The organism is Pedobacter sp. AJM (genome assembly GCF_002197755.1).
In the GTDB taxonomy this organism is placed as follows: domain Bacteria; phylum Bacteroidota; class Bacteroidia; order Sphingobacteriales; family Sphingobacteriaceae; genus Pedobacter.
This window is the reverse complement of the sequence record NZ_NHOT01000001.1, coordinates 692,057-807,399: the sequence shown is the minus strand read 5'-3', so window position 1 is coordinate 807,399 and position 115,343 is coordinate 692,057. Positions and strand designations below refer to the sequence as shown.

Annotated in this window: 106 protein-coding genes and 1 tRNA gene (1 of these 107 cut by a window edge); 75 read left to right on the top strand and 32 right to left on the bottom strand. The window is 38.4% G+C overall.

All coding sequences use genetic code 11. The features are described 5' to 3' along the window. Nucleotides 1-103 precede the first annotated feature (103 nt). Both CBW18_RS03505 and CBW18_RS03500 read left to right on the top strand, forming a co-directional pair. On the top strand, nt 104-3,253 hold the full coding sequence (locus tag CBW18_RS03505; protein ID WP_088299834.1) for a SusC/RagA family TonB-linked outer membrane protein: 3,150 nt from the start codon (nt 104-106) through the stop codon (nt 3,251-3,253). 18 nt (nt 3,254-3,271) lie between these two features. After that, complete coding sequence (locus tag CBW18_RS03500) at nt 3,272-4,567, top strand: RagB/SusD family nutrient uptake outer membrane protein (RefSeq protein ID WP_088299833.1); 1,296 nt, start codon at nt 3,272-3,274, stop codon at nt 4,565-4,567. A gap of 35 nt (nt 4,568-4,602) precedes the next feature. Here the strand turns inward: CBW18_RS03500 and CBW18_RS03495 are convergent, their stop codons facing one another. Beyond that, the gene (locus tag CBW18_RS03495) at nt 4,603-5,349 is read right to left on the bottom strand and encodes a DeoR/GlpR family DNA-binding transcription regulator (RefSeq protein ID WP_088299958.1); all 747 of its coding nucleotides are present in this window, start codon (nt 5,347-5,349) and stop codon (nt 4,603-4,605) included. Nucleotides 5,350-5,586: 237 nt separating this feature from the next. On the opposite strand from CBW18_RS03495, the gene CBW18_RS03490 reads away from it, so the two are divergent. The 3 genes from CBW18_RS03490 to CBW18_RS03480 are packed head-to-tail and all read left to right on the top strand — an operon-like array spanning nt 5,587 to nt 11,093. Continuing rightward, nucleotides 5,587-8,685 carry a SusC/RagA family TonB-linked outer membrane protein gene (locus tag CBW18_RS03490; RefSeq protein ID WP_088299957.1) on the top strand — a complete coding sequence of 1,033 codons (3,099 nt, stop codon included), beginning with the start codon at nt 5,587-5,589 and terminating at the stop codon, nt 8,683-8,685. 10 nt (nt 8,686-8,695) lie between these two features. After that, nucleotides 8,696-10,267, top strand: a complete 1,572-nt coding sequence (locus CBW18_RS03485; protein WP_088299956.1) for a RagB/SusD family nutrient uptake outer membrane protein — start codon at nt 8,696-8,698, stop codon at nt 10,265-10,267. Between the two features lie 10 nt (nt 10,268-10,277). Next, entirely contained in the window at nt 10,278-11,093 is an 816-nt protein-coding gene (locus CBW18_RS03480; protein WP_088299832.1) for a DUF4397 domain-containing protein, read from the top strand. 70 nt (nt 11,094-11,163) lie between these two features. Here CBW18_RS03480 and CBW18_RS03475 read toward each other — a convergent pair whose 3' ends face one another. Beyond that, nucleotides 11,164-11,766 carry a porin family protein gene (locus CBW18_RS03475; RefSeq protein WP_088299831.1) on the bottom strand — a complete coding sequence of 201 codons (603 nt, stop codon included), beginning with the start codon at nt 11,764-11,766 and terminating at the stop codon, nt 11,164-11,166. Nucleotides 11,767-11,925: 159 nt separating this feature from the next. Here CBW18_RS03475 and CBW18_RS03470 point away from each other — a divergent pair, with 159 nt between their 5' ends. From CBW18_RS03470 to CBW18_RS03455, 4 genes are all read left to right on the top strand, one after another. Next, on the top strand, nt 11,926-12,141 hold the full coding sequence (locus CBW18_RS03470; protein WP_029281875.1) for a hypothetical protein: 216 nt from the start codon (nt 11,926-11,928) through the stop codon (nt 12,139-12,141). Nucleotides 12,142-12,345: 204 nt separating this feature from the next. Further along, nucleotides 12,346-14,037, top strand: coding sequence for a S41 family peptidase (locus CBW18_RS03465; protein ID WP_088299830.1), 1,692 nt, complete (start codon nt 12,346-12,348; stop codon nt 14,035-14,037). An 88-nt stretch (nt 14,038-14,125) separates the two neighbouring features. After that, entirely contained in the window at nt 14,126-16,381 is a 2,256-nt protein-coding gene (locus tag CBW18_RS03460) for a GH92 family glycosyl hydrolase (RefSeq protein ID WP_088299829.1), read from the top strand. Nucleotides 16,382-16,454: 73 nt separating this feature from the next. Next, entirely contained in the window at nt 16,455-19,061 is a 2,607-nt protein-coding gene (locus CBW18_RS03455; protein ID WP_088299828.1) for a glycoside hydrolase family 2 TIM barrel-domain containing protein, read from the top strand. A gap of 119 nt (nt 19,062-19,180) precedes the next feature. On the opposite strand, the gene CBW18_RS03450 is transcribed toward CBW18_RS03455, so the two are convergent. Further along, nucleotides 19,181-19,507, bottom strand: a complete 327-nt coding sequence (locus CBW18_RS03450; protein ID WP_047799587.1) for a 2Fe-2S iron-sulfur cluster-binding protein — start codon at nt 19,505-19,507, stop codon at nt 19,181-19,183. 66 nt (nt 19,508-19,573) lie between these two features. Then, nucleotides 19,574-20,584 (bottom strand): NAD(P)/FAD-dependent oxidoreductase, encoded by a 1,011-nt coding sequence (locus CBW18_RS03445; RefSeq protein WP_088299827.1) that lies wholly within the window; start codon nt 20,582-20,584, stop codon nt 19,574-19,576. Between the two features lie 561 nt (nt 20,585-21,145). Between CBW18_RS03445 and CBW18_RS03440 the strand changes: the two genes are divergently transcribed. After that, the gene (locus tag CBW18_RS03440) at nt 21,146-21,577 is read left to right on the top strand and encodes a hypothetical protein (protein WP_088299826.1); all 432 of its coding nucleotides are present in this window, start codon (nt 21,146-21,148) and stop codon (nt 21,575-21,577) included. Nucleotides 21,578-21,649: 72 nt separating this feature from the next. Here the strand turns inward: CBW18_RS03440 and CBW18_RS03435 are convergent, their stop codons facing one another. After that, a complete protein-coding gene (locus CBW18_RS03435) occupies nt 21,650-23,776 on the bottom strand; it encodes a prolyl oligopeptidase family protein (protein ID WP_088299825.1) in 2,127 nt (708 codons plus the stop codon). A gap of 246 nt (nt 23,777-24,022) precedes the next feature. Between CBW18_RS03435 and CBW18_RS03425 the strand changes: the two genes are divergently transcribed. The 4 genes from CBW18_RS03425 to CBW18_RS03410 all read left to right on the top strand — a co-directional run bounded on the left by CBW18_RS03425 (nt 24,023) and on the right by CBW18_RS03410 (nt 26,581). Further along, the gene (locus CBW18_RS03425) at nt 24,023-24,772 is read left to right on the top strand and encodes a UDP-2,3-diacylglucosamine diphosphatase (RefSeq protein ID WP_088299823.1); all 750 of its coding nucleotides are present in this window, start codon (nt 24,023-24,025) and stop codon (nt 24,770-24,772) included. Nucleotides 24,773-24,906: 134 nt separating this feature from the next. Continuing rightward, nucleotides 24,907-25,980 carry a peptide chain release factor 1 gene (gene prfA / locus CBW18_RS03420; RefSeq protein ID WP_088299822.1) on the top strand — a complete coding sequence of 358 codons (1,074 nt, stop codon included), beginning with the start codon at nt 24,907-24,909 and terminating at the stop codon, nt 25,978-25,980. Between the two features lie 105 nt (nt 25,981-26,085). Beyond that, nucleotides 26,086-26,159: transfer RNA gene (locus tag CBW18_RS03415), tRNA-Asp, on the top strand. Nucleotides 26,160-26,296: 137 nt separating this feature from the next. After that, nucleotides 26,297-26,581, top strand: coding sequence for a putative quinol monooxygenase (locus CBW18_RS03410; protein WP_088299821.1), 285 nt, complete (start codon nt 26,297-26,299; stop codon nt 26,579-26,581). A gap of 3 nt (nt 26,582-26,584) precedes the next feature. Here the strand turns inward: CBW18_RS03410 and CBW18_RS03405 are convergent, their stop codons facing one another. The 4 genes from CBW18_RS03405 to CBW18_RS03390 form a co-directional block, all read right to left on the bottom strand. Then, nucleotides 26,585-27,058, bottom strand: a complete 474-nt coding sequence (locus CBW18_RS03405; protein WP_088299820.1) for a CAP domain-containing protein — start codon at nt 27,056-27,058, stop codon at nt 26,585-26,587. 64 nt (nt 27,059-27,122) lie between these two features. Further along, nucleotides 27,123-27,947 carry a glycoside hydrolase gene (locus CBW18_RS03400; RefSeq protein ID WP_088299819.1) on the bottom strand — a complete coding sequence of 275 codons (825 nt, stop codon included), beginning with the start codon at nt 27,945-27,947 and terminating at the stop codon, nt 27,123-27,125. 517 nt (nt 27,948-28,464) lie between these two features. After that, nucleotides 28,465-29,604: a hypothetical protein gene (locus CBW18_RS03395; RefSeq protein WP_088299818.1), complete on the bottom strand. Its 1,140-nt coding sequence runs from the start codon at nt 29,602-29,604 to the stop codon at nt 28,465-28,467. Nucleotides 29,605-29,621: 17 nt separating this feature from the next. Beyond that, a complete protein-coding gene (locus CBW18_RS03390) occupies nt 29,622-30,515 on the bottom strand; it encodes a TssN family type VI secretion system protein (RefSeq protein WP_088299817.1) in 894 nt (297 codons plus the stop codon). Between the two features lie 115 nt (nt 30,516-30,630). Here CBW18_RS03390 and CBW18_RS03385 point away from each other — a divergent pair, with 115 nt between their 5' ends. Next, nucleotides 30,631-31,569, top strand: a complete 939-nt coding sequence (locus CBW18_RS03385; RefSeq protein WP_088299816.1) for a type VI secretion system baseplate subunit TssG — start codon at nt 30,631-30,633, stop codon at nt 31,567-31,569. Nucleotides 31,570-31,588: 19 nt separating this feature from the next. Here CBW18_RS03385 and CBW18_RS03380 read toward each other — a convergent pair whose 3' ends face one another. Then, entirely contained in the window at nt 31,589-33,454 is a 1,866-nt protein-coding gene (locus CBW18_RS03380) for a type VI secretion system baseplate subunit TssF (protein ID WP_088299815.1), read from the bottom strand. A 27-nt stretch (nt 33,455-33,481) separates the two neighbouring features. Then, nucleotides 33,482-33,916: a GPW/gp25 family protein gene (locus CBW18_RS03375; protein ID WP_088299814.1), complete on the bottom strand. Its 435-nt coding sequence runs from the start codon at nt 33,914-33,916 to the stop codon at nt 33,482-33,484. A gap of 171 nt (nt 33,917-34,087) precedes the next feature. On the opposite strand from CBW18_RS03375, the gene tssO reads away from it, so the two are divergent. The 12 genes from tssO to CBW18_RS03315 all read left to right on the top strand — a co-directional run bounded on the left by tssO (nt 34,088) and on the right by CBW18_RS03315 (nt 47,201). After that, entirely contained in the window at nt 34,088-34,609 is a 522-nt protein-coding gene (tssO, locus tag CBW18_RS03370; RefSeq protein ID WP_088299813.1) for a type VI secretion system TssO, read from the top strand. Between the two features lie 9 nt (nt 34,610-34,618). After that, the gene (locus tag CBW18_RS03365; RefSeq protein ID WP_088299812.1) at nt 34,619-35,104 is read left to right on the top strand and encodes a type VI secretion system transmembrane protein TssO; all 486 of its coding nucleotides are present in this window, start codon (nt 34,619-34,621) and stop codon (nt 35,102-35,104) included. A 44-nt stretch (nt 35,105-35,148) separates the two neighbouring features. Beyond that, nucleotides 35,149-36,126 (top strand): PKD domain-containing protein, encoded by a 978-nt coding sequence (locus CBW18_RS03360; RefSeq protein WP_088299811.1) that lies wholly within the window; start codon nt 35,149-35,151, stop codon nt 36,124-36,126. 38 nt (nt 36,127-36,164) lie between these two features. Beyond that, entirely contained in the window at nt 36,165-38,540 is a 2,376-nt protein-coding gene (gene tssR / locus CBW18_RS03355) for a type VI secretion system protein TssR domain-containing protein (RefSeq protein WP_088299810.1), read from the top strand. A 5-nt stretch (nt 38,541-38,545) separates the two neighbouring features. After that, a complete protein-coding gene (locus CBW18_RS03350) occupies nt 38,546-41,062 on the top strand; it encodes an ATP-dependent Clp protease ATP-binding subunit (RefSeq protein WP_088299809.1) in 2,517 nt (838 codons plus the stop codon). A 55-nt stretch (nt 41,063-41,117) separates the two neighbouring features. Then, nucleotides 41,118-41,564, top strand: coding sequence for a hypothetical protein (locus CBW18_RS03345; RefSeq protein ID WP_088299808.1), 447 nt, complete (start codon nt 41,118-41,120; stop codon nt 41,562-41,564). Nucleotides 41,565-41,582: 18 nt separating this feature from the next. Next, nucleotides 41,583-42,974, top strand: coding sequence for a DUF5458 family protein (locus CBW18_RS03340; RefSeq protein WP_253248952.1), 1,392 nt, complete (start codon nt 41,583-41,585; stop codon nt 42,972-42,974). Nucleotides 42,975-43,176: 202 nt separating this feature from the next. Continuing rightward, nucleotides 43,177-43,749 carry an NAD(P)H-dependent oxidoreductase gene (locus CBW18_RS03335; protein WP_088299807.1) on the top strand — a complete coding sequence of 191 codons (573 nt, stop codon included), beginning with the start codon at nt 43,177-43,179 and terminating at the stop codon, nt 43,747-43,749. A gap of 291 nt (nt 43,750-44,040) precedes the next feature. After that, nucleotides 44,041-44,436 (top strand): type VI secretion system tube protein TssD, encoded by a 396-nt coding sequence (tssD, locus tag CBW18_RS03330; protein WP_029281978.1) that lies wholly within the window; start codon nt 44,041-44,043, stop codon nt 44,434-44,436. A 131-nt stretch (nt 44,437-44,567) separates the two neighbouring features. Next, on the top strand, nt 44,568-44,963 hold the full coding sequence (gene tssD / locus CBW18_RS03325; protein WP_088299806.1) for a type VI secretion system tube protein TssD: 396 nt from the start codon (nt 44,568-44,570) through the stop codon (nt 44,961-44,963). An 876-nt stretch (nt 44,964-45,839) separates the two neighbouring features. Continuing rightward, nucleotides 45,840-46,607 (top strand): hypothetical protein, encoded by a 768-nt coding sequence (locus tag CBW18_RS03320; protein ID WP_088299805.1) that lies wholly within the window; start codon nt 45,840-45,842, stop codon nt 46,605-46,607. A 3-nt stretch (nt 46,608-46,610) separates the two neighbouring features. Further along, nucleotides 46,611-47,201, top strand: coding sequence for a hypothetical protein (locus CBW18_RS03315; RefSeq protein ID WP_088299804.1), 591 nt, complete (start codon nt 46,611-46,613; stop codon nt 47,199-47,201). Between the two features lie 42 nt (nt 47,202-47,243). On the opposite strand, the gene CBW18_RS03310 is transcribed toward CBW18_RS03315, so the two are convergent. Together CBW18_RS03310 and CBW18_RS03305 are read right to left on the bottom strand one after the other, a co-directional pair. Continuing rightward, nucleotides 47,244-48,101 (bottom strand): DMT family transporter, encoded by an 858-nt coding sequence (locus CBW18_RS03310; protein WP_088299803.1) that lies wholly within the window; start codon nt 48,099-48,101, stop codon nt 47,244-47,246. 135 nt (nt 48,102-48,236) lie between these two features. Continuing rightward, entirely contained in the window at nt 48,237-48,584 is a 348-nt protein-coding gene (locus CBW18_RS03305; protein WP_088299802.1) for a hypothetical protein, read from the bottom strand. Nucleotides 48,585-48,702: 118 nt separating this feature from the next. Between CBW18_RS03305 and CBW18_RS03300 the strand changes: the two genes are divergently transcribed. Both CBW18_RS03300 and CBW18_RS03295 read left to right on the top strand, forming a co-directional pair. Beyond that, entirely contained in the window at nt 48,703-49,236 is a 534-nt protein-coding gene (locus CBW18_RS03300) for a superoxide dismutase family protein (RefSeq protein WP_088299954.1), read from the top strand. 95 nt (nt 49,237-49,331) lie between these two features. After that, entirely contained in the window at nt 49,332-49,862 is a 531-nt protein-coding gene (locus tag CBW18_RS03295; RefSeq protein ID WP_088299801.1) for a biopolymer transporter ExbD, read from the top strand. Between the two features lie 59 nt (nt 49,863-49,921). Here CBW18_RS03295 and metK read toward each other — a convergent pair whose 3' ends face one another. Next, complete coding sequence (metK, locus tag CBW18_RS03290) at nt 49,922-51,172, bottom strand: methionine adenosyltransferase (protein WP_088299800.1); 1,251 nt, start codon at nt 51,170-51,172, stop codon at nt 49,922-49,924. Nucleotides 51,173-51,396: 224 nt separating this feature from the next. Between metK and CBW18_RS03285 the strand changes: the two genes are divergently transcribed. From CBW18_RS03285 to CBW18_RS03135, 31 genes are all read left to right on the top strand, one after another. Further along, nucleotides 51,397-52,278: a diacylglycerol kinase family protein gene (locus CBW18_RS03285; RefSeq protein WP_253248951.1), complete on the top strand. Its 882-nt coding sequence runs from the start codon at nt 51,397-51,399 to the stop codon at nt 52,276-52,278. 40 nt (nt 52,279-52,318) lie between these two features. Continuing rightward, nucleotides 52,319-52,669 (top strand): translation initiation factor, encoded by a 351-nt coding sequence (locus tag CBW18_RS03280; RefSeq protein ID WP_088299798.1) that lies wholly within the window; start codon nt 52,319-52,321, stop codon nt 52,667-52,669. A 243-nt stretch (nt 52,670-52,912) separates the two neighbouring features. Beyond that, on the top strand, nt 52,913-54,508 hold the full coding sequence (pckA, locus tag CBW18_RS03275) for a phosphoenolpyruvate carboxykinase (ATP) (RefSeq protein WP_088299797.1): 1,596 nt from the start codon (nt 52,913-52,915) through the stop codon (nt 54,506-54,508). A gap of 298 nt (nt 54,509-54,806) precedes the next feature. Beyond that, complete coding sequence (locus tag CBW18_RS03270; protein ID WP_010601914.1) at nt 54,807-55,637, top strand: MotA/TolQ/ExbB proton channel family protein; 831 nt, start codon at nt 54,807-54,809, stop codon at nt 55,635-55,637. Nucleotides 55,638-55,711: 74 nt separating this feature from the next. Continuing rightward, complete coding sequence (locus CBW18_RS03265; RefSeq protein WP_088299796.1) at nt 55,712-56,326, top strand: biopolymer transporter ExbD; 615 nt, start codon at nt 55,712-55,714, stop codon at nt 56,324-56,326. Nucleotides 56,327-56,329: 3 nt separating this feature from the next. Further along, nucleotides 56,330-56,836 carry a biopolymer transporter ExbD gene (locus tag CBW18_RS03260; RefSeq protein WP_088299795.1) on the top strand — a complete coding sequence of 169 codons (507 nt, stop codon included), beginning with the start codon at nt 56,330-56,332 and terminating at the stop codon, nt 56,834-56,836. A gap of 17 nt (nt 56,837-56,853) precedes the next feature. Beyond that, on the top strand, nt 56,854-57,675 hold the full coding sequence (locus CBW18_RS03255; protein WP_088299794.1) for an energy transducer TonB: 822 nt from the start codon (nt 56,854-56,856) through the stop codon (nt 57,673-57,675). A gap of 6 nt (nt 57,676-57,681) precedes the next feature. Continuing rightward, on the top strand, nt 57,682-57,909 hold the full coding sequence (locus tag CBW18_RS03250) for a hypothetical protein (protein WP_088299793.1): 228 nt from the start codon (nt 57,682-57,684) through the stop codon (nt 57,907-57,909). A 33-nt stretch (nt 57,910-57,942) separates the two neighbouring features. Continuing rightward, on the top strand, nt 57,943-58,821 hold the full coding sequence (locus CBW18_RS03245; protein ID WP_253248950.1) for a PstS family phosphate ABC transporter substrate-binding protein: 879 nt from the start codon (nt 57,943-57,945) through the stop codon (nt 58,819-58,821). 74 nt (nt 58,822-58,895) lie between these two features. After that, nucleotides 58,896-60,611: a lipopolysaccharide assembly protein LapB gene (locus CBW18_RS03240; protein WP_088299791.1), complete on the top strand. Its 1,716-nt coding sequence runs from the start codon at nt 58,896-58,898 to the stop codon at nt 60,609-60,611. An 81-nt stretch (nt 60,612-60,692) separates the two neighbouring features. Further along, nucleotides 60,693-61,064 carry an NADH-quinone oxidoreductase subunit A gene (locus tag CBW18_RS03235; protein ID WP_088299790.1) on the top strand — a complete coding sequence of 124 codons (372 nt, stop codon included), beginning with the start codon at nt 60,693-60,695 and terminating at the stop codon, nt 61,062-61,064. Nucleotides 61,065-61,250: 186 nt separating this feature from the next. Further along, complete coding sequence (locus CBW18_RS03230; protein WP_088299789.1) at nt 61,251-61,793, top strand: NADH-quinone oxidoreductase subunit B; 543 nt, start codon at nt 61,251-61,253, stop codon at nt 61,791-61,793. Continuing rightward, complete coding sequence (locus CBW18_RS03225) at nt 61,793-62,293, top strand: NADH-quinone oxidoreductase subunit C (RefSeq protein ID WP_088299788.1); 501 nt, start codon at nt 61,793-61,795, stop codon at nt 62,291-62,293. The genes CBW18_RS03230 and CBW18_RS03225 overlap by 1 nt, the downstream gene beginning before the upstream one ends. A gap of 5 nt (nt 62,294-62,298) precedes the next feature. Next, entirely contained in the window at nt 62,299-63,513 is a 1,215-nt protein-coding gene (locus tag CBW18_RS03220) for an NADH-quinone oxidoreductase subunit D (protein ID WP_088299787.1), read from the top strand. Next, nucleotides 63,506-64,018 carry an NAD(P)H-dependent oxidoreductase subunit E gene (gene nuoE / locus CBW18_RS03215; RefSeq protein ID WP_088299786.1) on the top strand — a complete coding sequence of 171 codons (513 nt, stop codon included), beginning with the start codon at nt 63,506-63,508 and terminating at the stop codon, nt 64,016-64,018. Before CBW18_RS03220 ends, nuoE begins: the two co-directional genes overlap by 8 nt. A gap of 79 nt (nt 64,019-64,097) precedes the next feature. Continuing rightward, entirely contained in the window at nt 64,098-65,465 is a 1,368-nt protein-coding gene (gene nuoF, locus CBW18_RS03210; protein ID WP_088299785.1) for an NADH-quinone oxidoreductase subunit NuoF, read from the top strand. A gap of 58 nt (nt 65,466-65,523) precedes the next feature. Next, a complete protein-coding gene (locus tag CBW18_RS03205) occupies nt 65,524-66,072 on the top strand; it encodes an ORF6N domain-containing protein (RefSeq protein WP_088299784.1) in 549 nt (182 codons plus the stop codon). A 60-nt stretch (nt 66,073-66,132) separates the two neighbouring features. Then, complete coding sequence (locus CBW18_RS03200; protein ID WP_088299783.1) at nt 66,133-67,143, top strand: 2Fe-2S iron-sulfur cluster-binding protein; 1,011 nt, start codon at nt 66,133-66,135, stop codon at nt 67,141-67,143. Beyond that, nucleotides 67,143-68,180, top strand: a complete 1,038-nt coding sequence (gene nuoH, locus CBW18_RS03195) for an NADH-quinone oxidoreductase subunit NuoH (RefSeq protein WP_088299782.1) — start codon at nt 67,143-67,145, stop codon at nt 68,178-68,180. Before CBW18_RS03200 ends, nuoH begins: the two co-directional genes overlap by 1 nt. A 2-nt stretch (nt 68,181-68,182) precedes the next feature. Continuing rightward, nucleotides 68,183-68,686, top strand: a complete 504-nt coding sequence (locus CBW18_RS03190; RefSeq protein WP_088299781.1) for an NADH-quinone oxidoreductase subunit I — start codon at nt 68,183-68,185, stop codon at nt 68,684-68,686. Nucleotides 68,687-68,817: 131 nt separating this feature from the next. Beyond that, nucleotides 68,818-69,321 (top strand): NADH-quinone oxidoreductase subunit J, encoded by a 504-nt coding sequence (locus CBW18_RS03185; RefSeq protein ID WP_088299780.1) that lies wholly within the window; start codon nt 68,818-68,820, stop codon nt 69,319-69,321. Beyond that, nucleotides 69,321-69,650 carry an NADH-quinone oxidoreductase subunit NuoK gene (nuoK, locus tag CBW18_RS03180; protein WP_010601897.1) on the top strand — a complete coding sequence of 110 codons (330 nt, stop codon included), beginning with the start codon at nt 69,321-69,323 and terminating at the stop codon, nt 69,648-69,650. The genes CBW18_RS03185 and nuoK overlap by 1 nt, the downstream gene beginning before the upstream one ends. Nucleotides 69,651-69,663: 13 nt before the next feature. Beyond that, entirely contained in the window at nt 69,664-71,565 is a 1,902-nt protein-coding gene (nuoL, locus tag CBW18_RS03175) for an NADH-quinone oxidoreductase subunit L (RefSeq protein WP_371566149.1), read from the top strand. 20 nt (nt 71,566-71,585) lie between these two features. Continuing rightward, nucleotides 71,586-73,049: a NuoM family protein gene (locus CBW18_RS03170; protein WP_088299779.1), complete on the top strand. Its 1,464-nt coding sequence runs from the start codon at nt 71,586-71,588 to the stop codon at nt 73,047-73,049. Nucleotides 73,050-73,052: 3 nt separating this feature from the next. Then, on the top strand, nt 73,053-74,426 hold the full coding sequence (locus CBW18_RS03165; RefSeq protein ID WP_088299778.1) for an NADH-quinone oxidoreductase subunit N: 1,374 nt from the start codon (nt 73,053-73,055) through the stop codon (nt 74,424-74,426). Nucleotides 74,427-74,472: 46 nt separating this feature from the next. Next, nucleotides 74,473-75,123 carry a DedA family protein gene (locus CBW18_RS03160; protein WP_088299777.1) on the top strand — a complete coding sequence of 217 codons (651 nt, stop codon included), beginning with the start codon at nt 74,473-74,475 and terminating at the stop codon, nt 75,121-75,123. Between the two features lie 8 nt (nt 75,124-75,131). Continuing rightward, nucleotides 75,132-75,683 carry an inorganic diphosphatase gene (locus CBW18_RS03155; RefSeq protein WP_088299776.1) on the top strand — a complete coding sequence of 184 codons (552 nt, stop codon included), beginning with the start codon at nt 75,132-75,134 and terminating at the stop codon, nt 75,681-75,683. A 71-nt stretch (nt 75,684-75,754) separates the two neighbouring features. Next, the gene (locus CBW18_RS03150; RefSeq protein WP_172406438.1) at nt 75,755-77,110 is read left to right on the top strand and encodes a hemolysin family protein; all 1,356 of its coding nucleotides are present in this window, start codon (nt 75,755-75,757) and stop codon (nt 77,108-77,110) included. A gap of 9 nt (nt 77,111-77,119) precedes the next feature. Then, nucleotides 77,120-77,824 carry a 16S rRNA (uracil(1498)-N(3))-methyltransferase gene (locus CBW18_RS03145; RefSeq protein WP_088299774.1) on the top strand — a complete coding sequence of 235 codons (705 nt, stop codon included), beginning with the start codon at nt 77,120-77,122 and terminating at the stop codon, nt 77,822-77,824. After that, nucleotides 77,821-78,546 (top strand): DUF4159 domain-containing protein, encoded by a 726-nt coding sequence (locus tag CBW18_RS03140; protein ID WP_088299773.1) that lies wholly within the window; start codon nt 77,821-77,823, stop codon nt 78,544-78,546. The genes CBW18_RS03145 and CBW18_RS03140 overlap by 4 nt, the downstream gene beginning before the upstream one ends. 4 nt (nt 78,547-78,550) lie before the next feature. Beyond that, nucleotides 78,551-79,051: an acetyl-CoA carboxylase biotin carboxyl carrier protein subunit gene (locus tag CBW18_RS03135; protein WP_088299772.1), complete on the top strand. Its 501-nt coding sequence runs from the start codon at nt 78,551-78,553 to the stop codon at nt 79,049-79,051. A 59-nt stretch (nt 79,052-79,110) separates the two neighbouring features. Here CBW18_RS03135 and CBW18_RS03130 read toward each other — a convergent pair whose 3' ends face one another. Continuing rightward, entirely contained in the window at nt 79,111-80,778 is a 1,668-nt protein-coding gene (locus tag CBW18_RS03130) for an SUMF1/EgtB/PvdO family nonheme iron enzyme (RefSeq protein ID WP_172406427.1), read from the bottom strand. Nucleotides 80,779-81,378: 600 nt separating this feature from the next. Here CBW18_RS03130 and porV point away from each other — a divergent pair. Next, a complete protein-coding gene (gene porV / locus CBW18_RS03125; protein ID WP_088299770.1) occupies nt 81,379-82,563 on the top strand; it encodes a type IX secretion system outer membrane channel protein PorV in 1,185 nt (394 codons plus the stop codon). A 79-nt stretch (nt 82,564-82,642) separates the two neighbouring features. Beyond that, the gene (ispF, locus tag CBW18_RS03120) at nt 82,643-83,122 is read left to right on the top strand and encodes a 2-C-methyl-D-erythritol 2,4-cyclodiphosphate synthase (RefSeq protein ID WP_088299769.1); all 480 of its coding nucleotides are present in this window, start codon (nt 82,643-82,645) and stop codon (nt 83,120-83,122) included. A 55-nt stretch (nt 83,123-83,177) separates the two neighbouring features. On the opposite strand, the gene CBW18_RS03115 is transcribed toward ispF, so the two are convergent. The 9 genes from CBW18_RS03115 to CBW18_RS03075 form a co-directional block, all read right to left on the bottom strand. Beyond that, complete coding sequence (locus CBW18_RS03115) at nt 83,178-84,047, bottom strand: pirin family protein (protein ID WP_088299952.1); 870 nt, start codon at nt 84,045-84,047, stop codon at nt 83,178-83,180. A 64-nt stretch (nt 84,048-84,111) separates the two neighbouring features. Next, nucleotides 84,112-84,642 (bottom strand): YceI family protein, encoded by a 531-nt coding sequence (locus CBW18_RS03110; protein ID WP_088299768.1) that lies wholly within the window; start codon nt 84,640-84,642, stop codon nt 84,112-84,114. A 202-nt stretch (nt 84,643-84,844) separates the two neighbouring features. Further along, entirely contained in the window at nt 84,845-85,432 is a 588-nt protein-coding gene (locus CBW18_RS03105) for a Crp/Fnr family transcriptional regulator (protein ID WP_088299767.1), read from the bottom strand. A gap of 9 nt (nt 85,433-85,441) precedes the next feature. Further along, on the bottom strand, nt 85,442-85,600 hold the full coding sequence (locus CBW18_RS03100; protein ID WP_088299766.1) for a FeoB-associated Cys-rich membrane protein: 159 nt from the start codon (nt 85,598-85,600) through the stop codon (nt 85,442-85,444). Nucleotides 85,601-85,752: 152 nt separating this feature from the next. Continuing rightward, nucleotides 85,753-86,940, bottom strand: a complete 1,188-nt coding sequence (locus CBW18_RS03095) for a hypothetical protein (RefSeq protein ID WP_088299765.1) — start codon at nt 86,938-86,940, stop codon at nt 85,753-85,755. A gap of 188 nt (nt 86,941-87,128) precedes the next feature. Then, nucleotides 87,129-87,956: a type 1 glutamine amidotransferase gene (locus CBW18_RS03090; protein ID WP_088299764.1), complete on the bottom strand. Its 828-nt coding sequence runs from the start codon at nt 87,954-87,956 to the stop codon at nt 87,129-87,131. 7 nt (nt 87,957-87,963) lie between these two features. Next, a complete protein-coding gene (locus tag CBW18_RS03085) occupies nt 87,964-89,064 on the bottom strand; it encodes a carboxylate-amine ligase (RefSeq protein WP_088299763.1) in 1,101 nt (366 codons plus the stop codon). Nucleotides 89,065-89,090: 26 nt separating this feature from the next. Then, nucleotides 89,091-90,146 (bottom strand): RimK family alpha-L-glutamate ligase, encoded by a 1,056-nt coding sequence (locus CBW18_RS03080; protein ID WP_088299762.1) that lies wholly within the window; start codon nt 90,144-90,146, stop codon nt 89,091-89,093. Between the two features lie 81 nt (nt 90,147-90,227). Continuing rightward, nucleotides 90,228-90,932 (bottom strand): esterase family protein, encoded by a 705-nt coding sequence (locus tag CBW18_RS03075; RefSeq protein ID WP_088299761.1) that lies wholly within the window; start codon nt 90,930-90,932, stop codon nt 90,228-90,230. Nucleotides 90,933-91,098: 166 nt separating this feature from the next. Here CBW18_RS03075 and CBW18_RS03070 point away from each other — a divergent pair, with 166 nt between their 5' ends. Further along, nucleotides 91,099-91,908 (top strand): esterase family protein, encoded by an 810-nt coding sequence (locus CBW18_RS03070; RefSeq protein WP_088299760.1) that lies wholly within the window; start codon nt 91,099-91,101, stop codon nt 91,906-91,908. Between the two features lie 3 nt (nt 91,909-91,911). Here CBW18_RS03070 and CBW18_RS03065 read toward each other — a convergent pair whose 3' ends face one another. Further along, nucleotides 91,912-92,589 (bottom strand): TIGR02117 family protein, encoded by a 678-nt coding sequence (locus CBW18_RS03065; RefSeq protein ID WP_088299759.1) that lies wholly within the window; start codon nt 92,587-92,589, stop codon nt 91,912-91,914. A gap of 147 nt (nt 92,590-92,736) precedes the next feature. On the opposite strand from CBW18_RS03065, the gene CBW18_RS03060 reads away from it, so the two are divergent. Beyond that, the gene (locus CBW18_RS03060) at nt 92,737-93,186 is read left to right on the top strand and encodes a VOC family protein (protein WP_088299758.1); all 450 of its coding nucleotides are present in this window, start codon (nt 92,737-92,739) and stop codon (nt 93,184-93,186) included. 63 nt (nt 93,187-93,249) lie between these two features. Here CBW18_RS03060 and CBW18_RS03055 read toward each other — a convergent pair whose 3' ends face one another. Then, nucleotides 93,250-93,591 carry a hypothetical protein gene (locus CBW18_RS03055; protein ID WP_088299757.1) on the bottom strand — a complete coding sequence of 114 codons (342 nt, stop codon included), beginning with the start codon at nt 93,589-93,591 and terminating at the stop codon, nt 93,250-93,252. Nucleotides 93,592-93,871: 280 nt separating this feature from the next. Between CBW18_RS03055 and typA the strand changes: the two genes are divergently transcribed. Next, nucleotides 93,872-95,677: a translational GTPase TypA gene (gene typA, locus CBW18_RS03050; RefSeq protein WP_088299756.1), complete on the top strand. Its 1,806-nt coding sequence runs from the start codon at nt 93,872-93,874 to the stop codon at nt 95,675-95,677. A 225-nt stretch (nt 95,678-95,902) separates the two neighbouring features. Here the strand turns inward: typA and CBW18_RS03045 are convergent, their stop codons facing one another. Both CBW18_RS03045 and pnuC read right to left on the bottom strand, forming a co-directional pair. Next, the gene (locus CBW18_RS03045) at nt 95,903-96,433 is read right to left on the bottom strand and encodes an AAA family ATPase (RefSeq protein WP_088299755.1); all 531 of its coding nucleotides are present in this window, start codon (nt 96,431-96,433) and stop codon (nt 95,903-95,905) included. Continuing rightward, complete coding sequence (pnuC, locus tag CBW18_RS03040; protein ID WP_088299951.1) at nt 96,417-97,022, bottom strand: nicotinamide riboside transporter PnuC; 606 nt, start codon at nt 97,020-97,022, stop codon at nt 96,417-96,419. Before pnuC ends, CBW18_RS03045 begins: the two co-directional genes overlap by 17 nt. Nucleotides 97,023-97,509: 487 nt before the next feature. Here pnuC and CBW18_RS03035 point away from each other — a divergent pair, with 487 nt between their 5' ends. Further along, complete coding sequence (locus CBW18_RS03035; RefSeq protein WP_088299754.1) at nt 97,510-97,827, top strand: carboxypeptidase-like regulatory domain-containing protein; 318 nt, start codon at nt 97,510-97,512, stop codon at nt 97,825-97,827. A 351-nt stretch (nt 97,828-98,178) separates the two neighbouring features. Further along, entirely contained in the window at nt 98,179-101,016 is a 2,838-nt protein-coding gene (carB, locus tag CBW18_RS03030; protein WP_088299753.1) for a carbamoyl-phosphate synthase large subunit, read from the top strand. An 87-nt stretch (nt 101,017-101,103) separates the two neighbouring features. Here carB and CBW18_RS03025 read toward each other — a convergent pair whose 3' ends face one another. Together CBW18_RS03025 and CBW18_RS03020 are read right to left on the bottom strand one after the other, a co-directional pair. Continuing rightward, complete coding sequence (locus tag CBW18_RS03025; RefSeq protein WP_172406426.1) at nt 101,104-103,542, bottom strand: outer membrane beta-barrel protein; 2,439 nt, start codon at nt 103,540-103,542, stop codon at nt 101,104-101,106. A 266-nt stretch (nt 103,543-103,808) separates the two neighbouring features. Then, nucleotides 103,809-105,488, bottom strand: a complete 1,680-nt coding sequence (locus tag CBW18_RS03020; protein WP_088299751.1) for a Zn-dependent hydrolase — start codon at nt 105,486-105,488, stop codon at nt 103,809-103,811. A 113-nt stretch (nt 105,489-105,601) separates the two neighbouring features. Here CBW18_RS03020 and CBW18_RS03015 point away from each other — a divergent pair, with 113 nt between their 5' ends. Then, nucleotides 105,602-106,438 (top strand): N-acetylmuramoyl-L-alanine amidase, encoded by an 837-nt coding sequence (locus tag CBW18_RS03015; protein WP_088299950.1) that lies wholly within the window; start codon nt 105,602-105,604, stop codon nt 106,436-106,438. A gap of 126 nt (nt 106,439-106,564) precedes the next feature. Here the strand turns inward: CBW18_RS03015 and CBW18_RS03010 are convergent, their stop codons facing one another. Next, on the bottom strand, nt 106,565-108,220 hold the full coding sequence (locus CBW18_RS03010; RefSeq protein ID WP_088299750.1) for a glutamine--tRNA ligase/YqeY domain fusion protein: 1,656 nt from the start codon (nt 108,218-108,220) through the stop codon (nt 106,565-106,567). 288 nt (nt 108,221-108,508) lie between these two features. Here CBW18_RS03010 and CBW18_RS03005 point away from each other — a divergent pair, with 288 nt between their 5' ends. The 7 genes from CBW18_RS03005 (at nt 108,509) to CBW18_RS02975 (ending at nt 113,552) form a co-directional block, all read left to right on the top strand. Then, entirely contained in the window at nt 108,509-108,928 is a 420-nt protein-coding gene (locus CBW18_RS03005; RefSeq protein ID WP_088299749.1) for a cobalamin B12-binding domain-containing protein, read from the top strand. A 3-nt stretch (nt 108,929-108,931) separates the two neighbouring features. Then, on the top strand, nt 108,932-109,711 hold the full coding sequence (locus tag CBW18_RS03000; protein ID WP_088299748.1) for an enoyl-CoA hydratase-related protein: 780 nt from the start codon (nt 108,932-108,934) through the stop codon (nt 109,709-109,711). Between the two features lie 131 nt (nt 109,712-109,842). Next, nucleotides 109,843-111,255, top strand: coding sequence for a sigma-54 dependent transcriptional regulator (locus tag CBW18_RS02995; protein ID WP_088299747.1), 1,413 nt, complete (start codon nt 109,843-109,845; stop codon nt 111,253-111,255). A 49-nt stretch (nt 111,256-111,304) separates the two neighbouring features. Beyond that, on the top strand, nt 111,305-112,354 hold the full coding sequence (locus CBW18_RS02990) for an AI-2E family transporter (RefSeq protein WP_088299746.1): 1,050 nt from the start codon (nt 111,305-111,307) through the stop codon (nt 112,352-112,354). Nucleotides 112,355-112,425: 71 nt separating this feature from the next. Next, the gene (locus CBW18_RS02985; protein ID WP_088299745.1) at nt 112,426-112,692 is read left to right on the top strand and encodes a YtxH domain-containing protein; all 267 of its coding nucleotides are present in this window, start codon (nt 112,426-112,428) and stop codon (nt 112,690-112,692) included. A gap of 55 nt (nt 112,693-112,747) precedes the next feature. Continuing rightward, entirely contained in the window at nt 112,748-113,128 is a 381-nt protein-coding gene (locus tag CBW18_RS02980; RefSeq protein ID WP_088299744.1) for a phage holin family protein, read from the top strand. After that, nucleotides 113,115-113,552: a hypothetical protein gene (locus CBW18_RS02975; RefSeq protein WP_088299743.1), complete on the top strand. Its 438-nt coding sequence runs from the start codon at nt 113,115-113,117 to the stop codon at nt 113,550-113,552. The genes CBW18_RS02980 and CBW18_RS02975 overlap by 14 nt, the downstream gene beginning before the upstream one ends. Before the next feature lie 316 nt (nt 113,553-113,868). Here the strand turns inward: CBW18_RS02975 and aspS are convergent, their stop codons facing one another. Continuing rightward, nucleotides 113,869-115,343, bottom strand: the 3' portion of a protein-coding gene (gene aspS, locus CBW18_RS02970) for an aspartate--tRNA ligase (protein ID WP_088299742.1). It continues 271 nt past the right edge of the window; only the last 1,475 of its 1,746 coding nucleotides appear in the window; its start codon lies off the right edge, out of view; it ends in the stop codon at nt 113,869-113,871.

Genomic DNA, 115,343 nt, shown 5'->3' with positions numbered 1-115,343 from the left:
GATTTAATTGATTTCTCCAGGAAGACTGATTACAAGGAATAAAAATTGGCTTTGTAAGTGATTTTACTAAATTTGTTTAAAATCCTGACCCTAACCTAATTTTATGGAAAAAATTTACCTTCAATGGTTATCGAAGTTATTTATGATTTTGATGATTCCATTTCTCCTGCTCTATTGTACCGATCCGGTACGGGCGCAAAACAAACGGTATACCATTAGTGGAAAAGTAACTGATGGTGCCAATAACACCCCCATTCCCGGGGCGGTGGTTAAAATACAAAATACTAACCTGGCCACAAGTACAAACGGGAGCGGAGCCTATACTTTTTCCGTAGACCTGGCACCAGGGAGTTATCAGCTATCTTTCTCTTTTGTGGGTTATAAATCTGCTGTACAATCCCTCACATTTGGTGAAAATAATACCATCCAGTTAAATGGCGTATTAAGCGGAGATGCCGTTGGTTTGGATGAAGTTATTGTTACCGGTACCTCTGCCGGAACAACCAGAAAGGAATTGGGCAGTTATGTCAGTACAGTAAAAGGTGATGACTTAAATAAAGCGCCGAGCGGTAATGTACTGTCTTCTTTACAAGGGAAGACCGCAGGTGCACAAATCAGTCAGAATTCAGGAGACCCTGCTGGTGGAATGTCAGTGAGGTTAAGGGGAATTAGTTCTGTAAACTCATCTTCAGAACCGCTATACATTATTGATGGTGTAATCGTGAACAACTCCACTACCAGAGTGACCAATACTTCTTCAAATTATGATGGCGGAAACGTAGTGGGAAGTATAGGCCAAAACAGAATGGTCGATATTAATCCAGCGGATATTGACCGGATTGAAGTTTTAAACGGTGCTGCCGCTGCGGCAATTTATGGTTCAAGAGCCAACTCAGGCGTAATTCAGATTTTCACCAAAAGGGGTGCAAGCGGGAAAGCGCAGGTTACTTTTAATACCAGCCTAACCATGAGCGAATTGCGGAAACAGATTGACGTGAACCAGTCGCCGGTTAAATTTGGTGGTTCAGTAAATTCATTCACACAGGATGTCATTCAAACGGTGGTAACGCCTCCGGCTACTACGGCAGCCTTATTAACAAATACGACCCCGGTTACCCGATATAATTATCAGGATTATATTTTCCAGACCGGATACGGTACCGACAATACCGTTTCTATCAGCGGAGGAACAGATAATACTAAGTTTTATACTTCAGCAAGTTATTTCACCAATCAGGGGATCATTAAAAACACCGATTTTTCAAGGTACAACCTGCGGGCAAACGTAGATCAGAAGATCACCGATTGGGCATCTTTAAGTGTAGGTATGAATTACATCAGGAGTGCGGCCAAGGAGAAACCCGACGGTAACTCTTTTTTTTCTCCGATGAATTCGGTCACCATTATTGGTAACTTCCATGATATTTTTGCAAGAGATGCCAATGGCAATCTGCTGGCGGTTGGAGAGCGTGGCCGGGTAAATCCGGTTTCCGTAATTGAAGATATTAAACAACGTCAGGAAACCAACAGAATCATTTCAAGTGCCAATCTGAAACTTAATCCAGTAAAAAACCTAACGTTAAATTTCCTGGTTGGTGTAGATAATTCTGGTTCAAATGGTTCTACTTATATTCCGCCGTTTGCTTATAACGTAAACCCCGATTTTTATGGTGGCGGCGCAACACTGGATGGTACGCTAAACGGTTATGCCAGTGCAGCGAGTAATAATGCCTTTCAGTTTAACAATGATATCAATGCCACTTACCAGGCTAAAATCAGTGATAAAATTGCTTCAACAACTCAATTAGGATATTCCTTTCAGTATGAGCAAACGCGATATCAATTGGTAAATGGTAGGGGTTTAGCTCCTTTAATTGAAACGGTTAATGCTGCGGCAACCCAACTGCCTAGTATGGATGGCAGAACACAGCTTTCTGTAACAGGAGCATATTTACAGCAGACTTTTAAATACAGGGATCACTTTTTCTTAACAGGAGCTGTTCGTGTTGATCAATCTACCGTATTTGGTGCCGATAACCGGACACAAACTTATTTCAAAGGCAACGCAAGTTATGTGTTGTCATCAGCTGATTACTGGAAAAATCTGGGTGTTTCCTCCTGGTGGGATACTTTTAAAATCCGGGCTGCCTATGGAGAATCGGGTAATTTAACAGGTATTGGTGCTTACGACAGGATCAATGCCTATTCAACACAGTCTTTTTTAGGTCGGGCATCCTTGTTTTCGAGCGCGACTTTGGCTAATGAAAATGTTAAACCAGAGCGTCAGCGTGAACTGGAGTTGGGTACCGACTTATCTTTTTTTAAAAACAGACTTGGGTTGCAGTTTAACTGGTACAATAAAAAGGTAAGTGATTTGTTAATCGCCAGCGTTACCGCTCCATCTACCGGATTTTCTAGTTTTCTGGATAACATCGGATCGCTGAGGAATAAGGGAATTGAACTGGTGTTGAATGGAACGCCAATAAAATCAAAAGATTTTAGCTGGAATACCACCGTAGTTTTTAATAGAAACAGAAACCAGGCACTTAATGTTGGTGGTTTAAGGTTATTCTCAACCAATCCTGGTGCGCCCGTGGCCATTATTGATGGTGAAGCAATCGGTGTGTTTTATGGAACTTTCTTTGCCCGGAATCCGGATGGCAGCTTATTAACCAACGCTGCCGGAATTCCGCAGCTGGAGCGTGGAATACAGAATTCGGCAACCACCTTTACACCGCAGCGTGGCACCGATGGTTTGCCTACCGGAACAACCTTGCGTAAAGTGCTGGGTAACCCGAATCCTGATTACACGGCTTCCTTTGTGAATGATTTCTCTTATAAAAAGTTTAATCTTCATGTGCAGTTAGATGCTGTTCAGGGGGGTGACGTTTGGAATGCCGACTGGAGAACACGCCAGGGTGTAGGAAGTGGTAAAGTGGCAGAAGCGGAACAACTCGGCCAGTTGCCGAGAGGTTATGTGGCCGGTGTGTACGCTACGGAAGAATGGCGGATTGATGATGGATCTTTTGTGAAGTTAAGAGAAGTTTCTTTAAGCTATAATGTAGGTAAAGTTAAATACCTGCGCGATCTGACCATTACTTTAAGCGGAAGAAACCTGGTTTCATGGGATCATTACAAAGGATATGATCCTGAAGTGAACTCAGGCGGTCAGTCTACTATTTTAAGAAATATCGATTTTGGATCGGTTCCCATTCCAAGAACCTTTAGTTTAGGTTTACAAGTTAAATTTTAATCGGCAAAGGAAAAATTTATGAAAAGTTTAAAATTCACTACCTCAAAATATATCACTTGCCTTGCTTTCACTTGGGCAATGGGTTTAGCTTCCTGTACCAAAGAGTATCAGGATCCATCCAGGGCAAAAACAGCTGTAGCACTCACTAATCAGCAAGGTCTGACGGCTGTGGCCATTGGTTTGCAAAGGGTTTATACCTTAAGCAGAACAGGGGTGATGTTTAATGCTGTTGCCGCCAATGGTTTTGTTACCAATGAACTTTCCTTACTGAATTCTGGAAATATTCCTGAATTACAGTTAAGTACAGGCGGAGCAGCTGTGGATGGTACGAATACCATTTTATTTAACCTGTGGACAAGCGCAAATAAGATTGTTTATGATGCTGATTTAGTGATTACCAATGCAGGTAACCTTGGTGATAAAGGATATGCATCCGGCCTGATTGCCTATTCCAGCATTTTTAAGGCACTTGCTATTGGCAATCTATCTCAATACTGGGAAAAAATACCAGATGGAACAGGGAAAAATGTCGCATTTATTACAAGGGCAGCTGGCTTCGCTAAAGCCATTGCTGTAATAGATAATGCTTTAAATACCATAACGGCTAATCCAATTTCAAGCGGCTTTAATTCAAATGTACCCAATATCAATATCGTAAATACCTTGCATGCATTAAAGGCAAGATATGCCTTGTTTTCCGGTAATTATTCACTGGCTTTATCGGAAGCAAATGAAGTAGATTTAACAAAAGCATCTTCTTTTAACTTTGATGCCACATCACCAAATATTTTATTTACCATTATTTCTTCGAATAATGTTTTTCAGCCATCCAATGTAAATTTGGGTCTGACAGGTGCTGATGTGCCTGATGCCGGAGATAAAAGAATCCCATTCTATACTATTTTTGCTGGAAGTCAGGTGGCAACCATCCGGATGAATGGCTTTGCGGCCAGTACAACAACGCCTTTTCCAATTTATCTGCCTGGAGAAATGACATTAATTAAGGCAGAGGCTTACGCCCGGCAGCCGGATTTGTCAAATGCTTTGGCCGAACTGAATAAAGTCGTTACCAAAACGACAGATGTTTTTGGTGTAACGGCAGCATTGCCACCGCTGAGCGGAACTTATACACAACAGCAGTTGCTGGATTTAATTTATAAACACCGTTCCATTGAATTATATGCTTCAGGCTTAAAAATTGAAGATATGAGGAGATTTAACCAGCCAGTCGCGAACCGGAAGCGTAACTTTTTTCCTTATCCCTTCCAGGAAAGAGATAACAATCCGAATACACCTGCAGATCCAGGTTTTTAACACGAATGGGGCTCCGAATCTTCGGGGCTCCATTTCTATAAAATATGCACCTCCCTGTTCTGGTATCTTGTTAATGACTCATGATCCTGATCCAGTTCGGTAATGAGGTAGCTGATGCTTTCAATGGGGCATACCCTTAAACGCAGCGCAATATCCAGTTTCTCTGAAATACACAATACTGCAGTCTTTTTTGAGGACGCCAGCATGGCTTTTTTAAGCTGGTTAATTTCCCAGTAAGTGTCTGTCAGTCCCTCTTCGGGATGAATGGCACTTGTACCCATCAGGCATAAGTCTGCTTTGAGTTCAGCAAGTTGGGTAATCACCTGTCCGCCATAAGTAACCTGCGAATTTTTAGAAAATAAACCACCAATCAGTATCACTTCTATATTATCGTATTTAGCCAACTCTACCGCCACCAGGGGGCTGATGGTAAAAAAAGTAGCCGCTATGTTTTGCGGAAGCTGCTTTACAAACTCTAAAATGGTGGTGCCGCCACCAGTTAAAACCACCATTCCGTCTGTGATCAGGCCGGTTGCTTTTTTAGCAATAATGATTTTACTGTCTCTGGCATAAACCGTACTGTCATCGAAAGAACTATGGTAAGATTTAGATAGTGCGCCACCATGAACTTTAAAAAGCAAGCCTTCATCTGAAAGTTCCTGTAGGTCTCGCCTGATGGTATCTTCAGATACGTTAAGCAATTGAACCAGATCGGAAGTAAGTACACGGTTATGCAGGTTGATCTGGCGCATAATAAAATCGTGGCGTTCTTTTTTAAGCATACTGAGGTATTTTTTACGGAAGTAAATATAAGATTTATTTGTATTGCGTGTTTTTGCGGTTTGTTGCAATAATATATTGGGATTAGAATGTTAAAATCTTGACTATTTGTTTTTTAAATGGAAAACATTTATGATATTAGCTAAATATTGGAAAAATATGCGTGATTATGCGTGTTTGAAAATATTGGCAAACAACTATATCAAACTAAACTCATTTCATTTCAAACCAGGCAGTTTATGAAAAAAAAACTACTACTCACCATTATGGGTACTTTTTTGTTGCTGGCACATGCCATTGCACAACAAATTACCATCACGGGTAAAGTCTCCTCTACAGATGGTCCAATCCCCGGTGTTTCCATCCGGGTAAAAGGAACCACAACCGTTGCACAAACCAATGGCGACGGGAATTACACGATTAAAGCATTGGAAACTGATGTTCTTGCATTTTCCTATATCGGATATAAGGCCGTTGAACGAAATGTCGGTACAAACAAAATCATCAATGTTTCTTTAGTTTCTGATGCTAAGGGTCTTGATGAAGTTGTGGTAACTGCTTTGGGTAATACAGTGAAAAAACGCGAATTAGGTACATCCCAACAAACCGTTTCAGGTGCTGTAATAGCCGAAACGCAACGCGAAAATTTTATCAATGCTTTGCAGGGACGTGTTGCGGGTGTTGAGGTAACAAGCTCTTCAGGTGTTCCGGGGGCATCATCCTCCATAACCATTCGCGGAGTAAGTTCTATCAGCGGGAATAATCAACCATTAATGATTGTTGACGGTTTACCAATTGATAACAAAACGTTAAGTACTTCAGCCTTTGTTTCAGATGCAAGTTCAAACACATCATTTAGTAACAGAGGGGTTGATTTTACTAATCGTTCTGCAGATATCAATCCGGAAGACATTGAAAGTTTAGTGGTTTTAAAAGGTCCTGAAGCTGCTGCGCTTTATGGAATTGATGCGGCTAACGGTGCAATTGTCATTACTACAAAGAGGGCAAAGGCTGGTAGTGGTGCAATCAATTATAGTAATAGTTTCAGGGTGGAGACAACGAGAGCTTATCCTGAAATTCAGAAAGAATATGGATTAGGTGGGAGTGGCGCTCCTGGATCAGTATCTACATTAAATAATATCTATCAATATTTCGGTCCGGCTTACGCTGAAGGAACGCAGTTCTATGATAATGTAAAGGATTTCTTTCAAACTGGGTTTACGCAAAGGCATAATTTATCATTTGAAGGTGGCTCTGAAAAAATGAATTACCGGATTTCAAGTGCATATACAGATCAGGAAGGTGTGGTGCCAAATTCCGCGTACCAGAGAATTAACTTAACAGGAGCATCACAAGGCACTGTAAATAGCTGGTTAAAGACAGATTTATCTATGAATTACAGTTATGCGGTAAATGACCAACCCTTAAAAGGAAGTATCGGGCCTTTACTTGGCCTGCTGGCCTGGCCGCAAACTGATCAGGCTTCTAACTATCTTACACCGGCAGGTACAAGAAGGTTATTGGCTTACGGATCTGCTGGCAATGCTGAAATTGATAATCCCTATTTCAATGTGAATAAAAATATTATTAATTCTAAAACCAGCAGGATTATTTCCAACCTTGGCTTAACCATAACCCCATTTTCGTGGGCGAACATCAAAACCAATATTGGTATGGATTCTTATACCAACCAAAACTTAATTGTACGCCATCCGGAAAGTGCTTCAGGCTTTAGCAGAGGCGGAACGATAGATGTAGCCAATGACGTAACAAGGAATATCAACCTTCAAAACCTGATTAATTTAAATAAACAAAAGCTAACCGGCGATATTTCCTTTGATGCAACTTTGGGTAATTCATTGCAAAACCTGAAATCTAATGTAGATGCGGGTTATGGAGAAGGCTTCTTAGATCCTAATTTTAACTCTTTAAATAATGTGGGAACTAAGTTGGTAAGAACAACAATTACACAACGTCGTTTAGTGAGCTTTTTTGCCAGGGCAACTTTTGATTATAAAAATTATTTATTCCTGACCGGAACTGTGAGAAATGACCGTACTTCCACTATTCCTATAGATCGTTATTCCTTCTGGTACCCATCAGTTCAGGGTAGTTTTGTTTTTACTGATGTTCCGGCTTTTAAGGGGCTTAAAAACATTTTCTATTATGGAAAGTTGAGAGCTGCTTATGCTAATGTTGGTAAAGATGCAAGACCATATGCTTATGTTCCGAGCCTGGAAAATAAGACAACCTCTAACGGGGGCTATGGTTATGGCTTCACAGGTCCTAATCCGGGGCTTAAACCCGAATTTGCAAAATCATATGAATTTGGAGCAGAGCTGGGATTTCTGAATAACCGTTTAGGCCTGGATGTGACGGTGTATCGTAAAGAAACAACTGATCAGATCGTAAACGATATCAGAAGCAGTTATGCCACGGGCTTTATACTCTTAAATCTTAACGGTGGATCAACGAGAAATCAAGGTATAGAACTTACATTACGAGGAACGCCAGTAAAAACCAGCAATTTTAATTGGGATGTTCTGGCAAACTTTGAATCTGCGCGTGGAAAAGTACTTTCACTTCCGAATGAATTACCAGAATCTTACGTTTCTGATACATGGCTATATGCGAACGTGCGTAACGGGAATACCCCGGGAAATTCAACAAGATCATTAACAGGACTATTTTACCTTCGGAATAACCAGGGGCAATTGTTAATAAATCCAACTACCGGAATTCCGGTGCGTTCTACCGTTTTTGTTGAAGGTGGTTATGACAGGCAGCCAGACTTTACCATCGGCTTAACAAATACGTTCACCTATAAAAACATGTCGCTATCCTTCTTACTTGATATCAGAAAAGGCGGCGATGTATTAAATGCTACCCAGCACTTTCTAACAACGATTGGTTTAAGCAATACTACATTAAACAGACTGACCCCAAGAATCATTCCGGGCGTATTGCAGGATGGTAGAGAAAATACAGCCAATCCAACAGTGAATAATATTGCATTTGTGCCCTATTATCAAAACTCTTTTTATTCTAATGCAAGTGAGGAACTATTTATTGAAAAAGATATCAATTGGATAAGGCTAAGAGATGTCACCTTCAGTTATAAGTTACCACAAACCTTATTTAAAAAGCAAAATTTTATCAAAAGCGCAAGTGTTTTTGCCACAGGGACGGATTTATTCTTAATCACAAATTATACAGGCCTTGATCCTGTAGTTAATGGCAATACTGCAGCTGTTGGTGGTTCCGGGGCATCAGGTATTGATTATGGTAACTTTCCAATGCCAATTGGTTTAAACTTTGGAATTAAGATTGGATTATAATATAGAAAATATGAAAAAGATATATTTAGTATTGCTAACCGGAATTCTACTTTCAGTTAGTAGCTGTAAAAAATACCTGGATGTAAATACCAACCCCAATGCTCCGCAAACTGTAACAGCAAATTTGTATCTGTCACCAATGATTCACTGGATGGTAACAGCTCCACAGTATGACGGACGGTTTATTGGAAGATATACACAAAACTGGACTTCAACAACTTCTGGTACTACATGGGATCTCCAGGGCTATGACCCGGTGTCAGATAATGGTGCACAATTGTGGCGGGATGTATATTGGAGCTTTGGTCAGAATCTGATTGATATGAATACCAAGGCAGAGGCTGAACAACGTTGGGATTTATTAGGTGTCGGGCAGATTTTAAAAGCCTGGGGCTGGCAAACCCTGACCGATATTCATGGTGAGATTATCATTAAACAGGCTATAGATCCTACCAGAAATGTTTTTGACTATGATAGTCAGGAATATGCTTATCAGGAAGTTCAGCGTTTACTGAATGCTGCCATCGCAAATTTGGCAAGAACGGATGGAGCAGTAGATGCTGCGTTTTTGGGAAAAACCGATATTCTTTACAAAGGCGACAGAGCGAAGTGGACAAAACTGGCCTATGCGATGCTTGCGCTAAACTTGAATCATTTCAGCAATAAATCCAGCTATAAACCAGATGATGTCATCGCCGCTGTTGATAAGTCATTCGCCAGTAATAATGATGATGCTTTAATGGGATATCCCGGCATTACCGGTAATGATGACAGAAACTTTTTAGGACCAACCAGGGGCAATATGCAAACATACAGACAAACCTCTTTCATTGTGAACCTAATGAACGGAACCCAGTTTGCGGGTGTAGTGGATCCCAGGATGAGCAGAATGCTTTCGCCTTCTCCTGATGGTGTATACAGAGGTATTGTGACAGGAGCAGGAACCGGTGCTTTTACATCCAGCCAGCTACCCAATAACTTGTGGAATCTTGCTTCCATTTCAGCACCGGCAGCAAATACCCAGGGAAGGTATATTTTCTCTGATAAATGTAAATTACCTGTGATGACCTATGCTCAACTTCAGTTCATTAAAGCAGAAGCTGCATTTAAAAAAGGAGACAAAGTAACTGCCCTTGCGGCGTTAAAGAATGGCATCTCATCCCATATAGATTTCGTTAATGCAAGGAATCTTGAAGATAATCAATCTCCAACACAAATTACCAGCACCGAGAAAGCCGCATATATGAATACGCCATCTATTGTTCCTGCAAATGCTGCCGATTTAACACTAACACAAATTATGTGTCAGAAATATATTGCGCAATGGGGATGGGGTCATTTGGAAACCTGGATGGATCTAAGAAGATATCATTATACAGACACCGATCCCTTAACCGGAAAACAGATCTATTTAGGCTATGTTTTTCCGGTAACACTATATTCGGAAAATGTTGGTAAACCAGCATATAGAATCAGGCCCCGGTATAATTCTGAATACGTATGGAACAGGCAGGCATTGAGCGTTATAGGTGGTTTAGCCACTGATTATCATACCAAAGAAACCTGGATTATTCAACCTTAATCAGCTAATCATGAAAATAAAAAATATAGGTCATTTAGCGGTTCTGCTAATTCCGATCATAAGTTTCTCTTGTAAAAAAGACAATAGCATACAGGTAATTGATATACCAATTGAAGCTACTGAAGTTGCGCGAATCAAATATTTTAATTTTACAGCCGGTTCCCCTTCTGTAAACTTTTATGCCAATGGTGTAAAGGTTTCCGGGATCCTGAGCAATACCGGTTCGGAAAGTACAGCGGGAACGGCATATGGCGCTGTTTACCCAGCTTCAAATTACAGTGTTATTAATCCAGCAACTTATAAGATAAACGGAATAATCCCTTCTACTGCCACAGCTAATGCCAATGTTACCATATCAGAAGTTAATTCCAATCTGGAAAAAGGAAAATATTATTCTCTTTACACCGGTGGCATTTATAATAGCGCGACAAAAACGGCAGAATCATTTATTCTGGAAGATGTTTTACCACCTAACAATGCAAGCAACATGGTCGCTTATGTTCGTTTTGTAAATGCTATTCCAAACGGGAACTCCCCCATGACCCTGGTTATTAAAAATGCTGTATCGGGTTTAGAAACGGTTGTCGCAACTGGTATAGCTTATAAAGCAGGTTCAGTATTTGTGCCTGTTCCTATCGGGAGTTATGAGTTATATGTAAGATATTCAGCATCAGGAATCAATATCATTTCCCGAAACGGCACAACTAATGGAGTTGTACCTTTCCTTGGAGGCAGAACGTACACTGTTGGTGCAAGAGGTGATATCACCATAACATCGGCAACAGCCGCAACAAGGCCATTAATAGATAATACGGCTAATCAATAATTTAACTGCGCCGACATTAAACCTCAACGAGCAACATAACGGGTTGCCTGTTGAGGTTTAAATAAATAGATTACAAGATCTTAAATCCTAAACTCAACTGAAATAAGTTCGGTTTCTGGCTGTATTTTTCACTTTTACTAATGTTGGAAAGACCTGCTTCATAACGTAAATCAACTGAAATGGCACCTATATCAACACCGGCACCCGCCTGTAAGCCAAGGGCCTGATTTTTATAGTTGTCAAAATCAGTAGCTTGCTGGTAAGCCGAGCTAAAACTCGAGTTTTCATCCAAAATAAATGAAATTACAGGTCCGGCCATCACCCTGAAATTTAGGTTTTTAGCCCCAAACTTGGTGCCTAATAAAACTGGCACATCCAGTGTAGTAAATCTCACTTTACCTTCTGCAGTTACTTCATTATTGTTATTATTGGTAAAGCTGATGAATTTATTGCCTTTACTACCAATATAAGCTTCGGGCTGTACATAAAAACTTGCGCCGCCAATACGGGCCCAGGCACCTACCTGATAGCCTAAGCGATTTTCTTCACTGGCAAAATCAGCATTAAGTTTGGCTAAATTTACACCGGCTTTAACACCAAGATTAAATGTTTGTGCTTGCGATGTTGCCCAACCCAGGGTCAGGAAAACAATAGGGAGAATAAATTTTTTCATTGTCTTTAAATTTTTGCGTGTTTTTTATTGGATAAATAACGAATTTTTAACAAAATTATCATGCCAGATATTGTATAGCTCTCTTTTTTTATTACTCATTGGTAAAAAGATATTATAGTGCGCAAATATTTTTTACTTTTGCATCAAATAAAATCTGCTATGGCTAATTTTCAACTTACCGCTGAAACCGCATTTAAAGTAAAAACAAAGTTCTTGAGAAAGTACCGCGACTTAGCTAATGAGCCATTGGAATTTACACCTGGCAAGGAAGATGAACTGGTGCAGGATTTAATGCGCCTGGTAAAACGCGACCGCACTTACATTGAATTTACCATTCAGAAAGCCCTTGCTGATACTAAAGGAAACAGATTGTAATCCTTCTTTAAAAATTTACCTTTCATTTCGTAACGCTTTATTTACGCTGGACCTGAATAAGTATTTTTAATATTTATCTCTTTTTGTACATTTACACCTGTACGGTCAGGAATTGTTTTTCAATGCACTTCATGTTGTATTAAGATACAGTCAAATCTCTGTTTAGCAATCTTTATTCGTGTCACCATTATAATATTAGCAAGGATGAAAAAAATAAAATATGCTTTTTTAGCCGCAGGGTGTTGTATGGCGATTTTATCATTTTCATTTAAAGAAGACTTATTCCTGGTTTCTAAAAATCTCGATATTTTCGCGTCCCTTTATAAGGAAATCAATATCAATTATGTTGACGATACCAATGCACCACAACTGATGAAAACCGGTATTGATGCCATGCTGGATAGCCTTGATCCTTATACTGAATATGTGCCTGAATCTGAAATTGAAGATTATAAGCTTAAATATGTCAGTACCCAATATGGCGGCATTGGTGCCAGTACCGTTTTGATTGCGGGCAAACTTTTCGTGAATGAAGTAAGCGAAGGCTACCCGGCTAATAAAGGTGAAGTAAAGGCCGGTGATCAGATCGTAAAAATAAACGGAGTTGAAGTTAAGGGGAAGGAAAGGGCTGAAATCAGCCAGTTATTGCGCGGGCCTAAAGGTACTCCGGTAGACCTGGTTTTGTTTAGGGAAGGTAAAGAACTCCAGAAGAAAATTATTCGCGAGGAAATCAAACAGCCAAATGTATCCTATTCAGGTATGGTAGGCGATGGTGTGGGGTATATCAAACTGGATAAGTTTTTAGAAAATTCTGGTCAGGAAGTAAAGGATGCCCTTTTGAATATCAATAAGGAAAATCCAAAGGGAATTATTCTTGACCTCCGGAATAATGGTGGCGGAATATTACAGGAAGCCGTAAAGATTGTGAACCTGTTCGTGCAAAAAGATCAGCTCATTGTTACCCAGAAGGGCAAAAATCTTGAAAAAACAATTGCCTATAAAACCCAATATCCTCCGGTTGCTCTTGATGTTCCATTAGTAGTGCTGGTCAATGCAAACTCTGCATCTGCATCAGAAATTGTAGCCGGCTCGCTGCAGGATCTTGATCGGGCAATTGTGGTGGGGCAGCGGAGTTATGGAAAGGGCCTGGTTCAACAAACCTTTAATCTGCCCTACAACAGTTTGGTAAAAGTAACGGTTGCTAAATATTATACCCCATCAGGCAGGTGCATTCAAAAACTGGATTATACGCACAAAAATGCCGATGGCGTGGCAGAGCGTTTTGCTGATTCAACCATGATGATGTTTCAAACCAAAGCTGGAAGAAATGTATACAGTGGTAATGGCGTCTATCCGGATGTGGTGGTTAATGCCGATAAACTAAGCCCGGTAACCATCTCCATGATTGGTAAAAATTTATTTTTCAACTATGCCAATCAATACCGGAAAACTAACCCCAAGCTCGAATCTGCAAAAACTTTTCAGCTATCTGATGCCGATTATACTGCTTTTGTGAATACCTTAGCAGATAAAGACCTGACCTATCAAAGCAAAACCGAAAGGTTGCTGTCTGATTTACGGCGGGAAGCCGAGAAGGAAAATAAATCGGCAGAAGTTAAAGCTGACCTTGAAAATTTGAAATATAAACTGACCATCTCTAAAAAAACAGACGTAGCCACGCATAAATCAGAGATCAAAAGAGTTTTGGAAACACAAATTGTGAGCCGCTATTTTTATGAAAGGGGGAGAATCGAGCAAAGTTTTCAATATGATAAGGAGTTGATGGCAGCTAAGGCTTTGTTTGGTAATCAGCCCCAGATGTTAGCGATTTTAAAGGGCGATGGGAATTACAAAGTAATTGGTAAACCCATTAAAGAAACGGCCTCACTAGATTAATCCTGTCATTATTGAAAAATATTTTAACATAACGAGCTATTATTATCTAATTTAGTAAAACGATTTATCAAATACCGAATAATAAACCATGAATTTTAAGAAACTTACACCTGTTTTATTTACCGCACTCCTTTTATCTGCAAATGTGCATGCCCAGAAAACTGCCCATTTAACCAAGTTTGTTGATCCCATTATTGGTTCTGCTAAGCATGGTCACGTTTTTGTTGGTGCCAATGTCCCTTTTGGGGCAGTACAGCTGGGGCCAGATAATGTTTTTGAAGGTTGGGATTGGTGCAGTGGATATAACTATGTGAGCAATACCATCACGGGGTTTTCACATACCCACTTAAGTGGTACCGGAATTGGTGATCTTGGAGATATTTCCATTATGCCAGCCTCCGGAGAAATCATTCTGCAAAAAGGTAAAAAGGGTGAGGAAGATAAAGGATATCTTTCCACGTTTTCACATGAAAATGAAGTGGCAAAAGCAGGTTATTATAGCGTATTGCTGGATAAGTACAAAATTAAAGCAGAATTAACGGCCACCGAACGTGTTGGTTTCCATCAGTATACCTTTCCTAAAAAAACAGCAACCCCTCATGTTATTATTGATTTGATTGAAGGGATTGGGTGGGATAAGCCTGTTAACGCTTCATTTAAACAACTGGATGCCACTACAATTGTAGGACATAGAAACTCTAAAGGCTGGGCCAACGATCAGCGGTTGTATTTCGTGATTAAGCTTTCTCAACCTTTACAGAAGTTTTCTATCTATAGCGACGATAAACTTGTAAAGGGTACTGATGTAAGTGGTGAAAAAATTAAGGCGGTAATTGATTTTGCATCAGTTAAGCAAAATCAATTGCAGATTAAAGTAGCCTTATCGCCGGTAAGTACGGAGAATGCGCTATTAAATTTAAAAACTGAATTGCCAGGGTGGGATTTTGCATCTACCGTAAAAGCAGCTGATGCAAAGTGGGAAAAAGAATTGTCAAAAGTAAAAATTGATGCTTCAGCAAACACTAAAAAAGTCTTTTATACCGCACTTTATCATACGATGGTTGCACCATCATTGTTTAATGATGTGAATAAAGATTATTTAGGTACAGATAAGAAAATTCATCATGCGGCTGGTTTCAACAACCTGACTACCTTTTCGCTTTGGGATACCTATCGGGCAGCCAATCCACTTTATACTATCCTTCATCAGGATAAAGTGAATGATGTGGTGAACACCATGCTGGCCATTTACAAAGAACAAGGAAAGTTGCCTGTTTGGCATTTAATGGGCAATGAAACCAATACCATGGTGGGTTACCATGCCGTACCGGTAGTGGTTGATGCTTATTTAAAAGGTTACCGTGGTTTTGATGTCAATCTGGCTTACGAAGCTGTGAAACAATCTGCCATGCAGAAAACTGATGGCATTGATTACATTCAGAAATTGAAATATATCCCGGCAGATAAAGTAAATGAATCTGTTGCCAAAGCATTAGAATATGCCATTGATGATTATTGTATTGCCATGTTTGCAAAATCGTTGGGCAAAACGGATGATTATCAGTATTTCAGTAAAAGAGCTGGTTTGTATGCGCAATACTTTGATCAGGATGTGCAGTTTATGAGGGGTAAATTGGCTGATGGGAAATGGAAATCACCATTTAGTCCGGTTGCAGCCAAACACCGTGAGGATGATTACACGGAAGGAAATGCATGGCAATATACCTGGTTGGTGCCACAGGATGTAGAAGGTTTAATTTATCTTTTCGGTGGCGATAAGCCTTTTGTAAACAAACTGGATTCCCTGTTTATTGTTCCTGCTGATTTAGGTAAGGAAAGCTCGCCAGACATTTCTGGATTGATTGGTAATTATGCACAAGGTAATGAGCCTGGGCACCATATTCCATATTTATATGCTTATGCTGGTCAGCCATGGAAAACCGCAGATTTAATCCGTAAAATTGATCACGACTTCTATACTTCCAAGCCAGATGGATTATGTGGTAATGAAGATGTTGGACAAATGAGTGCCTGGTATGTGTTTTCTGCCCTAGGATTTTATCCGGTAAATCCTGCCAATGGAGCCTATGTTTTTGGTACGCCTCTGGTTAAGAATGCCACGATTAATTTGCCCAACAAAAAAACGTTTGATATAAACGTAATTGATAACACCAGCGAAAACAAATATATTCAGCGAATCCTATTAAATGGGAAGCCATATACCAAATCATTTATCCTACATAAAACCATTGTAGAAGGTGGTTACATGACAATTTATATGGGAAATCAACCCTCTAAATTATGGGGTATATCAGCAAGTGACAGACCGGTTTCGGGAAAATAAATTATTAGTTGGATGAATGTCAGCAATATGCCGATGTTCATCCTATAATCAAACATTCAATAGTATACATGATATGAGAAGAGTGCTTTTATTTTTTTTGTTTGTTGCCAATTTTTGTGCTCAGGCACAACAACGCTACGAATTAAACACTGGCTGGTTGTGCAATAACATTAAAGAAGTTAAAGTGAGCGGTCAGCAATTGTCGGGCACAAATTTTTCGCTTAACAGCTGGATGCCTGCTACAGTTCCTGGAACAGTACTGACCACTTTGTTAAATAATAAAAAAGTGCCCGATCCATTTTATGGCATGAACAATGAAAAAATTGAGGATGTTTATAAAACCGGAAATGATCATTACACGTATTGGTTTGTTAAAGATTTTTCGGAAAAGGCAGTAGCTGATGAACAAGTGTGGCTGCAGTTTCGCGGAATAAATTACAAGGCGGAGTTTTATCTGAACGGTAAAAAACTAAACCCTAAAACACACGAGGGGATGCATATCCGGGCAGAATACAACATCACAAAATTCTTATCGTCAACAGGAAAAAACAGATTGGCCGTGTTGGTTTATCCACCTGATTTTCCAGGAAACCCCAACGGCGGACAAGGTGGTGACGGTACCATTGCAAAAGGATTAACCACACAGTATACCGCTGGGTGGGATTGGATTCAACCCATTCGTGATCGAAATACCGGAATTTGGGATAAGGTAACCATTGAGAAAACCAAGGCGATTAATATTAAAAATCCGCATGTCGTTACTTTGGTGCCGGGTAAAAGATTGCCAGCAGGTACTCAAAAACCAGCAACACTAAAAGTATCGGTAGAGGTAGATAACCCGACGAATAAAGTAGTCACCGGCGTTTTGCAATACCAGGTTGCGGGTAAAACCATTAGCAAATCTATCTCATTGCCGGCTAGTAAAAGTACAACCGTAAACTTTGCAGATTTGTCTATAGAAAACCCGAAGCTTTGGTGGCCAAGTGGTTATGGCGCACAAAATCTTTACGATCTTAAAATTCAGTTCCTTTCCGCAAACCAGGTTTATGATCAGGAAAGTTTAAAGGTAGGAATCAGGCAGATTGATAACATCTGGAATGCACATACCAAAAGTATGGGTGCCTATGTAAATGGCCAGAAAATTTTTATTAAAGGCGGCAACTGGATTATTTCTGATGCCATGCTTCGTTTCAGTGATGCCCGTTATGATGCTGAAATCAGGTACCATAAAGATATGAATCTGAATTTGATTCGGATTTGGGGAGGTGCGATCCTCGAACGACCAGAATTTTATAACGCATGTGATAAATATGGATTGTTGGTTTTCCAGGATTTCTGGTTTAGTGGCGATTGTAATGGCCGTTGGGTTGATCCGATGAAAAAAGAAGACCAATGGACGCGGAGAAACTATCCGGATAATCATCCATTGGTATTAGATGCGATTGAAGATCAGGTGAAAATGATTCGCAACCACGCTTCCTTAGCATTTTGGTGCGGTGGAAATGAAATCACGCCGCCAGAAGATATTTTAAACCCGGTTAAAAACGATATTTTGCCTCGTTTAGATGGTACCCGCCTGTTTTTCGATTTTTCTAACAGTGATGAAATGTCGTTTAATGATCTGGGTGGCAATGGCGATGGTCCATATGGCATCCAGGATCCGAAAAGCTTTTGGAGTACTAAAACATTTCCATATAATTCTGAAGTGGGATCAGTGGGTGTGGGCGATTATGAATCATTAGAAAGGTTTATCCCCGCAAAAAATATGGTAGCACCACAATTTAAGAACAAACCAGATTCGGTTTGGGATTACCATAAATACATTGCTTATGAACAATACATCAATCCATACGGAAAGGCTAAAGATGTAAAAGATTTCGCCATGAAAGCACAGATGGTTAATTATGATCAATACCGTGCCTTAATGGAAGGATTTTCTAACAAGATGTGGGATTGGTATACCGGGTCAATTATCTGGAAAACACAAAATCCATGGACAGCGCTTCGTGGTCAGATGTATGATTATTATCTTGATCCAAATGCCTGTTTATATGGTTTAAGAAAAGGAAGTGAGCCATTACACGTAATGATGAATCCTGTTGATAGCATGGTTACCGTGGTAAATAATGGCTTTACAGGTCTGAATAATTTAATGGTTCAGGCAAAAGCATATGATATGGACGGAAAAGAGCACTTCATCACGCAGGCTTTTAACAGCATCGGTGCTTCATCAGTTCGTAAGTTTTTCTCTTTAAATGATTTTTTAAAGAAACTGGATCAGAAAGAAGGTGTATTTGTTTCGCTTAGAATCCTGGATCAGAAACAGCGTATCTTAAGTGAAAATATTTACTGGCTGGCAGACAAAAACGGCGAATACAGTGGCTTGCAAAAATTGAAAGCTACTCCATTAGATGTCATGGCCGCGAAAAAGTCGAACAACAAAGTTGAGGTAACGTTGAGCAATAAAAATGATAACCCGGTTGCCTTTTTTAATCGAATTGCACTAATCGATAAGCAGAGTGGTAAACGCATTCTCCCGGCATTTTATGATGATAATTATGTGAGTATTCTTCCGGGCGAGCATAAAACCATTACAGTAGAATATACCGGAGCGCAGGATAACTTGGCTGTAGAAGTATATGGCTGGAATGTAGAAAGAAAAACGGTAGCGATAAATTAATTGCATATTGCTGCACAAACCTCAGGTTTTTTAAAATTTATGAGGTTTATAATCTAAATTGAAACCAACAAAAAAGGGCGATACTTAACATATCGCCCCTAATATTTTAATAAGCTTTTCTAGCTCACACCATGAAGTTTCACCTTCAAACCATCCATGTTGTTGTTTAACTGTAACTGACAGGCTAATCTCGAATTTGGCAATAAATCTGGTAAAGTATCCAGCATTGCATATTCGTCATCAGTCATTTCATTAAGCTTTTCTTCGCCTTCTAAAACATCTACGCAGCAGGTCGCACATAAAGCCATACCACCACAAGTTGCCAGAATATCATATTCTGAAGCTTTCAAAAATTCCATTAAACTTAAGCCCATATCAGTTGGTGCTTCATGTTCTGTAACAGAGCCATCCGGCTCCTGCATGTATATTGTTATATTGTTTTCCATTTCGCTCACTTATTAACGCAAACTTAACTAAAACTACAGAGCTTATGAACACAAATTAAAAAATCCTTAAAATTCTGAAACGCCGTTTACAGTAGTATATTTCATCGTGTATTTTACGCCTGGGTTCATGTATGAATAAGCACTGTGGCTCATTAATGCAGCCTCATGGAAACCACTCAGGATTAATTTTAGTTTGTTGGTGTAAGTGTTAATATCGCCAATGGCATAAATACCAGGAATGTTGGTTGAATAATCGTCTACATTTACCTCAATAGCACTTTTACTAATGTTTAGGTTCCATCCTTCAATCGGGCCTAATTTCGGACTTAAACCAAACAAAGGAATTAAATGGTCGGCGGCTACTACAGTTTTTTCCATTGTGCGGTTCTGAACAATCTCCACCTGTTCTAATTTATCCGTTCCCTGTACAGCCTGTAAATTGCTATTCAGGATCAGGTTAATTTTTCCACTTTCAGCAAGAGACATCACTTTGGCGACTGAATCTGGTGCGCCACGGAAACTTTCGCTTCGGTGAACCAGGGTCAGTTCTGAACAAACTTCAGCCAGATAGATCGTCCAGTCTAAGGCCGAATCGCCACCACCGGCAATTACCATTTTCTGATCGCGGTATTTCTCCGGATCAAGGATCATATAGTTAACACCTTTACCGTTTTCAAAATTCTCTAAATTTTCAACGGCAGGTTTGCGGGGCTCAAAACAACCTAAACCACCTGCAATAACCACCACTTTGGATTCAATAACAGTACCCATGTTAGTCGTTAAAACGAAATCAGCTTCGCCACGCTTTTCCAAACCTTCTATACGTTCACCCAGGGTAAAAGTGGGATGAAAAGGTTTGGCCTGTTCCATCAAATTATCAATTAATTCCTGAGCCAGAACCGAGGGATAACCCGGGATGTCATAAATTGGCTTTTTAGGATAAATTTCAGAAAGCTGACCACCAACCTGTGGTAAGTAGTCAATTAAATGGCAACGCATTTTTAATAAACCGGCTTCAAAAATGGCAAATAAACCAACCGGACCAGCGCCAATTATGGCTATATCAGTAGAGATCATTCAAAAAAAATTTACGCAAAGTTACAAAATAAACTTTTATGAACATCCCTATTTAGAAATATTCTAGATAATTCTGTAATCTTTTTGTATTCAGTATTTTATATGCTTTGAATGAATTAAAAACAAAAGTTAAGGGTTTTGTTTAGTTTAAAGCAAATTATAATTGGTCTATAGGTTTAGTAGGAAAATGGAGTGGCTTTATTTTATAAGGTTGTTAATTGATTATTTATAGATCGGTATCACTGCTATCGACAGGTCTAAAATCTGGTATTCAATGAAGTAAGTTTTCAGAGGTGTTAAAATTCAAAATAAATGATATCTTTCCTAAAACTTTGATTAACGATGCTCGATTATTTTTTCATTGCTTTACCTTTTGCTGCGCTATGGTTCTTCCTTTTTCTGTTTTGCAGCAGAAGCTGGCAAATGCCTGCCACATTTGCTCCTTTGTGCATCTATGGTCTTTATTCAGGTCATAGCACTTGGAGATGGATATTGTTAATCCCGTTGTTATCTCTTTTAGTGTTGGATTTGCATATTATATTGAGAGAACCTAAATTCAGTATGAAGATCAATATTTTGACTTACCTCTTCATCGTTCCAATTTTAATCGCTTATTTCTGTTTCGGATTAGGATTTACCAGGGATACCAGTTTAGCGGGTACCATTTGGGGCTATATTTGTCAGGTTATTTTTTTAACAATTTTATTGAAATTCTGGTTCATTGATATATTGTTGCTTTTTATAAACCGCTTATGGCTAAAAGAAAAGCACAGTATAGAAACGCAGATTATAGAAAAGTCAACGCGAACTGTAGGAAGAAGGACAATTTATTTTGTAATATTTGATAACCTGGGTAAGAAGGAAGTCTCTGGCTTTTATTACCTATACCTTAAGTTAAAGCGTGTAAAGCCCGAAGATAGGGTTGAAATGGTGATTAGAAGAGGTTGTCTGGGTGTTGAGTATATAGCTGGTTTCCCCAGGTTAATGTCATAAAATAACGTTGCCACAACAGCACAGTTAACATCAGGATATCCGATGCGTATTGCACTGCTGTGGCAAGGATCATTACCAGTTCATTCCTAAATTCTGGAAAACAAAGCTCCACACATCAGCAGCTTCCCCAATCAACTTAGTGGTTGGTTTTCCTGCGCCATGGCCAGCTTTGGTTTCAATTCTGATCAGTATTGGGTTTTCACCTTTATATTTTTCCTGCAGGGTTGCCGCAAATTTAAATGAATGTGCAGGTACAACGCGGTCGTCATGGTCTGCTGTAGTGATGAGTGTTGCCGGATAGTTTACACCTGGTTTCACGTTGTGTAGTGGCGAATACTTGATCAAATAATCAAAATCTTCTTTCTTATCGCTGGTGCCGTATTCTACTGCCCATCCCCAACCCACAGTAAATTTGTGGTAGCGTAGCATATCTAAAACACCAACAGCTGGTAGTGCAACTTTAAAAAGTTCTGGCCTTTGTGTCATACAGGCGCCAACCAGCAAGCCGCCATTTGAACCGCCAGAAATCGCGATTTTGGCCGGATTGGTATATTTTTCTTTGACCAGGTATTCTGCTGCGGCAATAAAATCGTCAAACACATTTTGTTTTTTGGCTAACATACCGTTTCTATGCCATGCTTCTCCGTATTCACTTCCGCCGCGTAAACTGGGTTGTACATAAATCCCGCCTTTCTCTAAAAACAACATCCGTGATAAGCTGAAAGATGGCGTTAAACTCACCTGAAAACCACCATAGGCATACAGGTAAACGGGGTTATTGCCATCAAGCTTAATTCCCTTTTTATGGACGATAAACATCGGAACTTTTGTGCCGTCTTTTGAGGGATAGAAAACCTGACTGGTTTCATAATTGTCGGTGTTTAATTTTAGTTCAGATTTTTTGTAAAGCGAAGATGTCGCTTTTGCAATGTCATAGCGGTAAATGGTTCCCGGTGTTGTAAAGTTAGTGAAGGTATAAAAGAATTCTTTATCTTCTTTATAGCCACCAAAACCAACAGCGGTGCCAATTTCCGGAAGTTTAACTTCGCCAAGTTTAGCGCCGTTTAAAGCAAACTGAACAATATGGGTGCTGGCATCTTTCAGATAAGAAGCCCATAGAAAACCACCGCCGCTTGATACTGCTTCCAGTGGAAGCTCTGACTCAGGAATAATCTTTTTCCAGTTTTTAGGATCGGGATTTTTAGGATCAATTAAAACCACCCGCTTATGTTCTGCGTCTAAATCCGTATAGAGCAATAGCTGATCTCCGTTATTATCAATAATGTCATGATTATGGTCGTAACCTTTAACCAATGGCAATATTTTGTTGTTTACTTCCTTTAAATCCTGATAATACAATGCATTTCCGGATGTTCCGGCACTTGCAGAGATAATTAAGAAGCGCTCATCTTCTGTTACATCTGCACCGAAATATAAGTTTGGGTTGGTTTTATCTTCAAAAATTAACTGATCATCTTTTTGTTGCGCACCCAGTTTGTGGTAGTAAATCTTCTGAAACTTATTTGTGGCAGATAAATCTGTCCCTTTTGCAGGTGCATCGAATCTGCTGTAATAAAATCCATCACCTTTCCAGGCCGCACCCGAAAATTTGGTCCATTTCAGTTCGTCACTTAATTTAGCTTTAGTGGCGATATCCATTACGTAAATACTGCTCCAGTCTGATCCGGCCTGCGCTATAGAATAGGCAACATATTTTTTATCATGTGAGAATCCGAGTAAAGAAACTGCAGCTGTGCCATCTGTTGTAAGTTTGTTCGGGTCAAGAAATACTTCCTCTTTTCCTTCCAGGCCTTTTTTGATGTACCAAACACTTTGATTTTGCAAACCATTGTTTTTCCCAAAGAAATAGTATTCTCCAACTTTCATTGGTGCACTTTCCTTTGGGTAGTTCCAGATTTCGGTGAGCCGCTTTTTAATGTCAGCACGATAAGGAATCTGATTCAGGTAGTTTTGGGTTACTTTATTTTCTGCAATAACCCAGGCTTTGGTTTCTGCAGATGTATCGTTTTCAAGCCATCGATAATGATCGGCAATGGTTTTACCAAAGTATTGATCGGTTGTGCTATCTTTTCTGGTATCCGGATATTTCATTCGTGTTATTTTATCTATTGGTTTTTTACCTTGATTACAAGCTAAAAGGCTTAGCGCAAATAAGCCTAATAAAAGTTTATTTTTCATAGTAGCAACAATTTATTTACTAATATATGTTTTTGCCTTCAGTATGATTACACAGATTGCAGGATTTCACTGATTTTCTGTGGGATGATTTCAGAGATTTTGGATATATTGATCATTTGTCGTCTATCGTTAAACATCCATGACTCAGGTCTCTTTATAATCCTTTCTGCTTTAGTTCTTAAGTTTTTTCTTTTGAACCTCCTGCTTTGAACTTTCACCTCTTTTTCCTTTACCTTTGACTCAGACATGGATAAAAAAATTTATTTCGCATCTGATTTTCATTTGGGTACTCCAGATTATGCTGAAAGCCGTGCCCGGGAAGCACGTATTGTAAGCTGGTTAAATTTTATTGAGCCTGATTGCGGCGAATTATTTTTAATGGGCGACATTTTTGATTTCTGGTTTGAATATGCGAAGGTGATTCCAAAGGGGTTCATTCGTATTCAGGGAAAGCTGGCTGCAATGGCAGATAAGGGGATTAAAATTTATTTCTTTAAAGGTAATCATGATATGTGGGTGCGCGATTATTTCACAAAGGAAATCGGAATGGAAATTATCAGCGATGAGCTGGTCATTGAACGTAACGAAAAAAGGTTTTATCTGCACCATGGTGATGGTTTAGGCCCCGGAGATGCTAAGTATAAATTTTTAAGGAAAATCTTCAGAAGCAGGCTTTGTCAGTGGCTCTTTGCCCGTTTAGATCCGAATTTGGGTATTGGTATGGCCAGTGCATGGAGCCAGGGCAGCAGAGCAGCGCAAACCGAGAAAGAAGTTTTTATGGGCGAAGACAAGGAATGGTTAGCCATTTATGCGAAAGAACAGTTGCAGAAACAACACTTCGATTACTTTATTTTTGGCCACAGGCATTTACCACTGGATTTAGATCTGGGAAACGAAAGTCGTTATGTAAATATTGGCGAGTGGATTAACTATAATTCTTACGCTGTTTTTGATGGGATAGACCTTAAGCTTGAATATTTTACAGGTAAACCATAAGAATCATACTTTTTGAAAACCTTTAATTGAGGTGAAGCTTTAGGTTTCAAGGCTAATTCAGCTTTTTTCCTTATTTTTGCATTTCCGAAATTTGGCTAATACCGATTTTTGGAAAATCAATTCGAATAAATAATATGTTAGATAAATTAGAAGCTATAAAGCTGCGTTGGGAAGACGTAGAGGAATCGTTAAGTAATCCGGATGTGATTCAGGATATGAAACGTTTTGCGGCTTTAAATAAAGAATATAAAGACTTGGGCAAGATTGTAGATGAATATAAAATCTACAAAAATGTGATGAGTAATATTGATGCCAACAAAGAGATCTTGTCTGTTGAGAAGGATGCTGAAATGCGTGAAATGGCAAAGGAAGAGCTGGATATGTTGTTGAAGCAGCAGGAAGAAATGGAAAGCAATATCCGTTTAATGCTGATTCCTAAAGATCCTGAAGATGCTAAAAATGCTGTTTTTGAGATTCGTGGTGGTACCGGTGGTGATGAAGCTGCCCTTTTTGCCGGTGATTTATACCGGATGTATACCCGCTATTTCGAAACCAAAGGCTGGAAAGTGGAAACCGTTGATGTAACAGAAGGTACTGCCGGTGGGTACAAAGAGGTGATTTTGAAAGTAAATGGTGATGATGTGTATGGCCAGCTGAAGTATGAAAGTGGTGTACACCGTGTACAACGTGTTCCTGATACCGAAACACAAGGCCGGGTTCATACCTCTGCAGCATCTGTTGCTGTTTTACCTGAAGCAGAAGAGATTGATTTATATATTAACCCTGCAGATATTGAATTACAAACCTCCCGTTCTGGTGGTGCAGGTGGACAAAACGTAAATAAGGTAGAAACGAAAGTACAGTTAACGCACAAACCTTCAGGTATTGTAGTCGTTTGTCAACAGGAACGTTCGCAGTTAGGTAACCGCGTAATTGCAATGGAAATGCTTAGAAGTAAGTTGTATGATATTGAATTACAGAAAAAGAATGGTGATATAGCGGCGAAACGTAAGACAATGGTTTCTACTGGTGACCGTTCTGCTAAAATCAGAACGTATAACTATCCGCAGGGTAGGGTTACCGAGCACCGGATTGGTTTAACCATGTATAACCTCCCTTCTATTATGGACGGAGATATTCAGGAAATTATTGATGCGCTACAATTTGCCGAGAATGCAGAAAAAATGCAGGAAGGTGCTGTAGGTTAATTGGTTACGATTATTTTAAAATAAAGTTTGCAATTAAAGAATTTGTCTCTATATTTGCAACCTCGAAAGGGGAAAGAGGTTTAAACTTTTAAAAAGTAAACAAAAGGAGTGGTAGTTCAGCTGGTTAGAATGCCTGCCTGTCACGCAGGAGGTCGCGGGTTCGAGTCCCGTCCATTCCGCAAAAAAAGCCTTAACTTTTTCAAGTTAAGGCTTTTTTGTTTTAATGATAAATCATGCTTTGATGAGGTGAAAAATGATGTAGAGATCAGAATTTTTAGGTTACATTTAGCACACTTATTTTTAAATACTGAAATATATGAGCATTTACCTGACCGCTATTATTAAAAGCAAACCGGAAACAAAAGAAGAATTGAGCAAGATACTGCTTAATATGGTTGTACAATCCAGAAAAGAGATCGCCTGCGTGCAGTATGATTTACATGAAGATACTAGTCGTAATCTATTTATTTTCCATGAAGAGTGGGCCGATGAGGCCGGCTTGGATTTCCATAATCAACAAGAATATCTTTTAGATTTTGTGGCCAAATCAAGTGAACTAACAACAGATATTGTAATTCATCAAACAAATAAAATAGCTTAAATTTTATAATGAAGCGCCAAATGATATCGCCCAGTAATTCTCGCTGAAGCCAATACCAGCTTCATTACTATTGGCATCCATCATCGCTTTGCAATGGCTCGCGCTTTTTTTCCAGGCGTTAATTACTTCGTCTGCATTAAGATATCCTTTGCCTAAGTTTTCACCTTCAACATTACCTTTATAGCCCGCTTTAAAGGCACGTTCTTGAGGAGTAATACCTTCAGGTGATATATGTTCGAAAAAATTTCGTTGATCCATATCCTTTGCATGTGCCATGGCCGCACTCTCCAGTTGACTGTTTAAAGATAAGGGAGTCACAGGCGGCATGTAGTCACTTCCACAGTTGCAGCCCGATTGCCTTAATAAATTAATTTTCTCCAGGACAAGGTTAAAGTCTTGTAGGGGCAGTGCAATTACATCTTTCTTGCATTGCAGAAATATTATGCAGCAAAGCATACAGCCAATGATGGGTTTCATTTCTGAAGTCTTTATTATTTATTGAAATGGAGGTAGCTTAAGGATACCTCCATATTTTATTTTTTTAAAAGGCTCTTTCCCTGCCCATATATACATTCTTAATACGGTATAAGGTATTCCCGGTCGGACCTGGCGAACCACTGTCACCCTCCATTTGCATATTAATAATGAGCCACATAGGTTTGTTAACCGCATTACTTAAGACATGTCTAGCGACCCAGTTGTTGTCAATATAATAATGACATTCTACATCAGTCGCACTTATTTTATTGTACCAGCATTTATAATTATGATAAGATCCGGCGTTGGATACATTTGTCAGTTTATTTTCCCACGCACCATCGTAAGTATTTTGCCAATTGGTAGAATTTCCTTTAAATTCCATGATATCACTTTCCGGTGGCCATGAATTTACTCCCGTAATCCAGAAAGCAGGCCAGGTTCCTCTCGCTGTAGGAACGGCAAAATCTCCAGAGATGGTATAGCTTGGAAACTGATCATTAATTAATACCTGTTGTTTAGCATGGCATGCGCCTGAATTATACCAGATGGCTACATTGGTAAAGCCATTTGCTGTACTGTTGCCTGGTGAACTTGCCAATCGAGTGGCAGTGATTGTAATTTCTCCACTACTTAGTGCAATCTGGCTATGGTTTGTACTGCTACCTGCCATGCGAGCAGAGCCATTATGATCAGTGCCCCAAGGATAGTTATAATTCCATTTTGCTTCAAAATTACCGTAACTGGCAAAAGAATTACCATCTACTAAAGTCTCCCAGGCCTTTACGCGCTCTGTCACAACTGGTTCCCGATCTTTTTTGCAAGATAGCCATATTGCGGATAAGCAGGTTAATAATAGCATGGCTTTAAATGTTAGGTGTTTACTCATCTTTTTAAATTTTAGGTAAATATTTGGTTAGTTTTTGAGCTGATGAAGATTTACTTTTTGTTCTTTAGCCACGGATAAAATGAATTTATATTAAAATTTATAAATTCGATTTTGTCATTTTCAATCTTCATTGGAAATATCTTTGATGCTATCGTAATACGTTTATACCTTACATTAAGGTAGTTTTAGGCTACATTAATTTGTATTTAAATATAGGTATATTTTGTTATAAAGAAAGTGTAATGTAGTGGCTTGTTGATCAGCAGATAAATGCCAATCGCCTTGATGCCTGAGAAAGCGATTTAAAGAAGTGAATTATACAAGAAGAAAGCCCAGCTGTATTCATGATTAAACCGAATAAATTTGTGAGTCAAAGATTTCAAGAATAATAATTTAATCTGTTCCATTTTAAATAAAAAAACCGATCAACATTTAGCATTTAATGATTTAGGCTTTTTTCTTACGCCCAATCATTTAAACTGAATATTGATCGGTAATTTACCGTTTTGCTGCTAATTTAATCTAAAAGCGTCCAGGTTTTTCTGGCCTGCACCTGTTGCACAACTTGCTGTTCTGCAACCACAATGTTTTCCTTGCGCTGACCGATATATTCCAGTCCGCTGAGTTTATTCCATAGTGCAACCAATACACTTAAAAAGTCGTTAATGGTAACCATCGATTGGTTAATCTGCTTATGGTCATAAACAATTTCAATTGTTTTAGCCAATAACTCTTCAAAATTTCCTGGAGTTACATCCTTCCATTCATAAAAGTACTTTAATAACTCTTCTCTTTCTTTAGAGTCAATTAATTTGATGGCCGTGAAAAAGATATGTGCCAGACTGGAAAAATACCCTACTAAAACAGTTGGAGATTCCCGGTAAGCAACATTTCGGTATTCATAAAAAATACCGGCAATAAAATCAACAATTTTTTCAGAAACCAACCTGATATTTTTACCTAAAGGAGTGATGTTATCCCTGCCTCCGGTCTTATCAATAATCTTAAAAGAAGCCAGCTGCAAATCGTTAAGCAAGCTGTTAAATGTTTCATAATAGCGGATTAATGCCGGGTGGCTGGTAATGGTAGAACTTGGTGGAATATAATTTTTATTGATGGCAATCCTCCCGTTTTCATGATAAACCTGGCCGATTGTCAGAAAATAATTATCGGGCAACTGGCTAGCGATTTCGTTTTCCGGAAGAACAACAATGCTGTAAGCTTTAGCCAGTTCAGGATAGCGTATAGGGCTCTCTTCCGGATCTGGCGTACCAGCCGGCACCCGGTTAAAAGGATTTACAACCAGTAAAATGTAATAATTGCGGGGTTCTGATTGGCCGAAATAATGACTATGGGTCAGGTTATCCATGCTGTCATTCTGCAAAATATCAATATGACAACCCTCCGGTGTTAATGCATTGCAATGTTTCACCCTGATTTCGATATGATTGGTCGCCTTTTCTACGATTTCAATATCATGAGAGTTAGGATATCCTGCAAGTGGCGGTAAGAATCCATAGTTGGCATTATTGATATTAAGGGATATGGCGTCCCTGACAAAATCCTGTAAATAGAGATCGTTGGCAGTAAAATGATTACTGGATAACTTCATTCCATTAATCCAGTTGATCGATTTATGTTTTAGTGGCTTAATCATGGTAGCGGTTTTAATGGTTAGATAAAGATAGCACTTTCTCCTACTTCATTTGGCTTGTTAACGTTTTCGGATACACGTTTAGCATAAATGGTCATTTTTTCTGAAATGCCGTTCTCTGTGATGTCTAAATCCGGGTCAATAAAAATATTCCTTTTAAAGAATGATGTTTTGATAAAGAATATCCACTTGTAACCATCCTGGTCTTCATCTCTGAATTCAACAGGGTTTTTAGCAAATTTAAGGTTATAATCATCAATGAATTTATGAAACCAGATACCAAAGTTCATATTTTCAGGTGCCTTAACTTTAACTTTTAAAGGTTCAGGATCACTGCTTTTTTTATAAAGTTCAAGCTCCAATACCAGTAACTTATTAAAATCTACATGGTCCATGTTAATGTCCAGAGGTGTTGCAGGGTATTTCCAGATCTTGTAAATTTCTGACGGGATGCCCAGCAGGGAAACATATGCCCACCAGAACATGAGCGGTACAAAGAACCAGGCAATACTTCCGGCTCCCCACCAGCCAAAATGAACATTGCTTAGCCAGTTAAAAGCCAGTTGATATAAATAAAGTGCCAGAATAGCTGAAACCAGCGTCGCGAAGAAAATAAATACCTTACGTTCCAGTAGCTCAGTGGCGTAGTGCTTGGTGAGCAGATATACAAAAACGGTACCGGTTAAAATGTAAAAAATACAGCAGATGATGTAGCCCCAAGGCATGAAATTAAAATTCAGAAACCCTAAAAAACCGGGGAGTGCTAAAATAATGCCGATAAGCAGAACACTTACAATAAGTCTTTTGTTATTAAGAAACTGGTTCTTTTTATTAATGATAGAGAGTACGCTGGCCGAGACAATGAAGATCAGCGGAAATAGCAGATAGCGAATAAAAAATGATTGAACGTCCATTAATTTTTTTAGATGTGATGTGTTACAAATATAGTATCTTTAGTAGTTGATTGTAATCCTATTTTTTTCTATAATATAAATTTAACCTTAACAAATAATCTAGCTTAAAGTTTAGATGAAAAAAGAAACTTTGGTTCATAATGAACTCTTTACCGATTATAAAGCGATTGCACATGCTGCCGACCTGATAGAACGGGAGGTCATTGCTGCCGACAGGATTGAAATTATTCCCATTGGACCGGATAAGCGCGCTTTTGCAAAAGATATCGAAAACAGTGAAGTTTATTATTCTGAAAAGAGAAGGCAAGACCGCATCCGCATCAGCGCCAACCGGGAAAGTTTATATGATATGTTACCTGAAGGACTTTTTCACCGTCCACCTACCGGAAGCGCGGGGATGGATGAAGAATCCATGATTAAGGATATTAAGGACAGGAGGGAGGAAGAACGGCATGCCAGGTTGTTTTTTACACCTTTTGATGCTGAAATCAATCATGTCAGGATCATGACCGAGCTTTATGAAAATAAACTTGATAAAAAAACCACCTATGCTGATTTAAGCCAGATCTTCGAATTTGGCTGGGATGAATTTAATTTGTTAAATAAAGAGCAGAGCATTATCTGGATGCACCTGCTACCTGAAATTCAGCAAAAAAGGAATGATATCGATTTCGTATCTAAAGTACTTACAGCCTTGTTTAATCTGCCGATTCTGCTGGTAGATGCTTCGGCCAATGTTAGCCCTGTAAAAATAGCGGATGACATGCAGATGCAGCTGGGGCAAAGTGCCCTTGGTATTGACACCATTATTGGAGACAGCTTTATGCCCGACAACGAAGCTTATCACATCAATATTGGACCAGCCACCCCGCAGGAATTGATTAAGTTTATTCCGGGGCAGCCAAACCGTGCTATTTTAGATATGGCCATTAGCTACCTTATACCAGTTGATGCTGACGTAAATGTTGAATTACTAACGGCCGCAGACTTTCAGGAAACCTTATTAACTGATGGTGGCGAAAGTGCCTATCTGGGCTACACGGTTTATATTTAATCCTGTTTTAAACACGTAATTATATTACTTTATACACGGAAGGCTTTAATAACATCCGGTAATGTATGTTCATCGTACTTCTGAGTTTTAATTTAGCCAGGGTTAAACTTAATAGTTCTTCCCAATCTTCAGCAGTCAGTTTTATATTTTCGGCAGGCTCAATAATAATATCTGTTGTTTTAATAAAGCCCGCATTGGGTTTATGGTCCATCATAATGCCTTTGGCCAAAGTAATTCCACTCAGTTTCTCACCCAGTTCATAACGGCAAAAATTAATGACATCAGCTTTGGTGATAATCCTGTCTGCCGTAGTTAAGCCATACTTATAAGCCTGTACCCTGTTGGTGGCATTTAACTTTGTGCGGCCTCCTTTTGTCTGGCTCAGTAAAAAGATACTTTCGGCATTGACTTTATTGTTCTCATAAACCACCAACCGGCTACCTGCATTAATGTGGTTGGCTTCTTCAGCCTGTGTTACCCAGATATCTACAAATAAAATATCAGCATCATCAATCGGTTTTAGTATGATGTAACTTGGCAGTTCTTTAATATCTTTCAGCGCCGAACGGCTTTTTTGTTCAATAAGGGCAATGTTTTGTTCTAAGTTTTTGAGTATGGTGCTTAAAAAATCAGGGCCATAGGCAGAGAAAGCAGCTTTTTCATCTCGAAGCAATTCAAAAAGATAGTCAACGAGCTCTTTTGCATTCCTCGTATCGAAGCGTTCTGTTCCACCATACCTGATGGAAAATGAGCCATCACCCTTTTCATTCTCGTTGGTAAAGGGAATTTCATTATAACTATGCCCGTGGTTATCTTGCAGGTTTTCTACTGCAAGCATTTGATCAAGGGCTTCTGTTTTAATCGGGATAATGTTATTCATCGTTTTAAGCCGGTGTTTAATCTGGCTTAATCTCTTATTAACCACCGGGAATGCATTGATGTAAACATGAAGTTCATTCAGCATTTCCTGATTAATTACCGCCGGAAAAATTACTTTCAGCCATTTTACATTTTTATCGATCTGATTTAAAGCTGCGGGCTGGAAAATGTTGCCCAAGGCAGCAGGCAATTCCTGTTGATCATCGATGTTGAAATCGTTAAGATCGCCCAGTGTGAGAAACCGGTTACTGTAAAACTGCAAAATATCCGCTTTAATGAGATTAAGCAATTGCTTGTGATGGAAGGGGGCTTCAACTTTACCTGTTAAAGGTTCATCCATAAATCGTTCTGTATAAGCACTGAGTTCGTTATCCTTATAAAACCATTTTCCCAGTGATAACAAATCATAGGTATTTTCAGGTACCGAATAATTCTTCCAGTCGAAAAATAAATTCAACTTGTTAAAATCCATCCAGTTTTTAATCCCGCTTAAGCCAATATACATGGTATTCTTTTCTATTGAAAAGCCAGGAAGTGTATTTAAGAGCGGTTGTTTACTTGTATTTACGGTATTAAAAAGGGTATTTCCGGTTGCAATATATTTTACAGTGGCATTATGAACTTTTATAGTATGCAATGGACTAAAAAAAATGTCTGTTTTTTTAGCTTTGTCATTTTCCTGCTGAACGCTTTTCTTAAAAGCAAACTGGGTGTATGGCGAAAGGTAATCTTCATCTTCAATAGGCCTGGCTTGGATAATGGCATGGGCAGGCAACGAAGAAGTCAGGTGATCAGGTGCTAAAATCCGGCTGATCTTATCAAAAATTCTGTTTTCCAGATTTTTAACATCATTGGCAACATTAAAAAGTTCGTTACTTAAGGCTTCAATAATTAACCTGACTAACGGATCAAAATCATTACTGTCTTTAATATTCCAGAAATCTTCTGCGTTTTTTAATATTCTATTTCGGATTTCATCTTTTGATGAATAAAATACTGGTTTCATGTGTAGGATAAATGAGTCGTTTTTAGATTAGGTTGAAAGTGGGCTGAGGAATAAAGCGGTATTAAAAAAATATTTTTCTCCGGTGGTTTTTATCTTGGCCCTTACCGTGATATCAACCTTCTTTTTAATCTCTGTTATTTTGCGTAAAGGATATACATTTTCGACCTCTGTAATACGTACTTCTACTGCAATATGATCTATTCTAAATTCATAATCCGAGATCGATTTAAGCAGGGATTTGCGGAATTTTTCCTCCCAGAGGCTTTCACTTACAATTAACTCAAAATCAAGGTCCCATATCTCACAACCAAAATCGTTACGGTAGCGGTGCTCTCCATATCGTGTAAAAATAATCAATTCGATATGGTTCGATATAGACTTTCCAAGATCAGTGGATTGAAGTCCACTACCTAGAAATAGGGAGTTAAATCTGAAGGGTTTATTGAAAAAAAATTCAGACATAGAAAGTTGGCTTAAAGTTTGTTAAAAGTAATTTAAAATAATCGTTTTTATATCCAAACACAAAATATAAAAAATTGTTATTTGCAAAGTTGATTTGAAAAGGCTTGTGTGATTAAGTGATGTTGATTGTCAGATTAATTATAAACTATTTTAAGTGAAACATAAAGCTCTATGAAACCCATTAACGCCGTCGAAATCAGGAATGCTTATACAAAGTTTATCCTGAATTTTTTGATCCTCACTGTTTTTTCTATTTTTTCTATTTTTCTTTTTTTTGCAGCCGCTGATTATGAATATGCCCTGCTGGATAAAAAAGTGAAGGAAACAGAAAAGTTATCTTATTTAAGAAAAGACATTAATACCAACTTTGACCTGATCCTGGTTCGTTTTAAAGAGCTTGCGCAATACCGGGCTTACAATGCCAATGAAATGAGCAAGCAGGCTATTCTTCTTGCTGATATACAGTCGGCCAACAACAAAATTAAAGATCTGATTTCCAAAAAAACGGAGGATAGTCCAAGTTTTAACTTGTATGGTAAACTAAACAATAACGTTGGTGCAATGGCTGATTTGCAGGATTCGCTCATCCAGTCGAGAGGCGACATACAGCGTTATAAAGAGCAAATAGACGAATGTCAACAGGCCAACAGGTCTGCAGCAAACAGAATCAGAAACGGGCGATTCGGCCGATAATAGTTTACCATGATAAAATTAAGCATTAAAGAAAGACGCGAACAATTCTTGTTTTTTACAGCGTTGTTTGTTTTTACCGTAGGGCTGCTGAGCTTTGGTATTTTCTACAGCAACCAATCGCGATATGAAATTTCGAAAGAAGATCTTGAAGTTAAAATCAATGAAAATGAAGTATTTGAAAACATGGTAAAGGAAACCATGCCCACCATTGATACCACTTTTAAGCAGATTACGCGCTATAATCCAAACGTACAGGCCGTTTTTTTAAAGAATGACATTCAGCTTTCGCTGGGCTCTATAAAATCAGCATTCGACCGTAAAGCATCCGATTCACGCTACAAAATATTCGTTCAGACGGCACAGTTGTATGACAGGTTATTTTACGACAGGCAGGAACAGAACAGAAATATATCGGATATTGAATTGCACAAAAGACAACTTGACGACTGCATTACCAACAGGCGACAGTTACAACAAACGATTTCATCAAGATAAACCATCTAATTCCTTATCAAAACAATAAATATAAAACGCTAACTATGTCTGACTCAAACACCAAGCAGGTTAATTCAAATTCACAAGGCTATGTTATTTTATACATCTTATTGGCTGTATTACTGTTAACAGGCCTCATCTTTTTGTTTAAAAGCTCATTGTTCGAAAAAAGAGCAATTGAAGCCAGAATTCTCAAAGACGAGATTTATTTAAATGAAGATTTAGTTTTTACCGATAATACCCCAAATGCCAAAAAGTGGCTATGGGAATTTGGTAACGGCGAAAGAGCCACCACAAAAACGGGATCTTATCATTACACTAAACCGGATACTTACATTGTACGCTTAACGGTTGACGGAGAATTGCGCCAGGAGTTTCCGATTACGGTAAGAGATACTGTAAAAACGGTCGTTACAGATAGTGTGCTCACCATCAGCGGGCCTACTGCAGGTTTGGTTAATGAAGAAATCAGATTGGAAGGAGACGGGGAAGGAAAAGATTTTGAATGGTCTTTCGGCGAAACCGGAAGGGTTGATGTGAAAGGTAAAACCGCTTTGTATACTTATCGGGCACCAGGAAAATATGTGGTTCGGCTGCGGTCAGACAAAGCACGTAAACCCGCTTATTTAACCGTGTTGATTACTGATCCTAATGCAGAGATTGTAGACGATCTAGTGGCGCCAGGTGATGGAGAACGCAAAACGATCGATGATATCAGGGCACGTTTACAGGCGATCGCAAACGGAGCTGATTTTAATTCCAACTACTATTACCTGATTAACAAATACATGTGTGGCAATGAAAAAGTAACCGTTAATGTGGAGATGAACGGAAAGAAAAAACAGACTGATATTTATTCGTACTGTATGGGCCTAACCTTCGGGGGAGAGATTGCGGTAGATGAAGCACAACTTACCATTAAACCAAATTCTACCTGTGCAAGTTTATTAAATATTAAACAACATTCGGGAACCGTCCAGCCTGCAGCAACAGCCACTGCCGCTACTGATCAATCAAAATAGATTAACATCTTAACTTCTAAAGCTCATCTGTAAGAACTATGAAAAAATACTATGCCTTATCCATCCTGTTGTTAGGAATATCGTTTGCACAGGCACAATCGCCGGCAGCATTTGGCAAAAAAGTAAAATATATGCCTAAGGCCTATGAAAGGCCTGCAGAATCCATCAATGTAAATGAAAATACCAGCAACAGCCGTTTGCCCTGGATTGTGTTTTCAGATCGTGAGGACAATTATACCACCACCGCTCCGGGTGGTAGCCTGATCATGAAAAAAATAGGTTTTATGGAGCCTTTTTATGTATCAAAACAAGAAAACGGTTATCTGAAACTGATCAAATACAAAGCAGGAATGATCAGGGGCAGAAAAATTAATGATAAAAAAAGTGCCATCAGCTATGGCTGGATTGCTAAGTCAAAACTGCTTTTATGGCAACGCGCATTCTCTAACCAAAAAACAGGTTATGCCGAAAAATCCATAGGTATTGTAAATGGTAAAAATGCGTTAACTGAACCAAAATTCTATTTTGATACCACAGATTCCATTCTGGTTTACAATACCCCCGAACTGAAGGACAGACGTACAAAAGTAAGACTGCATGAAATAACTTATATTTATAAAAAATCCGAAGATGGCAAAAAATACCTGATTGGTTCTGACGATCAGCTTGTTGCCGATACGGCCTTAAAAAGTATTTATGGCTGGGTTTCATCAGAAGCCGTGCATAACTGGGGAGACCGCTTGTATATCACTTCGGCAAAACCTGGTGATGATAACAGCAACGATTCTACCGCAACAGCCATTAAAAGTGGAATGGGTAAAGGAACCGATTTTGTGATTGACCCTTTGCTGCCACGGGAAAACGTTATCCTAAAAAGTGTACCTGTAATCACCAATGAAGACAATGCGTACACCGTGGGGATAGCGGCAGATGTTTACAACAAGAAGGACAATAAAATTTTAACGATTAATGGTTCATCCCTTTCCTATCAGGATTACCTTAAACTCCGTAAAAACAAGAATAAGATCAATGTGCTGTTTGTGGTAGATGGCGGAAGTTCCATGACGAAATATTTATCCGGAATGACCAATACCATTGCTTCATTTGAAAATACCATGGGCGATTTCGGTAAGGGTACAAATATAAGCTATGGCGGTGTAGTATACCGCGGTGAATCTGGCTGCGCGCTTCAGGGAATCTTCGTCAGCCCGATTCAGAATGACTACCGGAAGTTAATGACCTTTTTATCCAACCAGGCCAAAAATACGTTGAGGTGTAATGGAGAAGTAGCTGAAGGACCTGTATTTGATGGCTTAAAAGCAGGCTTGAGCCTTTTTAAAGCCAAAAAGAATGAAACCAATCTCATTATCCTGGTGGGTAGTACAGGGAATATAGGTGGTACTAATAATTACCTGATTAATGAATTAAGTGAGCAGGTTGCCCTTGCAGATGCCCGGATTTTGGCACTTCAGGTATATAGTGATTTCAATCAATCGTTCAATAATTTTGTAATTCAGGCGCGTAAACTGGTTTCTGAATCAGCCATCCGTTCTGCTGAATACAGAAAAAACACCATGGTTAAAGGTGAAGGCTTAAAAAGCTTTCAGCCATATAACACCAGTCTTCAGGATTCAATCTCTTACTATCTGGATTATCCTAAAAATAGTTTGATCCAGGGAGGAGTGGTATTCCCAACCAAAGGATCTGTAAATTCAAACCAGAGTATGACGATAGCCTTACGCCGTTTTGTAAAAGAAACCAATATGGATATCGAAAATCAGATCAGTTCGCTAGATAGTGCATTTCGTTTAACCGGTATTTCCCGTAAAAATCTTGCTGCTGATGTGGAAAGCCTGCTACCGCCACCAGTGGGTGCAGAAGTAGCAGACCGGATGCCGCATAATGCCTTTAAGTATTTCAGTACGGCAAACTTATCTGCTGATGTAGTGAAAAATAACCGATCAGCTTTGCAATATGCGATTGTGTTAAATAACATGGAATACAAACAGATTCTTGATGTTTTTTCAATCATGCTGGGCGAAAACCTGCAGGCAGATCAATCATCTTTCAGAAGGAAACTGGTTAAAAACTATATTAAAATGCCAAAGCAATTGTTGGGCATGAAAGTATCTTCTGGTGAGATAAAAGCGATGACACTGGCTGACTATGTTAAATTAGTAACCGGATTACCATTGAATAATGAGTTTTTAGCTAAATATAAGGTCAATGATTTAAAGAGCACTTCCAAAATGCCACTGGATCAGTTTGAAAGTTATATCAAACTACTAAATCAATCCGTTCAGCAAATTAAGAGAGCGACACAGATAGAACAGCAGTTTTTATCTAATGGTAAAATATATTATTACATCACTGAAAATAATTTTAACCCGGCAGTTGTGCCAGTAACCAATTAAGGGATATGGCGATTACAAATTTAAGCGAGTCAGTTAAAACAGCCCTGCACATTGCACAGTCGCTGGCTAAGGAGTATAGAAATGAAGTATTTACCGCTGCGCATCTGCTCAAGGGTTTAATGCATAAAGATGTTGGATTAAGATCATTTATTACCGCTATCGGAAAAGATGAAGAATACATCAGTGAATGGGCAGAGGTAAGGATTGAAGAACAGTCAAAATCTGCAGGCCTGAGCGATACCGTTAGTGGTGCCCCTGAAATCGCTGTTATATTTGAAGAAGCGGATAATGTACGTATAAAACTCGGGCTCGATTTAATTACTCCCGTTTGTGTGTTAACGGCACTGGCAAAGCCGGGAATAGGTTTTCAGCCAGATCAGTTAAAATCTTTTCCGATTAAGGAACGCGAAATTTTAGACCTTTATGTTAAAGATGAGGAAATTTCAAGAGTAGTTTCTCCTGATAAAGCCACTGCCGGAACCGAAAATAAAAGTACAGGCAATGCCCTGTATAAATATTGTATAGATCGCTTACAAATGGTTCGGGATGCTAAAACAGATCCGATAATTGGTCGTGATAAGGAAACCCGCATGATGATGGAAATTCTTTGCCGCAGAACCAAACCCAACGTCATTCTTACAGGCGATGCAGGCGTAGGTAAAACAGCTTTAGTTGATGGATTTGCTATCGATATTGTAAATCAGAATGTGCCCGACAGTTTGAAGCCCGTACAACTTTTTGAACTTGATCTGGGATCGCTAATTGCCGGTGCATCATATAAAGGGGAAATAGAAGATCGTTTAAAAAACATCATTAAAGAAGTAAAGCAGTTTGAAAAAGCAGTACTATTTATTGATGAAATCCACACCTTATTAGATAGTAAAGGGCCTTTAGGTGCCGGAATTGGTAATTTATTAAAACCAGAACTGGCCCGTGGAGAAATTACGGTAATTGGTGCTACAACGATTGATGAATACCGGAAAATTATTGAACCGGAACAGGCTTTCAGCAGGCGTTTTGAAGTCCTTCAGGTGAATGAGCCGAATGAAGAGAGCACCATCAAAATGTTGCAGAAACTCGCGGTGAAATACGAAGAACATCATACCTTAAGTATTGAACCGGATGCATTGGGTGAATGTGTTCGCCTGGCCAAGCGATACATGAAAGACAGAAGACTGCCTGATTCTGCATTTGATTTACTGGACAGAACCATGGCTGCCATGAAAATGATGAATGACACATCTGATCAGGTAATTGCAAGTCTGGAAACGGACCTTGTGGCGCTGAATGCAGATGAAGAGAAATCAGAGGCGGATCAGTTTGCCGATTACAAATGGCTATTCTCTTTACTTCAAAATAAACTGAGCCCGGTTTTATTGGGCCGCTTAACGGATGAAACCCAAACAGATGCCTTTGAAACGGCTGATGAATACCAGGGTTATATCAATAGCAGTCTGCAGGAATTAAAGAAATATGCTGCTGAAAAGAGCGATAGGATCACTAAACAGGATATTGCTTCCATTGTGGCTTATAAAACTGGCATCCCAATGGGTAAACTGCAGGCAGGTGAGAAGGAAAAATTGCTGAATATGGAGCAATACCTTAAAAAGCGTGTGGTAGGTCAGGATCAGGCACTCAAGGCTGTTTCAGATGCTATACTGGAATCAAGAAGTGGGCTAAATAAAAAAGGACAGCCAATCGGGTCATTCTTTTTATTAGGTCCAACAGGAACAGGTAAAACCGAATTGGCCAAATCAATTGCCGAATTTTTATTTAATGATGAAAAGGCAATGATCAGGTTTGACATGTCTGAATTTAAGGAAGAGCACAGTGCGGCCTTACTTTATGGCGCGCCTCCGGGATATGTGGGTTATGAAGAAGGTGGTTTACTGGTGAATAAAATCAGACAACAGCCCTATTCTGTATTATTATTTGATGAAATAGAAAAAGCCCACCCTTCGGTTTTTGATACCTTTTTACAGATTTTGGATGAAGGTCATATGCACGATCGTTTGGGTAAGGAAGGAGATTTCAGCAATTCATTAATCCTGTTTACCTCTAATATCGGCAGCGAATGGATTGCCGAGCAAATTGGTAAAGGGGTTATACCGGCCTCAAATCAACTGATGGAAGTTATGGCTGGCCATTTCCGCCCGGAGTTTTTAGCCAGAATTTCGGAAATTGTGCCTTTTGCCCCGATTAATGAAAGTAATGTGGTCCGTATTTTCGAGATCCAGTTAAGCAGTCTGGTACAATCACTGAATAAAATGGGCATCGAATTTGAAATCGCGGAAGATGCCAAGAAAATGATTGCTTTGGATGGCTTTACCCCTAAATACGGCGCAAGGCAGCTTTCAGCCGTGATCAGAAATCTTTTGCGTCGGCCGATCTCTAAATACATCATTTCTGGTGAACTTAAAAAGGGATCCAAGATCGTGGTGAGTAAACATCCTGAAGAAGATCAGCTGGAATGGAATATTATTCATCCTGAAGCATCAATATTGGAACAAAAATTGAGTTAAAATGTTAACTACTATATCATTATAAAATTTAACCTTAAACCTAAAACAGCATACTATGTTTAACTATGAAATTGGTGGAAACGAACGAAAAATCGATACATCAGAAGCATTCGCAGAAATTGCCCACAACAAAACGCTTTTTGTACAAAAATTAACAGATAATGAACCCATTAAGCCAGAAAAGGTTGAGGGTTTAAAAACCGTTAAAGAAGTGTTTGATCACTACAAGCCCAATGTTAAAGTGGCTTTTGAGAAACAAGACGGATCAACCGTTGGTGAAACCATCAACTTTAATGACATGAGTGATTTTGGTGTGAAGAATATCATCAACCAAAGTAACTATTTAACCAATGTGAATATTGAAAGGGAAATGTCACTTAACGTAATCAAACAACTGAAATCCAACAAAACTTTAAAAGCTACCCTTGATGATGAAGAAACTAAACATGCTTTCATTAGTGCTTTGAAAAATTTTGTAGATGAACTGGAGCAAAATAAATAATCTAAACGCCAAGAAAACATGTCAAATCCTCAAGAATTAAACGCAGAACAAAATATATCCCAGGAAGCAGGCTTCAAACCGGCAGAAGGCAATAAGATAGCGAAAACATCACTTAAAGAAAACTTAGAAAAACTGGCCAGAGTAGGTGGTTTTGATTTGTTGGAAACTACGGTTGATGGCCTACAGAACTTAAACCCGGAAAGAAAAGCCAGAAAGCAAATCTTTTTAACAGGAGATGAGAAAAGAAAGGAACGTGAAGAACTGAAAAAGAAAATTCAGCTCTGGATCGACGTACTTGAATCTTCTACTTCTGTTGCGGATATGGTGGAGAAGAGTACCGAGAAATTAAACGCTGCGGAACAAAACCTGAATAAAAATATTGGTACAGCTTTAGAAAGTTCAAGAGAACTGGAGCAGGCATACCGGTCGGTTCACTTGTTTTACAAAAATACAGAAGCCGATAAGCTTAAAAATGTAGTGCTGTTGAACGCTTCAATGGATCAGATTAAGGATTTGGATAATCCTCGTTTTATCGATTACGTTGATGATGAGTTGAAGCAAAATTACGACCGTTTAGATTTACGTAAAAATTATTCACTAATGGTAGTGCCTGGTTACATGGGATCTAACAAAGTGCTGGAACGCTGGGGTAAAATTGCGCACAACAATAAAGCCATGCTGGTAACAGATTTCGCCGATTTAGACCAGCCGGATGATGTGCTGGATCTATTTACGGCTGCTAATTTCACCGGTGCTGATGCTTTCCGTTCTAATGTTATTATGACCTGTAACTGGTTAGTAGGCAGAGGTAAAGTGGCGGAAGTAGGTGAGGAAGATGATTTAACAGTTCCGGGGTCTGCTGCATTAGCCGGAAAAATGTACTATACCTTAATGTCTCAGGTTACAGCCGGTAAAAAACATGGTGCCATTAATGAGGTAGACGGCGTTAAATTTGATTTGAAGAAAAGCGAAATCTCACATTTGGAAAGAGTAGGATTAGTGCCAATGGTTAATGAATATGGAAAAGTAATGGCATTCTCTGCTAAAACTTTATTTAATGGCGATAACATCGGCCTGCAAACTTATTCTGTAGTAAGGGTATTTGATTACATTACCAAAGTGTTATTTGATTTCTTAAACAGAAGAGCTTTTGAAAACTGGACATCAAAGACAGAACAGGATTTACGTGGACAGATTGTGAAGTTTTTGGATGGTATTCAAGGTGCTGATCGCTTAATTGAACGTTTCAAAATTATGCGTTTCGAACGTGATGAACAACAAAAAGACAGAATTCATTTAGATATTCACATTACCCCATATTTTCCTGCAAAGAGTTTTGTAGTGAAATTAGACGGTCATAAAGGTGAAGATGAAAGTACTACCTGGGCATCTGAATACAATCAGCAATAAGAGAGCCTGAATGAATTCATGACAGGTTAAATGTGTTTTTAAAACAGGTTTACTGCAGACCTGGATTGATGATATTTATTTTTGTTAAGGTAAAAAACCTGGTCAGTCTGATCAGGTTTTTTCGTTTTTGATGCATGAGGTTAACAAAAACTTTATAGTTTTGTAACATCTACCGCCTCAAAAGCTAAATATCAACATATAAATGAAGCAAGTACTTATCCTGAATGGGGATATAGAAAAGACGGTATCCACAGATTTTTTGATTAATGCCTATAAAAAAGGTGCTGAAAGTGCTGGTGCAACAATTAGGGAAATTGCCATTATTGACCTGATCTTTAATTCCAATAAACTTTTTAATAACAGACAGATTGCTGAGCTGGAGCCTGACTTACAAAAGGCTTTAAATGCCATCAGACAGAGCAGCCATATTGTGCTTTTTTGCCCGGTTTATGTAGATCATATACCTGCCAAAATCAAAGGATTTTTTGACCGGTTATTTATGCCTGATCAGATTTTTCTGACTCAGCAACAAAACATCAATAATAACTTTAGCGGGCGTTCTGCCAGGATTGTTTCTATTTTAGATGAAGCTACTTTTAAAGAATGGAAAGCAAATAAGAAAACAACATATCTCGCAATTAAAAAGGCGGTGTTTGAAAAATGTAAGATAAGCCCTGTATTAACCAATACCATGGGCGAATTACATTCTCTTGAAAATCATTATAGCCAAAAATGGGTGGCCAAAATGGAAAAATTCGGATTTCAATTAATTTAGTAGACAAACCCACAGTGGAATAACATGCCCAAAAGTGCTACATATTGTGGAGAATTACTACAATCAGCATTTTTGTTTTATGAAGCATATTAAAGTCTTTAATTATTTTTGTAAATTCTTTACCATAAAAATCTTGTCGCAGGCGTTTGTAAAAGGGATATTTGTAACATTACTTTTATGGTTTATCAAATTTTGAAATACGTTAACTGATTGCTGGCCTGATATTTGGTTTATGTTTTGTGTTGTAGCAAAAGCTACATTAACAAATTTTAACCTTTAAATTTAGACCCTATGGCTTTCAAAGCTAGATTGAATTTTTCGGGCAAGGAGTACGATGTGCTTCATTGCGCCTATGCATTAAACCGTGATGTAGATGCTAAAGGAAGACCCTCTTCCGGAGTTTATGGCGGTACCATTGATATTGAGATCGAGTCAACCGAAGACACCTCCATTATCGAAGCGATGGTAAACAACCAGTACAAACCCATTACCGGAACCCTTCTGATTAAGAAAACGGAAGAAGATGCCAAAATGAAAGAAGTGGATTTTGAAGATGGCTACATTGTCAAGTATTCGGAAGGAATCAACATTGTGGGCGATCACCCGATGACACTTAAATTCCAGATCTCGGCCAGAAAGCTGAAACTCGGAAATGCAGAGCATCTAAATGATTGGCCTAAAGCGTAAAGGAAGTAGAAGATAAAAAGGTTGAAGGGATAAAGGTTAATTAGATACCGGATGCCCACGACCATGATCTTCGACACACGCCAACCGCTAATCACAATTCATTTTTTCAAAAACATTTAAAACTTACCAAAATGGCATTTAAAACCAGATTAACATTAGGTTCAAAGGAATTTGATGTTTTACAGTGCAGCTTTTCATTAAACAGGGATGTAGACGCTAAAGGCCGTCCGTCATCAGGTGTATATGGTGGTACCATTAACATCGAAATTGAATCAACTGAAGATACTTCAGTAATCGAATCAATGGTGAATAACCAATACAAACCACAATCAGGAACGATTGTCTTCAAAAAAGGCGAAGAAGATGCTAAAATGAAAGAACTAACTTTCGAAGATGGCTATATCGTTCAATATAGTGAAGGTATTGCTGTGAATGACAATACACCAATGACACTTACTTTCGTGGTATCAGCTAGAAAACTCAAACTGGGTAATGCAGAACACGAAAACGATTGGCCAAAGGCTTAAATTATATTTTAATATAAAGATTAGAAGCGATTGGTATAAGCCAATCGCTTTTGTTTATCACATTATTGAAATTTAAACCACTAATCTAATATTCGAAACAAAACCACTCTACTCTGATATTTGAGCTTGAATTGTATTTAAGAATTAATATAATAAGCTTTTTAAATATTTAATTCTGTGCAATTAGTATCACAATACTTATTTAACTGAGCACTGTAAGTGAATTGGATTTTGTTCAGATCAACATCGCATGCCTTTCTGAATGAGTTTCAGTTGATTTTTGATCCACCAATGGAATGATCTAAAAGGAGTGGCTAACGCTCATACAAGTTCATAAATTGATTGCATTGTTCAGTGTATAGTGTTTGAAAAATACATTCATTAAAAGCCAATAGGATAATTAGCATTCTACTGGAGCGAAATTAACTGTTTTATAATATATACTCGTTAGCCATTATATATGAGTAAGATACATTGAATTTGGCTTGGTATTTGGGGGCAATAGTAATGCTGAAATTACCAAAGTTTTAATTCTAAAATTTAAAACTTTGGCTTTCAAGGCTAGATTTAACTGTGATGTGAATGCGCTAAAGGGAAGTCTATCATTCGCAGTCTTCTGTGGCGGTGTGAAGTAGAATATTGAAATCGGATGCCTTAATATCGGAGCGATGGTCAATAAACAATACAAGCCTATTGCCGGAAAGTACTTGATCTGGAAATAGGGAAAAAATACCAGAATAATAGAAATGGTTTTAAACAGGATGATATGGTAAGGTATTCCGAAGGAATAATATTTTTGGCATCACCTGATGCCCATGAAATTCCAGATATCCATTGAAGGCACTTATATATCTTTCACCTAATGATCGTTTACTAATGAAAAAGACCAAAACCATAAAAATAGTAAAGCCATCACAACCAACAGACCTGGAGTACATCAAAATGTTTGATGATTGTGTTATTGACTCAACTAAAATTGGAACAATTGATAAAACGATAGATGACAATATCAATGCCAACAGAAACCGGTATACTGATATTTCCAATCAGGTATCAGGCAATTCTTTGGCTTCGCCATTTGCATCCGGGTCTTTATTTGAGCCAGTTCATGCATTCAATTTAATTAAGCCGCTGGATACACCCATAGGCCTTTTTCAGGCCAATCCAGCGGAAGAACCTTTTCAGGATTTTGTGACAGGCTCATCAAAAATTCCATGGTACTTTATAGCTTGTACACATTATTTAGAATGTAGTTTTGATTTTAAGAAGCATTTGCATAATGGAGATCCTTTAACAGGTTATACCAAACGGGTACCCGCTAACAGGCCAAAAGTAGGGCATGGGCCTCCTTTTACCTTCGAAGAAAGTGCTATTGATGCTTTAAAGTTTAAAAAATTTAATGAAATCACCAACTGGAGTCTGCCAACAGTTTTGCGTCAACTGGAAGCGTACAATGGTTTTGGATATTTTAAGTACCATAGCATTAATTCTCCCTATCTGTGGAGTTATTCCAATCAATATCAAAAAGGAAAATATGTCTCTGATGGGAAGTTTGACGCAGAAGCGGTTTCTAAACAAATGGGCGCAGCAGTTATTCTGAAAAGAATGGAACAACGCGCACTGATATATATACCAAGGCACTAATATATGAACTGGATTAAAAATTTAACAGCCATAGTGGTTTTGCCTTTTTTCATTTGCTGCACTACGGAAAACGGCCGGGGGCAGCAAATGATGAATAAACAAGCAGATCAGAAATCGCATCGATCCTTGTCTGAAAAGCCTTTGACCAGTTTAAGTGATGAGCAGGAATTCAGGAGAGTACTGGAAAGTTTAAAGCAAAATCTAAGGAAGAAAAGTTTAAAAAATGTTTCTGCCTTATTAAATTATCCTTTTTATACCAGTCATAAACAAGCCTCTAATGGCATTGGAATACCTGATGATCCCATCAATCTGTCAGAATTTAATACGTATAAATCTGCTATTTTTAATACTGATGTGATGCGGATTCTGCCTTTATGTAAAGAAGATAACTTATCTGAAATTGACGATAAAACAGATGAGGTTTATTATCGTTCACTCAAAAAAATAACTGATGCCGGCAGTAAAATGTATGAAGTTTATATGCAATACCCAGAACGCGGTACACAAGCTGAAAGTTATTTCAGCTTTATCTTTGGCAAAGTAAATGGTAAATTTAAAATGTTGGCTACCTACGCTAAGTGGCCTGTTAAATAATCTTCCTATAACCGTATTAATTACATAGAATGCCCCTCTCTTTTAGCCTCCCTGATGATTTCTTCTGGCGGTAAAAGAAGAGCCGGCAGAAGCAATAACCACACAGGCCACGGCAACACATTCTGTAAAGGAAAGGTATTCCTGTAAAAATACAAAGGCTGCGAGTGAAGCCACTGCAGGTTCCAGACTCATTAATATACTAAAGGTTTTGGCCGGTAGTTTCTTTAATGCACTCATTTCAAGGGTAAATGGAACGGCGCTCGAAAGTAAGGCAAGTGCTGCACCGAGGCCCAATAATCTGGGAGTTAATACACTAAAACCCCCGCTGAAAATGCCGAAGGGTAAAATAACAATAGTGGCGATGAGCATACCTGCTGAAACAGCTTCGCCGCCTTTCATTATTTTTGATATTTTACCGCCCAATACTATATAAGCTGCCCAAAAAGCACCGGCAAGCAAAGCCAGTAAAATTCCTCCAATATTTAATCCATTGCTGTGCCAGGGGGCAATTAAAGCAATACCAATTATCGATAAAGAAACCCAGATAAAATCTATGGCCTTTTTGGACGTAGAAATGGCTAGAATTAAAGGGCCGACAAATTCGAGTGTTACCCCCAACCCAACAGGAATTCGTTCGATTGCTAAATAGAATATCATATTCATCAATCCAAGCGTGCTGCCATACAGGAAGACATACTGCCACTGTTTAGCATTTAATTTAAAAAGACTGGGACGAAAAGTAATGAAAAGAATTACGGCTGATAATCCAATTCTGAGTGATGCAGTAGCCGCCGCACCTATCTCCGGGAAAAGCCCTTTTGCGATAGCTGCCCCGCACTGAACGCTGATTATGGACGTAATAACGGCAGGAATAGGTGGGATATTAAATTTACTTTTCATAGAAATGATAAACGAGCGGCGAAATTACATATTTATCGGATGCCACTATCAATCAGATGAGCATTATGGCTCTTCTATTATAAAAAAAGAGGCGAAGATCAGATCCACGCCTCTCGTAAAAGTACTTTAATGAAGTTAGCAGAACAACTCCTGCTCGTCTCTGTTTTCAGTCGGTATTTTCTTTAGAAAGTCGTCAAATGCAGAACCAATATTGTCAGAATAAATGCCATAAGCGTCCAAAATAAAGCCAATATTATGATCAGAATCTTCCACCAAATAAAGAACGGAATTATCGCCGGGATCAGACTGGCCCTCAAAGCGGTATGTTTTTACAATCGTAAGGTCTTCAGGCTTATAAATCTTATCTAATGATTTACTTTGCATCTTACCGTGATCTGTCATCTTTAATTCATTATCTCTTCCTTTCAGCCTCAATTTCTCTAAAATTTGACTCAAGGTGTTCATTTCAAATGGCTGTTCCATAGTTACATGATTTTATATTGAATAAACACTACGTAGCGTAAATGGTTTTGTAATCATATTTTAAAAAGCAAACTAAATGATTGTCAATGTGTTTGATATAAAACTAAATATGAAAACAATGAAAAAATATTTTTTAGGCTTAGCCATTGCGGGTATGGCATTCATCAGTGCCTGTTCTCAAAAGGAAACAGAACTCGCTACTGCAAATCTTTCTGAAACTGCAGATCCATCTAAAAACATTGGTACTGTAAAGTTCTACGGACTTAGTGACGGGAAAATTAAAATGGATTTAAAATTAAAGTTTGCATCAAAGGCAGATAGTAATGTTGCTGTACATTTTCATGAACATGGCGATTGCGGTGATATGGGTGAAAATACTCATGGACATTGGAATCCAACAAAAGAGGACCATGGGAAATGGGGTTCGGGGTCGTATCATAGCGGCGATATCGGCAACATTAAACTAGATGATAAAGGAGAGGGTGAAATTTCAGTTACCACTGACCGATGGAGTGTGCAGGATGGCGATGTGAAAAATATCATTGGAAGAGGCATTATTGTTCATGGAGGAACTGATGATTATAAAACGCAGCCAACTGGTAATTCAGGTCCTAGAGTAGGTTGTGGTGTCATTGAAGCAGTTAAAAAGTAACCTTTAATTTGACCATATCAGAAAAGCGATTAAATATTAATCGCTTTTTTTATGCAATTTTAACAAGACCGTCATCATCATAAAAAAGATAAGATATGGCAACTTTAAATGAATCTCCTCGTGGCAAGGCCCATAAAGGAAAAATCAGAAAAACAGCTCCACGAGTGGATTTAACCGCAATGGTTGATCTCATGTTTCTGCTTACCACGTTTTTTATGCTGACGACCTCTTTAGGTACATTAAACGCGGCAGACATCGCTAAGCCCGATCCCTGTGATGATTGTACGATTGATTATCCTGCTTCCAGAACAATGACGATCTTGCTAGGGAGAAATAATATGGCAATCAGTTATCTCGGTACACCAGCAGGTGCCAATATGAAAGTAATGCCCGTTAGTGAAATTTATAATCAGATCAGACTGAATAAATCAGTGATTGCAAAATCCCACGGTAATAATGAAAGTAAATATATGCTCGTGATCATAAAGCCTGTCAAGACAGCAAAATTCCAGGATTTTGTTGATGTTATTGATGAAATGAAAATTGCAGCGATTAAATCCTACAGCATTGATGATCAGCATTTCGATCCTTTAGAAATAGAAGCACTAAAAGCAAATGATTTATAAGGTACATAAATAAGAAAGTCCCGGTGTTCGCCGGGACTTTACTCATGTTGTTAAAAATGCTAAATGCCAAAAGCAGCCTTGACCTGGTCTACATAATCTAATTTTTCCCAGGTAAATAACTCAACCGTAACGGTCTTCTCTTCACCATTTGGTGTTCTGAAGGTTTTGCTAACGGTTTCAGGTGTTCTGCCCATGTGGCCATAAGCAGCAGTTTCACTGTAAATCGGATTTCTAAGTTTTAAGCGTTGCTCAATAAAGTAAGGGCGCATATCAAAAACCGATTCAACAATTTTAGCAATTTCGCCATCTGTTTTACCCACCTTGCCGGTACCATAAGTATTAATGTAAATTCCCATTGGTTTTGCAACGCCGATGGCATATGATACCTGAACTAAAATTTCATCAGCAATGCCGGCCGCAACCAGGTTTTTAGCAATGTGACGGGTAGCATAAGCAGCACTTCTATCTACTTTGCTTGGATCTTTGCCAGAGAAGGCACCACCACCATGTGCACCTTTACCACCGTAAGTATCAACAATAATTTTTCTGCCGGTTAAACCTGTATCCCCATGTGGGCCGCCAATTACAAATTTACCGGTCGGATTAATGTGGTATTCAATTTTATCATTAAATAAATGAGCATATTGTGGATTACTTTTGATGATTCTTGGAATTAAAATCTCCACTAAATCAGATTTGATTTTAGCCAGCATAGTAGCTTCTTCGTCAAAATCATCATGTTGTGTAGAAATTACAATTGCATCAATGCGAACAGGTTTATTATGATCATCATATTCTAAAGTAACCTGACTTTTCGCATCCGGGCGCAGATATTTAATCTCGTCGTTTTCACGTCTTAAAACAGCTAATTCCTGCAATAATTTGTGAGACAGATTTAAAGCCAAAGGCATATAATCTTCCGTTTCATTGGTGGCATAACCAAACATCATGCCCTGGTCGCCGGCGCCCTGTTCCTCTTTGCTGCTTCTGTCTACCCCCTGGTTAATGTCCTGAGATTGTTCATGTATGGCGGATAAAATGCCGCAGGAGTTAGCCTCAAACATATATTCACTTTTGGTGTAACCAATTTTCTTGATTACATCACGGGCAATTTGCTGTACGTCTAAATAAGTTTTAGATTTAACCTCGCCGGCTAAAATTACCTGGCCGGTAGTAACCAAAGTTTCACAGGCCACTTTCGATTCCGGATCAAAAGCTAAAAAATTATCAATTAATGCATCCGAAATTTGATCGGCAATTTTGTCTGGGTGGCCTTCAGATACAGATTCTGATGTAAATAAATACGACATCTATTAAGTTTTAATGATAAATAAACATTTATAAAAGCGCCAATGACCCCTGGAAACAGGTTCTACATGATTGAAGGAGGTATTAGCACTTTTTTTTAAGTGGTTGCAATCCGTTCCGAATCTCTTCGGAATAGCAAATCAGTCCACTATATTATGCGACAAAATTAGCATATTTTCTTTATTTCAAAAATTATAGATTATTTTGTACCCTCATTCTTTACGTTTTGCACACAAAGCACAATATACTTTTTATCATAAACCCAATTTCAGGTGGGAAGGGAAAACTGCGGATCCCTGATTTTATAGATAAATATCTCGATAAGGAGAAGTTCAATGCAAACTTTGTATTTACAGAATACATTGGCCATGCCGCTGAACTTGCCGACGAAGCCGCCAATAAAAATTTTGACATTCTCATTGCCGCTGGTGGAGATGGCACTATAAATGAAGTAGCGACTAAAGTACTTCAGCATCAAAAGATTCTGGGTATTTTGCCTCTGGGTTCAGGAAATGGACTGGCCAGGTTTCTGCAGATCCCTAAAAATCTTCGTCAGGCCATATTAGCCATTAACCGTTTGAAAATAGATAAAATTGATACGGCAACCTTCAATAATAAAAAATTCTTTAACCTTGCTGGAATCGGTTTTGATGCTCACCTGAGCTCCGTTTTTTCAAATGATAAGAAAAGAGGACTTGCCGGCTATGTAAAATTAGGTTTGAAGGAAGTTTTTGGTTATCGTGCACAAAAATATATTATTGATATTGACGGAATAGAATATCAAAGAAATGCATTTGCAATCAGCATAGCCAATTCCTCACAATATGGTAATGATGTTTTTATTGCGCCGGGCGCATCCATTAGGGATGGTCTTTTGGATGTTTGTATCATTAAGCCATTTTCACTGCTAAAATTGCCTCTTTTAGGTTATGTAATGCTAAAAGGAACTGCTGAACATTCAGAAATGATTGAGATCATCAAGGGTAAACAGATTAAAATTCTCAGAGAAACCGATGGGGCCGTGCATATAGATGGTGAACCTTTAAAAATGGGCAAAGAGATAGCGGTGAGTGTAGCCCCTCTTTCATTGAGTGTCGTCGTTCCCTAGCAAATTTTCTTATTGATCATTTCGCCTTACATTTGTACCCATGAAACCTAAAAAAAACAGCCTGAGCGATCTTGGAGGAATTATGTTTTCTACCAATCCCGACTTTGAATACCAGGAAGAGGCAGATGATCAAACTACATTGCCCAATAATCAGCAGGATTTACGGGTAATGCTGGATAAAAAAAATCGTGGAGGAAAAGCAGTAACGCTCATTACAGGCTTTAACGGGCGGGATGAAGACCTTGGGGTTCTGGGGAAAATGTTAAAGACCAAGTGTGGCGTAGGTGGTGCCGTTAAAGATGGTGAAATTATGATTCAGGGAGATGTCAGAGATAAAGTGATTGCTATTCTTCAGAAAGATGGTTATAAAGTTAAAAAAGCTGGGGGCTAAAAAATCCGGTGCTTAAATGCGATTAGAATATTTTCCTTAAATGATCCTTTCTACTTCAGTTTTTAAGTCAGTCTTAGTGTATTTTTTTTATTTTTTTTCGATCTAAAATTTTGATTTAATTATTTGTATGTCAATACTTTAAGTATTAGTGTATTTGCTACAATATGTAAATAAATAGTTAAAAATATTGGTTTTTGTGATCAATAACTATTTACCTTTGCTGCACTAATCAACTTATTGTTTATGAGCAAAAAGAAATTGCAAGCACCAGATTTAGGCTATTTAAATCTGGGTGAAAACATGACTGTAATGTACCAGTTGTCGCCAATGGAGCTAATTGATGAAGCCCTAGTAAACAGAGAAGGTACATTGGCGTCTTCAGGAGCTTTGGCTGTTGATACGGGTAAATTTACAGGACGATCTCCCAAAGACAGGTTTATCGTATATGATAATCTTACTGAAGACATGATTTGGTGGGGAGATGTAAATATTAAAATCGCTCCATCGCATTTCGATCAGCTTTTTTCTAAAATGACCAGCTATCTGCATAATCGGAAAATTTATGTACGTGATGCTGCGGCCTGCGCCAAACCGGATGTTGCCATTTCAATCCGTGTTATCACAGAAACCGCTTATCAAAATCTTTTTGCCCATAATCTTTTTCTCCGTCCGGAACATGACGACTTAGGCAATTGTCCGGAATGGTTAGTTATTGCGGCGCCGGGTTTTCTGGCCAATCCGCTTACTGACGGGACGCGCCAGGAAAATTTTTCGGTCATTAACTTTACAAAAAAAATGATTCTGATTGGTGGAACCGGATATACAGGTGAAATCAAAAAGGGAATTTTTTCTGTATTAAACTTTATTTTGCCTGTTTATAAAAATGTTTTACCCATGCATTGTTCTGCCAACGTAGGTAAGGAAGGAGACACAGCGATCTTTTTTGGTTTGTCTGGCACAGGCAAAACAACTTTATCTGCAGATCCGCAAAGAAAGCTGATTGGTGATGACGAACATGGATGGGATGAAAACTCGGTGTTTAATTTTGAGGGAGGTTGTTATGCCAAATGCGTGGATCTCACTGAAGAAAAAGAACCGCAGATTTATAAAGCCATCAAATTTGGTGCTTTATTGGAAAACATTAATTTTCAACCCGGAACGCAAGATGTTGATTATGGTAATACCGATAAAACCGAAAATACAAGGGTAGCCTATCCGATTGATTTCATAGATCATGCGGTAATACCTTCTGTCGCATCTATTCCAAAAAACATATTTTTCTTAACAGCCGATGCTTATGGCGTGTTGCCGCCTATTTCAAAGTTAAATGTAGAACAGGCTATGTTTCATTTTCTAAATGGCTACACGGCCAAAGTTGCCGGTACAGAGACAGGTATTACAGAACCTCAGCTTACTTTCTCGGCCTGTTTTGGCAAAGCCTTTCTACCATTGCACCCATCCGTATACGCCGGTCTTTTAGGTGAAAAAATGGAAAAGGAAAATGTGAATGTATGGTTGGTTAATACAGGATGGAGTGGAGGACCATATGGCATTGGAAAAAGAATAAAATTAAGTTATACCAGAGCAATAATCAGTGCCGCTTTAAAAGGAGATTTAGATCATCATCACTATAAAAAGCATCATGTTTTTAAATTAACGATTCCTTTACATTGTCCTAATGTGCCTGATGAGATATTGGATCCCTCAAAAACATGGAGTAATCAGGAAGAATACTTTATTAAAGCGTATGAACTGGCAAATGCCTTTGACCAGAATTTTAAGCAGTTTGAGCAAACCAAAGTGTCAAAAGTACACCCTAAATCGTTAAAATTGTGCTAAAAGCACTTTAAAATGCATTTTTTGAACGAAAAATTTGCAAATAGAGATTTTTTTAGTTTTTATTGTGAAAGAATTGTCTCCGGCTGAGGCAATTTTTTTGTTATACACCCTGTACGTTTGCAATAAACCATATCGTTAGGTAACGATTTAATTGTTTATTGATTTATTAATTTGTAATTTAAAATCAATTTATAAATTTGTTTTTCGCAACAAAATCAGATCGCATCCGTTGTGTGTAGTACAAAAGATAAAACAGCTAAAAATTAAAAACAAGAACTAAAACTAAAAATTAAAAAAAATGGCAAACGCACCAAAACCAACAACTGTTAAAAAAGAGAGCTCTTCAAGTGCATCAAATGTTTTCGCAACATTGGTTATTCCTATTTGTATCGTAATTGGCTTTATTATCTGGAGATTCGTATTGGGTGATCCGGCAAACTTTATTGACAATAATAACGAGAACTTACCATTACCAAACAACTATCCAGGTACAGCTTACAAAGGTGGTCCGATCGTGGCAATCTTAATCGGTTTATTATTAACTACTATCGTTTTCTCTATCGAGCGTTTAATCGTAATTGGTAAAGCAAGCGGAAAATCAAGCTTAGATACCTTCATCATTAAAGTAAAAGGTTTATTAAATGCTGGTAACATCGAAGCTGCTAAAGCTGAGTGTGACAAACAACAAGGTTCTGTTGCTAATGTAATTAAATCAGGATTAAAAAAATATAGCGAAGTTGAAGCTGATACTAATTTAGATGTTGAGCAATCAATCGTTGCCATCCAAAAAGAAGTTGAAGAAGCTACAGCTTTAGAAATGCCTATGTTAGAGCAAAACTTAACCATTATTGCTACCTTGGTTTCAATTGGTACATTAATCGGTTTATTAGGTACAGTAACAGGTATGATCCGTGCTTTCGCCGGTTTGGCAAACTCTGGTGCTCCAGATCAATCAGCATTAGCGGTAGGTATCTCTGAGGCGTTAATTAACACGATGACTGGTATCGGTGTATCTACTTTAGCGATCATCATGTATAACGTATTAACATCAAAAATTGACAAGTTAACTTATGCAATTGACGAAGCTGGATTTAGCATCGTTCAAACTTACGCTAGTTCGCATAAATAATATTTTGAAATAATTTTTACCGGCTTTATGGAAAACCGGCAAAAAGATCATCATTATTAAAAAGTTAAAATATTATGCCTAGAATTAAAGTTAAAAGAACCAGTACGGTAACAGATATGACTGCCATGTGCGATGTAGCTGCGCTGTTACTTACGTTCTTCATATTAACTGCTACGGCAAAGCAACCAGAACCATTAGCGGTATCTACGCCTTCATCAACATATGAATTTAAGGTGCCAGCTGAGAACAATGCAACATTAACCATTGGTCAAGGTAAGGTATTCTTTGAAGTGGCTGGCCAAAAAGTAAGGGCTAGAACCTTAGAGTTAATTGGAGAGCAGTACAAAATCAAGTTTACACCTGATGAAGTAAACAGGTTTTCGGTTATCGGAACCTTTGGAGTACCGGTTGCAGACCTTAAAAAGTTTATAAATATGCCAGGTGGCGATCGGATGAAGCCAGGTGTTCAAACAGGTATCCCTACAGATTCTACTGATAACCAGTTGAATAACTGGGTTTTACTTGCGCGTAAAGCAACCGCTGAAGTTAATCAGCAACCAATGCGTGTAAGTATCAAAGGAGATTCAAAAGAAGAATATCCTGTAATTAAAAAGATCGTGGATGTATTGCAGAAGCAAAAAGTTAACAAGTTTTTATTGGTAACCAACGCAGAAGCTAGAAGAAAATAAGAAATGGCAGAATTAAACACAGGCGGGAAGAAAGCCACGCCAAGAGTCGATATGACGCCGATGGTAGATTTGATGTTCCTTTTGGTTACATTCTTTATCTTAACTACATCAATCTCTACGCCTCAGGCGATGGATATTGTAAAGCCTGATAAGGATGATAACAACAAGGACAATAAATTGGAACTGAAAGCTTCTAAAACCATGACTATTTTATTGGGTAAAAGCGATAAGGTAGCCTGGTATATGGGAGAAGCTGGTGCATCAGCTCCAACTATAGAAAGTTTATCACAGGTTGAAAAAGCGATTATCGATAACAGAAAAGTTGCAGATGCATCTGGAGTGAAAGGTGATTTCGTGGTATTGGTTAAACCAACCAGCGGATCAAATTTCAAAAACTTCGTTGATATCATGGATGAATTGGAAATATTAAAGGTTAAAGTTCGTCAGATTGATGATGACAATATTCTTGATAATGAAAAAGCATTCATGAAGGAGAAGGGTATTTTATAATTGTTAAATCCGTAATCATGTCAAAATTAGATATATTAAGAAAGGAGTGGATTGAAGTAGTTTTTGCTGAAAAGAACAAAAGCTACGGAGCCTACCAATTGCGTAAAACCAATGGGGCCAATACCACACGGGCATTAATTATTGGTTCAATAGTATTCCTTGCACTTTTCTTCGCTCCGAAAATTTATGGCCTTATTAAAGGTTCGATGAATGATACTGAGCAGGTAGAAAAAGCACAGGAAGTAGTTATTGCGCCACCGCCACCAGTTGATCCAAAAACACCACCCCCACCACCGGTAGAGCCACCGCCACCAAAAGTGGATCAGGTTAAAATGCCGCCTCCAATTGTTAAGCCTGATGAGCAGGTGCGTGATGAGGAACCGCCAACAGTAGAAAAATTAAAAGAGGCAGATCCGGGGCAGAGAGATATTAAAGGTGATCCAACCGCTGATATTGTAATCGCTGAACCAGTTGGTGAAGGTCCGAAAAGAGAAGCTGCAGTTGCGGTTGATGATAACAAGGTTTATGACTTCGTTAGTATCGAGAAGCAGCCAGAATATCCTGGAGGTATCGCTAAGTTCTACAAATATTTAGGAGGAGCGATTAAATACCCACCAATGGCACAGGAAAATAACGTACAGGGTAAAGTATTTTTATCTTTCGTTGTTGAAAAAGATGGTAAATTGACAGATATTCAGGTTACCCGTGGTTTGGGTAGCGGAACTGATGAAGAAGCCATCCGTGTGTTAAAAGCGAGTCCACGCTGGAACCCAGGTATCCAGAATGGTAAGCCGGTAAGGGTAAAGTATAACATCAACGTTAACTTTACATTGAACTAAAAGTAAATGTTAAATTTTGATATTTTTAAGCAAAAATCGCCTAAACAGCGGTTTTTGCTCATTTTAGGCCTACTCACCTTTGCTTTATATTTAGTGATGGGGCTTGCTTTCATCTTTTGGGCACCACTTGCAATAAGGTTTAATTTTATTCCGGCATGGGGGCGTATTGCCATAGGTGTATTTTTAATTTTTTACGCTTTTGTAAGGCTATTGAGCCTTGGCAGAAGAGACTAAAATCCTGAAATGAGAAACATACTTTTAATATTTATGATCTTGGGATTCCTTTCTTGTAAAAGAAAGGAAAAGACCACTCAGGTTAAAGAAACAAGAACAAGCGGAATATTGAAAATTCTGGTAGATGAAAGTGTAAGTCCTATCGTTCAGGAGCAGATTGATATTTTTAGTCTGGATTACCCGGATGCCAAATTTCAGATTACAGTTAAACCTGAAGAAAAGATTATTCCCGCTTTTCTGAATGACAGCGTAAGGGTAATTGTAATGCCCAGGTTACTGACTAAAGCAGAGGAAAAATACTATACTCAAAGGGGCATCAGGATAAATGCTACCCGGTTTGCCGTTGATGGCATTGCATTAATTACCAATAGAGACAATATCGATAGTACTATTACCGTTAAAGAGGTTATTGATATTTTACAGGGGAAGACTTCAGCAAAAAAACTGGTTTTTGATAACACCTATTCAAGTACCTTTCAATACTTTAAGCAACTGGCTAACATCAGTCAGTTTCCAGCTCAGGGTGTTTATTCAAAAAACTCAAGTGCAGAAGTAATTAAATTTATTGCTGAAGATAAAAATTTTATAGGTATTTTAGGGGTTGATTGGGTTTCAGATAGAAATACAAAATATGCTAAATACCTGTCGAAGATTAAAACACTTGGTGTAAAAAATTTGAAAGGTAAGCCAGGAGATGATCAATTTTATAAACCAACACAGGATAATCTTATAAATGGAATCTATCCTTTTCTAAGAAACGTAAATATTATAGATTGTGAGGGTAGAGATGGTTTAGGCACAGGATTTGCAACATGGTTAAGAAGTCAGCGAGGACAATTAATTGTACTTAAATCTGGACTTGGTCCACATAAGTTAATGCCTAGAGAGATTAACCTGACAAAAGGAAAATAAATAACAAATTATAAATTGAACCACGAAGTTATCTCAACAGACACTTCATTTTTATTAAAAAAACAGAATATCCGATGAAAATTTTAAAGAAAGCAATAACCTTAAATGTAGGTTTGGTGTTGATGGGTTCTGCAGTTTTTGCTCAAAATTTAAATGATGCGAAAAAAGCCATTGACGCTGAACAATATCAGAAAGCAACATCAATGCTAAAATCATTGGTAAGCTCACAAGCTTCAAATGGCGATAATTATTATAATCTGGGTTTGGTTTATTTAAAAACAGGTTATATTGATTCAGCCCGTGCTGTTTTTACTAAAGGCGTAACAGCAGATGCTAAGAATAACTTAAACCTGATTGGTTTAGGTGAAGCAGATATGTTATCTAATAACCCAACTTCTGCTAAAACCAATTTCGATAAAGCAATCGAAATGGACAAAAAAAATTATAAAACCTATCTGGAAATCGGTAAAGCTTATTTAGCGCAGGATAAACCCAGTGATGATGTGTCTAAACCAGATTTTACCAATGCTTTAGCGAATATTACTAAGGCTGATGAATTAGATTCGAAAGATAAGGATGCAGAGGTTTTCTTGGCTTTAGGTGATGCTTATGCATTGCAAAAGAAAAATTCTGAGGCATTAGGTCCTTACATGCGTGTTGGTGATGTAGATCCTAACAATCGTAGGGCTAAAACGCAGATTGGTAAAATGTATAAAGAATCAAGAGCGTTTCCTGAAGGTGAAAAAGAATTACAGGATGTAATTGCTGCTGATCCGAACTATGGACCGGCTTATCGTGAATTAGGTGAGCTTTATCTACAATGGAGCAGCTTTGGTACTGATCAAGAAAAAGCTAAAAAAGGAATTGAGAACTATAAAAAATATATGGATTTAACAGATAAATCTTTAGAGTCTCAGTTACGTTATGCACAGTTCTTGTTTTATGCAAAGGATTACGCAACATTAGAGCAGGTAGCATCAACAATCCAGGCTCCGGCAAATGATCCAAAAAGTGCTGTTGTTTCTAGGTTAAAAGGATGGGCTGCTTACGAGAATAAAAATTATCCTGCAGCTTTAACCAGTATGAATGAGTTCTTTGCAAAAGAAAAAGATCCAAATAAAATCTTGGGTTTCGATTATTTGTACTTAGGTAAAGCACAGTTGAAATCTGGACAGGATAGTTTGGCATTAATTAATATTACTAAAGCTGTAGAAAAAGATTCAACCAACGTTGAAGCATTAGCAGAGGTGGCTAAAACCTTCTTTGACGCAAAGAAATATACAAAGGCTGCTCAAATATATGATAAAGTAATTGCTGCTAATCCTAATGGAAAAGGTGTATTATACAGTTATTTTTATGATGGCTTAGCTTATTACTTTGATTATGCTACTCAATATTCAGCAAAGAAAAACCCTTCAAAAGATTTATTAGTGAAGGCGGATTCATCTATTGCTAAAGTAGCTCAGCTTGCTCCGGAAACTACTGATGCATATTTATATCGTGCAAGAGTTAATAGTTTATTGGATGATGAAAAAGCACCAAAAGGATTAATGGTGCCTCATTTTGAAATGTTTATCAAAAAGGTAACTGAAAAACCAGAATTGGTTACACCGAATGCTAAAAAATTATCAGAAGCATATGATAACCTTGGAGGATATTATTTCAATACTGATAAAGCAAAAGCGAAAGAATACTTTGATAAGAGCGTTGCTGTATATCCAACAGGAACATTTGCTGCTGCAAAGCTGAAAGAGTTATCTGCTCCTGCAGCTAAAGGAAAAGGTAAATAATTTCAAGTTAAATAATTTAGAAAAGGCAGCGTTTGGTTACTCTGCCTTTTTCTTTTACTTTTGCATCAGAAAATATAGATTATGCAAGCACAAAGTACCTCAATAGATTTTTTACCCATTATATTTCAAGTCGTAGTTGCTTTGGGTTTCGTGGTTACCACTTTGGTGGCTACACACTTTTTAGGTCCAAAACGTAAAACAAGTGATAAGCTTGAGGTATTTGAGGCCGGCGTTAAGAGCGTAGGTAATGCCCGTCAGCCTTTCTCTATCAAATATTTTGTAGTGGCTATTCTTTTTGTATTATTTGATATTGAAGTAATTTTCATGTATCCATGGGCTGTGAATTTCAGAGCACTTAGAATGGATGGGATGATTGAAATGTTCATCTTCATGGGGACATTACTTTTAGGATTTATTTATGTAATAAAGAAAAAAGTTTTAGACTGGAACTAGTTCGGTTGGCCATTCTTGGTTAGCTAATTTTAACTGAAAACTAAAAGTGTAACAACTACACTAACTTATATCTTCTTTATTTATTTAGAAAGGTTCTAAATCAGGTTAAGCTTGTTTAATTGCCTTTTAAATATTGTAAATTTGTTGCTCATTCTGCAAAGGGATGAGCATTTTTTGTTTATAAACATGAGTGAAATTAATATAGTAGATGCGCCTCCAGGAACCGAAGGGCCTGGTTATTTTGCCACTTCTTTAGATAAAGTAATTGGTTTGGCGCGCTCCAATTCATTATGGCCACTGCCTTTTGCCACTTCCTGTTGTGGTATTGAATTTATGGCAACTATGGGATCTCACTATGATCTTGGTCGTTTTGGCGCAGAGCGCTTAAGCTTTTCTCCACGTCAGGCAGATGTTTTAATGGTGATGGGAACTATTGCAAAAAAAATGGCTCCGGTATTAAAGCAGGTTTATATCCAGATGGCTGAGCCACGATGGGTAATGGCTGTTGGTGCTTGTGCCAGTAGTGGGGGAATTTTTGATACTTATTCCGTTTTACAGGGTATTGATGAAGTTATTCCGGTTGATGTTTATGTACCGGGTTGTCCACCAAGGCCTGAAGCTATTTTAGATGGCTTCCAACGTATTCAGGATTTGGTAAGAAACGAATCAGGCAGAAGAAGAAACTCAGATTATTATAAAGATCTTTTAGGTCAATACGGCATTAAATAATGGAAGAAACTACGCTGAATAACGACATCCACGTTAAGCTGACTGAAAAGTTTGGTGAAAAAGTTACTGCCGTTTCTGAGCCTTATGGTTTTTTAACTATCGTAACCTACAAAGATGTGATCATTAATGTGCTTTCTTATCTCAAAGAAGAATTAAAGTTCAATTTTCTTACTGATATTACTGCGGTTCATTATCCGGGTAAAGATCATGGTATTGCGGTGGTTTACCATCTGAATAATATGGTAGAGCGAGTAAGGATCAGAATTAAGGTTTTTATCTCTGAGCAAAATCCAACTATTCCTACGGCAACAACTGTTTGGAAAGGTGCTAACTGGATGGAGCGTGAAACGTATGATTTGTTTGGGGTTAAATTTGAAGGCCACCCAGATTTACGCCGTATTTTAAATATGGATGATTTAGGTGTACATCCGATGTTGAAACAATATCCATTGGAAGACCCTAACAGAGTTGATAAAAAAGATGAATTTTTTGGAAGGTAATTTATATGAATCATAACCATCCGGTATATACAGATAACGATCCGCAAAGTGAGCTGGTAACCTTGAACTTAGGTCCAACACACCCTGCAACCCACGGTGTTTTTCAAAACGTTTTGCAATTAGATGGCGAGCGGATTGTAAGCGGCGTTTCTACAATTGGGTATATTCACCGTGCTTTCGAAAAGATTGCTGAACATCGCCCTTTTTATCAAATCACGCCACTTACTGATCGGTTAAACTATTGTTCATCGCCTATTAATAACATGGGCTGGCATATGACAGTTGAAAAATTACTGAACATCCAGATGCCAAAACGTATTGATTATCTTCGCGTAATCATCATGGAGCTTTCCCGTATCGCTGATCACATTATCTGTAATACGATTATCGGTCAGGATACCGGTGCAACGACAACTTTCCTTTATCTGTTCCAGTTTCGCGAACACATTTACGAGATTTTTGAAGAGGTTTGCGGGGCTCGTTTAACAACTAACATTGGTCGTATTGGTGGTTTTGAAAGAGATTTCAATGAAATTGCCTTTGCCAAAATCAATAAATTTTTAAAAGAGTTTCCGGTAGCTTTAAAAGAGTTTGAAAATCTTTTAACACGTAACCGTATTTTTATCGACAGAACAGCAGGGGTTGCTGAAGTTACGAAAGAAACTGCCCTGGAATATAGCTGGACAGGTCCGCTTTTGCGTGCAACAGGTGTAGATTATGATGTTCGGGTAAGTGATCCATATTCTTCTTATCAGGATTTCGATTTCGAGGTTCCGGTAGGTACAAGTGGTGATATCTATGATAGATATTTGGTGCGTAATGAAGAAATGTGGCAGAGTGTTCGCATCATCGAACAAGCGCTGGTGAAGTTAAAAACAGAACCTAAAGGTATTTTTCATGCCGATGTTCCTGATTTTTATCTTCCCCCGAAACAAGAAGTGTATAATAATATGGAAGCATTGATCTATCACTTTAAAATTGTGATGGGAGAGATTGATGCACCAAAGGCAGAAGTTTACCATGCCGTGGAAGGCGGAAACGGCGAGTTAGGTTTCTATCTGATTAATGATGGAGGGCGTACACCATATCGCTTGCACTTCCGCAGACCAAGTTTTGTAAATTACCAGATGTTTGCACCAATGAGTGAAGGCATGTTATTGTCTGATGCCATTATCAACATGAGTAGTATGAATATCATTGCAGGAGAATTAGATGCTTAAAGTAGAAGAACAAACACCTGTACAATTTTCATCAGAATTGTTAGCCAAATTTGATGATGTTAAAAGTCGCTATCCTGAAGGGAAAGAAAAATCAGCATTGCTGCCATTATTACATTTGGTACAGGCAGAATACCTTTGGGTAAGTACTCCGGCGATGGATAAGGTTGCCGAATACTTAAATATTCAGCCCATTGAAGTATATGAAGTGGCTACATTTTATACGATGTATTTTTTAAAACCCCAAGGTAAATATGCTTTGGAGGTTTGCCGTACAGGGCCTTGTTGCCTGGTTGGTGCAGAAAAAATATTAGATCACCTCGAAGCAAAGCTGGGTGTTAAAGAAGGTGAAGTCACAGCAGATGGTTTATTTAGCTTTAGAGGAGTTGAATGTTTAGCTGCCTGTGGATTTGGTCCGGTTTTGCAAATTAGCCCGGAATATACTTTCTACGAAAACTTAACTACAGAAAGTGTAGATCAATTGATTGAAGATTTGAAAAATAAATAAGATTTGAGAAACTAGATTTGAGATTTGAGATTAGGCGGTCGTCGCACATCTCACATCTCACATCTCACATCTAAAAATAATGAGTCGCAAATTATTACTTGAGCATATAAACGTACCAGGCATCAATACACTTGAGGTCTATCGCCAAAAAGGCGGGTACCGTGCCGTGGAGAAAGCCCTTAAAACTTTAACACCTGAAGAGATTGTTGAAGAAGTTAAGAAATCAGGCTTGCGTGGTCGTGGTGGTGCGGGTTTCCCAACGGGAATGAAATGGAGTTTTTTGGCTAAACCAGAAGGAGTTGCGCGCTATTTAGTATGCAATGCTGATGAGTCTGAGCCGGGAACTTTTAAAGACCGTTACCTGATGACTTACATTCCTCATGCTTTAATCGAAGGAATGATTGTTTCCAGTTTTGCCCTGGGTGCGAAGGTTTCATACATCTACGTTCGTGGAGAAATGATGCCTCAAATCCGTATTCTGGAAAAGGCAATTGCTGAGGCAAAAGCTGCCGGATGGTTAGGTAAAAACATTTTAGGAACAGGTTACGATTTAGAATTATATGTTCAGCCCGGTGGTGGTGCTTACATTTGTGGAGAAGAAACCGCTTTATTAGAATCACTTGAAGGTAAAAGGGGTAATCCGAGGATTAAGCCACCATTCCCTGCGATTGCTGGTTTATATGGCTGCCCAACGGTAGTCAATAACGTAGAATCGATTGCTGCAGTGGTGCCAATTATCAATGATGGTGGCGATGAATACGCAAAAATAGGTATTGGTAGAAGTACAGGTACAAAATTAATATCAGCATCAGGAAACTTAGTAAAACCTGGTGTTTATGAAATTGAATTAGGCTTACCAGTTGAAGAATTTATCTATTCTGATGAATATTGTGGAGGTATTGCGAATGGTAAGCGTTTAAAAGCAACAGTCGCAGGTGGGTCATCTGTTCCGGTTTTACCGGCTAATTTAACTTTAAAGTTAGCTAACGGAGAACCTCGCTTAATGAGTTACGAATCTTTATCAGAAGGCGGATTTGCTACCGGAACCATGATGGGTTCAGGTGGTTTTATTGCTTTTGATGAAGACCAGTGTATTGTTCGTAATACCTGGAATTTCTCCCGTTTTTATCATCACGAAAGTTGCGGACAATGTTCGCCATGCCGTGAAGGTACCGGATGGATGGAAAAAGTGTTACACAAAATTGAACATGGTCATGGATCGATGGATGATGTGGATTTGCTTTGGGATATCCAACGTAAGATTGAAGGTAATACCATTTGTCCATTAGGAGACGCAGCAGCATGGCCTGTAGCGAGTGCAATTCGTCATTTCAGAGATGAATTTGAGTGGCACATTAAAGAACCCGTTAAAAGCCAGAGCCAAAACTATGGTATTGCTAATTATGCAACACCGATTGAAAAAGCGCCGGTAACAGAAGAGAAATAAAATCCTAAGGACGCAATTTGTAACCTAAGATTTAACTTAATACGATAAAAATATGTAGATGAAAGAAGAAATATCACCAGTAATCATCCCCAACGAAGTAATAATTAATAAAATATATCTTTTTAGAGGAGTAAAGGTGATGTTAGATTCTGATTTGGCAGAGCTCTTTGGTGTTGATACTAAACGGTTAAAAGAGCAGGTTCGAAGAAACATAGTGCGTTTTCCGGAACACTTTATGTTTGAATTGACGAAAGAAGAAAATGATGTTCTAAGGTCGCAATTTGCGACCTTAGAACAAGGGAAATACTCAAAATATCTACCGTTCGCATTTAGCGAACATGGTATTTTGCAATTATCAAATGTTTTAAAAAGTAATCAGGCGATAGCGGTAAGTATTAAAATTATTGATGTATTTGTACAGCTCCGAACAATGGTTTTGAGCAATACAGAAATCAGATTAGAAGTAGAAAAGATAAAAAAGAAGGTAGATCATCAGGATAAAAACATCGAAGTCATCTTCAGGTATTTTGATGAACTACTCGAACAGAAAGAAAAACCAAGAAAAGAAATTGGTTACAAAATCTCGAAAGAGAAAAATAAATTATAAAGATTGCTAAATGCCTAATAATATTGGCATAGTGCTTAAAAATAAAGATTATCATTAACCATGAGTGAAAAAGTTAAGGTTACGATAGATGGAATAGCAGTAGAGGTTGATAACGGAACCACTATCCTGAATGCTGCAAGGCAAATAGGTGGTGATATCGTACCTCCGGCCATGTGCTACTATTCCAAGTTAGAAGGAAGTGGTGGTAAATGCCGTACCTGTATTGTGAAGGTAACAAAAGGTTCGGAAAAAGATCCGCGTCCAATGCCAAAGCTAGTGGCATCTTGCCGTACAACCGTAATGGATGGAATGGAAGTGTTAAACATTACTTCTCCAGAGGTTTTGGAAGCACGCGCTGGTGTAGTCGAGATTTTATTAATTAACCACCCGTTAGATTGTCCGGTTTGCGATCAGGCAGGGGAGTGTGATTTGCAAAACTTAGGTTACGAGCATGGATTGCAAAAAACGCGTTATGAGTTTGAGCGCCGTACTTTTGATCGTATCGATATTGGTGATCAGATTCAGTTGCACATGAATCGCTGTATTCTGTGTTACCGTTGCGTTTTTACCGCCGATCAGATTACCAACAAGCGTGTTCATGGAATCTTAAACCGTGGCGATCATTCTGAAATTTCAACGTATATACAGCAGGCCGTAGATAATGATTTCTCCGGAAATGTGATTGATGTTTGCCCGGTTGGAGCACTAACCGATAGAACTTTCCGTTTCAAAAACCGGGTTTGGTTTACCAAACCGGTTGATGCACACCGCAATTGTGACCATGAAAAATGCAACGGTAAAGTGACACTTTGGTATAAAGGAGAAGATGTTTTACGTGTTACGGCCCGTAAAGATCAGTTTGGAGAGGTTGAAGAATTTATTTGTAATACTTGTCGTTTCGATAAGAAAGCAACCTCCGACTGGACTATTGAGCATCCAACACATATTGATGATACTTCAGTAATTGCATCTAATCATTACGAAACATTAAGGCCACTTCCGGTAATTAAGCCAAATGCGGCACTACAGGCGGCAAATGAAATTGAATTACATAAAACAGTAAAATACTAATGGATACAGGTTTTATCATAGAGAAATTTATTCTGGTAGCGGTTATTTTCGGTATCAGTTTAGTCGTAGCCATGTATTCCACTTATGCGGAGCGTAAGGTTGCAGCTTATCTGCAAGACCGTTTAGGTCCGGATAGAGCTGGTCCGTTTGGAATACTGCAACCTTTAGCCGATGGTGTAAAAATGTTTATGAAAGAGGAAATCATCCCCGCTTCATCAAATAAGTGGTTATTTATTGTGGGCCCGGGTTTGGCTTTGCTTTGTGCCTGTATCGGTACGGCGGTTATTCCCTGGGGCAGCCCGATGGAAATTGGCGGTAAAGTTGTTCCATTACAGGTAGCTGACATCAACGTTGGCGTTTTATACATCTTTGGCGTGGTTTCTTTAGGCGTTTATGGGGTAATGATTGGCGGTTGGGCATCGAATAATAAGTATTCATTATTGAGTGCCATTCGTGCAGCATCACAAAACATCAGCTATGAAATTGCAATGGGTTTATCTATCATCGCATTGCTTTTGATGACCAATACTTTAAGTTTAAAAACCATTGTTGAGCAACAACATGGCTGGCATTGGAATGTATTATATCAACCATTGGGATTTCTGATATTCATGGTTTGTTCTTTTGCAGAAACCAACCGTGCGCCTTTCGACTTGCCTGAATGTGAAACGGAATTAATAGGCGGTTACCACACGGAATATTCATCCATGAAATTAGGTTTTTACCTGTTTGCAGAATACATCAACATGTTTGTTTCATCAGCAGTAATGGCCACTTTATACTTTGGCGGGTATAACTATCCAGGCATGGATTATATGGCTACTTTGCTTGGGCCAACATGGGCACCACTTTTTGGTGTGGGTGTTTTCTTTCTGAAAATAGTTTTTTTCATCTTTTTCTTCATGTGGGTACGCTGGACAATTCCTCGTTTCCGTTATGATCAATTGATGAATTTAGGTTGGAAAGGTTTAATACCTTTGGCCATTGCCAACATTATAATAACCGGAGTTGTGATTGCGATTATAGAGAAGTTTTAATTATGGAATCATTAAGTAACAAGAAAAAAGTACTGGAACAAAAGCCGCTGAGCTTTATGGAAAGAATGTACCTTCCGGCAATTGCAAAAGGAATGGGCATTACCATCAGCCACTTGTTCAAAAAAGAGGCTACAGTAAGATATCCGGAAGTTGAACGCGAATTTTCTGCAAACTTTAGGGGAATGCACTCACTTAAACGCGATGAAAACGGAAAAGAGCGTTGTACAGCTTGTGGTTTATGTGCATTATCCTGCCCCGCTGAAGCAATTACCATGATCGCTGCAGAACGTAAAAATGAAGAAAAGCATTTATATCGTGAGGAAAAATATGCAGCTACTTATGAAATTAATATGTTGCGTTGCATTTTCTGTGGATTATGTGAAGAAGCCTGCCCTAAAGAAGCCATTTACTTAGACGGGCCAATCGTACCTGCTGATTATTTACGTAAAGATTTTATTTATGGTAAAGATAAACTGGTTGAGGCGCCGTTGGAGATGAAAAAATAATTAATGTTATCCTGAACTTGTTTAAGGACTAAACATTAAGATCCTGAAATAAATTCAGGAAGACGAAAATAAAAAGATTGCTTTGTCCCTCGCAATGATGACGAAGAAACTAATAAACAAATAACAAATTAATGAGTACACAAGTATTCTATTTCGTAGCCACATTAAGTATCATCTTTTCGCTGATGGTGATTTTTGCTAAAAATCCAATTCATAGCGTTCTATACTTAATCCTCACCTTTTTCACATTTACGGTACATTATGTACTGTTGAATGCACAATTTTTAGCGGTTGTAAATTTCATTGTTTACATGGGAGCCATCATGGTATTATTTCTATTTGTACTGATGCTTCTTAACCTCAATAAAGAAACTGAACCGGTAAAATCACCATTAATTAAGATTGTGGGGGTAATTGCAGGCTGTTGCTTAATTGTTACCCTGGTAGGTTCATTTAAGGCTGCAAGCATTAACAGTCCGCTGATCTTGAAAAACCAGGGATTAGGCCTGGTTGAAAATTTAGGTAAGGAACTTTTTGGCCCATTCCTGTTACCATTCGAATTATCATCTCTGTTGCTATTGGCCGCAATGGTTGGAGCCGTTTTATTATCTAAAAGAGATGAGGTAGAAGCATAATGGAAAATTTAACTACACAAATGGCAGGCGTTCCGCTTAATCACTACATCTATTTATGCGCCATCATTTTCACAATTGGTGTAATCGGCGTATTAACCCGTAGAAATGCAATCGTAATTTTCATGTCGGTTGAGCTGATGTTAAATGCAGTAAACCTGCTTTTGACTGCCTTTTCGGTTCACAGTAATGATCCTTCCGGACAGGTTTTTGTGTTCTTCATTATGGCGCTTGCGGCTGCAGAAGTTGCAGTGGGTTTGGCGATTATCGTAATGGTTTACAGAAATACAAAATCAATAGATATTAATGTTTTAAATCGCCTTAAGTGGTAAATATATATTAAGAATGACAATAGAACAATTGATTTGGTTAGTTCCCTTACTTCCTTTTTTAGGGTTTGTAATTAACGGACTGAGCAGAAACACTCTATCTAAAGGACTTGTTGGAATCATTGGAAGTGGCGTAATATTTGCCTCATTCATGATCAGCTTAGTTATTTTCTTTAGTTTACAAGGCGATACACAAAAATCTCACGAAGTATTTTTATTCGATTGGATAAGCGCAGGAACATTGCACATTCCACTATCATTCCTGGTTGACCCATTGAGTTCAATTATGCTGTTGATTATTACAGGAATTGGTTTCTTAATCCATTTATATTCGACCAGTTACATGCACGATGATGCCGGATTTGGTAAATTCTTCGCTTACCTGAACCTGTTTGTATTCTTCATGCTGTTATTAGTATTGGGTTCAAATTATATCGTGATGTTTATCGGATGGGAGGGCGTAGGTTTGTGCTCATATCTGTTAATCGGTTTCTGGTATACCAACACCGCTTATGCATCGGCAGCTAAAAAGGCATTTGTCATGAACCGCATTGGTGATTTAGGCTTTTTACTAGGCGTATTCTTAATGTTCAACTTCTTCGGAAGTGTTGAATTTTCTAAAATCTTTCCTCAAGCAGCGAACATGTTGCCAGGAAATAACACATTGGTTTTAATTACTATCTTATTATTTATTGGTGCCTGTGGTAAATCGGCGCAGTTGCCTTTGTTTACCTGGTTGCCTGATGCGATGGCCGGACCAACGCCTGTTTCTGCATTAATACATGCAGCGACAATGGTAACCGCGGGAATTTATATGATAGCCCGTTCAAGCGCATTGTTTGATCTGGCACCATTTACCCAACATATTATTGCCATTATTGGTTCGGCAACCGCTTTAGTAGCTGCAATTATTGCTTTAACACAAACAGACATCAAAAAAGTACTGGCTTATTCAACCGTATCCCAATTGGGATATATGTTTTTAGGCTTAGGTGTTGGCGCTTACACAGGCTCATTTTTCCACGTGTTAACCCACGCATTCTTTAAAGCATTATTGTTCCTTGGGGCTGGTTCAGTTATTCACGCCATGCATCATGAGCAGGATATGCGCCAAATGGGCGGATTAAGGAAGAAACTTCCGGTAACTTTCTTAACCATGATGATCGGCGCCATTGCCATCGCTGGTTTACCTCCGTTCTCTGGTTTCTTTTCTAAAGATGAAATTTTAGCACACGCTTTTCAATATAGCCCGGTACTTTGGGGTATTGGTGTATTAACTGCATTTTTAACTGCGTTCTATATGTTCAGAATGATGTTTCTTACTTTCTCCGGAAAATACAGAGGAACACATCATGAAGAAAGTCATGTGCATGAGTCGCCAAAAGCAATGACTATTCCATTAATTATTTTAGCCATTTTGGCTGCAATTGGAGGAGCAATTAACATTCCTCATGTTTTCGGTGGCAACGAGTGGCTGGCACATTGGTTATCAGGTGCAGGTGTTGCACAACATGAGTTGGATTTAAGTCATTCAACTGAATTTACATTAATGGGTGTTTCAGTTGTAGCTGCCATTTTCGCATTGCTTTATGCTTATACCAGATATGTAAAAGGTGCTCGCGTTCCTGTTGCTGATGAGGCACCACGTTCAGCTTTGGCTAAATTATCATATCATAAATTCTATCTGGATGAGATTTACGATTTCATCATCACGAAACCTTTAGATGCATTTTCAAGATTTTTCTACAGAATCATTGATACAAAATTCATCGACGGTATGGTGAACGGATTGGGATGGAGTACAAACGAGGCAAGTAAAGGTGTTCGTTTATTACAAAGTGGGAACGTAGGTTTCTATATATTTATGATGGTAGCTGGTATCATCGCATTGCTTGCTTATACATTTTATTACATCTAAAAAGGGTTCAAAAATAAATAATGGAACAACTTTTACTACTTATATTTCTTCCGCTTGCAGGTGCAATTATTACGGCCCTTGCAGGTAAGTCGGCTAAAATAGTTTCGACCGTAATTTCGGTTGCATCTCTGGGCCTGGCCTTGTTCATTGCCTGTAACTTTATTCCAGACGCAAGTACACAGTTCGAAGCAAACTTACCATGGATTGCAGATCTTGGCATTCGTTTCCATGCAGGTATCGATGGCATTAGCATGTTAGTGGTATTACTTACGAATTTGCTTATTCCGATTATCATTTTATCGAGCTACAAACATGATTATAAAAATCCGGCTGCTTTTTATGCCTTGATTTTATTCATGCAGGCTGGTTTATTATTGGTTTTTACCGCAATGGATGCTTTCTTATTTTATATAGGATGGGAAGCTGCATTGATTCCGATTTACTTTATTTGCGCATTCTGGGGCGGAAAAGATAGGATACGCATTAACATGAAATTCTTCGTTTATACGATTGCAGGTTCATTGTTTATGTTGATGGGTATTATTTATTTATACTTACAAAACCCAGCCCACAACTTCGATATTCAGGCTTTTTATGCTTTAAACTTAGATAGTGCACAACAAGGCTGGATTTTCTGGGCTTTCTTTATTGCATTCGCGATCAAGATGCCGATTTTCCCTTTCCATACCTGGCAGCCAGATACCTATACGGCAGCTCCAACTCAAGGAACGATGCTGTTATCCGGTATCATGTTAAAAATGGGTATTTACGGTGTAATCAGGTGGTTGTTGCCGATTGTGCCAACGGGCGTTCAGGATTGGTCTTGTCTGGCTATGGTACTGTCCATTATCGGAATTGTTTACGCTTCACTCATTGCCTTTACTCAGAAAGACGCTAAGCGACTCGTTGCTTATTCATCTATTGCTCACGTTGGGTTAATTTCTGCCGGCATTTTTGCATTGAACCAACAAGGTATGCAAGGTGCAATGGTTCAAATGTTAAGTCATGGTATTAACGTGGTTGGTCTGTTCTTCGTTTTGGATATTATTTTCTCCAGGTTAAAAACGAATAAGATTGAAGAACTTGGCGGTATTGCTAAGTTGGCTCCACAATTGGCTATCGCATTTTTAATTATTGTTTTGGGTACAGTAGCTTTACCCGGAACGAATGGTTTTATTGGTGAATTCCTGCTATTAATGGGGGTTTACAATTACGGTATATGGGCTGCTGCAATTGCAGGGCTAACCATCATTTTCGGCGCAGTTTACATGTTGCGCATGTATCAAAATGTAATGCTTGGTAAAACCAACGAATTAACCATTACCTTCACAGATATTAAAGGAACTGAAAAATTAGTCCTTTACATTATTTGTGCCTTGATTATTATTTTGGGTGTTTATCCAAAACCATTATTGCATTTAACAGAGGCATCTGTACAACATTTATTAGAACAGGTACATCAAAAATTAACATCAGTAAAATAAGCAATGAATATTATCATAACCATTAGTATAACCGCTTTTATTGTTCTTTATGCAGGATTGTTTAAAGCCAAGAAAGCATTACTGCCGCTTACTGTTGTTGGCTTGCTTACCGCATTGGGATTTACTATCGGCGCCTGGAATGGTCATGCCATTCACTTCGGCATGATGCAGACAGATAACTTTGCGTTAGCATTCTCTGGCGTTTGTATCATTGGTACACTTTTGATTTTCCTGTTGACACAGAACTATTTTCATGCTAAAAGTGATAACATAGCCGAATACTATACTTTAATTCTTTTCGCCCTTGCCGGGATGATTATGATGGTATCGTATAAAAATATGGCGATGCTTTTTGTGGGACTTGAAATCATGTCGGTAAGTTTATACATTCTGGCCGGGATCCGAAAAAGGGACTTTGCATCGAACGAAGCATCATTAAAGTATTTTTTAATGGGTGCATTTTCAACAGGCTTTTTACTGTTCGGTATTACCTTAATTTACGGTGCTACCGGTTCATTTGATTTAGATAAAATTCAGGCTTACCTGGTTGACAACAGTAAAGCGATATCGCCAATTTTTTATCCTGGCGTTATCCTGATGATGATTGGTTTATGCTTTAAAGTTGGCGCTGCACCGTTCCATTTCTGGACACCTGATGTATATGAAGGGTCTCCTACATTGATTACCACCTTTATGAGTACCGTGGTTAAAACAGCTGGTTTCGCTGCTTTCTTAAGGTTGTTTTCAGATGCTTTTGCTCCCCTTCATGATTTCTGGGTGGCACCTTTAATTGTAATTGTTTGTTTAACCTTATTCATTGGTAACATTACGGCACTGTTTCAGAAGAACTTTAAGCGGATGTTAGCGTATTCCAGTATCTCTCATGCAGGTTACCTGTTGTTTTCTCTTATTGTATTAAGTGCAAATTCAGAAAACAATGTTTTAGTTTATGCGGCGGCCTATACTTTCGCTTCCATCATTGCATTTGCGGTGTTGATTCTGGTAAAGCAAAAAACCGGCAGTGATAGTTTTGAGAGCTTCAACGGTTTGGGCAGGAAAAATCCTTTAGTGGCACTTTCGCTCACGGTTGCGATGTTATCTTTAGCAGGTATTCCTTTAACTGCTGGCTTTATCGGGAAATATTTGATGTTCCTGAATGTAATGGGCGAATATCAAATGTTATTGGTAGCCTTTGCCATCCTAAACGCGCTGGTAGGTTTTTACTATTACTTTAAGGTTATTGTAGCCATGTGGTTTAAAGAAGGGGCAGAAATCGAACTTTCTACACCAGGTCAGTATAAGGTAGTTCTATTGGTATCAGTAGCGATTACGCTTATTTTGGGTATTTATCCTGCAATTATTTTAAACCTAATATAGGTATACAGTTGTTAGATAATTATTTGTAGTTTTACAAATAACTTATATGCACGATTTTTGGAATAACCTGCATCACCTGATTGATCCCGAGAAATTATTGAGGGAAGGCGGTTTCTATCTTGTTGTATTTGTCATTTATGCAGAGACCGGTTTATTCTTCGGTTTCTTCCTCCCTGGTGATTATTTACTGTTTTTAGCTGGAATGTTTGTAGCAACAGGGAAGCTGGATGTCAACATTGCATTGCTGTTGGCAGGATTGTGCGTTGCTGCAATTTCAGGAAATTTTACTGGTTACTGGTTCGGAAGAAAAACAGGGCCGGTGCTGTACACTAGAAAAGACAGTTTTTTCTTTAAAAAGAAATATCTCAAAGCTGCAGAACGTTATTATAACAAACAGGGGGCTTTCGCATTAATCATGGGCAGATTTGTTCCGATTGTTAGAACTTTTGCACCGATTTTTGCTGGGGTGGTGAGATTAGACTTTAAGCGATTTGCCCTTTACAATGTAGTGGGTGGTGTATTATGGATTTGCTCGCTTACTTTACTAGGATATTTCTTAGGAAAAAGGTTTGAAAAAGAAATTAACGATTACTTATTATATATTATTATTGGCTTCATCATTATCACAACTATCCCTTTATTGATTACATTTGTAAAAAGTAAAGTAACAAGTTCTGAAGAGGATAAGACAGATTAAAATTAAAAATGGCAAAAGAAGAAACCCACGCTTGGCATAGCGTATCACCAGGTAAAAACGTACCGGAAATTGTAAATGCAATTATTGAAATCCCAAAAGGCTCAAAAGCAAAATACGAAATAGATAAAGAATCAGGATTAATTAAATTAGACAGGGTTCTTTTTTCATCAGTGATGTATCCTGCAAATTATGGTTTTATTCCACAAACTTATTGTGACGATAAAGATCCTTTAGATATTTTAGTGCTTTGTTCAGTTGATGTTTATCCTATGACATTAATCGAAGCAAAGGTTGTAGGTGTAATGCATATGGTGGATAATGGAGAGCAGGATGATAAGATTATAGCTGTTGCTGCTCATGATATGTCTGTTAACTATATTAACGACTTAGATGAATTGCCTCCGCACCAGATGAAAGAAATTGTTCGTTTCTTTCAGGATTATAAAGCATTAGAAGATAAAAATGTAACCATCGAACATTTGTTAGGTATTCGCTATGCTCATAAAGTGATTAAAGAGAGCATGGAACTTTATAATACCACATTTAGAGAATTAGCTTAATGGATTTACCCACGGTTTGCTTGTTTTTAAATATTAAATTAAGCGCAATCCTTCCATCATCAAGCCTGGCGATGGTTGCCTTAGCGGAAACTGATACAACATCAGTTGGATGGCGGTTATTTTTTGCTTTGTTCCTGGTATTGTTGAATGGATTTTTTGTTGCGGCAGAGTTTGCCATTGTTAAAGTCCGGGCTTCACAAATTGAAATCAAAGCAAAAACAGGCAGCAGAGTGGGTAAAATGGCTAAAACAATTATCCATAACCTGGATGGTTATTTAGCTGCCACACAGTTAGGTATAACGCTTGCATCACTTGGCCTGGGTTGGGTTGGTGAAGGCGTTATGCATACTATCTTTAAAAATCTTTTTGATAGCTTACAATGGGGTTTAAGTGATGCAACCATTCATACCGCATCAACCATTGTAGCCTTTTCTCTGATCACCATTATGCATATCGTATTTGGTGAACTGGCTCCCAAATCATTCGCCATTCAGCGTCCGGTAGCCACAACATTATTTGTATCCGTACCCTTACAGATCTTTTATGTCGTTTTCCGGCCATTTATATGGACGTTAAACAGCTTGGCTGCTGTAATTTTAAAACCATTCGGGATTGATACTTCCGCAGGGCATGAATCACTGCATAGCACCGAAGAATTACAGTACTTGCTTGAACAAGGTAAAGAGAGTGGTGCATTAGATAATAACGAACACGAATTAATTAAAAATGTATTTGATTTTAATGAGCGTGTGGTTAAAAATATTATGGTGCCACGAACTAAAATTTCGGGTATTGAATTAACTTCTCCAAAGGAAGAAGTGGTGGATACAATTATTAAAGAAGGATACTCCCGTTTACCGGTTTATGATGACATCATGGATAAAATTGTCGGTATCATTCACGCTAAAGATATTTTGCCGCTCGTTGCAGCCGGAAACCAGCATTGGACATTAAACGACATTATCCGTAAGCCCTATTTTGTTACGGAAACAAAAAAGATTAATGATTTGATGAGCGAACTTCAGAGTAACCGCATTCAGATTGCTATTGTATTAGATGAATTCGGTGGAACAGCAGGTATGGTTACCCTTGAAGATATTGTAGAAGAGCTTGTTGGAGAAATTCAGGATGAATACGATGAGGAAAAACCATTGGTTGAAAAGGTTTCTGATAATGAGTTTATTGTAAACGCCTTTGCAACAGTTTATGATGTTAATGAACATTTGCCACATGATTTACCGGAGGATGAAGATTTCGATACCATTGGTGGTCTAGTGTCGCATGTGTTTGAACGTATTCCGGAAGTTGGCGAAAGCAATGAATCTTATGGTTATCTGTTTACCATTCTGAAGAAAACTGAACAAAATATCGAAACCATAAAGTTAGAATTGGTGATCAATAAAGAAGATATGGTTGATAATCACTAATTTCAATGCATGCATATTTTTTATACGCCAGATATTTCCAAAAATACTTATACCCTAAACGAAGAAGAAAGTAAGCATTGTGTTCGGGTGCTTCGGCTTTCAAAAGGAACAGTTGTTAACCTGGTTGATGGTATTGGCGGTTTCTATACAGCCGAAATTATTGACGATCATCCTAAAAAAGTTACGCTATCCGTTTTAAATGTGGAAAGGGAATTTCATAAGCGTAATCACTATTTACACATGGCTGTAGCGCCAACTAAAAACATTGACCGATTGGAGTGGTTCCTTGAAAAGGCTACTGAACTGGGGATTGATGAAATTACGCCCATCATTACAGACCGTTCTGAACGCAGGATAGTAAAAGATGACAGGTTAAATAAGGTAATTACAGCTGCTGTTAAACAATCCATCAAAGCTTATCATCCTAAACTAAATGAGGCAATTTCTTTCGATGATTTTTTGAAACAGCCATTCGAAGGCGAGCGTTTAATTGCCCATTGTATTCAAGATTCAGAAAAGAAATTCATCTCTGATTTAGCAGTGCCTCATCAAAAATATTTAATTCTTATCGGTCCCGAAGGTGACTTCACACCAGAAGAAGTTGGTTTGGCTTTGAATAAAGGCTTTAAACCATTAACTTTAGGTGAAAACAGGCTGCGCACAGAAACTGCTGCATTGTCCGTTTGTTTTGAAATCAATTACCTTAACCGATGAAAAAAGTTATAAGCGATAAGTTAAAAGTTAAAGGTCAGCATTCATTCTTCTTAAAACGATTATTCTTTTTTTCGTTTCTCCTCATTCCTTTCTCTTTACTTTTTTGTCTTTTGTCTTTTACTGTCCCTTCTTACAGGATGGGGAAATTAAAATATAGTGGTGGGGGAGACTGGTATGCTGATCGTACAGCTTTACCTAACCTCATTTCATTTTGTAATACCAACCTGAAAACTAATTTTTATCCAGAAGAAAGCATAGTAGAAGTAGGGAGTAAAGATATCTTCAACTTTCCCTTTGTTTATATGACCGGGCATGGGAATGTACAGTTTAGCGATCTTGAAGTAAAAAACTTACGACAATATTTAACAGGAGGAGGTTTTCTGCATATTGACGATAATTATGGCTTAGATAAATTTATCCGGCCGCAAATGAAAAAAGTTTTTCCTGAATTGGATTTTGTAGAACTACCATCCAATCATGCCATTTATCAGCAGAAATTTAAATTCCCAGGAGGATTGCCTAAAATTCATGAACATGATAATAAACGTCCGCAGGGATTTGCTTTAATTTATAAGGGCAGGGTCGTTTGCTATTACACCTATGAATGCGATTTAGGGAATGGCTGGGAAGATTTGGGCACATACGCCGGAGACACACAGGAAACGCGCTTAAAAGCACTAAAAATGGGCGCTAATTTAGTGCAATATGCTTTAACACAATAGACCTATGGATAAGATCGAGGTGAATAAGAATATCATTTTTAATATTAGCGGAGACGCTACTAAATTCCATGTGAATGATCAGCCAGTAGAATTGGATTTAATCGATATATCGGCTTCGGAAACACATATTTTATATCGAAATCAATCATTCAATGTAGAAGTCGTGGAAGTAAATCAACAAGATAAGACCTGTAAAATTAAAGTCAACGGGACAATTTATCAAACCAAAGTTGAAGACCGATTTGATCAGTTATTAAAAAACCTGGGTATGGATAACCTCAATTCTAATAAAGTTTTAGAAATGAAAGCGCCCATGCCTGGTATGGTTTTAAAAGTATTGGTGAATGCTGGTGATGAAGTTAAAAAAGGCGATAACCTTTTAATCCTGGAAGCCATGAAGATGGAAAATATCTTAAAGTCAACTACGGATGGAACAGTTAGTAAAGTATTAGTTAAACAAGGAGATAAGGTAGAAAAGAACCAGATCTTAATTCAGTTTAAATAACGATATCTAAGTCTTTGTATAAAAAAAGTCCCGGCCTAAAACCGGGACTTTTTTATGATTTATCTTCCTTTAACACGATAAGGTTTAGGAGGTGGGGTTTTGAAACTTCTTTTTCCGGCAGTGCTGATTTCCGGGGCACCTAACATCGTCATGGCGCAGCGAAATCCAACTTCAGCAGATGATTCATCTTGTTGCATAAAGCGACGTGTTGCAGGATTTAACCAGTAGGCCATGTCATTCCATGAACCACCTTTGTAAACCCTTGATTTATCATTAACCAAGGTTACACCTTCTTCATTCAGCAGTAAATTTTGTTTATCACGAAAACCCCTTTGATCTGCCTGATAACTATTTGAAGCCGTAATAGGTTGTGGATCCGTAGATTTAGAAATAGAATCGATACGTTTGGCCTGTGCCTGTTTTTCAGCCCAGGTTTGCTTTCTGCCTGAATATGCATTTTCTTTAATTGGGTTGCCATATTTATCAAGCGCAATTTTACCATTCTGAGCATCCTCCAATTTTTTATTGGTGAAGTAATTACCACGGTAAGGGTTAAAAGCATCAGCATCTGTAAATGTGCCTGTTCTATACACATCGTTAACCCATTCATTAACGTTTCCGGCCATGTTGTATAAACCAAAATCGTTTGCCGCATATTGAATAACCGGAACAGTTAAATCACCCTTATCGTTCAGTGATCCGCCAACACCCATGTAATCTCCCGGAGCCCTTTTAAAGTTGGCCTGAATCATGCCCCTCGTTTTTTTGCTGGCTGAACTTACACCTAATCCGTTCCATGGATAGATTTTATTCTGATTAATATTTTCATATTCGGTATTACCGATTAAGCCCAATGCAGCATACTCCCATTCAGCCTCAGTAGGCAGGCGATAGGGTTGCATAATTACACCATCTTCCAATGTGGCTGTTCTGCGTGGTTGAGTATTTCCCTTTCCTGCACCAGCTGTTGTGGTTGCTGCACCTGCTCTGGTATTATAATCTATAGGTGCATTTTTGCCTTTATCATCATATTGCCCATTCAGATAAGCATCCGTATTAAAGGGCTTATCGGGTCTAGGTGTTGCTGCAGCAGTCGCATTATTCCCTTTACCGCTTGTGCCTGCATTAAGTGTTTTATAATCCGTTAAGATACCTTTTTCACGCAAAATAAACTCGTTTGCCCTTGAGGTCCGCCATTCACAGTAACGGGATGCCTGTTCCCAGGAAACGCCTACTACGGGGTAATCACGGTATGCCGGATGCCTCAAATAGTTATCTACATAGGGTTCATTGTAAGATAATGCACTCCGCCAAACAAGGGTATCAGGTAGCTCATTATAATAGAATTCCCGGTCTTCCGGATAGTTATACCTGATCCAGTGTAAATATTCTAGCCAGTCCGTATTGGATACCTCTGTTTCATCCATATAAAATGAAGGCACAGTCACCTGTCTTTTATAGTTGTAGATATTTGGTTCTACTCCAGGAATTTCAATTGCACTTCCGCCTACCACAAGAACACCGCCTTCAATTGGAATCAATCCCGGGCCGGGTGCACGCTTATATTGCGTCGCTACGGCAAAAGCTCCGGAAGGATTTGTTTTACTTTTACGATTGGCATAAGGAATGCCGGTTTTACTAGAACTGTTTCCACCTTTCGAGCTACAGCTGGAAAGCAGAATGGCTACCGACAAACATGTAAAAGAGTATAGTAATAGTTTTTTCATAAGTGAGTTTCAAAGTATCGCCCCGTCAACGATTCAACTGATAAAATTAAGCAATTTTAAATCAATATATAAATATTGTGCTAATTAATTGAGGATATATTTTTAAAGGCATAACGTGTTGTCTCGATTCATATTGTAGCAATAGGGTTTTTATTTTTTATTTAGGCTAAAATATTATAAATAAGGCATCTAGTTGGATTCTGGTTGCGTAAAATGGCATTATCAGGATCTTAATTTACAAAAAATTTCTGCAGTGTTTAAGGATGACCATTCTGATTAAAGAGGATTCAGACCAAGGCAATAGTGTGCTACAACTTTAGCGAATACATTTGTTGTTCGATCACCTACAAATGCTATAATTTACTGGACGAAGGCAAGGGTAATCAAAGCGCCGATAGCAGATGATTTCATGCTTCAACTTTCCTCAGAAGGTTGTGATCATAGTTGGTTTGTAAAAAAATGTGGGTTTAATTAGTAAATTATGACTTAATTCGTAATTTGCTAAAATATAGTGTTTGGTTTGACGTTAGGATCAATATATTAAATATATTCTGCAGGTTTTACCGAATACCAAAATCTAAAATTACGTACCTTTAAAGGATGAATTTCAAGTACATCAGTAAACTTGCCTTTTCTGCACTGTCGCTGGCCTTAGTGTTTGGTAAAACAAATGCACAGGTTGTAGCTGGCAATACGCTTACCAATGGAAGTGAATCCAACAATATTGTAACTGCGGTTCCATTCCTGTTGATTACTCCAGATGCCCGTGCAGGTGCAATGGGTGATGCAGGTGTAGCAGTAGCCGGTGATGTAAATTCAGCAAGTATTAATGCTTCTAAACTGGCTTTTCTGGATCAGCCTTATGGATTTGCAGTATCTTATAGCCCCTGGCTGAAAAGCCTTGTCCCTGATATCAATCTGGCTTATCTCAGTGGATTTTATAAATTGGATGACCGAAATACAATTGGTGCCTCCTTAAGGTATTTCTCCTTAGGATCTATTCAGTTAACTGATATTAACCAACAGGAACTCGGAATTGCCAACCCAAATGAGCTGGCTTTTGATGTGAGCTTCGCAAGAAATTTTGGTGAAGAGTTTTCATTAGGAACCTCGCTACGGTATATTTATTCCAATCTAGCTTCAGGACAGTTTGCTTCAGGTCAGGTAAGGGCTGGAAATGCCGTGTCGGTTGATGTTTCAGGCCTATATAAAACGGAAAGTGATCTTTTCGGAAAGCCTGCCATTTTTTCAGCAGGAGCCAATATTTCAAATATTGGTACTAAAATGAGTTATTCTGATGGTAGTCAGAACTTTTTTCTGCCTACAAATTTAAAACTGGGCGGGGCATCTACCATTTTGTTAGATGATTATAATACATTTACTTTTGCGCTGGATTTTAATAAATTACTGGTCCCCACGCAGCCCATTTATGATGCCAATAATAATATTGTTAGTGGAAGAGATCCCAACCGATCTGTTCCTGCCGGAATATTCGGATCTTTTAGCGATGCGCCCGGTGGTTTAAGCGAGGAATTAAAAGAGATTGGCATCTCCACAGGAGTAGAATATTGGTATAACCAACAGTTTGCCATCAGAGCCGGTTACAATTACCAGAGCCCAATGAAGGGAGACAGCCGTTATTTTACCATGGGCCTCGGTCTGAAATATAATGTCTTCAATATTGATTTCTCATACTTAATGGCCAATGCACAAACTAGTCCGCTTGCCAATACCTTACGTTTTGGTCTTTTGTTTAACTTTGGCGGTAGCAAAACAGTTAAATAACCGCTTTTGGTTCTCAGATTTTAATTTAGTTTTCCGCTAGCAATTAACCGTTATCAATTTAAATCAATAAACTTTTATAATGAAGATTAAAGTAGGCTTTGGCTTCGACGTTCATCAGTTAAAAGATGAGCATCCTTTTGTGGTGGGTGGGGTAACATTAGAACATCATAAGGGTGCTTTTGGCCATTCGGATGCAGATGTTTTACTACATGCCATTTGTGATGCGCTTTTGGGAGCAGCGAATCTCCGTGATATCGGCTACCATTTTAAGAATACTGACGACCGATGGAAAGGCATCAGCAGCATTATCCTATTAAAAGAAACGGTTAAATTGTTAACAGAAAAAGGTTGGCAAGTGGGGAATATTGATGCCATGCTTTGTCTGGAGGCCCCTAAAATTAATCCTCATATTCCTGCTATGCAAAAAAATATTGCTGATGCCATTGAAATTTCTACTGAAGATATTTCTATCAAGGCAACTACAAATGAGCAAATGGGCTTTATTGGCAGGGAAGAAGGTGTGGTGGCCTATGCAGTTTGCCTGATTGAAAAAGCCTGATTTGCTGATACTGCAGCACGTTAAATAGGATGGATTTAATTCATCCTATTCATACCTATTCCTCCAGGTAACCAAATTTTCCCTGATTGTAATCTGATAAGGCCTGCTGTATCTCAGCTGCTGTATTCATTAAAAAGGGACCATAGTGTGCAATAGGCTCATCAATGGGCTCACCACTTAAGATTAGGATAACACTATGTGCTAAGGCTTTGATTTCAATTTCTGTTCCGTTATTTTGGAAATGTACAAAGCTATCTGCATGAGCAATTTCTTTTCCATTTACTTCTATCTCACCCTCAATCATCATGAGGCCGGTATTATAATTTGCAGGAAAGCTCAAATTTACTTTTCCGCCTTTATTTAACCTGGCATTGTATACATGAATAGGGGTAAAAGTATTGGCATTGCCCGTTATTCCCTGATAATTCCCGGCAATAACCTCTATTTTTCCGCCCTGATCCGGTAGCTCAATATTTGCCATTTCTGCTTGCTTGATGCTCTGGTACCCGGGTTTCCCCATTTTATCTTTCGAAGGTAGATTAATCCATAACTGAACCATTTGAAAGGGTCCTCCGGTTAGACTGTAGTTTTCTTCATGGTATTCCTTATGCAGGATGCCCCTTGCTGCAGTCATCCATTGAACATCACCGGCATAAATAATTCCACTCTTTCCCGTACTATCGTGATGTGCAATAGCTCCATGGTAAGCAATGGTTACCGTTTCAAAACCCCGGTGCGGATGAATGCCTACTCCACGCGGATTTTTTCGTGCAGAAAATTCAATTTTTGAACCATAATCCATCAGGAAAAAAGGACTCATCTCGATTTTATATCCCCCGGGGAAAAAGTTATGTACTCTAAAACCATCTCCAACCATATGTGGTGCAGGTGCTTTTAAAATGCCGGCTATTTGTTTTATTTCCATTCCCTTCAAGTTAAATAAGGCATAGGACATGGAGCAATAACCCCATGCTTAAATTCCCTTTGCTCTATGCTTGTTTCACAAACTGTAATTCGCCTAAAATTCGAACTTCCTCACTCACCATTACACCACCGCCTTCTATCGATGCATTCCATGTCAGACCGAAATCAGTCCGGATGATTTTGCCGTTTAATGTAAAACCTGCTTTGGTGTTTCCCCACGGATCAGTTGCTATGCCACCAAATTCTGCAGTTAACTTTACTGGTTTAGTTTCGCCCTTAATAGTTAAATCACCCTGAATCAGGTAATCACCTCCTTCTTTTCTTAAGGATGATGATTGAAATTCCATAGTTGGAAATTGCACTGCATTAAAGAAATCTGCACTTTTTAAATGATGATCACGGTCTGTATTTCCGGTGTCTAAAGAATTAATGTCGCCTTCAAATGAAATTTTACCGTTTTCAAATTCATCATTTTCTGTGTCTAATTCTGCTTTAAAAGATTTAAGATTACCAGTAATGGTGGTGATCATTAAGTGTTTTACTTTGAACTGAAGTTCGCTATGTGTTGGATCTAATGTCCATTTTGTAGTAGCCATATATTCTGGTTTGATGCGTTTAATATTACATCACAAAATTACGATAGTAGCTAGGAGAGGAGGTTGATGTATGGTAATAAATAAATTATTGAATTAGAGAATTATTGAATTATAGAATGTTTGAAAAGCCATCTCTCCTTCAAAACTCAAGCATTCAATTATTAGAAATGCATTCCTTCATTCAAACCTTATTTGTTCTTAATTACGGGCGGAAGTGTTTGTTGGCCAGTTCTTTTCTTACCCTGCTTAATGATTCCGGTGTAATGCCTAAATACGATGCAATCATCCATTGAGGTACACGAAGTGTAAGATTTGGATAAAGCTTAATAAAATCAAGATAACGTTCTTCAGCCGTTGCACTCAACAGCATATTAATGCGCTTTTGCATAAATCGGATGGAGTTATTCAGCAACCTGACTTGCATCGGCTGCAGACAGGGTACCTGTATGGCGGCCTGCTCCATAAAATCATTGGGCATGAGCACGACTTCGGAAGCTTCGATCGCCTCAATGAAAAATATCGATGGCTCATTATTCATATTATTCCGGTCAGAAATTAGCCAGTTTTCGGGTGCAAACTGAAGAATATGTTCTTTGCCCTTTGAATCAATTGAATAGGCACGTAATAGCCCTTTACAAACAAAAAAACCATGTTTAAGGTTATCTCCTGTATATTGAATGATCTGGCTTTTATCGAATTTCTTTACTTTTAAAGGAGAAGAAATGCTGTCAAATTGCTCATCAGTTATGGCTATTTTTTCTTTGAGATAGTTTTTAAACTGATCGATCATAAAGGATTATTACTTTTTTGAAGGTTTAATGTCTGAAAAATCTACACCGCATTTGCAATTGCCGCCGCAGCCATCTTTCTTCACCCGAAGAGACTTATAAACCAAACGGCCAACATATACCAATGCTACCGCAAAAAGTAAAAAGACTAAAATGGTTTGAATATTCATAATACAAATATAACAGGCATTTTTAGTTTGGTGTTCAGGTGAATGTAAATTATTTTAAAGTCAAAGTAAGCATCAAATATTTACCACAGAGTGCACCGCATTTAACACCAAGTGCACAGGGAAAGTAATTTTTTAGGATTAAAATAAAGAGGTTAGTCTTCCATAAAACCTACGGTGCCACCAACCCAGTCAAAATCTGCATTGTAACGGACGCCAATCATTTTGCCACGACTTAACCTGGCCAGGTTGATACAAAGTTGTGGTTCACCCTCATCCGGCCATAAATACATCATCCTGATTTCTGCCTTCACACCGCCAGTTGGCGATTGTACGGCAGGTTCATAATTAACTTTTCGCTGCAAAATCCAATTTTCAGGATCAGGAATTGCGTTGATGTCTTGTTCTGTAACATCGATTATCACACCCATCCCCGCAAAAGAAAACAAGGGTTTAAGTACATAATTCTCCAGATCGGTAGGGATACTGTCTATCTGATTTAAAAACCTGGTTTCAGGAACAAATTTACTATCCAGAAAAGGCATGGTGTATTTGCTGATCCGATAAAACCAGTTGGGGTGGGTTGCCCATTCAATATCCAGTTCATCTCGCGGATCGAAGCTGGTTTTGAAGATCTCGGTATTATTGGCTACTTCATCAAATATTAATCGGTTATAGATTCGCTTCAGCTGAATTTGTTCGCCGTTTTCTTCGTAGAAAAGCTGCTTTCCTATCTTCTTAATATCCTCCAATGCCAGGATCTTTATTCCAAGCAGCTTTTGCGTCACAAAAAAATCGATGGCTGTTTTTTGATTGGGCGCATCAACATCCATCAGCGCTACCTCATGTGGTTGATGCTTGCCAATAATCACCTCTTTTAATAATTGGATGTATTGCGCTTCATTAAATCCATTCAGGAAATAATCCAGGGATGAATCAATGTCAAACTGCGTAGCAAAAGTTTTTCCAAGGTGATGCTGAAAACCATAAAGAGATGGAAAACCCTGCAGCTCTATTAACATCGGTGTTAATTCCCCTGCTTCGTTTTTACAAATGCCGAAATCAAAAGTGAGAAAATGAGGGTGGTCGTTTTCATTTGGCACATTCCATTGAGGCGGTATTGATGGAGCTGTAAACGCTTTGAAATTTGGTTGCTTAATCAGATTGATGATTTCTTCACCGGCAGCGATTAACTTTTCTTTTAATGCTTTAGGAATAAAAACCGGAGTTTCGGCTACGCGAAAGGGAATTTGAGGATAACTATCTTCCAGCGCTTTAATGAAGTTTTGATACTTTTCATCATTAAACTGCTTATTATATTTTTCGCGTTGTGCAGGTATCATAATTAGGTATATTTATTTGATGCTATTCTATTTCTCTGCAGCTTTTGCTTCGCAGGCCGCTCATTGCCAGTTTTCATTTTTTCAACAAAACGAAGCAAACGATTATAAATGAAATTCGAATCAGGAAGATTGCTTAACATTATGATTCAGCATCATTTTACAATAATAATTTACTTAATAAACCATACTTAAACTTCCTGTAATCTCCCGATGGCTTGTTTCAAAAAATTAGGTAAGATTATGCTTTGGGTCAATACAATCCTGGCCGGATCATCCAGGCTATTCAGCATATCCAAATACTTTTGTTCACCGTGCATGCCTATAATGGCTTCCTTCTTTTCCTCTTGCAGTAAATACATTTTCATTCCAACCGGATCTGCCTCCGGATGAAACTGTGTCCCAATTATTTCATTTGAAAAGCGTATCGACATCATACAACGTTCCAAATCCACATGTTTTCGTTCTTTTTCTATCGCGAGTAGTTTAGCACCTTTTCTTTCAAAGGCATCAAAATCTGGCTCAATAACCTGCCAGTCTCTGCTGTCAACAGAGAAAAATGGATTGGTGATACCCTTAAAAATTTCATCCTGCTCGCCTTCTTCGGTAAGCGTGATGGGGAAAATCCCAAAAGCATTTGATCGCCTTTCGGTTACATTTCCGAGCTGATATTTCCTGCAGGCCAGCTGGAAGGAGTGGCAAATCAGAAAAGCATACTTTTTTTCCTGCTTACTTTTCGCATTGAAATCCTCGATTTGATCGAGCAGGTGAAAAAAATCATTTTCCCATATGTCTCCTTCACTTTCCAGCGGACTTCCGGGGCCGCCGCTTGAAATGTAAGCATCGTATTCCAAACCGGGAATTTCTCCTTTCTGCCTTAAATCAAACAGATCAAAAGAAAGGTTGATATGATTCTCTTTTCCAAAGCGCAACAGAATTTCCTGAATTCCCCGCATGCCCTGATTAGGTGCCCCGTTATTCAGGTCGATAACGGCCACTTTTAAATCTTTTTTATTCATCGTGAAATTACTTTGCACCAATCAGGGTTTGAGTGGTGATATAATCTACTACTGATTCAAAACTACCGGTTTGCTGGTAAACGGCCAGTTGCCTGTCGGCACCTGTACCATGCTCCAGTATTCGGTGTACATAGTTAATGTCATCACGACAGCCTAAATCATCCACTACATCATCAACAAAATCCAATAGCTCCAGGATCAGGTTTCGACAGTTAACTTCCATTTCTTTACCGAAATCTATTAAATTTCCGTCAATTCCATAACGGGCAGCACGCCATTTATTCTCATTAATGAGTGCGCGTGAATAGCTGATAAATTCCATATTCTGTAAACGCAACTTATATAACTTGGCACAAAGGGCCTGAAACAGGGCAGTGAAAGCCATCGTCTCGTCAATCAGCATCGGGCAATCACAAATCCGGAATTCTACCGTATCAAAAAACGGGTGAACGCGAATGTCCCACCAGATTTTTTTGGCATTGTCCATGCAATTGGTTTTGATCAGCAGCTTAACGTAGCTGTCATAATCTTCAATACTGTTGAAAATATCGGGGATACCTGTTCTTGGAAACTTATCGAAAATTTTGGTCCGGAAAGATTTATAACCGGTATTTCTCGACTCCCAGAACGGTGAATTTGTAGATAATGCAAATACATGAGGCAAAAAATACCGAACCTGGTTGGCGATATGGATGGCCAGCTCACGTGATTGAAAGCCCACATGCACATGAAGGCCAAAGATCAGGTTTGAACGTGCAGCTTCCTGTAATTCGTTTACAATTTCATTATACCGAGGATGTTCCGTAATCAACTGCTTTTCCCAGTGCGAAAACGGGTGTGTACCCGCGGCGCCAATCCGTAAGCCCTGTTCTCCGGCCAGTTGCGAAACGGTGTAGCGCAGTTGGGAAATTTCTTTTCTGGCTTCTGTAGTTGATTTACAGATGCCGGTTCCCACCTCCACTACAGCCTGGTGCATCTCTGCCTTTACCTGGTCTTTATGGATTTTTTGTGCAGCTTCAACAATTTTTTGATCATGTGAGGTAAGTTCCCTGGTAACGGGATCAATTACCATGTACTCTTCCTCTATGCCAAGCGTAAATTCATTCATCCTGATTGGTATTTATAAAATCCCATTTATTTTTTTGGTGCTGCCTTTTTAGGCTTTGGAGTAGCTTTTTCTATTCCAGCTTTCGGGGCAACGGCTTTTTTGGCTGGCGCTTTTGGAGTTGCTTTGGCAACCAAAGGTTTTCCAGCAACTGAAGCTTTAATATACTCGCCCCAGGTTAAGTTATCCTGCCCATCTTGTTGTGCTTTGGCTCTTTCAATGGCATAATTGGCTGTAGTTTCCACTACCCAGTCGAAGTTCTCCTGTCCAACACTTTTAATATCGGCATCCGGAGCCGGGTTACAGAAATCAATGGCAATAGGCACCCCGTCGCGAACGGCAAATTCTACAGTATTAAAATCGTAGCCCAAATATTGACATAATTTCAATGTATATTCTTCTACAGTTTTTAATAATTTAGGGTCTGGTGCTTTACCATCAACCGCATAGCGCAAATGGTGCGGATTGCGTGGGTCATATTGCATGATGCGTACATGTTTTCCGCCTATGCAATAACACCTGAAATATTCTTCGAAAATGATTTCTTCTTGTAAAAGCATCACCAGTTGTTCAGTACCGCTATGTTTATCAAAGAAATCTTCCTTATCGTGCAATTTATATACATCTCGCCACCCACCGCCATCATATGGTTTCATGTAAGCCGGAAAGCCGGTATATTCAAAAATCGCATCCCAATCCAGTGGCATGGTCAGATTAGAGAAAGATTCACTGGTGGTTCCTGTTGGATGTTGTCTTGATGGAATTAAAGCTGTTTTAGGTACCGGTACACCAATCTGTTCGGCAAGCGCATTGTTAAAGAACTTCTCATCAGCACTCCACCAGAACGGATTATTAATAACTGCCGTACCGGTAGTTGCTGCATTTTTTAATGATGCACGGTAAAATGGAACATCCTGAGAAATACGATCAATAATCACCGAATAACCCAGTGGCACATTTTGAAATATTTTATCAATTTTAACTGCTTCGGCAGTAATGCCATCTTCTGCTTTTTGATTAATCCTCTCGATAACGGCTTCAGGGAAAGAACGTTCCTGGCCAAATAGAATCCCAATTTTTTTCATTTTTACTAATTAAGTTTAATTGTGGTAAAGGTTAATCGTGTAACTGATTAATTGTTAAATTGTTTTATTGTTAAGCAACATCTATAACTGAGCGATATAATTTGGAAACATTTCTCTCCAGATTGGCCAGTCATGATCTGCATTTTGCCTGATATCCAGCCAATGGTCTATTCCTTTTTTTGTTAAAATACCAGATAGATTTTCATTATCCGCACGGCACATATCCCGATCAGTAGTGCCCAAAACAATTTTCATGTGATGCAGTTCTGGGTTACTGTTGTTCATCAGGTTATCTACAGGGTTATTAAAATAGACATCATCGTTATAAAAACCATCCAACTGTCCTTTGATGTCAAAAGCGCCACTCATGCTAAACATGTGGCTCACCAGCCAGGGGTGCCGAAAGGCAAAATTAGCCGCGTGGTAACCGCCAAAGCTGCAGCCGGCAGTGATGATTTTAGTACTTCCGGTTTCATGTCTGGCCAATGGTGCCACTTCTTCCAGCAGGTATCGATCATACCAGATGTGATTTTTTACCCGGTCTGCCGGATGGATACCCTTATTGTACCAGCTCAGTTTGTCAATACTGTCAGGGCAATAGATTTTAATTTTTCCTTCATTGATAAATCCTTCCACCGAGTCAATCAGTTTAAAGTCTTTGTTTTCGTAATAGCGCCCCATACTTGTCGGGAACAGCAAAATAGGAATCCCGCTATGGCCAAAAATGAGCATGTCTATTTCTGTGCTTAAATTTGTGCTGTACCACTTTTTATGTTCTTCTCTCATATCAAAAATTGAATGTTTTAAGATAGAGATTTTATCATTATAAAAAGAACCTTCATGGCTTAAATAAAAGCGTAATGTAAAAATTGAATACTGATAATTAATAGTTTAGCGAGATTTGTACCTTTGCGCCTTTAAAGGGCAAGATGCCAGTGTTAGGGGATTATTTATGTATACCGCAATTTTATCAATAAAAGTTAATGTTAACCATTTCAAGATTCCTTCAGCTTATTTAGCACACGAGGTTGAAATCGATATGTATGTGCCTGAGGGTATTTTGGGCAACGAAAAAATAGAGCTGCTTTTAATTAACGACGGACAAGATGTAGCCAGGATGGATTTTGCGCAAATACTGGAAGATGCCCATCATAGTAAGCGAAACCACAGGTTAATTGTAGTGGCGATTAAAGCATCAGCAGATCGTTTAATGGAGTATGGTGTTGCCGGTAAACCTGATTTTAAGGGAAGGGGAGCAAGTGCCGGGTTATACAATGATTTTATCATTAAGGAGCTTTTGCCTTTTGTTAAAAAGAAAATTGCGATGCCCATTACCGGTAAAGTTGCTTACGCAGGGTTTTCGCTGGGTGGCCTTTCTGCTTTCGATATTGCATGGAATAATCCAGGTATTTTTGATGTAATTGGCGTTTTTTCAGGGGCTTTCTGGTGGCGAAAAAAGGATTTAACCGATGGATATACGGATGCAGATCGAATTATTCACGAATTGATCGATTCTAGCGATACAAAACCGGATATGAAATTCTGGCTGATGACCGGTACTGAAGATGAAAAGGCCGATCGCAATAGAAATCTGATTATTGATTCTATAGATGATACCATTGACGTGGTGAAAGGACTGCTGAAAAAAGGTTATAAGCGGCCGGACCACATCTTTTATTATGAAAAAGTGGGTGGAAAGCATGATGTGCAAACCTGGGAAAGCGTGATGCCTGCTTTTTTGAATTGGGCGTTTGAGGTTTAAATACTAATTGTACTTTTCAAGTATGCCCGTATCAAATATGGTCCATAAACAACTGCGCTGACCGCACCTTTTTAATGCGGCGTTTGTCCAGGTATTACAGGTTTTAAACATGCTGTAACTTCCTTTGGCTTCATAAAATGCATCGCCAATATCGTAATGAGTATTGGTTTTTACCTTAATAAAGTCTCCTGCAGCGTCTGTCTGAAAACTATTGCTTACATAGCGAATCAGTTTTTGGTATTGCACATGGCTGATCATTACTTTTTTGCATTGCTCATCTTCTACCATATATTGATAGTAAGTAGCGTGCATGGCAGAAGTGCTTAAGCCAGATATGGCTCGTAGCGCGGTAGCCAGTTTCAGGTCAGAAAATGCCGGCGTTTCTAAATAAAATTTTTTATCGCCCCAGCCAATAGCCAGGTATTGATAGGTACTATCGGCTTCAAGGGTGTTGCTATAGGGGATTTTCTTTGTCCAGTCTATTGCGGGATTTGTGGCGGGCATGACAATATTAGTATGGATTCCATTCGATAAAATATAGATGGGTACTTCTGGTTTGTTCTTTGGTTTCGCATTTACGGTGATCCGTGATAGACCAAAGGCCATCAGAAAATAGAAAGCAATCAGAGCAATAAAAATAAAGGTAAATCTACCAGCGTATTTAAGAAACCGTTTATTCATTGAAAATGGAGTAGGGTCTGTTGTTAATACAAAATGGGTAATAGGGTAACCCCAAAATGGCATAATTTATAGTAATATCAATTTTAGTGATGCGCTTATCAATAAAGGTGATTTTTTACAACTATAGATAATGTTTACTTTCATCACATGATAAAAGGACTATTTGAAACTCATATTGATGTTGAGGACTTAGAAAGAGCTATTGATTTTTATAAAAATGTAATGGGTTTAACCCCGTGTTATTATGAAGAAGGAAGGAGAATTGCTTTCTTTTGGGTTGGCGAACCGAAGGGAGCCATGCTGGGACTTTGGGAAAAACCGAAAGGTGAAGTCTGTGTAAGGCACTTTGCTTTCAGTTGCGATGTAGATGATGTACTGAACAAATCCGTAAGTTTTTTACGGGAGAACAACCTAAAACCTTATAATTTTTTAAAGAGCGATGATTTAGCACCTATGGTTTTTGCCTGGATGCCAGCTATTGCTATTTATTTTAACGATCCTGATGGAAATGCATTAGAGTTTATTGCGATGCTGGAAGGCGAAGCCAAACCTGATTTAGGCGTTATTTCTTATGAAGAATGGCTGAATAGCATTTAAAAATGTGGCATTAAGAGAAATAGTATAGAGCCATAATGCCTAAAAAACAAGTTGTTCTAAGCATTATTCTTTATCCTGTACCACAATGCCGCCGCCTTCACAATGAATCAACACGGTACATTCATCGCGCCTGTCTTTAACCAGCACTTTGGTGTTAATCTTACAGAGTTTATCAGCCAGAGCATCCTGGATTTCACTCCATTCCTGACTCAGTGTTTCCAGTTCTTTTTCCCGGCGTTCTCTTTCCACACAGGCAATCAGGTGTTCATCGGCCTGGTCTGAAGTAATGTATTCTTCTTTAGATAAATCTGGTACTTCAGCTGCATCCATAGCCCTTTTTGCTGCTTCTACTTCAAGCGACTTTTCTTCGTACTGATCAAATAATTGTTGTATCGATTTTTCCATTTACATAATACCTTAAAATTATTCATTTGTTTTGTTCATTTGAACTTGCACGATTTTTTAAAACAGGCTTTGGTTTCTAAACCTGATGGAAAGGGCTGCCCCGAATTTTTGATGGGTGCTAATTGTACAGCAGGACTGAAGCAAACCAAAATATTACTGCCTTTGCTTTTCTAATTAAAAATGAGACCATTACAAGATTATTATAGCATTAAATAGTAAGCGATATAGTAGAAAATCCATTTCTAAACACTATCTTTGCGCCAAATTTGAGGCGCATTTTATGCAAAAGATTAGAAATATAGCTATTATAGCACACGTTGACCACGGTAAAACCACGTTGGTTGATAAGATTTTACACTCTTGTTCTATTTTTCGTGACAACGAACAAACAGGAGATTTGATATTGGATAACAACGATTTAGAGCGCGAACGTGGTATCACCATCGTATCTAAAAACGTATCTGTTCAGTACAAAGACGTAAAAATTAACATTATTGACACTCCTGGTCACGCGGATTTCGGCGGTGAAGTAGAGCGTGTTTTGAAGATGGCAGATGGTGTACTTTTACTTTGCGATGCTTTTGAAGGTGCAATGCCTCAGACACGTTTCGTAACGCAAAAAGCTTTAGCCCTTGGTTTAAAACCAATTGTGGTAGTAAATAAAGTGGATAAGGAAAACTGTCGCCCTGAAGAAGTTTACGAACAAATTTTCGAATTGTTCTTTAACCTTGAGGCTACTGAAGAACAATTGGATTTCCCGGTTATTTACGGTTCATCTAAACAAGGATGGATGAGTACTGACTGGCAAAAACCAACTACAGATATTTTCGCATTGTTAGATGCAGTTGTGGCTAACATTCCACCTGCACCGATTAACGATGGTACTTTACAAATGCAAATCACTTCGTTAGATTATTCTTCTTTCGTAGGTCGTATTGCCATTGGTCGTGTTCACCGCGGTACCATTAAAGAAAACCAACCGGTTACTTTAATCAAACGCGATGGAAAAGTTGTTAAAACCAGGGTAAAAGAACTTTATACTTTCGAAGGTTTAGGAAAAATCCGTACCACAGAAGTAAGTTCCGGTGATATTTGTGCTGTTGTAGGTATTGACGGATTTGATATTGGTGATACAATCGCTGATTTTGAAGCACCAGAGCAGTTACCAGTAATCAGCATTGATGAGCCTACGATGAACATGTTGTTCACCATCAATAACTCACCATTTTTTGGTAAAGAAGGTAAATTGGTTACTTCTCAGCGTATTAAAGAGCGTTTGATCAAAGAAACTGAGAAAAACCTGGCTTTAAAAGTAGTTGAAACAGCATCTCCTGATTCATGGTTGGTTTACGGTCGTGGTATTCTCCATTTATCGGTATTAATCGAAACGATGCGTCGTGAAGGTTATGAGATTCAGGTTGGTCAGCCACAGGTTATCGTAAAGGAAATCGACGGTAAAAAACATGAGCCAATTGAGACTTTAATTGTTGATGTACCTGCTGAAGTTTCTGGTAAGGTAATCGAATTGGTGACGCAGCGTAAAGGTGAGTTATTGATTATGGAACCAAAAGGTGATTTACAACACTTAGAATTCGAAATCCCATCTCGCGGTATCATCGGTTTACGTAACAACGTATTAACGGCTACAGCTGGTGAGGCAATTATGGCGCACCGTTTCAAAGCTTATGAGCCTTGGAAAGGAACTATTCCTGGTCGTTTAAATGGTGTATTGGTATCGATGGAAAAAGGACAAACTACTGCTTATTCAATCGATAAGTTACAGGATAGAGGTCGTTTCTTTGTTGATCCGGGAGTTGATGTTTATGAAGGTCAGATTATGGGTGAACACATCCGTGATAATGATTTAGTCGTAAACGTTGTGAAGGGAAAAGCATTAACCAATATGCGTGCATCTGGTACAGATGATAACACCCGTATCGCACCTGCAATTAAATTCTCTTTAGAAGAGGCTATGGAATATATCCAGGCTGATGAGTATATTGAGGTTACACCTGCAAGCATGCGTTTACGTAAAATCTTTTTAACAGAACAAGAACGTAAAGTTAAAGGAAAGCAATTCGCTTAAACGCCTAAATCCCTAAGGGGTAAAATATAGCTTACTAAAGCCTCGATGTAAATCGGGGCTTTTTTTGTTTAATTGGTGAAGTTTTTATCATTTAAAGAATGTAAGTTGGATAGTGGAAATTCCTGGCTTTCAGGTTTGATTCACGAGCCATTGTTCCCCTCTCTTTCAGGAGACGGACTTCCATAAGCCTACCTGCAACCTACGGATCGTTGACAAGATGAAGCCCTATCTCTCTAAAAACTCATCAATAGCCTTTATTGCATGCGTAACTCGTTGGTTTCCTAAACCACCGATCACCCTGTATTTTGCATCCAAAGCCTTTAGTTCCTGATGCCAAACTTCCATAAAATATTCCCTCTGATTCGGGAAGTCACGAAGCGGATCATCCTGCCAGGGTAAATCAATATCCATCAGGAGATAGAGGTCGTAAGGTCTTTTTGGAAGTGCATCCAATACCACCCGGGGCGTTTCACCCAACATCTCATCACTCCAGATTTTTACGGTAACAAACGTGGTATCGCAAATAATGAAGTCGCTTTCAGTAGTAACCAAAATGGCATCCTCCAGCGCAATTTGTCCATAAAACATGTTTACCTCATCCTGTAAAGTATAAGGGGCCGTTAAGTGTTCGCAATAATAGCGGGCATATTCAGGTACCCAGGAAACACCATAATGTTTTGCCAGCAATTGAGACATCGTTGATTTACCCGTGCTCTCTGGCCCGACAATGGCAATTTTTTTAACTAATTTGTTCACGATATGTTTTTCTCCAGTTTAAATATCCATTAAATGCAATGATGATCAGTACAAGATAAAGTAATGCGCTTAGGTTAAGGTTTTTATAAATAAATAGTGGAACGTAACAGATGTTAGCAAAAACCCAGAGTAACCAGTTTTCTAATATTTTCCTGGTGAGGAGAAATTGGGCCGTGAAACTTATAGCCGTGCAAAATCCATCAGCATAAGGCACATTACTATTGGTAAAACGATCCATAAACCAACCTAATAATATGCTTAGCAATGGAATGAAAAGAATAGCTAAAAACCATTGTTTTGCTGTTAACCTAGAAATTGGCCGGTGTTGTTCTACTTTTTTCCTGATCCAGAAATACCAACCATAAACAGCGGTAAATAAGAAATAAATCTGCAGTGTCATATCGCCGTACATCGCTTCTCTGAAAAAAAGTAAGCCATAAGCCACCACACTGATGATAGAAACCGGCCAGTTCCAGATACTTTCTTTAGCGGCAAGATAAATACAAAGGAAACCAGTAATTACCGCAGCCCATTCCAAAAGCGTTGTCTGCTGGAATTGTGTGGTAACAAATTGAAAAAATGATGCCATTAACACGATCATATTGATCAAAAGTAAAAGAAAAAGCCATAAAAGAAAAAATCCGGTAGAGGAGGGCTCCTCTAACCGGATAATAAACCAAACAAACTATTTATGAAGAAATCCTCATTGCGGTTAACTACTCCGCGGAGGAAGCTTTAGATCTTTTTCTAAAGTATATACAAAACGCATATATGTTCTGCTTATTACAACATTATTGCCAATTATCCTGGTTAGGATCATTCATGACTTAAACATGACTTCGTGTTCTTTTAACACTATATTTATGTTACATTTTAACAGAATTTTAACGATTGTTCATTACTTTTGCGCTCGGTTTACAATTAATATGAAATTTGTACAGGACAATATTTGAGCCTGATTATTTAAAAAAGAATACAGTGTTCAATTTCTGCTACAAACAAATTAGTTGTATGATGCGTTTAAGATGGGCACTATTGAGATGAAATTTTTAGAAAAAAGACTAAAATAAATTAATATGAAAAAGCTGAGTGTTTTTTGCGTGGCATTAATCCTTTCATCTATTCTGTTTGTAGCTTTTACCTTCGTCAAATTAGGCGGTATTGTGGGACGGGTAAGCCATGCCGATGCCGTTTCAGGTATTTCACTGATTGCCGGGCAGGATACGATGACGGTAACAGTTAATCAGGGTAGTTTTTCTTTTACCAATCTGAAAGAAGGTGTTTATACACTTGTGATCAAAGCAAATGCACCCTACAAGGATGCGATTATTGAAAACGTTGCTGTTAAAGACAGTGCCACTACTGATTTGGGTGAAGTCGTATTAAAGCAATAGTTTTGAAAGATAGAAAAAGGAGCGTCAAGCTCCTTTTTTATTTCCCGGAACTTAGGATACCATTGCTTTATGCATCGCCAGCAAGATATTATTGATGGCAAACACCTGTATAACCCTTTCATTAAACCTGGTTTAATCTTCAGAAAAAAGGATAGAAAAGGTTAATTTTACGGATTTGATTTCGGGTATTTTAATTTTAAAAAATTAAACAAAAACTACTTCAAAAAACATATCTTTGCATCCCGACAGAACAGTTGGGATTTTCTCTTCAAAAAGCAAAAAAACCTTCTTGCTTCTTCACCTTTAACAGGTCAAACACTTTAGAATTTTAATCATTGTTTAAGCTTAATCATGCCTAAAGACACTTCAATACGCTCAGTATTAATTATCGGATCGGGACCAATCATTATTGGACAAGCCTGCGAATTTGACTACTCGGGTTCACAAGCGGCACTTTCCTTAAAAGAAGAAGGAATTACCGTTTCCATTATCAACTCTAATCCGGCTACGATTATGACGGATAAGGTTATCGGAGATCATGTTTATCTTCGGCCTTTATCAGTTGATTCCATAGAGGTAATTTTACAGGAGCATATCGACTCTGCAGATTTACCTAGAATTGACGCTGTTTTGCCAACTATGGGCGGTCAAACGGCGCTAAATCTTTGTGTAGAAGCTTCCGAGCGTGGTGTTTGGGAAAAATATGGTGTTAAAGTGATCGGTGTTGATGTAGCAGCTATCGAAAAAACCGAAAACCGTGAATCTTTCCGCCAGTTAATGGTTGATATAGGTGTAGGTGTAGCGCCGTCTAAAATTGCCAACTCATTTTTAGAAGGTAAAGAAGCTGCTCAGGAAATTGGTTTTCCGTTGGTAATTCGCCCGTCTTATACCTTAGGTGGTTCTGGTGGTGGTTTTGTACATAGAAAGGAAGAATTTGACGCTGCACTTAAACGTGGTTTAGAAGCTTCGCCAACACATGAGGTTTTGGTAGAACAAGCTGTTTTAGGCTGGAAAGAATACGAGTTGGAGCTATTGAGAGATAGCAATGATAATGTAATCATTATCTGTTCGATTGAAAACTTCGATCCGATGGGTATCCATACAGGAGATTCCATCACTGTAGCACCAGCGATGACCTTATCTGACCGTTGTTATCAGGAAATGCGTAATCAGGCCATTAAAATGATGCGTGCTATCGGTACTTTTGCTGGTGGGTGTAATGTTCAATTCTCGGTAAATCCTGCAAATGATGACATTATCGCCATCGAAATTAATCCACGTGTATCCCGTTCATCTGCTTTAGCCAGTAAGGCTACAGGTTATCCAATCGCTAAAATTGCGGCGAAATTAGCTATCGGTTATAACCTGGATGAGATTGAAAATCAAATTACCAAAACAACTTCAGCCTACTTTGAGCCTACTTTAGACTACGTAATCGTTAAAATCCCTCGCTGGAACTTCGATAAATTTAAAGGTGCCAACAAAGAACTGGGTTTACAAATGAAGTCTGTAGGTGAGGTAATGGCGATAGGTCGTACCTTTATCGAAGCTTTACAAAAAGCTTGTCAGAGTTTGGAAATCAACCGTGCAGGTTTAGGAGCTGATGGCAGACAGGTGCGCAACATTGAAGAAATTATGGATGGCCTGGAGCATGCTTCGTGGAACCGTCTGTTTTTAATAAAAGATGCCATGACAATGGGCGTGCCTTTAGAATCTATCCGTAAGGTAACCAAAATTGATAAATGGTTCTTAAATCAGATCCAGGATTTGGTTCTTTTGGAAACTGAATTAAAAAGATATTCATTAAATAACATCCCTCAGGACTTTTTCTTCACCCTGAAACAAAAAGGGTTCTCTGATATTCAGATTGCCTGGTTGTTAGGAAACGTTACGGAAGATGAAGTTTACGATCGCCGGAAGGCTTTAGGCATCAACAGGGTGTACAAAATGGTAGATACCTGTGCTGCCGAATTCCCTGCACAAACACCTTACTATTATTCTTCTTTTGATGAGGAAAATGAATCAATCCCTACAGACAACAAAAAAGTAATTGTTTTGGGCTCAGGCCCGAACCGTATTGGTCAGGGTATCGAATTTGATTATTCTTGTGTGCACGGTTTATTAGCCGCTAAAGAATCTGGTTTCGAAGCCATTATGGTTAACTGTAACCCGGAAACAGTTTCTACAGATTTCAACATGGCCGATAAGTTATACTTTGAGCCGGTTTTCTGGGAACATGTTCGTGAGATCATTGAGCTGGAAAAACCAGTTGGTGTGATCGTTCAGTTGGGTGGTCAAACCGCTTTGAAAATGGCTGAAAAATTAACACAGCTTGGTATTAAAATTATCGGAACATCTTTTGAGAACATGGATATCGCTGAAGATCGTGGTCGTTTCTCTGACTTGCTTAAAGAATTAGATATTCCATATCCTAAATATGGTGTAGCAGAAAATGCTGAAGAAGCCATTGTGGTTGCCAATGAAGTAGGTTATCCGGTTCTGGTGCGCCCGAGTTATGTATTAGGCGGACAAGGAATGAGTATCGTGATTAACGATGAAGACCTGGAAAAAGCTGTAGTAAAATTATTGGGCGATTTACCAGGTAACCGTGTATTGATCGATCACTTTTTAGATCGGGCAGAAGAAGCGGAGTCCGATTCGATTTCTGATGGTGATGACGTTCACATAGTTGGGATGATGGAGCACATCGAACCAGCGGGGATCCACTCCGGTGATTCGTTTGCCGTATTACCTACTTTTAGCTTGCCTGAATCGGTAACTAAAGCAATGGAAGAGTATTCGGTTAAGATTGCGAAAGCATTAGATGTACGTGGCTTATTGAACATTCAGTTTGCCATCAAAGATGAAAAGGTTTATGTAATCGAGGCTAATCCAAGAGCATCACGTACAGTTCCCTTCATTGCCAAGGCATATGATGTTCCATACATTAACATCGCTGCGAAGATTATGTTAGGGGTAGCGAAATTGAAAGATTTCACCATCGAACGGAAGTTAAAAGGATATGCGATTAAAGAGCCGGTGTTCTCTTACGAGAAGTTCCCTGAGGTGACGAAAGAATTAGGTCCGGAAATGAAATCTACAGGTGAGGCCATTCGCTTCATTAAAGATCTGGAAGATCCTTACTTCCGTAAACTTTACAAAGATAAATCAATGTATTTGAGTAAATAAATAGCCAAGGGCGATGGAAACATCGCCCTTTTTGCTGTAAAGTGTGCTGGTAAATAGGGAGGCATTAATATCAAATCATTAATATTATTAATTCTTCATCCTGTTTTGCTCATCTTCTGAACCTGTAGAGCGGCGGCGGGCTGGTTTAATTTCTTTACCAAACCGGTACGTGAAACTTATTCTGCCAATCTGGCTTTCATTTTTCTGATGTACTTCATATTTTAAACCCGGGTAAGCGCTGGAGATATCATTTTTATAAGTGTTAAAGATATCCGATAAAGCCAATTTCAGTGAAGCTTTTTTACCCAGGAATGATTTACTCAAACCCGCATCAATAGAATAGCGTGATTTAATTCTCAGTGTTCCATAATCCAGTGGCGATTCGTAACTGCCGTTTAATTCTGCTGTAAGGCCATTTGCGATGGTAAAGTTTTGTTGAGATTTAAACTGGAAGGAAGTCTTTCCTGTTTTTAGGGCTACACCAGCTAAATCCGGGGCTTCAAAACTCAGGTAAAAAACATTTAGGTTATTATTCATCGACCACCATTTGGCCACCTGAACCGGGATATTCAGGTTGGCATTATAACTGGTGTTTTTAGCTAAATTTTCATTGGTTTGAAACAACGCTTTTTGAGCAGAATCTGGTAGTAAAACTTCTGTTATCACATCATTGGTTCTGCTATAACCTACCGAGAGCATATATTTCTGCATGAAAGTGTAACTCAGTTCCATATTGTTGGTATACTGCGGTTTTAAAAATGGATTACCTTTATTGTAGGTATATTGATCCAGGTAATAAACAAATGGGTTTAAAGCATCATAGCTTGGGCGATCTATTCTGCGGCTATAGGAAAATCCTAACTGATTATTTTTAGAAAGTGTTTGTTGCACGAATAATGTCGGGAAAAAATCGAAATAATCCCGTTCAACTATCGTATTGGTGGTAACCAGATTCCCTTTAGAATTGGTTTGCTCCACTCTTAAACCAAGCTGGATACTGGTGTTTTTAAATTGCTTGTTAATGTTTGTATAGGCTGCATTTACATTCTCATCATAAACAAATTGATTGCTGCGGCGAACATCATTTTGCCAGATGTTATTAACCAGTTCCTCAGCCTGCAAATCATTATCTGTTTTTACCCAGCTGCTTTTTAAGCCTGCTTCAAGCTTTATGGTTTTACTTAATGAAACATTATAATCAATTTTAAAGGTTTTTATATCAATTTTGGATGGTGTACCATTTCTGGTATAATTAACAGGGCGAATTCTATTGCCATTAGCGAACATATAATCATTTTCATATGCAGAACCATCGTTTCCATTGTATTTTGAGTAATCAAAGTCAGCTGAAATTTCAGAACCTGCGGTATCCAGAATCGATTTATAGTTAAGGTTATAAGAAATATTATTGTATTTATTGGTTTGCAAACTATTAGATGCCAGTGTTGAATCTACTTTTTGGAAAGACGGGCCAATTAAAGTATTGTTTTTCGAAGCTTCCGTTCCGTGGTTAAAATAGCCGTTCACCAATACCCCAATAGTATTATTTTTATTGATGAAGTAATCTAAACCAGTTTTAAAATTATTGTTTTGCTGCTTCCGTAAGCTTGATCCGGCCTGCATGAAATAAGTATCGGGTGTGCCGTTAGAAATCCTGTCAATGGTGATGATGTTTTCACGCGTAGTTTTGCCGTAGTTATAGTTCCCGAAAAGATTTAGCTTTTTTGTTCTGTGGTTCAGGTTTAAGCCTGTATTGCCTCTAAAGTTTTTACCATATCCGGCCGTAGCATTTAAACTTCCATTGGTGCCGCCAGCTTTGTTTTTCTTGGTTTTAATATTGATGATACCTGAATTTCCGGCTGCATCGTATTTGGATGATGGATTGGTAATCAATTCTATGGTTTCTATCTCTGAACTTTGCATGTTTCGAAGTAAGTTGGCCACATCTGCACTACTCATGTAAGTTTGTTTTCCATCAAGCTGAATTAATACACCTTGCTTTCCCTGCATTGAAATATTATCATTCTGATCTACCGAAACACCTGGTGCTTTTTGTAAAACCTCCAGTGCCGTAGATCCTGTCATGATGGAACTGCCGGATACATTCATTACCACTTTATCCATCTTTCTCTCAATTAATGGTTTGGTTACTGCGATACTAACTTCCTTTAAATCTTGCGTGCTGGAAACCAGTTGTGCCGAACCAAAATCTACTTTTTGATTTTCATCGGTAAGGGTAATGGTTTTACTTTTAAACGTTTTATAGCCCATATTACTGGCTTTGTAGAAATAAGTTCCTTTTGCACTTACGTTAAAGCCGAAAACACCATTCTGATCTGTAAAACTGGTTTTTACAATACTCGAGTCGGCTGCTTTATATAATACTACTGTTGCATAATCTACTGGTTTTTTCTGCTCATCAAGAATAATTCCCTTTAGGTTAGGCTGAGGTGAAGTTTGCGCAAATAAACTTCCTGAAGAGCAGGCAGCAAAGATGATGAAGGATATTTTATATAAAATTTTCATTTGTTTAGGTTTAAAGTTTAAAAATCCAGGCCAAATAATTCCCATAACGCATCTATATCCGTTTTCTATTTTTTGCCTTTATCTTTATAGTTTAGCCTGGAAACGAATTGTTCCCATTGTTTAGTTATCAGTAAGACGAACGTTTGTTTAAAAGGTTACGCCGTTTTCAAAAAAAAAGAAAATCCCTGATTGAAAGACGAATATTAGTCTTCAAATCAGGGATTTATTTGACACATCAAAAAACGATGTGTGGTTCTTTATTGCTATTATTTAACGCCTAATACGTCTACACCTTGTTCAAAAACAACATCAACAGGAATGTTTTTTCTGGTCAGGCGGTCAAGGTCTTGCTGTAGTGTAGCCGGAATAACTGCTTTTTCTTTTTGCGTTTTCTCTACAGCTACTTTATCTCCGTTTCCCTGTAAAGTGATGATGAATGCACTGAGCTCATTCATTGCAGAACCAAATTTTTCGAAATTAACTTTATAGGTTCCTTTGGAGGTTCTCTCGAAAGCACCTTTCTCTGCAAAGTAATTAAAGCATTGCATGTTGGCTTTACCATGTGCTTCTGAAACGCCAAAACGAACTGATCTTAAAATACCTGCCATAAACGTGGTGTAATAGTCTTTGATATCGCCTTGTAATTCACCTTTTTTCAGCAAGCCGGTAACCATATACAAGCCTAAAATATCGGCTTTGCCTTCTTCCAGCCAGCTGTATTGTTCTTTTAAAGCCTCACGAACAAAACCTTTCCCGGTAACGGTTTTTTTAATGCCCAAACCATGTGCAACCTCATGAAACATTACATTGGCAAAAAAAGCATCGAACTTGATGTATTGCTGCTGGTCTAAGTCTATTAGTTCTTTAGATATTGGAAGAAGGATTTTATCAAATTTTGCCTGCATCGCATTTTTTAGCTGCGAACGGCGGGTTCCTTTTTCCTGCTGAATTTTTTCATCGTTTGGAAGGTTAACGGCAATGGTTTTTGAGCCTGCATTGCAATCTCCGGCATAATACACCACATCATAGGCATTCAATTCAGAATCTGTACCAGGAGTTTCGGTTTTGTATTTTGCTGGTACCGGAAGATTCTTTTGTAACTCTGGCAATAGCTTTACATATTTTGCCAGGCGCTTACTCCATTCTTTATCTTTGATTAAAACATAAGCTTCGTAACTGGTACGGGCATTAAAGAGCTTATCTTCATAGTTTTCAATCGGACCAATGATAATATCCAGGCCATTTGTTTTCATGTCCAGCCAGGCATAATCACTGGCGGTAAACTTATCCGTTACTAAGGCATCAGCCCGTAAGTTTAAATATTTTTTTAAACCAGCATCTTCTGCAATTAATGCTGCTTGTTTCAAAAGGGAACTTGCTCTTTGTAATTCGGAAGCGAATAATACATGATAAGGAACAGTAATGAATTTTCCGAGGCTATCTTTTTTTACTACAGAATACGCGCCATATTTATCTGCTAATTCAGCTTTTTCAATTTCCTCCTTGGTAGTGCCATATGGATAAAATGAAGCACCTTCAGGTTTATTTCCCACACCGGCAACAAAAGGCTTATCATTGTTGAGTCTATCCCATGGCCCATAATTAATGTTAACAAATTCACGGGTTTTTTCGTCCTTAACTGTTGCCAGTAAGCTATCGCGTTGCGGATAGGCCTGTTTCCAGTAGAGTTCATCCATAATTTCAGCCGCCTGAATAAGAAGCGGCAAAATTTTGCGGTCGTTAATACTAAGCTGATTAAGGTTTGTGCTGAGCTTTACTCGCTCGTATATAGGGAGCCGACTGGCTACATAATCTGTTAAGCTATCTTTTTGTACTACGGTTACTTTTTCTTCAGTGGGTTTGCTATTGTTGGTGCAAGCCGTAAATAAACTTGCAGAACAGGCTATTGCCGATACAAATAGTATAGGTTTGTATAGTTTTTTCATGATTAAGATATATCGCGACTAAATTACTAAAATTTGAAAGCTTTGTATAAAGTTTGATGTAATGGATGAAGTTTAATATAACTTTGTACCTTCATATTTTATTTATTCATATCATGTTTCCTGTAAAATCTTATTCTCTTAAAAGTACTTCTGTTTTGGCTCTGGCATTATTCTTATCTTCCTGCAGTACGAATAAATATGCTGCAACAGAAAAGATTTATAAGCAAAAGAGTAAAGAATTTGCCAATCTAATTTCGGCTACACCGCCTGAAGGTCAGTTGTATGATCTCCAAAACGCAACAAATCAAACCTGGGTGGGTTCTGTAAATTTTGGGATACGTAAACCTAATTTTGTTATCCTTCACCACACTGCCCAGGATAGCTTAGCCCAAACCATCAAGACCTTTCATTCTACCAAGGCAGAAGTTAGTGCACATTATGTGATTGGCCGTGATGGAAAAGTAGTACATATGGTAAATGATTATCTGCGATCAAACCATGCCGGCATTGGGAAATGGGGAAAGGATACAGACTTAAACTCTTCCTCCATTGGTATTGAACTGGATAACAACGGAACAACAGACCCATGGCCGGATGCACAAATTAACAGCCTGGTGAAATTACTGGAGACCTTAAAAAAGGCTTATAATATTCCGACTGCGAATTTCATAGGCCATTCTGATATTGCCCCTAAACGCAAGCCTGACCCAAATAAATTTCCATGGAAAAAATTAGCTTTAAAAGGCTTTGGTTATTGGTATGATGATGTGCTTAAAAATCCTCCGGCAGATTTTGATGGACCAAATGCATTAAAATTAATGGGTTATGATACCAGCGATTTAGGCGCCGCAATAGTTGGGTTTAAACGCCACTTTATACAGAGCGATATTACACCTAAGCTTACGCCGGTTGATTTATTGGTATTGTATAATGTATATATGAAATACTAAAAAGGATGAAGGTAATAAGGTAGGAAGGTTGATCTCTATGTTCCCATGACAATTCTTGAGCAATTCAGCATAAAAAAACACGGATAAATCTAAGTTTATCCGTGTTTATCTGTCGTTATACCTCAACTATTTAGGTTTCTTAAAAGTATCTTTCAAAGTAACCGTCCGGTTAAAAACCAGTTTTTCAGATGTAGAATCTTTATCTAAACAGAAATATCCTTTTCTGATAAACTGATAACGGCTATCTAAATCGGCATGAGCCAAAGCAGGCTCGATGTAAGCATTTGGAAGAACCGTTAAGCTTTCCGGATTTAAGTAATCCTTAAAATCACCTTCTTCCGCATCTGGTGTTTCAGAAGTAAACAGGCGATCATATAATCTGATTTCTGCTGTTTTAGCATGTTGAACACTCACCCAATGAATGGTTCCCTTAACATTGATGCCACTGGTATCATTTCCACTTTTTGATTCCGGAATATAGGTGCAGTGAATTTCAGTTACATTGCCATTTTCGTCTTTAACAAAATCCTCACACTTGACAATATACGCAAACTTTAAGCGCACCATTGCTCCTGGTGCCAAACGGAACCATTTTTTAGCAGGCACTTCCATAAAATCTTCGCGCTCAATCCAGAGTTCATTGCTGAAAGGAATAATGCGGGTACCACCGCCATCTTCCGCTTCAGGATTATTTTCACCGATTAAGTCTTCAGTTCCTTTTTCATAATTGGTAATCACCAGTTTGATTGGATCTAAAACGGCCATTACACGATTGGCCGTTTTATTTAAATCCTCACGGATGCAAAATTCCAGCAAGCTTAGTTCTATCAGGTTTTCACGCTTGGCAATACCTATTCGTTCACAAAATTCACGGACACTTTTCGGCGTAAAGCCTCTTCTGCGCAAACCAGAAATGGTTGGCATACGTGGATCATCCCAGCCGTTAACTAAGTTTTCATTTACCAGTTGCAGTAATTTGCGTTTACTCATTACCGTTGAGGTAAGGTTTAAACGTGCAAATTCATATTGTTTAGATGGAAAAATTTCTAATTTCTCTATAAACCAATCGTAAAGTTCACGGTGCGAAACATATTCTAATGTACAAATGGAGTGCGTGATGTTTTCAATACTGTCACTTTGCCCGTGTGCAAAATCGTACATAGGGTAAATGCACCATTTGCTGCCCGTACGGTGATGTTCAGCATGTTTAATGCGGTAAATAATCGGATCGCGCATCAACATATTTGGGCTGGCCATATCTATCTTCGCCCGTAAAATATACGCTCCATCAGCAAATTCACCATTTTTCATTTTTGTGAAAATGTCTAAATTTTCTTCAATACTGCGGTTACGGTATGGGCTATCCTGTCCGGGTTCAGTAGGTGTGCCTTTTAAGGCAGCAATTTCATCAGCTGAACTTTCATCAGCATATGCCAGTCCTTTTTCAATAAGCTTAACTGCAAAAGCATACAATTCATCAAAATAATCTGATGCATACAGTTCATTCTTCCAGTTAAAGCCCAGCCATTTAATATCTTCCTGCTGGCTGTTTACATACTCTGTTTTTTCTGTAACCGGGTTGGTATCATCAAAACGCAAATTAGTGTAACCACCGTATTTTTGTGTTAGTCCGAAGTTCAGGCATATCGCTTTTGCATGGCCAATGTGTAAGTAGCCATTAGGTTCAGGTGGAAAACGCGTTACTAGAGTTTTATACTTACCACTGTTTAGGTCGTTCTCAACAATTTCTTCAATAAAGTTCAATGACTTTTCTTCACTCATAAAAACCTGTAAATTAGGAATGCAAAGGTAAAAAGATTGAGCGTATTTAGGTAATGATTAAAAAATAGAAAATGTATAAATAGGGAATTAAGTAGTAACTTAATGCATAGGGAGTTGGAAACGGTAAATAAATGGAGCTTGCTTTGCTCTTCATCATTTCCCATCTATAGGCAGGAACGTAAAAATAGAGAATGGGCTGGAAATCTATTTTTATTATTGATTTCCCGTTACCTATTCTCTATTCACATAAAAGAAAAATCAATACATTTACATCAATTTAATATTACCATGAGCAAAGTATTAAACAGACCAATACGCGTTTTAGTCGCGAAGGTTGGATTAGATGGGCACGATAGAGGTGCCAAGGTAATTGCCACATCACTACGCGATGCCGGGATGGAAGTAATATATACGGGCTTGCGGCAAACCCCAGAAATGGTTGTAAATACCGCATTGCAGGAAGATGTGGATGCAATAGGTATATCTATACTTTCTGGGGCACACATGACCATCTTTCCAAAAATTATTCATTTTATGAAAGAAAAACAGCTCGACGACGTTTTGTTAACAGGTGGGGGGATTATACCTGAATCGGACCGGATGAAACTTGCGGAAATTGGTGTCGGAGAATTATTTCCGCCAGGAACCACCATGGCCAGTATTGTAGCATACATTCAGAATTGGGTAGCAGAAAACAGAAATTTTTAAATTATGACATATCAGCATTTAATATCAGAGATAAAAGAGAATATTCTTTATGTGACCATCAATCGCGAAAGGGCATTAAATGCCTTAAACAAAGAAACGCTAGCTGAACTGGCAAAAGTAGTTTCATTTGCAAATGAAACTGCAGAGGTGAAAGGTGTGATTTTGACGGGCGCAGGCGAAAAAGCTTTTGTTGCCGGAGCCGATATTAAAGAATTTTCGGATTACAATGCCGAACAAGGGAAAGCACTGGCGAGAAATGGGCAACGTGATGTTTTTAATGCTATTGAAAATTCACTAAAACCTTTTATCGCAGCCATTAATGGTTTTGCTTTGGGCGGCGGATTAGAACTTGCCATGGCCTGCCACATGCGCATTGCATCCTCACATGCGAAACTCGGTTTACCTGAAGTTACGCTGGGGTTAATTCCGGGTTATGGTGGAACACAAAGGCTAACCCAACTGGTTGGGAAGGGGAAAGCCATTGAACTAATTACTACGGCTGGTATGATCTCTGCAGACGAAGCCCTGAAAATAGGTTTGGTAAACCATACAGTCGATCCATCTGATTTGATGAATAAAGCAACTGAAATTTTAAACCTGATTAAACAACGCGCGCCATTGGCCGTATCTGCTGCCATAAAAGCGGTTAATACTTGTGTTAATGCATTAAATGGTTATGACGTTGAAATAGAAGAATTTGGGAAATGTTTCGAAACAAGTGACTTTAAAGAGGGTGTTTCTGCATTTATTGATAAGCGGAAAGCGCACTTTAAGGGAATTTAGGATTGTAAATTGCTCTTAAAATATGTTTGTTTTAATTAATCATTGATCTTTATAATTTCTAAATTATCGCTCTATTTAGGAATGCTTGCTGCTAATCTGGAGGTTTTTAGCTAAACAATTAGTAAACGCTCATGAATAAAAAGATTTTAATAGTAGATGATGAAATAAGTATAGGGTTATTCCTGTCTAAATTTTTAACAAAGAATGGTTTCGAAGTGTCAAACGCTATATCGGGTGCCGCTGCGATGGAGATTTTATCACAGGAAACGTTCAACTTGATTATCTGCGATTATCGTCTTAATGATACCGATGGGCGTGAAATTTTAATTAAAGTAAAGGATAAACATCCATCCACAATTGTCATCATTATTACCGGTTATTCAGATGTAAAACTTGCCGTAGAGCTGATTAAACTTGGTGCATATGATTATATTACCAAACCCCTGTATCCTGATAAAATTTTAGCGGCTATTCATACTGCACTCGAAAGTCAGAAAAGCTTAAAGGAAATTGTATTGCAGGCTAATGCAAAAGATGTTGCAGAATACGAGACAGATCCTGTTGATTTTATTTGCGGCCAAAGCGAAGCCTCTTGCGAGCTGCTGAAGGAAATTCATTTGATTGCACCAACATCCTATAGTATAATTTTAACAGGTAAAAGTGGAACCGGAAAAGAATGTGTAGCTAAAGCAATTCATTCCAACAGTTTAAGAAAAGATAAGCCTTTTATCGCTATGGATTGTGGTTCATTAACGAAAGAACTTGCAGGAAGCGAATTTTTCGGACATGAAAAGGGTGCCTATACCGGAGCCTTGTTTACCAAAATAGGCCATTTTGAGCAGGCTAATGGAGGTACTTTGTTTTTGGATGAAGTTGGAAATTTGTCCTATGAAATTCAAGCCGTTCTGTTAAGGGCCGTTCAGGAACGCAAAGTGAAGCGCATCGGAAGTACAAAAGAAATTGATATCGATGTTCGTATTATCGTAGCAACCAATGAAAATATTGCTTTGAACATTAATAAAGGAACATTCAGAGAGGATTTATTTCACCGTTTTAATGAGTATTCTATTCATCTGCCATCACTTAAAGAGCGTGGGAATGACATTTTAATTTTTGCGGCTAAATTTTTAATGGTCGCAAACCTGGAGCTGAACAAAAAAATTAAAGGTTTTTCTGAAGGGGTAAAAACATGCTTCCTGAATTATAGCTGGCCGGGTAATATCCGCGAATTAAAAAATGTAGTCAGAAGATTAGCCCTGCTAACTGAAGGAAACGAAATCCAGGTTGATGTTCTGCCATTGGAATTATCAAATTATACTTGTCGTGAGGAAAAGCATAAAAATGGTATTGAAGCGATTAATCCATCGAAAGCCTTAAAAAATGCAGCGAAGGAAGCAGAATATGATGCCATTCTAAATGCTTTAATAAAGGTTAATTTTAATAAAACCAAGGCAGCACAAATTTTAAATATTGACAGGAAGACACTCTATAATAAAATGAAAGGCCTTAAATTAAATGAAGCCTTTAAAACTGAAGATCGCTAAAAACAAATTGCAGGGTTTTGCTATTTAAATGTTGCAGTGCTTCTAAATTATGTCCGTATTTTCTTATAAACAGCGTCAGAATATTAATCTTGTGATCATCATAGCACTTGGTGTGCTGATTGCCTATTCATTAAAAGATATATTTTCTGCCATACTATCTACACTGGTCTTATACACTATTATGCGTCCGGTATATATTTATCTGGCCGAAGTAAAAAACTGGAATAAGCGTATTGTGGCCATTATGCTCATTACCATAAGTATAGTGCTGATTATATTGCCTTTTTATGCATTAAGCAGTATGGTGATCAGTAAAATTTCAGAGTTAAGGAGTAATGAAATTTTCTTTAAAAATTTATTGGTTAAAATTCAGCACCTGCTTCCTTTAAAAATTAATGAAAATTTAATTCAGGAAGGTTTAAACCGGCTGGGTAACTGGGCCACACAGCTTTTCCCGTCTATAATTTCCAGCGCAGTAAATATCATATTGAGTTTGCTGGTGATGTATTTCCTGCTTTACTTTATGCTGATAGAGCGAAAGCAATTTGAATTCTCTCTGGTTAAGTATGCCCCTTTCAGAGAACAGAATGCACTTCGTTTTGGCGATGAAATGAAAAATACTACTTATGCAAATGTACTTGGCCAGGGGCTGATTTGTTTGGTTCAGGGTTCGCTTGTCAGTTTATCTTTTTATGTTTTGGGTTATCAGGATCCTGTTTTCTGGGGTGTAATTACTACATTTATTTCTTTCGTGCCTGTTTTGGGCCCTCCGGTAGTATTTGTTCCGGCTGCTATTCTTCAAATTGTGAACGGACATAATTTTGAAGGTTGGGCAATGCTGATTTTTGGTTTCGTGGTGATTATAAATATTGATAACGTGCTAAGGTTTGTTATTGCTAAAAAAGTAGGCAACATTCATCCCATCATCACCGTAATTGGCGTAATTATTGGTATCCCATTATTTGGGATTCTGGGGCTCATTTTTGGGCCGCTTTTGCTATCTTACTTTATATTGCTGATTAAAATTTATGAAACAAGCACGCTTGCCTCAGAAAGATTAGAAAGAATTAAAACAAATAATGAGCATAATGAGTTATAAATTACAGCTTAACAATTAAATAATATAGTAATCCTTATATTGTAAACGTTAAACCCTTAAAATACATAATTATGAATGATAACTCAAAAGTTGTAGTTGCCCTTTTAGCAGGATTAGCTGCCGGTGCCGCCTTAGGTATTTTATTTGCACCTGATAAAGGTGACGAAACCCGCGATAAATTAAGCCAGTCTTTAAAAGATTTAGGCGATTCTATTAAAGACAAAGCTGCTGATGAAATTAACAGTCTGTCCAGCCTGAAAGATAAAGTCGTGACCTCAATTAAAACCAAATTGAGAAGTGTTGAAGAGGAGTATAGTGACGACGTAGAGCACGCATAAGCAATAAAATAATAGCTGGGTGTTTTATGGCACCCAGTTAAATTTCATCTTAACTATGCAAGAAAATAAAGAGAAAGGTATCGAGGATATTTTCGATGATGCCAAAGGCTATTTAGAGGCAAGAGTAGAATATACCCGACTTTACCTCGTGGAAAAGGTATCTAAAATATTTGCCGATTTAGTAACCAATACGGTGGTAATTGTATGCTTTATTCTGGCATTCTTATTTGGTAGTGTAACATTGGCTCTCTTCTTATCTAGCGTTTTAAATAGTTATGCCGGAGGGTTTGGCTGCGTTTCATTAATTTATATTTTACTTGCAGTTGTGGTGTATTTAACTAAAGATAAATACATCGAAAAGGCAATTATAAATATCGCAATTAGTAAGTATTTCAACAAACTTGCCGATAAGGAGGAAGAAGATGAGAAGTTATAAAAATATCAGCAATCTGGAAGATTTGCAAGCCAAAAAGCTTGAGCTTAAGGTAGAATATACATTAAAACAAAACCTGCTTATTGCGGATTCAAAAAATTATGCAAAACAATTTACTTTTGGGGCACTGATTAAAAAATACGCTACTCCGAATAATTTTTTCAAAGCTGACGAGAAATTGAATATCAGCGGAACAGCGATGTCTTTGCTACTGCCGATGTTTATGAATAAAACACTTTTCAGGGGTGCAGGCTTTTTAACTAAAGCAGCAGTCGGATTGGTTTCTGGTAAGGTTGGTAAATCTTTAGATGCAGAACATCTTTCAGCAATTTACAATTCGGTTAAAGGCTGGTTCGGCAGCAGAAAAGATAAAAAAGCAAAAAAGTTTATTGATTATGGCATTCCGCCAGATAGCGAAACATATTAGTCTGATGATTTATTAATCATTAGTTAATTAGTTAACGAGGTGCAAAAATTAGATAAACAAAAAACTCCTGATGATTCATCAGGAGTTTTTTGTTTATGCTCGTAATTTCGTATTTCTGCGCTTAGCCCTATGAACGAATAACAACTAAACTAATGCACCTTATAAATCCGTTTTACCCTACTGGTTGGTGTCTCATCTACCAGCTTAAATTTATCTTATGTAATGCATTTATGGGCATTAATTTGACTTAGTGAGGCACCACACCGATAGACAGAAGGCTGCTATGGCGTATTTTAGCCCCATGAACTAATGAACCTTATAAATCCGTTTTAATTTTCAGCTCTTTTAATTGTTTTTCATCAATAGTACTCGGACTATCAATCATCACATCCCTGCCCGAATTATTTTTAGGGAAAGCGATAACATCACGAATGGAATCCAAACCAGCGAAAATGGATGTTAAACGATCAAAACCAAAGGCAATACCTCCGTGTGGCGGTGCGCCAAATTCAAAGGCATCCATTAAGAAGCCAAATTGTTTCTGTGCTTCTTCTGCACTGAAACCTAAGTGTTTAAACATTAGTGCCTGAAGGGTACGGTCATGAATCCTGATTGATCCGCCACCAACCTCAGTTCCGTTAATGACCATATCATAGGCGTTGGCACGTACATTTTTTGGATCGGTATCTAATAATGCAATGTCTTCTGGCTTAGGAGAGGTAAAAGGGTGGTGCATGGCATGATAACGTTCCGTTTCTTCATCCCATTCTAACAGAGGAAAATCCAACACCCAAAGCGCAGAAAATGTATTTTTATCACGTAGCCCTAAACGGTTACCCATTTCCAAACGAAGTTCGTTCAATTGTTTGCGCACTTTATCTGTAGAACCTGCTAAAATTAAAAGTAAGTCACCCTTTTCCGTTTTAAATACCTGGCTCCACTGTTTCAAATCTTCTTCATTGAAAAACTTGTCAACAGAAGATTTTATGGTTCCATCCTCGTTATGACGGGCATAAATAAGTCCTGTAGCACCAATTTGCGGGCGTTTGATAAAATCTGTTAATTCATCTAACTGCTTGCGAGTATAGTTTGCGGCCCCTTTGGCATTAATACCAACGACCAATTCTGCATTGTCAAAAACCGGGAAGCCTTTGCCTTTCACCAAATCATTCAATTCTACAAACTGCATGGCAAAACGGGTATCAGGTTTATCAGAACCATATAATCGCATAGCATCTGCGTATTGCATTCTTGGAACCTCTGGTAAATCATAATTGCGTACCTCTTTAAAAAGCGTACGGATTAAGCCCTCAAAAGTATTTAAGATATCTTCCTGTTCAATGAAAGACATTTCACAGTCTATTTGTGTGAATTCTGGCTGACGATCCGCCCTTAAATCTTCATCTCTGAAACATTTTACAATCTGGAAATACCTGTCGAAACCTGAAACCATCAGCAGTTGCTTAAAAGTTTGCGGCGATTGAGGTAGCGCATAAAATTCACCCTCATTCATACGGCTTGGCACCACAAAATCTCTTGCACCTTCTGGGGTAGATTTAATTAAAACAGGGGTTTCCACTTCAATAAAATCTAAAGCATCCAGGTAGCGACGAACAGATTGCGCTATTTTATGGCGTAAAACCAGGTTATTGCGAACCGGGTTACGGCGCAAATCCAGGTAGCGATATTTCATGCGTAATTCATCACCACCATCAGTATCATCTTCGATCATGAATGGAGGCAGTTTAGCTGCATTTAAAATTTCTAAAGCCGTGATTTTTATCTCTACAT

What these genes read in the sequence shown, in the direction of transcription:
- CBW18_RS03475 (WP_088299831.1), bottom strand. Translation starts at nt 11,766, where the DNA reads ATGAAAAAATTTATTCTCCCTATTGTTTTCCTGACCCTGGGTTGGGCA.
- CBW18_RS03225 (WP_088299788.1), top strand. Translation starts at nt 61,793, where the DNA reads ATGGAAGAAACTACGCTGAATAACGACATCCACGTTAAGCTGACTGAA.
- CBW18_RS03495 (WP_088299958.1), bottom strand. Translation starts at nt 5,349, where the DNA reads ATGCTTAAAAAAGAACGCCACGATTTTATTATGCGCCAGATCAACCTG.
- CBW18_RS03405 (WP_088299820.1), bottom strand. Translation starts at nt 27,058, where the DNA reads ATGAAACCCATCATTGGCTGTATGCTTTGCTGCATAATATTTCTGCAA.
- typA (WP_088299756.1), top strand. Translation starts at nt 93,872, where the DNA reads ATGCAAAAGATTAGAAATATAGCTATTATAGCACACGTTGACCACGGT.
- CBW18_RS03350 (WP_088299809.1), top strand. Translation starts at nt 38,546, where the DNA reads ATGGCGATTACAAATTTAAGCGAGTCAGTTAAAACAGCCCTGCACATT.
- CBW18_RS03245 (WP_253248950.1), top strand. Translation starts at nt 57,943, where the DNA reads ATGATCTTGGGATTCCTTTCTTGTAAAAGAAAGGAAAAGACCACTCAG.
- CBW18_RS03435 (WP_088299825.1), bottom strand. Translation starts at nt 23,776, where the DNA reads ATGAAAAATAAACTTTTATTAGGCTTATTTGCGCTAAGCCTTTTAGCT.
- CBW18_RS03490 (WP_088299957.1), top strand. Translation starts at nt 5,587, where the DNA reads ATGAAAAAAAAACTACTACTCACCATTATGGGTACTTTTTTGTTGCTG.
- CBW18_RS03025 (WP_172406426.1), bottom strand. Translation starts at nt 103,542, where the DNA reads ATGAAAATTTTATATAAAATATCCTTCATCATCTTTGCTGCCTGCTCT.
- nuoL (WP_371566149.1), top strand. Translation starts at nt 69,664, where the DNA reads ATGACAATAGAACAATTGATTTGGTTAGTTCCCTTACTTCCTTTTTTA.
- CBW18_RS02985 (WP_088299745.1), top strand. Translation starts at nt 112,426, where the DNA reads ATGAATGATAACTCAAAAGTTGTAGTTGCCCTTTTAGCAGGATTAGCT.
- tssD (WP_029281978.1), top strand. Translation starts at nt 44,041, where the DNA reads ATGGCTTTCAAAGCTAGATTGAATTTTTCGGGCAAGGAGTACGATGTG.
- carB (WP_088299753.1), top strand. Translation starts at nt 98,179, where the DNA reads ATGCCTAAAGACACTTCAATACGCTCAGTATTAATTATCGGATCGGGA.
- CBW18_RS03130 (WP_172406427.1), bottom strand. Translation starts at nt 80,778, where the DNA reads ATGAAAAAACTATTACTATACTCTTTTACATGTTTGTCGGTAGCCATT.
- pnuC (WP_088299951.1), bottom strand. Translation starts at nt 97,022, where the DNA reads ATGGCATCATTTTTTCAATTTGTTACCACACAATTCCAGCAGACAACG.
- CBW18_RS03380 (WP_088299815.1), bottom strand. Translation starts at nt 33,454, where the DNA reads ATGAAACCAGTATTTTATTCATCAAAAGATGAAATCCGAAATAGAATA.
- CBW18_RS03315 (WP_088299804.1), top strand. Translation starts at nt 46,611, where the DNA reads ATGAACTGGATTAAAAATTTAACAGCCATAGTGGTTTTGCCTTTTTTC.
- CBW18_RS03010 (WP_088299750.1), bottom strand. Translation starts at nt 108,220, where the DNA reads ATGAGTGAAGAAAAGTCATTGAACTTTATTGAAGAAATTGTTGAGAAC.
- metK (WP_088299800.1), bottom strand. Translation starts at nt 51,172, where the DNA reads ATGTCGTATTTATTTACATCAGAATCTGTATCTGAAGGCCACCCAGAC.
- CBW18_RS03135 (WP_088299772.1), top strand. Translation starts at nt 78,551, where the DNA reads ATGGATAAGATCGAGGTGAATAAGAATATCATTTTTAATATTAGCGGA.
- prfA (WP_088299822.1), top strand. Translation starts at nt 24,907, where the DNA reads ATGTTAGATAAATTAGAAGCTATAAAGCTGCGTTGGGAAGACGTAGAG.
- CBW18_RS03480 (WP_088299832.1), top strand. Translation starts at nt 10,278, where the DNA reads ATGAAAATAAAAAATATAGGTCATTTAGCGGTTCTGCTAATTCCGATC.
- nuoK (WP_010601897.1), top strand. Translation starts at nt 69,321, where the DNA reads ATGGAAAATTTAACTACACAAATGGCAGGCGTTCCGCTTAATCACTAC.
- CBW18_RS03020 (WP_088299751.1), bottom strand. Translation starts at nt 105,488, where the DNA reads ATGAAAAAACTATACAAACCTATACTATTTGTATCGGCAATAGCCTGT.
- CBW18_RS03305 (WP_088299802.1), bottom strand. Translation starts at nt 48,584, where the DNA reads ATGGAACAGCCATTTGAAATGAACACCTTGAGTCAAATTTTAGAGAAA.
- CBW18_RS03335 (WP_088299807.1), top strand. Translation starts at nt 43,177, where the DNA reads ATGAAGCAAGTACTTATCCTGAATGGGGATATAGAAAAGACGGTATCC.
- CBW18_RS03200 (WP_088299783.1), top strand. Translation starts at nt 66,133, where the DNA reads ATGAGTGAAAAAGTTAAGGTTACGATAGATGGAATAGCAGTAGAGGTT.
- CBW18_RS03450 (WP_047799587.1), bottom strand. Translation starts at nt 19,507, where the DNA reads ATGGAAAACAATATAACAATATACATGCAGGAGCCGGATGGCTCTGTT.
- CBW18_RS03250 (WP_088299793.1), top strand. Translation starts at nt 57,682, where the DNA reads ATGTTAAATTTTGATATTTTTAAGCAAAAATCGCCTAAACAGCGGTTT.
- CBW18_RS03365 (WP_088299812.1), top strand. Translation starts at nt 34,619, where the DNA reads ATGATAAAATTAAGCATTAAAGAAAGACGCGAACAATTCTTGTTTTTT.
- CBW18_RS03440 (WP_088299826.1), top strand. Translation starts at nt 21,146, where the DNA reads ATGAAGATCAATATTTTGACTTACCTCTTCATCGTTCCAATTTTAATC.
- CBW18_RS03005 (WP_088299749.1), top strand. Translation starts at nt 108,509, where the DNA reads ATGAGCAAAGTATTAAACAGACCAATACGCGTTTTAGTCGCGAAGGTT.
- ispF (WP_088299769.1), top strand. Translation starts at nt 82,643, where the DNA reads ATGAAGATTAAAGTAGGCTTTGGCTTCGACGTTCATCAGTTAAAAGAT.
- CBW18_RS03110 (WP_088299768.1), bottom strand. Translation starts at nt 84,642, where the DNA reads ATGGCTACTACAAAATGGACATTAGATCCAACACATAGCGAACTTCAG.
- CBW18_RS03035 (WP_088299754.1), top strand. Translation starts at nt 97,510, where the DNA reads ATGAAAAAGCTGAGTGTTTTTTGCGTGGCATTAATCCTTTCATCTATT.
- nuoE (WP_088299786.1), top strand. Translation starts at nt 63,506, where the DNA reads ATGCTTAAAGTAGAAGAACAAACACCTGTACAATTTTCATCAGAATTG.
- CBW18_RS03140 (WP_088299773.1), top strand. Translation starts at nt 77,821, where the DNA reads ATGAAAAAAGTTATAAGCGATAAGTTAAAAGTTAAAGGTCAGCATTCA.
- CBW18_RS03095 (WP_088299765.1), bottom strand. Translation starts at nt 86,940, where the DNA reads ATGATACCTGCACAACGCGAAAAATATAATAAGCAGTTTAATGATGAA.
- CBW18_RS03320 (WP_088299805.1), top strand. Translation starts at nt 45,840, where the DNA reads ATGAAAAAGACCAAAACCATAAAAATAGTAAAGCCATCACAACCAACA.
- CBW18_RS03425 (WP_088299823.1), top strand. Translation starts at nt 24,023, where the DNA reads ATGGATAAAAAAATTTATTTCGCATCTGATTTTCATTTGGGTACTCCA.
- CBW18_RS03255 (WP_088299794.1), top strand. Translation starts at nt 56,854, where the DNA reads ATGTCAAAATTAGATATATTAAGAAAGGAGTGGATTGAAGTAGTTTTT.
- CBW18_RS03500 (WP_088299833.1), top strand. Translation starts at nt 3,272, where the DNA reads ATGAAAAGTTTAAAATTCACTACCTCAAAATATATCACTTGCCTTGCT.
- nuoF (WP_088299785.1), top strand. Translation starts at nt 64,098, where the DNA reads ATGAGTCGCAAATTATTACTTGAGCATATAAACGTACCAGGCATCAAT.
- CBW18_RS03145 (WP_088299774.1), top strand. Translation starts at nt 77,120, where the DNA reads ATGCATATTTTTTATACGCCAGATATTTCCAAAAATACTTATACCCTA.
- CBW18_RS03170 (WP_088299779.1), top strand. Translation starts at nt 71,586, where the DNA reads ATGGAACAACTTTTACTACTTATATTTCTTCCGCTTGCAGGTGCAATT.
- CBW18_RS03460 (WP_088299829.1), top strand. Translation starts at nt 14,126, where the DNA reads ATGAATTTTAAGAAACTTACACCTGTTTTATTTACCGCACTCCTTTTA.
- CBW18_RS03105 (WP_088299767.1), bottom strand. Translation starts at nt 85,432, where the DNA reads ATGATCGATCAGTTTAAAAACTATCTCAAAGAAAAAATAGCCATAACT.
- CBW18_RS03340 (WP_253248952.1), top strand. Translation starts at nt 41,583, where the DNA reads ATGTCAAATCCTCAAGAATTAAACGCAGAACAAAATATATCCCAGGAA.
- tssO (WP_088299813.1), top strand. Translation starts at nt 34,088, where the DNA reads ATGAAACCCATTAACGCCGTCGAAATCAGGAATGCTTATACAAAGTTT.
- CBW18_RS03160 (WP_088299777.1), top strand. Translation starts at nt 74,473, where the DNA reads ATGCACGATTTTTGGAATAACCTGCATCACCTGATTGATCCCGAGAAA.
- CBW18_RS03205 (WP_088299784.1), top strand. Translation starts at nt 65,524, where the DNA reads ATGAAAGAAGAAATATCACCAGTAATCATCCCCAACGAAGTAATAATT.
- CBW18_RS03055 (WP_088299757.1), bottom strand. Translation starts at nt 93,591, where the DNA reads ATGGAAAAATCGATACAACAATTATTTGATCAGTACGAAGAAAAGTCG.
- CBW18_RS03000 (WP_088299748.1), top strand. Translation starts at nt 108,932, where the DNA reads ATGACATATCAGCATTTAATATCAGAGATAAAAGAGAATATTCTTTAT.
- CBW18_RS03470 (WP_029281875.1), top strand. Translation starts at nt 11,926, where the DNA reads ATGGCTAATTTTCAACTTACCGCTGAAACCGCATTTAAAGTAAAAACA.
- CBW18_RS03190 (WP_088299781.1), top strand. Translation starts at nt 68,183, where the DNA reads ATGGAATCATTAAGTAACAAGAAAAAAGTACTGGAACAAAAGCCGCTG.
- CBW18_RS03155 (WP_088299776.1), top strand. Translation starts at nt 75,132, where the DNA reads ATGGCAAAAGAAGAAACCCACGCTTGGCATAGCGTATCACCAGGTAAA.
- CBW18_RS03085 (WP_088299763.1), bottom strand. Translation starts at nt 89,064, where the DNA reads ATGAATGAATTTACGCTTGGCATAGAGGAAGAGTACATGGTAATTGAT.
- CBW18_RS03280 (WP_088299798.1), top strand. Translation starts at nt 52,319, where the DNA reads ATGAAACCTAAAAAAAACAGCCTGAGCGATCTTGGAGGAATTATGTTT.
- pckA (WP_088299797.1), top strand. Translation starts at nt 52,913, where the DNA reads ATGAGCAAAAAGAAATTGCAAGCACCAGATTTAGGCTATTTAAATCTG.
- CBW18_RS03115 (WP_088299952.1), bottom strand. Translation starts at nt 84,047, where the DNA reads ATGGAAATAAAACAAATAGCCGGCATTTTAAAAGCACCTGCACCACAT.
- CBW18_RS03265 (WP_088299796.1), top strand. Translation starts at nt 55,712, where the DNA reads ATGCCTAGAATTAAAGTTAAAAGAACCAGTACGGTAACAGATATGACT.
- CBW18_RS03230 (WP_088299789.1), top strand. Translation starts at nt 61,251, where the DNA reads ATGAGTGAAATTAATATAGTAGATGCGCCTCCAGGAACCGAAGGGCCT.
- CBW18_RS03015 (WP_088299950.1), top strand. Translation starts at nt 105,602, where the DNA reads ATGTTTCCTGTAAAATCTTATTCTCTTAAAAGTACTTCTGTTTTGGCT.
- CBW18_RS03075 (WP_088299761.1), bottom strand. Translation starts at nt 90,932, where the DNA reads ATGAGAGAAGAACATAAAAAGTGGTACAGCACAAATTTAAGCACAGAA.
- nuoH (WP_088299782.1), top strand. Translation starts at nt 67,143, where the DNA reads ATGGATACAGGTTTTATCATAGAGAAATTTATTCTGGTAGCGGTTATT.
- CBW18_RS03455 (WP_088299828.1), top strand. Translation starts at nt 16,455, where the DNA reads ATGAGAAGAGTGCTTTTATTTTTTTTGTTTGTTGCCAATTTTTGTGCT.
- CBW18_RS03150 (WP_172406438.1), top strand. Translation starts at nt 75,755, where the DNA reads ATGGTTGCCTTAGCGGAAACTGATACAACATCAGTTGGATGGCGGTTA.
- CBW18_RS03065 (WP_088299759.1), bottom strand. Translation starts at nt 92,589, where the DNA reads ATGAATAAACGGTTTCTTAAATACGCTGGTAGATTTACCTTTATTTTT.
- CBW18_RS03395 (WP_088299818.1), bottom strand. Translation starts at nt 29,604, where the DNA reads ATGATTAAGCCACTAAAACATAAATCGATCAACTGGATTAATGGAATG.
- CBW18_RS02980 (WP_088299744.1), top strand. Translation starts at nt 112,748, where the DNA reads ATGCAAGAAAATAAAGAGAAAGGTATCGAGGATATTTTCGATGATGCC.
- CBW18_RS03100 (WP_088299766.1), bottom strand. Translation starts at nt 85,600, where the DNA reads ATGAATATTCAAACCATTTTAGTCTTTTTACTTTTTGCGGTAGCATTG.
- CBW18_RS03465 (WP_088299830.1), top strand. Translation starts at nt 12,346, where the DNA reads ATGAAAAAAATAAAATATGCTTTTTTAGCCGCAGGGTGTTGTATGGCG.
- CBW18_RS03300 (WP_088299954.1), top strand. Translation starts at nt 48,703, where the DNA reads ATGAAAAAATATTTTTTAGGCTTAGCCATTGCGGGTATGGCATTCATC.
- CBW18_RS03385 (WP_088299816.1), top strand. Translation starts at nt 30,631, where the DNA reads ATGAAAAAAGAAACTTTGGTTCATAATGAACTCTTTACCGATTATAAA.
- CBW18_RS03445 (WP_088299827.1), bottom strand. Translation starts at nt 20,584, where the DNA reads ATGATCTCTACTGATATAGCCATAATTGGCGCTGGTCCGGTTGGTTTA.
- CBW18_RS03410 (WP_088299821.1), top strand. Translation starts at nt 26,297, where the DNA reads ATGAGCATTTACCTGACCGCTATTATTAAAAGCAAACCGGAAACAAAA.
- CBW18_RS03220 (WP_088299787.1), top strand. Translation starts at nt 62,299, where the DNA reads ATGAATCATAACCATCCGGTATATACAGATAACGATCCGCAAAGTGAG.
- CBW18_RS03505 (WP_088299834.1), top strand. Translation starts at nt 104, where the DNA reads ATGGAAAAAATTTACCTTCAATGGTTATCGAAGTTATTTATGATTTTG.
- CBW18_RS03360 (WP_088299811.1), top strand. Translation starts at nt 35,149, where the DNA reads ATGTCTGACTCAAACACCAAGCAGGTTAATTCAAATTCACAAGGCTAT.
- CBW18_RS03070 (WP_088299760.1), top strand. Translation starts at nt 91,099, where the DNA reads ATGTATACCGCAATTTTATCAATAAAAGTTAATGTTAACCATTTCAAG.
- CBW18_RS03090 (WP_088299764.1), bottom strand. Translation starts at nt 87,956, where the DNA reads ATGAATAAAAAAGATTTAAAAGTGGCCGTTATCGACCTGAATAACGGG.
- CBW18_RS03345 (WP_088299808.1), top strand. Translation starts at nt 41,118, where the DNA reads ATGTTTAACTATGAAATTGGTGGAAACGAACGAAAAATCGATACATCA.
- tssR (WP_088299810.1), top strand. Translation starts at nt 36,165, where the DNA reads ATGAAAAAATACTATGCCTTATCCATCCTGTTGTTAGGAATATCGTTT.
- CBW18_RS03485 (WP_088299956.1), top strand. Translation starts at nt 8,696, where the DNA reads ATGAAAAAGATATATTTAGTATTGCTAACCGGAATTCTACTTTCAGTT.
- tssD (WP_088299806.1), top strand. Translation starts at nt 44,568, where the DNA reads ATGGCATTTAAAACCAGATTAACATTAGGTTCAAAGGAATTTGATGTT.
- CBW18_RS03310 (WP_088299803.1), bottom strand. Translation starts at nt 48,101, where the DNA reads ATGAAAAGTAAATTTAATATCCCACCTATTCCTGCCGTTATTACGTCC.
- CBW18_RS03240 (WP_088299791.1), top strand. Translation starts at nt 58,896, where the DNA reads ATGAAAATTTTAAAGAAAGCAATAACCTTAAATGTAGGTTTGGTGTTG.
- CBW18_RS03375 (WP_088299814.1), bottom strand. Translation starts at nt 33,916, where the DNA reads ATGTCTGAATTTTTTTTCAATAAACCCTTCAGATTTAACTCCCTATTT.
- CBW18_RS03080 (WP_088299762.1), bottom strand. Translation starts at nt 90,146, where the DNA reads ATGAAAAAAATTGGGATTCTATTTGGCCAGGAACGTTCTTTCCCTGAA.
- CBW18_RS02990 (WP_088299746.1), top strand. Translation starts at nt 111,305, where the DNA reads ATGTCCGTATTTTCTTATAAACAGCGTCAGAATATTAATCTTGTGATC.
- CBW18_RS03390 (WP_088299817.1), bottom strand. Translation starts at nt 30,515, where the DNA reads ATGGACGTTCAATCATTTTTTATTCGCTATCTGCTATTTCCGCTGATC.
- CBW18_RS03400 (WP_088299819.1), bottom strand. Translation starts at nt 27,947, where the DNA reads ATGAGTAAACACCTAACATTTAAAGCCATGCTATTATTAACCTGCTTA.
- CBW18_RS03295 (WP_088299801.1), top strand. Translation starts at nt 49,332, where the DNA reads ATGGCAACTTTAAATGAATCTCCTCGTGGCAAGGCCCATAAAGGAAAA.
- porV (WP_088299770.1), top strand. Translation starts at nt 81,379, where the DNA reads ATGAATTTCAAGTACATCAGTAAACTTGCCTTTTCTGCACTGTCGCTG.
- CBW18_RS03235 (WP_088299790.1), top strand. Translation starts at nt 60,693, where the DNA reads ATGCAAGCACAAAGTACCTCAATAGATTTTTTACCCATTATATTTCAA.
- CBW18_RS03060 (WP_088299758.1), top strand. Translation starts at nt 92,737, where the DNA reads ATGATAAAAGGACTATTTGAAACTCATATTGATGTTGAGGACTTAGAA.
- CBW18_RS02995 (WP_088299747.1), top strand. Translation starts at nt 109,843, where the DNA reads ATGAATAAAAAGATTTTAATAGTAGATGATGAAATAAGTATAGGGTTA.
- CBW18_RS03260 (WP_088299795.1), top strand. Translation starts at nt 56,330, where the DNA reads ATGGCAGAATTAAACACAGGCGGGAAGAAAGCCACGCCAAGAGTCGAT.
- CBW18_RS02975 (WP_088299743.1), top strand. Translation starts at nt 113,115, where the DNA reads ATGAGAAGTTATAAAAATATCAGCAATCTGGAAGATTTGCAAGCCAAA.
- CBW18_RS03185 (WP_088299780.1), top strand. Translation starts at nt 68,818, where the DNA reads ATGAGTACACAAGTATTCTATTTCGTAGCCACATTAAGTATCATCTTT.
- CBW18_RS03270 (WP_010601914.1), top strand. Translation starts at nt 54,807, where the DNA reads ATGGCAAACGCACCAAAACCAACAACTGTTAAAAAAGAGAGCTCTTCA.
- CBW18_RS03165 (WP_088299778.1), top strand. Translation starts at nt 73,053, where the DNA reads ATGAATATTATCATAACCATTAGTATAACCGCTTTTATTGTTCTTTAT.